The 109,431-nt window shown below is 44.8% G+C and carries 101 protein-coding genes, 2 pseudogenes and 1 riboswitch (1 of these 104 cut by a window edge); of the genes and pseudogenes, 61 read left to right on the top strand and 42 right to left on the bottom strand.

The annotated features are described in order from the left end of the window. Positions 1–149: 149 nt before the first annotated feature. From E2K74_RS07670 to ubiG, 6 genes are all read right to left on the bottom strand, one after another. Entirely contained in the window at positions 150–527 is a 378-nt protein-coding gene (locus E2K74_RS07670) for an RcnB family protein (protein WP_151206968.1), read from the bottom strand. A gap of 282 nt (positions 528–809) precedes the next feature. Continuing rightward, positions 810–965: a hypothetical protein gene (locus E2K74_RS14705; protein ID WP_162850568.1), complete on the bottom strand. Its 156-nt coding sequence runs from the start codon at positions 963–965 to the stop codon at positions 810–812. A gap of 182 nt (positions 966–1,147) precedes the next feature. Further along, positions 1,148–1,567 carry a hypothetical protein gene (locus tag E2K74_RS07665; protein ID WP_151206967.1) on the bottom strand — a complete coding sequence of 140 codons (420 nt, stop codon included), beginning with the start codon at positions 1,565–1,567 and terminating at the stop codon, positions 1,148–1,150. A gap of 325 nt (positions 1,568–1,892) precedes the next feature. After that, positions 1,893–2,639 (bottom strand): YciK family oxidoreductase, encoded by a 747-nt coding sequence (locus tag E2K74_RS07660; RefSeq protein WP_151206966.1) that lies wholly within the window; start codon positions 2,637–2,639, stop codon positions 1,893–1,895. Between the two features lie 50 nt (positions 2,640–2,689). Beyond that, positions 2,690–3,379 carry an HAD family hydrolase gene (locus E2K74_RS07655; protein ID WP_151206965.1) on the bottom strand — a complete coding sequence of 230 codons (690 nt, stop codon included), beginning with the start codon at positions 3,377–3,379 and terminating at the stop codon, positions 2,690–2,692. Then, positions 3,376–4,101: a bifunctional 2-polyprenyl-6-hydroxyphenol methylase/3-demethylubiquinol 3-O-methyltransferase UbiG gene (ubiG, locus tag E2K74_RS07650; protein ID WP_151206964.1), complete on the bottom strand. Its 726-nt coding sequence runs from the start codon at positions 4,099–4,101 to the stop codon at positions 3,376–3,378. The genes E2K74_RS07655 and ubiG overlap by 4 nt, the downstream gene beginning before the upstream one ends. Before the next feature lie 226 nt (positions 4,102–4,327). Between ubiG and E2K74_RS07645 the strand changes: the two genes are divergently transcribed. Beyond that, positions 4,328–4,942 (top strand): thiol:disulfide interchange protein DsbA/DsbL, encoded by a 615-nt coding sequence (locus tag E2K74_RS07645; RefSeq protein ID WP_151204646.1) that lies wholly within the window; start codon positions 4,328–4,330, stop codon positions 4,940–4,942. 71 nt (positions 4,943–5,013) lie between these two features. Here the strand turns inward: E2K74_RS07645 and E2K74_RS07640 are convergent, their stop codons facing one another. Then, entirely contained in the window at positions 5,014–5,667 is a 654-nt protein-coding gene (locus E2K74_RS07640; RefSeq protein ID WP_151206963.1) for a TetR family transcriptional regulator, read from the bottom strand. Between the two features lie 205 nt (positions 5,668–5,872). On the opposite strand from E2K74_RS07640, the gene rph reads away from it, so the two are divergent. The 3 genes from rph to E2K74_RS07630 all read left to right on the top strand — a co-directional run bounded on the left by rph (position 5,873) and on the right by E2K74_RS07630 (position 9,099). After that, positions 5,873–6,589 (top strand): ribonuclease PH, encoded by a 717-nt coding sequence (rph, locus tag E2K74_RS07635; RefSeq protein WP_151204644.1) that lies wholly within the window; start codon positions 5,873–5,875, stop codon positions 6,587–6,589. A gap of 138 nt (positions 6,590–6,727) precedes the next feature. After that, positions 6,728–6,859, top strand: coding sequence for a hypothetical protein (locus E2K74_RS14965; protein WP_258170013.1), 132 nt, complete (start codon positions 6,728–6,730; stop codon positions 6,857–6,859). 26 nt (positions 6,860–6,885) lie between these two features. Beyond that, complete coding sequence (locus E2K74_RS07630) at positions 6,886–9,099, top strand: phosphocholine-specific phospholipase C (RefSeq protein WP_151206962.1); 2,214 nt, start codon at positions 6,886–6,888, stop codon at positions 9,097–9,099. Positions 9,100–9,197: 98 nt separating this feature from the next. Here E2K74_RS07630 and nadC read toward each other — a convergent pair whose 3' ends face one another. Then, positions 9,198–10,043: a carboxylating nicotinate-nucleotide diphosphorylase gene (gene nadC / locus E2K74_RS07625; protein ID WP_151206961.1), complete on the bottom strand. Its 846-nt coding sequence runs from the start codon at positions 10,041–10,043 to the stop codon at positions 9,198–9,200. A gap of 181 nt (positions 10,044–10,224) precedes the next feature. On the opposite strand from nadC, the gene ampD reads away from it, so the two are divergent. Next, positions 10,225–10,821, top strand: a complete 597-nt coding sequence (gene ampD, locus E2K74_RS07620; RefSeq protein WP_151206960.1) for a 1,6-anhydro-N-acetylmuramyl-L-alanine amidase AmpD — start codon at positions 10,225–10,227, stop codon at positions 10,819–10,821. Positions 10,822–10,873: 52 nt separating this feature from the next. After that, complete coding sequence (gene murJ, locus E2K74_RS07615; protein WP_171480663.1) at positions 10,874–12,424, top strand: murein biosynthesis integral membrane protein MurJ; 1,551 nt, start codon at positions 10,874–10,876, stop codon at positions 12,422–12,424. Positions 12,425–12,503: 79 nt separating this feature from the next. On the opposite strand, the gene E2K74_RS07610 is transcribed toward murJ, so the two are convergent. Continuing rightward, on the bottom strand, positions 12,504–12,662 hold the full coding sequence (locus E2K74_RS07610; protein ID WP_004647174.1) for a DUF1328 domain-containing protein: 159 nt from the start codon (positions 12,660–12,662) through the stop codon (positions 12,504–12,506). A 188-nt stretch (positions 12,663–12,850) separates the two neighbouring features. Between E2K74_RS07610 and E2K74_RS07605 the strand changes: the two genes are divergently transcribed. Then, on the top strand, positions 12,851–13,303 hold the full coding sequence (locus E2K74_RS07605; protein WP_151206958.1) for a YcgN family cysteine cluster protein: 453 nt from the start codon (positions 12,851–12,853) through the stop codon (positions 13,301–13,303). Positions 13,304–13,321: 18 nt separating this feature from the next. Here the strand turns inward: E2K74_RS07605 and E2K74_RS07600 are convergent, their stop codons facing one another. Further along, on the bottom strand, positions 13,322–15,229 hold the full coding sequence (locus E2K74_RS07600) for an EAL domain-containing protein (protein ID WP_151206957.1): 1,908 nt from the start codon (positions 15,227–15,229) through the stop codon (positions 13,322–13,324). A 422-nt stretch (positions 15,230–15,651) separates the two neighbouring features. On the opposite strand from E2K74_RS07600, the gene E2K74_RS07595 reads away from it, so the two are divergent. Further along, positions 15,652–16,923, top strand: a complete 1,272-nt coding sequence (locus E2K74_RS07595) for a replication-associated recombination protein A (RefSeq protein ID WP_151206956.1) — start codon at positions 15,652–15,654, stop codon at positions 16,921–16,923. Positions 16,924–17,197: 274 nt separating this feature from the next. On the opposite strand, the gene purC is transcribed toward E2K74_RS07595, so the two are convergent. From purC to dapA, 3 genes are read right to left on the bottom strand one after another with little or no spacing between them, the layout of a single operon-like run. After that, the gene (purC, locus tag E2K74_RS07590; protein ID WP_151204636.1) at positions 17,198–17,917 is read right to left on the bottom strand and encodes a phosphoribosylaminoimidazolesuccinocarboxamide synthase; all 720 of its coding nucleotides are present in this window, start codon (positions 17,915–17,917) and stop codon (positions 17,198–17,200) included. Between the two features lie 37 nt (positions 17,918–17,954). Next, complete coding sequence (locus tag E2K74_RS07585; protein WP_151206955.1) at positions 17,955–18,560, bottom strand: lipoprotein-34 precursor (NlpB); 606 nt, start codon at positions 18,558–18,560, stop codon at positions 17,955–17,957. A gap of 12 nt (positions 18,561–18,572) precedes the next feature. Then, a complete protein-coding gene (gene dapA, locus E2K74_RS07580) occupies positions 18,573–19,472 on the bottom strand; it encodes a 4-hydroxy-tetrahydrodipicolinate synthase (protein WP_151204634.1) in 900 nt (299 codons plus the stop codon). A 743-nt stretch (positions 19,473–20,215) separates the two neighbouring features. Here dapA and mhpT point away from each other — a divergent pair. The 3 genes from mhpT (at position 20,216) to E2K74_RS07565 (ending at position 23,313) form a co-directional block, all read left to right on the top strand. Beyond that, positions 20,216–21,421 (top strand): 3-(3-hydroxy-phenyl)propionate transporter MhpT, encoded by a 1,206-nt coding sequence (gene mhpT, locus E2K74_RS07575; protein WP_151204633.1) that lies wholly within the window; start codon positions 20,216–20,218, stop codon positions 21,419–21,421. A 205-nt stretch (positions 21,422–21,626) separates the two neighbouring features. After that, on the top strand, positions 21,627–22,256 hold the full coding sequence (gene pncA / locus E2K74_RS07570) for a bifunctional nicotinamidase/pyrazinamidase (RefSeq protein WP_151204632.1): 630 nt from the start codon (positions 21,627–21,629) through the stop codon (positions 22,254–22,256). Between the two features lie 100 nt (positions 22,257–22,356). Continuing rightward, positions 22,357–23,313 (top strand): bile acid:sodium symporter family protein, encoded by a 957-nt coding sequence (locus E2K74_RS07565; protein WP_151206954.1) that lies wholly within the window; start codon positions 22,357–22,359, stop codon positions 23,311–23,313. A 111-nt stretch (positions 23,314–23,424) separates the two neighbouring features. Here E2K74_RS07565 and E2K74_RS07560 read toward each other — a convergent pair whose 3' ends face one another. Beyond that, the gene (locus E2K74_RS07560) at positions 23,425–24,678 is read right to left on the bottom strand and encodes a hypothetical protein (protein ID WP_151206953.1); all 1,254 of its coding nucleotides are present in this window, start codon (positions 24,676–24,678) and stop codon (positions 23,425–23,427) included. Between the two features lie 82 nt (positions 24,679–24,760). On the opposite strand from E2K74_RS07560, the gene serB reads away from it, so the two are divergent. The 4 genes from serB to E2K74_RS07540 all read left to right on the top strand — a co-directional run bounded on the left by serB (position 24,761) and on the right by E2K74_RS07540 (position 27,923). Continuing rightward, positions 24,761–25,981: a phosphoserine phosphatase SerB gene (gene serB / locus E2K74_RS07555; RefSeq protein ID WP_151206952.1), complete on the top strand. Its 1,221-nt coding sequence runs from the start codon at positions 24,761–24,763 to the stop codon at positions 25,979–25,981. Positions 25,982–26,390: 409 nt separating this feature from the next. Further along, the gene (gene aciT / locus E2K74_RS07550) at positions 26,391–26,726 is read left to right on the top strand and encodes a ciprofloxacin tolerance protein AciT (RefSeq protein ID WP_151205349.1); all 336 of its coding nucleotides are present in this window, start codon (positions 26,391–26,393) and stop codon (positions 26,724–26,726) included. 142 nt (positions 26,727–26,868) lie between these two features. Beyond that, on the top strand, positions 26,869–27,348 hold the full coding sequence (locus tag E2K74_RS07545; protein WP_151206951.1) for an SCP2 sterol-binding domain-containing protein: 480 nt from the start codon (positions 26,869–26,871) through the stop codon (positions 27,346–27,348). A 68-nt stretch (positions 27,349–27,416) separates the two neighbouring features. Further along, positions 27,417–27,923, top strand: coding sequence for a hypothetical protein (locus E2K74_RS07540; RefSeq protein WP_151206950.1), 507 nt, complete (start codon positions 27,417–27,419; stop codon positions 27,921–27,923). A 56-nt stretch (positions 27,924–27,979) separates the two neighbouring features. On the opposite strand, the gene dtd is transcribed toward E2K74_RS07540, so the two are convergent. Continuing rightward, entirely contained in the window at positions 27,980–28,420 is a 441-nt protein-coding gene (gene dtd / locus E2K74_RS07535) for a D-aminoacyl-tRNA deacylase (protein ID WP_151205346.1), read from the bottom strand. Between the two features lie 436 nt (positions 28,421–28,856). On the opposite strand from dtd, the gene pncB reads away from it, so the two are divergent. The 5 genes from pncB to E2K74_RS07510 all read left to right on the top strand — a co-directional run bounded on the left by pncB (position 28,857) and on the right by E2K74_RS07510 (position 34,263). Next, the gene (pncB, locus tag E2K74_RS07530; protein WP_151206949.1) at positions 28,857–30,062 is read left to right on the top strand and encodes a nicotinate phosphoribosyltransferase; all 1,206 of its coding nucleotides are present in this window, start codon (positions 28,857–28,859) and stop codon (positions 30,060–30,062) included. A gap of 164 nt (positions 30,063–30,226) precedes the next feature. Continuing rightward, positions 30,227–31,075 carry a sulfurtransferase gene (locus tag E2K74_RS07525; RefSeq protein ID WP_151206948.1) on the top strand — a complete coding sequence of 283 codons (849 nt, stop codon included), beginning with the start codon at positions 30,227–30,229 and terminating at the stop codon, positions 31,073–31,075. Next, positions 31,072–31,923, top strand: a complete 852-nt coding sequence (asd, locus tag E2K74_RS07520; protein WP_151206947.1) for an archaetidylserine decarboxylase — start codon at positions 31,072–31,074, stop codon at positions 31,921–31,923. Before E2K74_RS07525 ends, asd begins: the two co-directional genes overlap by 4 nt. 816 nt (positions 31,924–32,739) lie before the next feature. Further along, positions 32,740–33,561: a 4-hydroxy-tetrahydrodipicolinate reductase gene (dapB, locus tag E2K74_RS07515; protein ID WP_151206946.1), complete on the top strand. Its 822-nt coding sequence runs from the start codon at positions 32,740–32,742 to the stop codon at positions 33,559–33,561. Between the two features lie 57 nt (positions 33,562–33,618). Beyond that, complete coding sequence (locus E2K74_RS07510; RefSeq protein ID WP_151206945.1) at positions 33,619–34,263, top strand: START domain-containing protein; 645 nt, start codon at positions 33,619–33,621, stop codon at positions 34,261–34,263. 342 nt (positions 34,264–34,605) lie between these two features. On the opposite strand, the gene ahr is transcribed toward E2K74_RS07510, so the two are convergent. Both ahr and E2K74_RS07500 read right to left on the bottom strand, forming a co-directional pair. Beyond that, positions 34,606–35,625, bottom strand: a complete 1,020-nt coding sequence (gene ahr, locus E2K74_RS07505) for an NADPH-dependent aldehyde reductase Ahr (RefSeq protein ID WP_151206944.1) — start codon at positions 35,623–35,625, stop codon at positions 34,606–34,608. A 5-nt stretch (positions 35,626–35,630) separates the two neighbouring features. Then, positions 35,631–36,212, bottom strand: a complete 582-nt coding sequence (locus tag E2K74_RS07500) for a DNA-3-methyladenine glycosylase I (RefSeq protein WP_151206970.1) — start codon at positions 36,210–36,212, stop codon at positions 35,631–35,633. A gap of 402 nt (positions 36,213–36,614) precedes the next feature. Between E2K74_RS07500 and E2K74_RS07495 the strand changes: the two genes are divergently transcribed. Beyond that, complete coding sequence (locus E2K74_RS07495) at positions 36,615–36,965, top strand: DUF488 domain-containing protein (RefSeq protein ID WP_151204289.1); 351 nt, start codon at positions 36,615–36,617, stop codon at positions 36,963–36,965. 123 nt (positions 36,966–37,088) lie between these two features. On the opposite strand, the gene E2K74_RS07490 is transcribed toward E2K74_RS07495, so the two are convergent. From E2K74_RS07490 to E2K74_RS07440, 11 genes are all read right to left on the bottom strand, one after another. Continuing rightward, entirely contained in the window at positions 37,089–37,334 is a 246-nt protein-coding gene (locus E2K74_RS07490) for a hypothetical protein (RefSeq protein ID WP_151206943.1), read from the bottom strand. Between the two features lie 15 nt (positions 37,335–37,349). Further along, on the bottom strand, positions 37,350–37,853 hold the full coding sequence (locus tag E2K74_RS07485; RefSeq protein WP_171480665.1) for a M23 family metallopeptidase: 504 nt from the start codon (positions 37,851–37,853) through the stop codon (positions 37,350–37,352). Positions 37,854–37,944: 91 nt separating this feature from the next. Further along, positions 37,945–38,973 (bottom strand): A/G-specific adenine glycosylase, encoded by a 1,029-nt coding sequence (gene mutY / locus E2K74_RS07480; protein WP_151206941.1) that lies wholly within the window; start codon positions 38,971–38,973, stop codon positions 37,945–37,947. A gap of 168 nt (positions 38,974–39,141) precedes the next feature. After that, entirely contained in the window at positions 39,142–39,501 is a 360-nt protein-coding gene (locus E2K74_RS07475) for an HIT family protein (protein WP_151206940.1), read from the bottom strand. A gap of 105 nt (positions 39,502–39,606) precedes the next feature. After that, a complete protein-coding gene (locus E2K74_RS07470; RefSeq protein WP_151206939.1) occupies positions 39,607–40,341 on the bottom strand; it encodes a dienelactone hydrolase family protein in 735 nt (244 codons plus the stop codon). Between the two features lie 165 nt (positions 40,342–40,506). Next, complete coding sequence (locus tag E2K74_RS07465; RefSeq protein ID WP_151206938.1) at positions 40,507–41,196, bottom strand: FKBP-type peptidyl-prolyl cis-trans isomerase; 690 nt, start codon at positions 41,194–41,196, stop codon at positions 40,507–40,509. A gap of 48 nt (positions 41,197–41,244) precedes the next feature. After that, positions 41,245–41,949 carry an FKBP-type peptidyl-prolyl cis-trans isomerase gene (locus E2K74_RS07460; RefSeq protein WP_151206937.1) on the bottom strand — a complete coding sequence of 235 codons (705 nt, stop codon included), beginning with the start codon at positions 41,947–41,949 and terminating at the stop codon, positions 41,245–41,247. A 232-nt stretch (positions 41,950–42,181) separates the two neighbouring features. After that, positions 42,182–43,624, bottom strand: a complete 1,443-nt coding sequence (locus E2K74_RS07455; protein ID WP_151206936.1) for a capsule assembly Wzi family protein — start codon at positions 43,622–43,624, stop codon at positions 42,182–42,184. 146 nt (positions 43,625–43,770) lie between these two features. Then, positions 43,771–45,957 carry a polysaccharide biosynthesis tyrosine autokinase gene (locus tag E2K74_RS07450; RefSeq protein ID WP_151206935.1) on the bottom strand — a complete coding sequence of 729 codons (2,187 nt, stop codon included), beginning with the start codon at positions 45,955–45,957 and terminating at the stop codon, positions 43,771–43,773. Positions 45,958–45,974: 17 nt separating this feature from the next. After that, positions 45,975–46,403 (bottom strand): low molecular weight protein-tyrosine-phosphatase, encoded by a 429-nt coding sequence (locus E2K74_RS07445; protein ID WP_151206934.1) that lies wholly within the window; start codon positions 46,401–46,403, stop codon positions 45,975–45,977. Beyond that, positions 46,403–47,503: a polysaccharide biosynthesis/export family protein gene (locus E2K74_RS07440; protein WP_151206933.1), complete on the bottom strand. Its 1,101-nt coding sequence runs from the start codon at positions 47,501–47,503 to the stop codon at positions 46,403–46,405. Before E2K74_RS07440 ends, E2K74_RS07445 begins: the two co-directional genes overlap by 1 nt. Before the next feature lie 317 nt (positions 47,504–47,820). On the opposite strand from E2K74_RS07440, the pseudogene E2K74_RS14860 reads away from it, so the two are divergent. The 16 genes and pseudogenes from E2K74_RS14860 to galE form a co-directional block, all read left to right on the top strand. Next, positions 47,821–47,941 (top strand): annotated as a pseudogene (locus E2K74_RS14860) (hypothetical protein); the annotation flags it as partial. A gap of 209 nt (positions 47,942–48,150) precedes the next feature. Further along, positions 48,151–49,275: a non-hydrolyzing UDP-N-acetylglucosamine 2-epimerase gene (gene wecB, locus E2K74_RS07430; protein ID WP_151206931.1), complete on the top strand. Its 1,125-nt coding sequence runs from the start codon at positions 48,151–48,153 to the stop codon at positions 49,273–49,275. Between the two features lie 14 nt (positions 49,276–49,289). Then, positions 49,290–50,543, top strand: coding sequence for a UDP-N-acetyl-D-mannosamine dehydrogenase (gene wecC / locus E2K74_RS07425; protein WP_151206969.1), 1,254 nt, complete (start codon positions 49,290–49,292; stop codon positions 50,541–50,543). A 3-nt stretch (positions 50,544–50,546) separates the two neighbouring features. After that, positions 50,547–51,899: an O-antigen polymerase gene (locus E2K74_RS07420; RefSeq protein WP_151206930.1), complete on the top strand. Its 1,353-nt coding sequence runs from the start codon at positions 50,547–50,549 to the stop codon at positions 51,897–51,899. Continuing rightward, positions 51,896–53,056 carry a polysaccharide biosynthesis C-terminal domain-containing protein gene (locus tag E2K74_RS07415; RefSeq protein WP_151206929.1) on the top strand — a complete coding sequence of 387 codons (1,161 nt, stop codon included), beginning with the start codon at positions 51,896–51,898 and terminating at the stop codon, positions 53,054–53,056. Before E2K74_RS07420 ends, E2K74_RS07415 begins: the two co-directional genes overlap by 4 nt. Then, entirely contained in the window at positions 53,056–54,099 is a 1,044-nt protein-coding gene (locus E2K74_RS07410; protein WP_151206928.1) for a glycosyltransferase, read from the top strand. Before E2K74_RS07415 ends, E2K74_RS07410 begins: the two co-directional genes overlap by 1 nt. Continuing rightward, positions 54,099–55,901 (top strand): heparinase II/III family protein, encoded by a 1,803-nt coding sequence (locus tag E2K74_RS07405; RefSeq protein ID WP_151206927.1) that lies wholly within the window; start codon positions 54,099–54,101, stop codon positions 55,899–55,901. The genes E2K74_RS07410 and E2K74_RS07405 overlap by 1 nt, the downstream gene beginning before the upstream one ends. Then, entirely contained in the window at positions 55,898–57,109 is a 1,212-nt protein-coding gene (locus E2K74_RS07400; RefSeq protein ID WP_151206926.1) for a glycosyltransferase family 4 protein, read from the top strand. The genes E2K74_RS07405 and E2K74_RS07400 overlap by 4 nt, the downstream gene beginning before the upstream one ends. A gap of 4 nt (positions 57,110–57,113) precedes the next feature. Then, the gene (locus E2K74_RS07395) at positions 57,114–57,722 is read left to right on the top strand and encodes a sugar transferase (protein ID WP_151206925.1); all 609 of its coding nucleotides are present in this window, start codon (positions 57,114–57,116) and stop codon (positions 57,720–57,722) included. After that, positions 57,722–58,375: an acetyltransferase gene (locus E2K74_RS07390; protein ID WP_151206924.1), complete on the top strand. Its 654-nt coding sequence runs from the start codon at positions 57,722–57,724 to the stop codon at positions 58,373–58,375. Before E2K74_RS07395 ends, E2K74_RS07390 begins: the two co-directional genes overlap by 1 nt. A gap of 31 nt (positions 58,376–58,406) precedes the next feature. Then, positions 58,407–59,576, top strand: a complete 1,170-nt coding sequence (locus E2K74_RS07385; RefSeq protein WP_151206923.1) for a DegT/DnrJ/EryC1/StrS family aminotransferase — start codon at positions 58,407–58,409, stop codon at positions 59,574–59,576. A gap of 128 nt (positions 59,577–59,704) precedes the next feature. Next, positions 59,705–61,579, top strand: a complete 1,875-nt coding sequence (locus tag E2K74_RS07380; RefSeq protein WP_151206922.1) for a nucleoside-diphosphate sugar epimerase/dehydratase — start codon at positions 59,705–59,707, stop codon at positions 61,577–61,579. 24 nt (positions 61,580–61,603) lie between these two features. Continuing rightward, positions 61,604–62,479, top strand: a complete 876-nt coding sequence (galU, locus tag E2K74_RS07375) for a UTP--glucose-1-phosphate uridylyltransferase GalU (protein WP_151206921.1) — start codon at positions 61,604–61,606, stop codon at positions 62,477–62,479. Between the two features lie 12 nt (positions 62,480–62,491). Further along, positions 62,492–63,745, top strand: coding sequence for a nucleotide sugar dehydrogenase (locus tag E2K74_RS07370; protein ID WP_151206920.1), 1,254 nt, complete (start codon positions 62,492–62,494; stop codon positions 63,743–63,745). After that, on the top strand, positions 63,745–65,409 hold the full coding sequence (gene pgi, locus E2K74_RS07365) for a glucose-6-phosphate isomerase (RefSeq protein ID WP_151206919.1): 1,665 nt from the start codon (positions 63,745–63,747) through the stop codon (positions 65,407–65,409). The genes E2K74_RS07370 and pgi overlap by 1 nt, the downstream gene beginning before the upstream one ends. Then, the gene (gene galE, locus E2K74_RS07360; RefSeq protein ID WP_151206918.1) at positions 65,402–66,418 is read left to right on the top strand and encodes a UDP-glucose 4-epimerase GalE; all 1,017 of its coding nucleotides are present in this window, start codon (positions 65,402–65,404) and stop codon (positions 66,416–66,418) included. The genes pgi and galE overlap by 8 nt, the downstream gene beginning before the upstream one ends. A gap of 45 nt (positions 66,419–66,463) precedes the next feature. On the opposite strand, the gene E2K74_RS07355 is transcribed toward galE, so the two are convergent. From E2K74_RS07355 to E2K74_RS07335, 5 genes and pseudogenes are all read right to left on the bottom strand, one after another. Beyond that, positions 66,464–67,834, bottom strand: a complete 1,371-nt coding sequence (locus E2K74_RS07355; protein WP_151206917.1) for a phosphomannomutase CpsG — start codon at positions 67,832–67,834, stop codon at positions 66,464–66,466. 344 nt (positions 67,835–68,178) lie between these two features. Further along, positions 68,179–69,042: a metal-dependent hydrolase gene (locus E2K74_RS07350; RefSeq protein WP_151206916.1), complete on the bottom strand. Its 864-nt coding sequence runs from the start codon at positions 69,040–69,042 to the stop codon at positions 68,179–68,181. Between the two features lie 15 nt (positions 69,043–69,057). Beyond that, positions 69,058–70,296, bottom strand: coding sequence for an NADH:flavin oxidoreductase/NADH oxidase family protein (locus E2K74_RS07345; RefSeq protein ID WP_151206915.1), 1,239 nt, complete (start codon positions 70,294–70,296; stop codon positions 69,058–69,060). Positions 70,297–70,324: 28 nt separating this feature from the next. Further along, positions 70,325–70,576, bottom strand: a pseudogene (locus E2K74_RS07340) (acetoacetate decarboxylase); the annotation flags it as partial. A 44-nt stretch (positions 70,577–70,620) separates the two neighbouring features. Further along, positions 70,621–71,424: an SDR family NAD(P)-dependent oxidoreductase gene (locus E2K74_RS07335; protein WP_151206914.1), complete on the bottom strand. Its 804-nt coding sequence runs from the start codon at positions 71,422–71,424 to the stop codon at positions 70,621–70,623. 114 nt (positions 71,425–71,538) lie between these two features. On the opposite strand from E2K74_RS07335, the gene E2K74_RS07330 reads away from it, so the two are divergent. After that, positions 71,539–72,597: an AraC family transcriptional regulator gene (locus tag E2K74_RS07330; RefSeq protein WP_151206913.1), complete on the top strand. Its 1,059-nt coding sequence runs from the start codon at positions 71,539–71,541 to the stop codon at positions 72,595–72,597. A 397-nt stretch (positions 72,598–72,994) separates the two neighbouring features. Here E2K74_RS07330 and E2K74_RS07320 read toward each other — a convergent pair whose 3' ends face one another. The 4 genes from E2K74_RS07320 to E2K74_RS07305 form a co-directional block, all read right to left on the bottom strand. Continuing rightward, positions 72,995–73,849 carry a copper resistance protein B gene (locus E2K74_RS07320; RefSeq protein ID WP_151206912.1) on the bottom strand — a complete coding sequence of 285 codons (855 nt, stop codon included), beginning with the start codon at positions 73,847–73,849 and terminating at the stop codon, positions 72,995–72,997. Then, positions 73,836–75,605 (bottom strand): copper resistance system multicopper oxidase, encoded by a 1,770-nt coding sequence (locus E2K74_RS07315; protein ID WP_151206911.1) that lies wholly within the window; start codon positions 75,603–75,605, stop codon positions 73,836–73,838. The genes E2K74_RS07320 and E2K74_RS07315 overlap by 14 nt, the downstream gene beginning before the upstream one ends. Positions 75,606–75,646: 41 nt before the next feature. Beyond that, positions 75,647–76,054, bottom strand: a complete 408-nt coding sequence (locus tag E2K74_RS07310) for a hypothetical protein (protein WP_151206910.1) — start codon at positions 76,052–76,054, stop codon at positions 75,647–75,649. Positions 76,055–76,178: 124 nt separating this feature from the next. Then, positions 76,179–76,379: a DUF3565 domain-containing protein gene (locus E2K74_RS07305; protein WP_151206909.1), complete on the bottom strand. Its 201-nt coding sequence runs from the start codon at positions 76,377–76,379 to the stop codon at positions 76,179–76,181. Positions 76,380–76,508: 129 nt separating this feature from the next. Between E2K74_RS07305 and gshB the strand changes: the two genes are divergently transcribed. The 8 genes from gshB (at position 76,509) to lpxC (ending at position 86,307) form a co-directional block, all read left to right on the top strand. Next, positions 76,509–77,459 carry a glutathione synthase gene (gshB, locus tag E2K74_RS07300; RefSeq protein WP_151204932.1) on the top strand — a complete coding sequence of 317 codons (951 nt, stop codon included), beginning with the start codon at positions 76,509–76,511 and terminating at the stop codon, positions 77,457–77,459. 736 nt (positions 77,460–78,195) lie between these two features. Continuing rightward, positions 78,196–79,293, top strand: a complete 1,098-nt coding sequence (murG, locus tag E2K74_RS07290; protein WP_151206908.1) for an undecaprenyldiphospho-muramoylpentapeptide beta-N-acetylglucosaminyltransferase — start codon at positions 78,196–78,198, stop codon at positions 79,291–79,293. Between the two features lie 12 nt (positions 79,294–79,305). Further along, the gene (murC, locus tag E2K74_RS07285; protein ID WP_151206907.1) at positions 79,306–80,754 is read left to right on the top strand and encodes a UDP-N-acetylmuramate--L-alanine ligase; all 1,449 of its coding nucleotides are present in this window, start codon (positions 79,306–79,308) and stop codon (positions 80,752–80,754) included. Positions 80,755–80,812: 58 nt separating this feature from the next. After that, on the top strand, positions 80,813–81,742 hold the full coding sequence (locus E2K74_RS07280) for a D-alanine--D-alanine ligase (protein WP_151206906.1): 930 nt from the start codon (positions 80,813–80,815) through the stop codon (positions 81,740–81,742). 3 nt (positions 81,743–81,745) lie between these two features. After that, on the top strand, positions 81,746–82,582 hold the full coding sequence (locus E2K74_RS07275; protein ID WP_151206905.1) for a cell division protein FtsQ/DivIB: 837 nt from the start codon (positions 81,746–81,748) through the stop codon (positions 82,580–82,582). An 87-nt stretch (positions 82,583–82,669) separates the two neighbouring features. Next, a complete protein-coding gene (gene ftsA / locus E2K74_RS07270; RefSeq protein WP_151205300.1) occupies positions 82,670–83,932 on the top strand; it encodes a cell division protein FtsA in 1,263 nt (420 codons plus the stop codon). A 159-nt stretch (positions 83,933–84,091) separates the two neighbouring features. Further along, positions 84,092–85,279 (top strand): cell division protein FtsZ, encoded by a 1,188-nt coding sequence (gene ftsZ, locus E2K74_RS07265; RefSeq protein ID WP_151205301.1) that lies wholly within the window; start codon positions 84,092–84,094, stop codon positions 85,277–85,279. 125 nt (positions 85,280–85,404) lie between these two features. Continuing rightward, complete coding sequence (gene lpxC / locus E2K74_RS07260) at positions 85,405–86,307, top strand: UDP-3-O-acyl-N-acetylglucosamine deacetylase (protein WP_151206904.1); 903 nt, start codon at positions 85,405–85,407, stop codon at positions 86,305–86,307. A gap of 98 nt (positions 86,308–86,405) precedes the next feature. Here the strand turns inward: lpxC and E2K74_RS07255 are convergent, their stop codons facing one another. Then, on the bottom strand, positions 86,406–86,846 hold the full coding sequence (locus E2K74_RS07255; protein WP_151206903.1) for a DciA family protein: 441 nt from the start codon (positions 86,844–86,846) through the stop codon (positions 86,406–86,408). A 107-nt stretch (positions 86,847–86,953) separates the two neighbouring features. Here E2K74_RS07255 and E2K74_RS07250 point away from each other — a divergent pair, with 107 nt between their 5' ends. The 10 genes from E2K74_RS07250 to recJ all read left to right on the top strand — a co-directional run bounded on the left by E2K74_RS07250 (position 86,954) and on the right by recJ (position 100,546). Further along, positions 86,954–87,643, top strand: a complete 690-nt coding sequence (locus E2K74_RS07250) for a M23 family metallopeptidase (RefSeq protein ID WP_151206902.1) — start codon at positions 86,954–86,956, stop codon at positions 87,641–87,643. A 333-nt stretch (positions 87,644–87,976) separates the two neighbouring features. Then, the gene (gene aceE, locus E2K74_RS07245) at positions 87,977–90,679 is read left to right on the top strand and encodes a pyruvate dehydrogenase (acetyl-transferring), homodimeric type (protein ID WP_151205305.1); all 2,703 of its coding nucleotides are present in this window, start codon (positions 87,977–87,979) and stop codon (positions 90,677–90,679) included. 2 nt (positions 90,680–90,681) lie between these two features. Beyond that, the gene (locus E2K74_RS07240) at positions 90,682–92,709 is read left to right on the top strand and encodes a 2-oxo acid dehydrogenase subunit E2 (protein WP_151206901.1); all 2,028 of its coding nucleotides are present in this window, start codon (positions 90,682–90,684) and stop codon (positions 92,707–92,709) included. Positions 92,710–92,784: 75 nt separating this feature from the next. After that, positions 92,785–92,911: riboswitch (yybP-ykoY riboswitch) on the top strand. 87 nt (positions 92,912–92,998) lie between these two features. Further along, on the top strand, positions 92,999–93,574 hold the full coding sequence (locus E2K74_RS07235) for a TMEM165/GDT1 family protein (RefSeq protein WP_151206900.1): 576 nt from the start codon (positions 92,999–93,001) through the stop codon (positions 93,572–93,574). A 183-nt stretch (positions 93,575–93,757) separates the two neighbouring features. Beyond that, positions 93,758–94,555, top strand: coding sequence for an MBL fold metallo-hydrolase (locus tag E2K74_RS07230; RefSeq protein ID WP_151204811.1), 798 nt, complete (start codon positions 93,758–93,760; stop codon positions 94,553–94,555). A gap of 94 nt (positions 94,556–94,649) precedes the next feature. After that, positions 94,650–95,015 (top strand): YkgJ family cysteine cluster protein, encoded by a 366-nt coding sequence (locus E2K74_RS07225; RefSeq protein WP_151206899.1) that lies wholly within the window; start codon positions 94,650–94,652, stop codon positions 95,013–95,015. 229 nt (positions 95,016–95,244) lie between these two features. Further along, the gene (guaB, locus tag E2K74_RS07220; RefSeq protein WP_151206898.1) at positions 95,245–96,711 is read left to right on the top strand and encodes an IMP dehydrogenase; all 1,467 of its coding nucleotides are present in this window, start codon (positions 95,245–95,247) and stop codon (positions 96,709–96,711) included. Positions 96,712–96,839: 128 nt separating this feature from the next. Continuing rightward, positions 96,840–98,171 carry a phosphoglucosamine mutase gene (gene glmM / locus E2K74_RS07215; protein WP_151206897.1) on the top strand — a complete coding sequence of 444 codons (1,332 nt, stop codon included), beginning with the start codon at positions 96,840–96,842 and terminating at the stop codon, positions 98,169–98,171. Positions 98,172–98,183: 12 nt separating this feature from the next. After that, positions 98,184–98,840, top strand: coding sequence for a pyridoxamine 5'-phosphate oxidase (gene pdxH / locus E2K74_RS07210; protein WP_151206896.1), 657 nt, complete (start codon positions 98,184–98,186; stop codon positions 98,838–98,840). Positions 98,841–98,842: 2 nt separating this feature from the next. Further along, on the top strand, positions 98,843–100,546 hold the full coding sequence (gene recJ / locus E2K74_RS07205) for a single-stranded-DNA-specific exonuclease RecJ (RefSeq protein WP_151206895.1): 1,704 nt from the start codon (positions 98,843–98,845) through the stop codon (positions 100,544–100,546). Positions 100,547–100,596: 50 nt separating this feature from the next. Here the strand turns inward: recJ and E2K74_RS07200 are convergent, their stop codons facing one another. Together E2K74_RS07200 and E2K74_RS07195 are read right to left on the bottom strand one after the other, a co-directional pair. Next, on the bottom strand, positions 100,597–101,349 hold the full coding sequence (locus tag E2K74_RS07200; RefSeq protein ID WP_151206894.1) for a putative porin: 753 nt from the start codon (positions 101,347–101,349) through the stop codon (positions 100,597–100,599). 170 nt (positions 101,350–101,519) lie between these two features. Next, positions 101,520–102,299: a putative porin gene (locus E2K74_RS07195; protein ID WP_151206893.1), complete on the bottom strand. Its 780-nt coding sequence runs from the start codon at positions 102,297–102,299 to the stop codon at positions 101,520–101,522. Between the two features lie 491 nt (positions 102,300–102,790). Between E2K74_RS07195 and prfB the strand changes: the two genes are divergently transcribed. The 5 genes from prfB (at position 102,791) to E2K74_RS07170 (ending at position 107,908) form a co-directional block, all read left to right on the top strand. Continuing rightward, positions 102,791–103,886 (top strand): peptide chain release factor 2 gene (gene prfB, locus E2K74_RS07190; RefSeq protein ID WP_151204819.1). Its coding sequence is split into 2 segments (ribosomal slippage): positions 102,791–102,862 and positions 102,864–103,886, totalling 1,095 coding nucleotides; the frame shifts between segments, so codons are not numbered across the junction. A 144-nt stretch (positions 103,887–104,030) separates the two neighbouring features. Next, complete coding sequence (locus E2K74_RS07185; RefSeq protein ID WP_151206892.1) at positions 104,031–104,330, top strand: ArsR/SmtB family transcription factor; 300 nt, start codon at positions 104,031–104,033, stop codon at positions 104,328–104,330. A gap of 20 nt (positions 104,331–104,350) precedes the next feature. Next, a complete protein-coding gene (locus tag E2K74_RS07180; RefSeq protein ID WP_151206891.1) occupies positions 104,351–105,436 on the top strand; it encodes an alkene reductase in 1,086 nt (361 codons plus the stop codon). Positions 105,437–105,517: 81 nt separating this feature from the next. After that, positions 105,518–106,798 carry a 3-deoxy-D-manno-octulosonic acid transferase gene (locus E2K74_RS07175; protein WP_171480662.1) on the top strand — a complete coding sequence of 427 codons (1,281 nt, stop codon included), beginning with the start codon at positions 105,518–105,520 and terminating at the stop codon, positions 106,796–106,798. A gap of 396 nt (positions 106,799–107,194) precedes the next feature. Beyond that, positions 107,195–107,908, top strand: coding sequence for a 16S rRNA (uracil(1498)-N(3))-methyltransferase (locus E2K74_RS07170; protein WP_151206889.1), 714 nt, complete (start codon positions 107,195–107,197; stop codon positions 107,906–107,908). On the opposite strand, the gene E2K74_RS07165 is transcribed toward E2K74_RS07170, so the two are convergent. Together E2K74_RS07165 and E2K74_RS07160 are read right to left on the bottom strand one after the other, a co-directional pair. Beyond that, a complete protein-coding gene (locus tag E2K74_RS07165) occupies positions 107,882–108,862 on the bottom strand; it encodes a mechanosensitive ion channel family protein (protein ID WP_151204824.1) in 981 nt (326 codons plus the stop codon). The two genes, E2K74_RS07170 and E2K74_RS07165, sit on opposite strands and share 27 nt — an antisense overlap. 108 nt (positions 108,863–108,970) lie before the next feature. Further along, positions 108,971–109,431 carry the 3' portion of a DUF805 domain-containing protein gene (locus tag E2K74_RS07160; RefSeq protein ID WP_151206888.1) on the bottom strand. Its footprint extends 109 nt past the window's final position, so the window shows 461 of its 570 coding nt (coding positions 110–570); its start codon lies off the right edge, out of view — the gene reads right to left on this strand; the stop codon is at positions 108,971–108,973.

Here is a 109,431-nt window from a genome sequence, read left to right as displayed (position 1 = left end):
ACGGATGCATATATTGCAGAAATTACTCAGCGCTTGAATCATCGTCCAAGAAAAAGACTCGGCTTTAAAAGTCCGAGTCAGGTATTATGGCAACAACATGGTGTTGCACTTCAAATGCTAATCTAAGAAGATTAATAGGCTATCTTCGATCAGTCAGTAATGATCCGGATAATACTGTTGGTTTCAGAATTTACCAAAATATAATCGTCATTTACCTTGTACCATTGTTGCTTGCGGTCCGGTTTGGGCAGGCTGTGATTTTTGTATTCAACTTTATAACCATTACCCCGATAATGCTGCGGCATCACATAACCCGGTTGCCAGCGTAATTGCTGCAGGCGTTGTACGCCACGCTCTTCACGCATACGGCGTTTATCATACTGGTCATGCTTATCTTGACGCGCCTTTTTGCCATGACCGCGTGATTCTGTCCGTTGTTCATCATCAAAATGAGGGGCTGCATGGGCAATATTGGTCAGCATGAATGTACAGCAGGAGATCGCGAACGCTACCAAAACCTTTTTCATGTTGAACCCTCACTTAATTTGTTCATTTTCTATAGTGACTAATGTACGGAAAAATTGCAGAGAAACTGTGAAGACCTGGCAGATGTTTTATAACAAATACTGAGAAATTATGATCATGCCGTGATTTTGCTTCATGTTAGAATAGCTTATAGTTGTCTGATAGCCCAGATATTCACACCCTAACATCTCCTCTGGAACAAGGCAAATGCGCATAGATCTACTCCTTCTATCTGCTGATTCAACCCAGTAAAATCTAGCCTTGCATTTAATTCATTGAGCTGATCAGTTCCATTGTTGGCTTAAACCTCGCAGAAACTGCACTGCTTCCACAATCGACTCGGCCTGTCTTGTATCTTCTAGCGCCACAATCAAGGCGTCAGATAGTTGTAAGCTTTCAATATGACGAATCATCTCGATCTTCGATTTGTGATCTTTCATCTGCTTTGATCTCTTAACTAATTTTCAATAAAAACAGTGTATAAGGTCTATAGTTATTTGTAAAACCATTTAAATTTATAAAGTTAATTCAAAAATACGATTTATATAATGAAAATAGGAAAGCAAAAAAAAGAGTCCTTATCGGGATAAGTACTCTTGTGTTAACTCAGGGTTGATCCGGCTCAATAGGCATAGTTCAAATCGGTATAATCATTCAGAGATTTCTGAATATGGGCCTGAATAAAAGTCCGTACATCTTCCGCCGTCATGGCCTTGCCCTGATTGCTGATCACATGCTCAATGTCCGGTTGACCTTCAATTCTAATGCGGTACACAAAATGCTTGGCCACCTGATAACGCTCCTCCTGTTTTTCGAGGCCAGTGACGTAATGATAAGAATGTTCAAAATTCAGGTCGGTATGCGAGAACACAAACTGGTCGAACAGTTTCAGCTTTTGGCCGTTTTGGAGCGCCTGAATATCATCAACAATACTGGCTTCAAACTTCATGCCATATTTGGCAGAAATTGGCTGCTGGTCAATCAGGAGAGTGACCATGCCATCTTCCAAGGTGGACACGGTAATATTGCTTAAGTCAGTCATGGAATACTCACATCAGAATCTGTTTGGCCTAGTATAGGGGAATTTGCAGCAAATCGGCGTCAGGATACTGCTCAGAAGATCGGGTGTTCCGGATCGGCTTCCTGTTGCAGGGCGAGGTTTGGGTAGAAATATGATGCAAGTTTCGACTTAATTTGAAAAAACAGGTCAGAGGAGGATGCTGCCAGACCGGTCAATAAGATAATCGCCCGAATGTGAGGGAGCTTAAATTAAGCTTAGTAGTAGGTGGGAGGCTAAGTTCAAATACTCATCTTAGAATAAAAAAGCCAATGCAGGCATTGGCTTCTCAGAAAATGGCTATTCCCGCTCAGTCCTGGGCATCAATGCTTTGGCCGTTCATGTGCAAGCTGTCATCACCCATCAGATACAGATAGGCTGGCATGATAGAGTCCGGTGTAGGTAAGGTCTTCGGATCTTCATTCGGGTAGGCTTTGGCACGCATTGCAGTGCGGGTTGCTCCCGGGTTGATGCAGTTATAGCGGATATTGGGATGAACCTGTTCCTTGGCAAATAGCTGGCTGACCGCTTCAATGGCAATCTTGGAGACTGAATAAGCGCCCCAGCGTTCACGTGCCTCACGTCCTACCCCTGAACTGGCAAAGACCACAGAAGCATGTGCGGATTTGGCCAGCAGCGGCAGCAGCGCCTGAGTCATGACAAAAGGCGCACGCAGATTCACGGCCATCACGTCATCCCAAACTTCTTGCGGATAATGCGCCAGTTCTACCCGTTCACCTAGAATACCGGCATTATGCAGAATGCCGTCGAGACGTCCAAACTGGCGGTCCAAGGTATTGACCAGCACTTCATAATCCCGTTCGGAGGCACTGGATAACTGTAGGGGCAGGATGGCTGGCTGTGGTGCACCCAGGCTTTCAATCTCATCATAAATGACTTCAAGCTTGTTCAGGGTACGTCCGTGCAGTACCACCGTCGCGCCATGCAAGGCATAGCTGATTGCGGCTGCACGACCAATGCCATCGCCCGCACCTGTAATCAGGATAATACGATCTTTCAGCAGATCGGGGCGAGGTTGATATTCTGAATATTTCATGATCTACCTCCTTATTTGTTATTGTTCAGCGTTTTAGAGATGTTTAGCCCTCAGGACAGCACACTGGGCTGTTGCAATACCAGTTTCTGGATATGCTGATGTAATTCAGGCACATCCTTCACTATATAGTCCGCCTGCCAGGCTGTTAAGTCATCTTTGTATTGCAGTGGTAAATAGCCATAGGCCGCCAGAATAGTATACATTCGGGCATGACGGCCAGCATCAATATCACGAGGATGATCCCCGACATAGATACAGTCTTCAGGCACAATATTAATCTGCTGGGCTGCCAGATACATCGGCTCCGGATCCGGTTTGGTCCGGGTCACATCTTCCGGGCAGACCAGTACGGCACAGCGTTCGGTCAGATTGAGTGCCTTGAGCAGCGCTTCACTCAGCCAGCGCGGTTTGTTGGTCACAATGCCCCACGGAATCTCATGTTCTTCCAGCTCTTCCAGCAGAGCATACATGCCTGCAAACAGATCGGTATCGACCGCAATTTCTGCACCATAGCTGTCCAGAAAATGCTGGCGATGTTGCTGAAGCAGCGGATCTTCCACTTGCAGTTCCGGATAAACCAGCTTGACCATGGCCCGGGCGCCTTCTGATACCTGCGCCCGGATCAGCTCGGCATCGACCAATGGACGGCCTGCCTCATGGCACATCTGCTGGATAATGCGGATAAAGTCGGCAGCCGTATCAATCAGGGTGCCATCCAGGTCAAATAAAACTGCTTTCATGGGGTCGCCTCTGCTGCTTCTTTCACTGTATATACCATGTAGTTCACATCGACATTTGGTGCGAGCCAGTAGCGCCTGGTCAGCGGATTATAGTGCAGACCGGTCATGTCTTTGAGCTTTAAGCCCGCGTTACGAATGTCATGAGCCAGTTCAGACGGCTTGATAAATTTACTGTAATCATGGGTGCCCTTGGCCAGCATACGCAGGATATATTCTGCACCAATGATGGCAAACAGATAAGATTTCGGATTGCGGTTAATGGTCGAGAAGAATACATGACCCCCTGGTTTGACCAGTTTGTGGCAGGCCTGAATAATCGAAGCCGGGTCCGGCACATGCTCCAGCATTTCCATACAGGTCACGATGTCGTACTGACCTGCCTGCTCATCGGCCAGCTGTTCCACCGGAATCTGGCGATATTCAATATTGCTGACACCTTCCTGCTCGGCATGAATGCGCGCTACATTTAGCGGTGCTTCACCCATATCAATTCCCAGCACTTCAGCACCACGGCGTGCCATGCTTTCGGACAGGATTCCGCCACCACAGCCCACATCCAGCACTTTCTTGCCACTTAGTCCGCCCGCATGTTCATCAATCCAGTTCAAGCGTAGGGGATTGATCATATGCAGCGGGCGGAACTCGGAATGCTGATCCCACCATATAGCTGCAAATGCTTCAAACTTGGCAATTTCTTGTGGATCAACATTCAATTGCGACATCGGTGTTACCTCAATCAGTTGTGATTATGTAAAAATTTAATTTGCCATAGGGCCAGATAAACTGATTTAAATTCTTGTAAATCAGTACACTTGTTTAGTGTAGCGTTTCTGGCAAAAAAAGCGATAAAAGCCGTAAAAAAGTTCACAGAATAAAAACGAACACGGCATAATTGCTTTATAGTGAACCCATAAACTAAAGATAATGATTTAGAGGACGATAATCCCAATGAAAAAATTTATTTTAGGTACTGTAGCCGCATCTGTTTTGGCATTTTCCGGCAGTGCCATGGCCAATTTTGTGGCAGGTCAGGACTATCAAGTTCTGGCAAATCCAGTCAAAGTTGAAAAACCGGGGAAAATTGAAGTACGTGAATTCTTCTGGTATGGCTGCGGTCACTGTTATACGCTTGAGCCGCATCTGCAAGCCTGGTTGAAAAAACTACCTAAAGATGTGCGTTTTGTGCGTACTCCGGCGGCCATGAATCCGCTTTGGGAGCAGGGCGCACGTGCTTATTATACCTCTGAGGCTTTAGGGGTTCGCCAGAAAGCGCATTTGCAGCTGTTTCATGATATTCATGCCAAGCAACAGCCAATTCTGGAACAGGCACAGCTGGCAAAATTTTATACCCGTTATGGTATTCCTGAAGCAAAATTTAACAGCACTTATAAATCATTCCCGATCTCATCAAAAATCGCTCAGGCTAAAAATCTGGCTGCTGCTTACCAGTTGAGTGGTGTGCCTGCCGTAACCGTGAATGGTAAATATGTGGTGCAAGGCGATAGTGAAAAAGTGGTTCAAGTGGTGAACTACCTGGTAGACAAGGAACGTAAGGCCAAATAAGCCGGTCCTGATTGAATTGAAAAACCTGCATCCAGATGCAGGTTTTTTTTAGATCTTCCAAAATTTATATTTTATTGAAGGTCTGTTGTGCGCGTAGACGGACTGGATAAAACGCCACAGAACAATAACTGCAGCTGTGTCAGGCATTGGGCTTTAAAATGCGCGAATGCTGCCTGATCTGATGCTGGATGGATCTGGGTCTGAAGATGAATCCAGTCCATGGCCCAGTTGAGTGCCAAAGGCAGCAGAATCTGGGCCAGCGCCCTCAGTTCAACCGGAGACTGGAGCGGCTGTAGCGCTGGAATCTGTTGCAGGCCATGCAGCAAATCTTCTACCAGATAATGAATCTCGCGTTCGATTCCCTGACGTAAAAACATACAGCCCCCCCAACGTTCTGCACTCAAAAATATCCAGGCTTGGGGATACGCATCGACCTTCTGAAAAAACAGTTCGACTTTGTCAGCTAGCTGGTTCAGGGAAAAATCAGTCGGTCCGAGCTGGTGCAGCACCCCTTTAATATGCAGTGCAGCCTGATCCAGCAATTCCAGTCCGAGCTGGTCCATGTTTTTGAAATGTCGATAAAACGCGGCCGGAACCAGTCCCACAGCCTGCGTAATTTCACGCAAACTGATACTGCTAAAAGCACGGCCTTGACTGCTCAATACTAAGGTGGCGTCCAGCAGCGCCTGACGACTTTGCTGCTTGCGTTCTTCACGTAAAGACATAGAAAACTTCCTGGGCGGATCGTGCAGTGTAGCAAAAATAAAATTCAATCATAGGGTTATCCGCATCTGCCCAATCAGAGCCGATTCAGGCTGAAATACTGCTAATAATTTGATTTTGTAAATGATTACTTGGCTGTCCTGATCTTGGGAGAAGGCTTCTGTTATACTGGACCACCATTATTTTTAGCCAACAGCAGGACTTATTATGCGTATCGACCAGCGAGCATTAGATCAATTACGTGAAGTAAAAATTACCCGTAACTATACACGTTATGCGGAAGGCTCCGTATTGGTTGAATTTGGTCATACCAAGGTGCTGTGTACGGCCAGTATTGATAATTCAGTACCTCGTTTCCTGAAAGGCAAGGGACAAGGCTGGGTCACTGCTGAATATGGCATGTTGCCGCGTTCGACCCATACCCGTAGTGACCGTGAAGCAGCGCGTGGCAAGCAAAGCGGCCGTACTCAGGAAATCCAGCGTTTAATCGGACGCAGCTTACGCTCTATGGTTGACCTGAAAAAGCTGGGTGAAAATACCATTACTCTGGACTGTGATGTGATTCAGGCGGATGGCGGTACACGTACAGCTGCAATTACCGGTGCTGCAGTTGCTTTGGTGGATGCCATGAATGTTTTGCTGGAAAATAAAAAAATCAAGCAAGATCCGCTCAAAGGTTTGGTGGCTGCCATTTCAGTGGGCATCTATAAAGATGAAGTCCTGCTCGACCTGTGCTATGAAGAAGATTCTAACTGCCAGACCGATTTAAACGTGGTAATGACTCAGGCTGGTGAGTTTATTGAGATTCAGGGAACTGCCGAAGATAAACCGTTTACCCGTGCACAATCCAATGCCATGCTGGAAATGGCTGAAAAAGGCATCCAGGAACTGGTCAAGAAACAGCAGGAAGCACTGGGCTGGTAAGTTATTTATTTTATTCAATAAAAAGCACATCTTCGGGTGTGCTTTTTTTTATCTGTCATGGTTCTGTAAGCAAAATATCATCTTGGGGTCACAATTATTGTTTATCTCTGGGGGCGCATAAAATATAAGGAATTTTCCATGCGTTTACTTTCTCTCACTTTTTTGCTGAGTTTGGGCTTCCTGCTCAGTGCCTGTAATAATGATGAAGACAGTCAGAGCAACTCTCCTCCATCACCGCAACCAAGCTGCAAAGTGCATTGCGCGCCTTAATTAAAATAAATCAGAGGAAAGTGAAAATGAACCGTCGTGACTTTATAACTCATTCAGCAAAAACATTATTAGGGGCAACTGCCTTATCCAGTTTTCCTTTAAGCATTCAAAAAGCGTTGGCGGTAGATGCCAAAGTTGAAACCGGAACCATTCAAGATGTGAAACATGTGATCATTTTGACCCAGGAAAACCGTTCATTTGACAACTACTTTGGTACCTTAAAAGGCGTCCGGGGATTTGGCGACCGTTTTACGATTCCACTGGCGGATGGCCGTAAAGTCTGGGAACAGTATGACAAGAAAAAAAATAAAGTATTGCCTTATCATCTGGATAGCAGCCTGGGAAATGCACAGCGGGTTTCAGGCACACCACACTCTTGGGTAGATGGTCAAGCGGCATGGGATACAGGCCGGATGGGCAACTGGGTAGAACATAAACAGACCCAGTCAATGGGCTACTACAAAAAGGTCGAGGTGGAATACCAGTTTGCTTTGGCGGATGCTTTTACTCTGTGTGATGCTTATCACTGTGCCATGCATGCGGGAACCAATCCAAACCGTAAGTTTATCTGGACAGGAACCAATGGGCCTACCGGGGCAGGTGTCGCCAGTGTAGTCAATGAATTTGATGGGATAGGTTCATCTGCACAGGGCTATGACTGGACAACCTATCCTGAGCGCCTGCAAGAAGCCGGAGTGAGCTGGAAAGTCTATCAAAATATGCCGGACAACTTTACAGACAACCCGCTGGCCGGATTTAAACAATACCGCCGCGCCAATGAGCAGTCGGGCAAGCCCGTCAGCCACTCTGACCCTGTCTGTCCTGCCTATGATGAAGCCATTGATGCCAAAGAGCCGTTATATAAAGGCATTGCCAATACCATGCCCCATGATGGAGGGTTACTGGGACAATTGAAGCAGGATATTGTGGATGGAAAGCTACCCCAGGTAAGTTGGGTCGTGGCACCGGCCGCATATAGTGAACATCCGGGGCCTTCCAGCCCAGTACAAGGGGCATGGTATATTCAGGAATTACTGAATGCTTTGACTGAAAATCCTGAGATCTGGAGTCAAACCGTACTGTTGGTCAATTTTGACGAAAATGATGGTTTTTTTGACCATATGCCTTCGCCTTCTGCGCCTTCACGTGAAGTTAATGAGCACGGGGAAATTATTAAAGTCCATGGTAAAACTACCCTAGATGATGATCTGATTTCTTCTGAATATTTCAACCATCCACGCATTGAAGATTCAACCCGTCAGCCGCTGCTGCAATATGTAGATGGTGAAAATAAAAACTTTTGGCATGGCGTCTATGGACCTGGGGTTCGTGTGCCCTTGTATGTCATATCTCCATGGAGTCGAGGAGGATGGGTAAACTCCCAAGTCTTTGACCATACTTCGATTATTCGTTTTCTTGAAGAGCGTTTTGGGGTAGAAGAACCCAATATCAGTCCTTACCGCCGTGCGGTGTGTGGAGATTTGACCTCTGCATTTAACTTTAAAACCCCGAATATAGATATTTTGCCGAAACTGGCTGGGCAAAAGACCAAGGCGGAAGCAGATGCAATTCGGGCGATACAGCAAAAATTGCCGCAAGTTCCGGTGCCATCTACACAAAACTTTCCTCAGCAGGAGCTGGGTATCCGCTATTCTCGGGCATTGCCTTATATTTTACACAGCAGTGCCAAAGTCCTGACCAGTGAAAATAAAGTGAAACTGCTATTTTCTAACACCGGACAGCAAGCGGCAGTATTCCATGTCTATAACAAACTGGATTTAAACGCGATTCCACGACGTTATATGGTCGAAGCAGGCAAGCAACTGGATGATGACTGGGCGCTGGTCGATGGAGCATATGACTTGTGGGTCTTGGGGCCAAATGGTTTCCATCGGGCCTTCGTGGGGGATCTCAAGCAGCCTGCACAAAAAAATTCCCTGCCTGAAATTCGGATCTGTGTCGAGGAATGTGACCCGAAAATTTATCTTAAAGTACGACATGATGGTCAGCAGGCGGTAGATCTGCTGGTCAAAGCCAATGCTTATCTGGATGGACAAACCTGGAAAATCCCTACTACCGCGACTGAGAACGAATTGATTTTAGATATGTCGGCTGTATATGGCTGGTATGACTTTAGTGTCAGCATCGTGGGGGATGAGCAGTTCCAGCGTCGTTTTGCTGGCCGTCTGGAGATTGGCAAAGACAGCTATTCTGATCCATTTATGGGAAGTGCCATTTAAAACATCCAGTATCGTGCCATCTTATGGATGCGCTCATATCGACAATAGAAGTTTAAGAACAATAAAAGGGGCCTAGGCCCCTTTTGTTGCATTATGAATTAGGCATTAAAGCGCATGGATAAATCAATGGCTTTCACATCTTTGGTTAAAACGCCCATAGAAATATAATCCACGCCGGTACTGGCCACTTCACGTAAATTTTCAACAGTAATATTGCCTGAAGCTTCCAGTTTACAGCGACCTGCAACATGTTGCACCGCCTCAATCATCTGCTGCTGGCTAAAGTTATCCAGCATCACAATATCCGCTTTGGCTTCCAAGGCTTGATTGAGCTCATCCCAGGTTTCCACTTCGACTTCTACCAATTTACCTGGGGCAATCTTGTGGGATTTGGCAATGGCCTGAACAATGCCGCCTGCTGCCATAATGTGGTTTTCTTTAATCAGAAAGGCATCAAACAAACCCAGTCGATGGTTCTGCCCGCCACCAATGGCAACAGCATATTTTTGGGCAATCCGTAAGCCGGGCAAGGTTTTACGGGTGTCCAGCAATTTGGTATTTAAACCCTCAAGTTCCTTGACATATAAAGCGGTTTTGGTCGCCACAGCAGAAAGCGTTTGGATGAAGTTAAGGGCAGGACGTTCCACGGTCAGCAGGCTGCGTGCCGAACCGGCCAACTTTAAAAAGACTTCATTGGCCTCTACCCGTTCACCGTCATTTTTCAGCCAGGTCACTTCAACCTTTGGGTCATAGGCATGAATCAGGGCATTCACCCACGGCTGACCAGCCAGTACCATATCTTCACGGCTAATGATGGTGGCAGTGGCCTGTTCATCTTCAGGAGTGAGCAGGGCCGTAATGTCGCCGTCTCCGATATCTTCCGATAAAGCCTGTTGGATATTGATCTGAATCGACTGTTCTAGCAAAGCCTGAGATATGCTCATGAGTATTTCCGTATCTTTTTTAGCCGTGAAAAATTGCGCATTATCTTAACACTGTTACATAAAAATAAGCGATTTTTCCTCCCCGCCATGAGGATGAATTGAGATTTGCCTTTGAAAGTTTTAGCATTAGGCGGGCTGCAATCCGGGTATTGCAGGTTTTATTTTGCAACAGGACAGGATTATGCAACAGGCGGCTGAGTTTCACATCAAGGATGGGCAATTGCTGGGCGCACGTCAGCTGGCTTCTCCGAATTTTAACCAACGCCCCGAGCAGACCGAAATTCAGCTGGTGGTGATTCACAATATCAGCCTGCCGCCGTCGCAATTTGGCGGTACTTATATTGAACAGTTTTTCCAGAATCAACTGGATTGCTCTGTGCATCCGTATTTTCAAACCATTGAAGGGATGCAGGTTTCGGCCCATCTGCTGATTTTACGTTCCGGTGAAGTACTGCAATTTGTCAATTTTAAGGATCGGGCTTGGCATGCCGGGCGCTCGACTTATCTGGCCAAAAAAGAATGCAATGATTATTCAATCGGAATTGAGCTGGAAGGCAGCGATGACCTGCCGTTTGAAGCGGCACAGTATGCTGCCCTGGTGCAGGTTACGGCGTGTTTGCAAGCCCACTATCCTAAAATCCAGCAGCATATTGCCGGGCATTCAGATATAGCCCCAGGCCGTAAGACCGATCCGGGACCGTATTTTGACTGGGCTGGGTTCCGCAGTCAGCTCCAGTATTATAAAACAGCAATCAACGCTGCAGAGTCAGGGGATTAAGTCATAAACTTCTTTCCTGAGTTTGATTACAATAGCCAAAAATTAAGATTAGGTGAATAGGATGGCGCTTTGGCGTTCGACCATGATTGTCAGTGCAATGACCATGTTGTCACGGGTTCTGGGTTTGATCCGGGATGTGGTTTTACTGAATGTATTTGGTGCCGGTAAAGATTTTGATACCTTCGTGGTGGCCTTTCGTATTCCGAACTTTTTCAGGCGACTGTTTGCAGAGGGGGCTTTTTCCCAGGCCTTTATTCCGGTCCTGACCGAATACAAAACCGGTCGGGCCCATGCTGAAGTTCAGATTTTGATTAGCCGGGTCTTTGGCTGTCTGGCCACAGTAATGACCACCTTGACTATGCTGGCAATTATTGCTGCTCCTGCAGTGATGTATGTTTATGCACCGGGCTTCCATAGTGATCCGGAAAAGTTCGCGCTGGCCACCGACATGTTCCGGCTGACTATTCCCTATCTGCTATTCATGTCTTTGACGGCATTTGCCAGCAGTATTTTAAATACCTATGGTTCTTTTACCACGCCAGCTTTTGCACCGGTTTTATTAAATGTGGCCATGATTGCTGGCGCCTTGTGGCTTACCCCGTATATGGCCGAGCCAATTATGGCACTGGGCTGGGCCGTGATTATTGCCGGTATTTTACAGCTGGCCCTGCAGATTCCAGAACTGTGGCGTAAAAAGCTGCTGATTCCGCCTAAAGTTGATTTTAAACATGAAGGTGTAGAGCGCATCATGAAACTGATGCTGCCGGCTTTGTTTGGAGTCTCTGTCACCCAGATTAACCTGCTGCTGAACACCATCTGGGCTTCCTTTATGCAGGATGGTTCAGTCTCCTGGCTGTACAGCGCCGAGCGTATGACCGAGCTGCCGCTGGGGCTAATTGGTGTGGCGATAGGTACGGTGATTTTGCCTTCTTTATCGGCGCGGCATAGCGAGCAGAATCCGGAAAAATTCAAAGCAATGATGGACTGGGCTGCCAAAGTGATTGTTATGGCGGGTCTGCCAGCCAGTATTGCGCTGTTCATGCTGTCGACCCCGATTATTCAGGCCCTGTTTGAACGCGGTCAGTTCACTTTTGAAGATACCCAGATGACCGCACTGGCCCTGCAATGTATGAGTGGTGGGGTCATTGCTTTTATGCTGATCAAGGTCTTTGCACCTGGTTTTTATGCCCAGCAGGATACCCGTACCCCGGTCCGGATTGGCCTGATGGCTGTGGCAGCCAATGCGATTTTAAACGTGGTGTTTATTGGCCTGTTCAAGCTGATTAACTGGGAAGCCGAACATATGGCGCTGGCGCTGGCCTCGACTGGTTCGGCTATGGTAAATGCGGGCCTGCTCTATTTCTACCTGCACAAACGCAATATTTTCCGCTTTGGCGCTCACTGGAAAAAGATCTTCCTGCAATTTCTGTTCGCCAATGCAGTGATGATTGCGGCCTTGGGCTATGCATTGACTTGGTATGATGCGGATGTTTCCGCCTGGATGCGGGTGGTGGAAGTACTTATCCTCTGTCTGGTGGGGATGTTGGCCTATGCAGTAGCACTATTAGCAGTGGGCTTTAGACCCCGTCATCTTAAACCCTAAGTCCATTTAACCTATAAAAAACAAGAGCCAAATGGCTCTTGTTTTTTTGAAGTTACTTTTTCTTGGCACTGTTCAGTCGCTAGACCTTGCCGCGAGAAAGAAAACCAACAATGGCAAGAATAACAGCAATTACCAGTAAGATAATCGCGAAATCCTTAGATAAGCCGGCTACTCCACCAAAACCGAGTAAACTGGCAATTAAGGCGATCACAGCAAAAATAATAGCCCAGCGAAACATAATATTCTCCATGTGTTTTTATTCTCAAAATCAGTATAGAAATAATCAATTTTTGGCACTGTTAGTGTTTTGTTGATGAACTGTCTATGATTTAACAATAGTTTACGTGCTGATAATAAGAGACGCCTGCTGCATTTCGTCTGTTGAGACTTGGTATAATAAGCTGACTTTTACCATACTTATTGCTTATGTCTGATGTTCTGCGTCCGCATTTCTGGAAACATTATACCCTGACTGAACTGACCTCAGCCGAGTGGGAAGCGCTCTGTGACGGCTGCGGACTCTGCTGCCTGATCAAGCTGGAAGATGAGGAAACGGCAGAAGTCGCCTATACCAAGGTGGCTTGCAAGCTACTGGACTGTCAGACGGCACGTTGTTTGGATTATTCCAACCGTCTGGACTATGTGCCAGATTGTATTCAGCTCACGCCTGAAAAATTGCAAGAGATTCACTGGCTGCCGTCCAGCTGTGCCTATCGCCGTGTGAATGAAGGCAAGAGTTTGCCGTCCTGGCATTATCTGAACACGGGTTCACGGCAAACTATCCTGCAGGCCAGAAAATCTGCCGCGGGTCGCTGTCTGAGCGAGACTGATATACACGAAGATGAAATTGAAGAATATATAGTCCGCTGGGTACGCTAGACTGCAAGGTTCAGCTTTTTAACCAGTGGAACGTAGCAGCTGCTGGGCTGACTCGCCGGACATGGGACGATAAAAATAAAAACCCTGTCCGATCTGGCAATCACAACCCATCAGGGTATCTAGCTGTGCGGTATTTTCAATGCCTTCCACGAGAATATCCAGCGAGATACTCGAACCAATCTGGGTAATGGCTTTGACGATGGCCAAGGCAGACGGATCTGTGTTCATGCGTTCTACAAAGTTACGGTCAATCTTGATGCAATCGACCGGATATTCCTGCAAGCGGGTGAGCGACGAATGTCCGGTGCCAAAATCGTCCAGTGAAATATGAATCCCGGCCTGCTTGAGCAGGTTTAAGGCACGGACCACATAATGGGCACCACTTTCTGACAGGCTCTGTTCGGTAATTTCCAGTTCGACCTTATCGGTTGGAATATCAAATCTGGCCAGACGCGCCAGCAGTTTTTCGGCATAGTTGTCGCGCAGAAACTCAACTGGTGCTGCATTGATTGAAATCGGCAGGAGCTCCAGACCTTGAGCCTGCCAGCGGCTCATATCTGCAAAGACCTTAAGCTGCATGGTTTCACTAATCCGCGAAGCCAGCTCATAGTCTTGAAATGCACCAAAAATATCCGACGGCAGCTGGATCTGCTGGTGCCGGTCCTGCCAGCGTAACAAGGCTTCAAAGCCAATGACTGCACCATCTGACAGCCGAACTTTGGGCTGATAATAAGGCACAATCTGATCGGCATGAATAATCTTGCGGGCCAGCGTCAGCTGTCGGGTAATTTGATTTAGAGAGGTCGACATCTCCTGATTAAACATACGGATACCGCCACGACCACTATTTTTTAGATCATTCAGGGCAATGTCGGCAGACTTTAATAGATTGGAACTACTTAAGGCATCTCGCGGATAAATGGCGCAACCGATACTCATCGCACTGCGCATGCTATGTCCCAGATAACCCACCGGCTGCTTAAGCTGCTGATAGGCCAGCTGCGCCGTCGCAATCAGCTGTTCCTCACTTTTCAGATCTTCGACCAACACTGCAAATTCATCACCGCCGAGACGGGCAACCAGCGTATTGGCAGCAAAACAATTCTGGAAACGTTGACCCAGAACATGCAACAAATGATCTCCCGCCAGATGCCCCAGTGTGTCATTAATATGCCGGAAATAATCCAGGTCAATCAGCAATAAACCGAGTTTCTTGTTTTGGTGTTTGGCTTGGGACAAGACCTGTTTGAAAGTGCGATAGAAGGTATTACGATTATATAGGCCAGTTAATTCATCGCGTTTACTCACGCTATTCAATTGCAGTTCTGCCAACGTTTGCTGGTCGATCTTGTCCGGGGTACACCGGTCATTTTGCGGGAGCGGATCAATCCTCAGGATTTGATGGCCAGAATGATGGATCTGGCCGGTTTTTCCTGCTGGGCCATCCGGCATGTTGTGCTGGTGAGGTATGCTCTGAGCGAGCTGTTGCTGAAGTTCAATATAGTCCTGTAGATCGGTCAGGGAAATGGACCATTGCAGCAGATGTTCAGGCTGAGGACAGTATTTTATCTTCAGCCTACATATGCGGTAATTGCCTTCAGGCTGCTGGATACGGCATTGGATGTCAATATTCTGCTGCTGGCTGAGCGCTATATGCCACTGATCGAGAACAGCTTGCAAATCATCGCTATGGATAAAATGATGCCAGTCGAGGTGGTGGCTGTCATTCAGGTTGATACCCAGATACTCGATCATGGCTGTATTAAAATACTGCTGCTGGTCTTTGCTCATCACCCAAAGGGGATGAGGCAGATCATCAATGAATTGCTGTATGGCAACGGTATTGGATGGATGCAATAGCCCAACAGAAGTAACCCGGGATTCCGTAGCTTCTGCAGGTATTGATCTAGATTTGCCAGGCTTCATGCATTCACCGCCATAACCTCTAAAGTGTGCTGCGAGGTTGCTCCGATTATTTTAATTAGAATAAAACAATATGGAAGTTACAATGTAATTAATTCATAATTTACTAGCTTTAATTTGCTTGCTTTTCCATAGGTGCGTGGATGGGAAATTAAAAAATATATTACTTCTCTTGGGCTTTGAACAAGATGCTGCTTCATTTGCGCTTATAGCACTGATACTGGCTCAGATTGCCTTATGAAACTGGGCAGTCTGGCTATTTCCTGTATTTCATGCCTTATTTGCCCCAGTTTTAGCAGAGCGCGCGATCTTTGATGGAAGATCAACAGACCCTGACGAATCTTTTATAGTTTTAACGTTGAATGTTGGATTCAAAACTGCGAATGTTAGAATGAAATCAGTTCTTATGTTGAGCCTATTATCCGATGTCAGACCACCATATTCCGCTTCCCGAACGCCTACGGCCACGTGACCTTACTGAAATTATCGGACAGGAACATCTGCTGGGGGAAAATGCACCTTTACGCCAAATGATTGATCAGGGGCATTTGCCTTCCATTATTTTCTGGGGACCGCCAGGAGTCGGAAAAACCACGATTGCCCTGCTGCTGGCGCAGGCAGTTGATCGGCCATTTATTAGCTTGTCTGCACTGAATACCGGAGTCAAAGAACTACGGGAGCTGATTGCCGAAACAGGAGACCTGCTTACACCGGTGGTATTTATTGACGAGATTCACCGTTTCAATAAATCCCAGCAGGACGCACTGTTAAATGCGGTTGAAAAAGGCAAGATTACCCTGATTGGTGCGACCACCGAGAATCCCTCATTTGAGGTCAACAGTGCTTTGCTGTCACGCTGTCAGGTTTATACCTTAAATGCACTTAGTCCTGAAGCGATTCAGACCCTGCTGGGCCAGGCCATCGAAAAAGACAGTTTCCTGAAAGAACGTTATCTGCAGATTGAAGAATTTGATGCCCTGATCCAGTTTGCCGCAGGCGATGCACGCAAGGCACTGAATCTGCTTGATCTGGTGGCCAGCACTTTTGAAGCTGAGCAGGAAAATATCATCACCAATGCAGTGGTGGTCAAAGTCGCACAGCAGAATATTGCTCGTTATGACAAGTCCGGTGAGCAGCATTATGATCTGGTCTCGGCTTTTATTAAATCGATCCGTGGCAGTGATCCGGATGCTGCATTGTACTGGATGGCACGCATGCTCAAAGGCGGGGAAGACCCGGTCTTTATTGCACGCCGCATGTTGATTGCAGCTTCAGAAGATATCGGCAATTCTAACCCAAATGCCTTGTTGCTGGCCGGTGAATGTTTCCGCTCGGTACAGGCCGTTGGCATGCCGGAAGGCCGGATTATTTTGGGGCAATGTGCGGTATATTTGGCGACCAGCGCCAAAAGTAACAGTACCTATCTGGCAATCAACAAAGCCATGGAACTGGCAGAGAAAACCGCAAATCTTGCAGTACCTTTACATTTACGCAATGCACCGACCAAACTGATGAAAGCCCAGGGCTATGGGGTGGATTATCTCTATCCGCATCATTATCCGGAACATTTTGTCCTGCAGGACTATCTGCCGCCTGAGCTAAAAGGCACCAAATTGTATGAATCGGCACGTAATAAGCGTGAAGTGGAAGCGGAACGTTTGCAACAGCGCCGCTGGCAGCAGGAACAGCAGCAATAGTTAAAAAAAGCCCAGTTCGAGGTGAACTGGGCTGAAAACAGAAGGTTTTTTTCGGGGAGATAACCTCCTCGAGGGGAGGGGGAAATCTGGTCGGCTAAAAAGCGATTAAGTGCTCTGAAAATTCTGGTTTAGCTTGCTATAAAAAATTTAATAGAGACGTTACATAAAGTAAAAACAATGATTTTTATCAACAGGATTATTTTTTCCGATCATCTTATCAAAAAAAAAACCGGACTGATTGTCCGGTTTTTTAAAGCTTAGCTTCAGCTAGGGCTTAGATATCTTCAAGATTGATACCCAAACGTGCCGCAACTTCTTCATAAGCTTCTACAACACCGCCAAGACCTTGACGGAAACGGTCTTTATCCAGTTTTTTCTTGGTGTCTTTGTCCCACAGACGGCAACCGTCTGGAGAGAACTCATCACCCAACACAATACGGTCATGGAAAACACCAAATTCAAGCTTGAAATCCACCAGAATCATATTGCCAGCATCGAACAATGCTTTGAGCACATCATTCACCTGATAAGTCAATTCTTTCATTTTTTCCAATTGTTCAGCATTGGCCCAACCCAAAGCAATCGCTTGCGATTCATTGACCATTGGATCGCCCAGCGCATCATCTTTAAAGAACAATTCAAATGTTGGTGGAGTCAGCTCTTTACCTTCTTCTACACCCAGACGGCGGCATAAAGAGCCCGCGGCATAGTTACGGATGACGCATTCTACCGGAATCATGTCCAGTTTTTTGACCAGAACTTCATTCGGTGTTAACAGTTTTTCGAAATGGGTTTCAATACCGGCTTCGGCCAGTTTTTCCATGATGAAGGCGTTAAAACGGTTGTTCACCTTACCTTTACGATCTAGTTGTTCGATTTTTTCGCCATTGAATGCGGACGCATCGTCACGAAAAACTAAAATCAAGTGGTCTGAGCTGTCCGTGGTATAGACAGATTTCGCTTTACCAGTATAGAGCAAGGTTTGTTTTAACATGAGGGAACCTTCTACAAAAAAAAATGCCTAGAACTGTCTAGGCTGGCCAATTTTGGTAAATCTGATTGAGCAGTTCTGCGGCTTTTTCACGGTCTGCAAAACTGTTATCGGTATTGAACACAGCGAGGTTATGACTCGAACCGACAGGAGATAGTCTTAATACATAGGTCTGCTGGTCGACTTTGATCGTCACTTCATGACGATTTGGGTTCTGGCCAACGATGGAATAGTTAAGGCTGCTGAGGGTAGCAAGTGTGTATTGCCAGATTGTAGCAGAATTTCCATCGATTTTAAGTAGTGGATTTTGATTTCCATCCACCACTAACTGTGGTTTTCCGATAGGAGCCGTCTCAGTTGCATCAGTTTGGGTTGAATCCATACTCTGAGCAGGTGGACGTGGTAGGGCAAAACGGTTCGCACGCTGGTTTTCCAGTTTGGGCGCATGCTCGATCGCCAGCGGATCTACAATAGGAGCAGGGTACAATGGCGTTGCAGGACGTACCATGGCGCCTTCAGGATATTGTAAGGGTTCAAGAGTAGTCGTTTCTTTATAATCTAAAGTGCCATTATTAAAGGCCAGTGAACTACAACCTGCCAGACCCAATACTGAAAGTGCGAAGGTAAGTCCTAAACGTAAATGCATAATTGTGCTCTTTTATTGAATGACGCCCGCTACAACCAGTGCTTCATGAAGCGGAGCGCGATATTGTTCTGCAAGAGGGGTTAATGGCAGGCGAATACCTGTACCGATTAAGCCCATATCGTGAAGTGCCCATTTCACAGGAATCGGGTTCGATTCGCAAAATAAAATATTGTGTAAATTTGCAATCTGCGAATTCAGCTCTTCAGCACGTGCCATATCGCCTTGAAGTGCAGCCGCGCAGACTTCACTCATAGCTTTGGGTGCCACATTGGCAGTCACCGAAATATTACCTTTGGCCCCATGACCCATCAGCTGATAAGCCGTTGCATCATCACCTGAATAGACGGTCATGTTCTTGCCAGTTAAGCCCTCAAGCAGGGCTGCACCACGCGCAACATCACCGGTTGCGTCCTTGATGCCCACAATTTGCGGAATATCTGCCAGACGAATCACTGTTTCATTGGCCATGTCTACGCCTGTACGGCCCGGCACATTATAAAGAATCTGTGGAAGATCAACTGCCTCAGCAATCGCCTTATAGTGCTGGTATAAGCCTTCCTGGGTCGGTTTATTATAATAAGGTGTCACCAACAGGGCAGCATCAGCCCCCAGTTCTTTGGCTTCACGGGTTAATTGAATGGCTTCATGGGTCGAGTTTGCCCCCGTACCCGCAATCACAGGAATACGTTTTTTTGCCACACGGATGATTTCTTTGATCACCTGCGTATGTTCACTCATGCTGAGCGTAGAGGCTTCACCGGTAGTACCTACGGCGACAATTCCATTTGTACCCTCTGCAATATGCCACTCAACCAGCTTCTCGAGGCTCTTCCAATCTACGCTGCCATCTTCAAACATTGGGGTGACGATTGCGACAATGGAACCCTGAGTGGTCTGTGCTTGCTGAGTCATTTTGAAAAACTATCCTATTTGTCCATCCGAAGAGAATGAGAAAACATAAATTTGGATGGGTTTGTATTCTGATTGAGAACAAATTCAATCAATCTGGGCTGAATTGAATATTGCTTATGCAAATTATGACTGATCAAACGCATAAGAACAATATGCTTTAGTCAAAGCCACTGATTCTTTATACAAAGCCTATGTAAAACAATCAAGACCCGAGAAGAGGTGTTTGACTGCCCATTCAAGCTAGATAGAAGGTAAATAAAACTTGCTATAAAGTTTTTTCTGACCGATTTATTTTATAACCCTGCGACTAAAATACTGCTATAAAAATATTCAACCTTCTGATTTTTTAAGTTTTTTTAAATAGAAAATTGCACTTTGATATGAACTAATATTTATATTCGATGAATTGAGATGTGAAAAATATAGAAATAGAGCGGAGAATGAGCCTGTTAAATAAAAATAACGTCTGATTAAGCTGTTTAAAGTATTAAATTTAAATCATTTATTTTTCTAACTGGTTAAATCTTAGAGCTGATTTATAAGTCTTATAGATAAGAAACTGAATTTTATATAACTTTAATTAATCGTTTTTAAGACTTTATTGCAAGCAATACGAAAGTCATCAAAATTTCTCCTGTTCGGAAATCCAACCAAAGCGTTCAACTTTTTGATAGTTAATTCTAATTGGCCACTCATAGATGATGGGTTCTCTTTTTGAACGCTGATTAAACAAGGATATTCCAATGGAAAAATCAGACAATAAGCATGCCATCGTCACGGTCGCGATCTGTTTTCTGATTGCCGTGATTGAAGGCTTAGATATTCAGGCAGCAGGGATTGCTGCAGCGGGTATACGTGAGCATTTTGGTCTTGATAGTTCACAATTGGGGGTGTTTTTCAGTGCAGGGATTCTAGGCTTATTGCCGGGTGCACTGGTCGGCGGTCGGTTTGCAGATCGTATTGGCCGTAAGAAAGTCCTGATCTGGTCGACAGCAATATTTGCTCTCTTTACCTTATGTACCGTATGGGTCAACAGTTTTCATAGCTTGCTGGCCGTACGTTTTCTGGCAGGCGCTGGTCTGGGTGGAGCCATGCCGATTCTGATTACTCTGGCATCTGAAGCTGTATCGCCACAAAATCGTGGTCGTGCGGTGGGATTGATGTACTGTGGTATGCCAGTTGGTGCTGCCATTTTATCTTTAGTGGCTGCAACTGAATTTGGGGCGAACTGGAAAAACGTATTCTACCTGGGTGGTTTATTACCGATTATTGCAATTCCACTCATGATGGGGTTTCTGCCGGAGTCGAAGGAATATTTAAAAGCGCAGCACAAAACGGCTACAGAGCTTGCGACAGCATCACAAGGCTCCTTCAAGGACCTGTTTAACTCGGATAACCTGTTTCGTACTGTATGTATCTGGGTGAGTTACTTCTTTACCCTGATGGTGGTGTATATCATGCTGAGCTGGTTGCCATCACTGTTTATGGAACTGGGCTTTACTCGTAAGAATGGTTCAACAGCCCAGTTCTATTTCATGGTAACTGCGACCATTGGTACCATCATTCTGGGTATGTTGACGGATCGCTGGAAGAAAGCCTATGTGATTGTATTGATGTATGGTGGCATTTTGGCAGGTTTACTGGCATTGAATGGTGCCAGCTCACTGAACCAGATGTATATAGCAGCAGCCTTGGCCGGTGCCTTCGTTATTGGTTGTCAGGGTGTACTGTATGCTTTCGGGAGTATTGTGTATCCAACTGAAGTGCGTGGTACAGGGGTAGGGGTCGCTTCTGCTGTAGGCCGTGTTGGCGCAATGCTTGGGCCTGCGATTGCAGGTCAGCTTCTGGTAGCAGGTTTTGGTGCCGCAGGGGTCATCTCGGCAGCGATTCCATGTATTCTGATCTCGGCGGTATGTATGCTGATTCTGGTCAACCGGACTAAAGTTTGATCAGCCCCTATTGAAAAGCCTGCACATGCAGGCTTTTTTATGCTCATTTTGACTGGATAAAAGCAAGGGATTGATTACATATTTAAATCATTGCCAGCAGCAGTTTTTTCAGAATCGGCCGTTATTCTATTTTAGTAAAGAGAGTAAAAAAAATCTTTCGTTTTGGGCTATGCTTGGGGGCAAATTCAGTTTTTAAGGAATAAAAATAATGCACAATGCAGCTTTGATCGTGGTGGATGTACAGCGAGGATTTACACCGGGAGGCAATCTGGCGGTTGCACATGCAGATCAGATTATTCCAAATATCAATCGATTGGGACAGTATTTTGACAATATTGTCCTGACCCAAGACTGGCACCCGGCAGATCACGTTTCTTTTGCAAGCAATCATTTTGGCAAAGCGGTTTATCAGACCATTCAGCTGGACTATGGTCCTCAGGTACTCTGGCCAAGTCATTGTGTACAGGGTACTCCAGATGCGGAGCTGCATCCGGATTTACATCTGCCTCAGGCCCAACTGATTATCCGCAAAGGATTTCATCCCCAGATCGACAGCTATTCTGCCTTTTTAGAAGCGGATCAAAAAACCACTACAGGTCTGGCGGGTTATTTGCGCGAACGTCATATTGATACAGTTTTTATCGTCGGGATTGCGACAGATTTTTGTGTGGCGTGGACCGCGATGGATGCCCGCAAGCTGGGGTTTAATGCCTATGTGATTGCTGATGCCACCAAGGGTATTGATCTGAACGGTTCCTTGCAACATGCCTGGCAGGACATGCTGGCACAGGGCGTTAAACGGATTTATCTAAAAGATATACTGGATGCAGCCTGATTCTGGCTGTATAGAAGTAGCTCAGAAATCTGTATAGACTGCCTGTAATGTCGAGGTATCAAGCGATACCTTTTCTCTTTGTTATTGATGGGATTAGCCCATGTCAGCACTGCTCCAATTTAGCCAGTTTGTCCAAAAAACCTTTGCTTTGTGGGTTACCCTGTTTTCAGCGATTGCCTTGATGCTGCCTGATCTCTTTGTCTGGTTACGTGCCTATATTCCGTGGATGTTGGGACTGATCATGTTTGGTATGGGCATGACCATGACCTTGGGCGATTTTAAAAGCGTCTTGCAGAGTCCGAAGGCTGTCGCGATTGGCGTTGTGGCCCAGTTTCTGGTAATGCCCGGGCTGGCTTTTTTGCTCTGTCAGTTGTTCCGGCTTCCTGCTGAAATTGCAGTCGGTGTGATTCTGGTCGGCTGCTGTCCGGGAGGAACGGCCTCGAATGTCATTACCTATATGGCCCGAGGCAACACGGCGCTGTCGGTGGCCTGTACCTCAGTTTCAACCTTATTGGCACCGATTCTGACACCGATCATGTTTTATCTGCTGGCAAGTCAATGGATTGAGATCAATGCCTGGTCGATGCTGATCTCGATTTTGCAGGTGGTGTTATTTCCAATTTTCTTGGGCTTGATGGTTCGGACAGTGTTAAAGACCAGGGTTGAAGCCTATATTCAGGTTATGCCGCTGGTTTCAGTACTGGCGATTGTGGCGATTGTGGCTGCAATTATTGCCGGCAGTAAAACCCAGATTTTGGAATCCGGCTTGATGATTTTAGGAATTGTGGCCTTACATAACGGACTGGGTTATTTACTGGGTTATTGGGCCAGCCGCCTGTTTAAGCTGGCAGAAATAGACTGTCGTGCCGTTGCCGTTGAAGTGGGTATGCAAAATTCCGGGCTGGGCGTGGCTTTGGCTGCTACTCATTTTGCAGCGTCTCCGGTCACTGCTGTACCGAGTGCTATTTTCAGTTTATGGCACAATATTTCTGGACCGGCTCTGGCGACTTACTGGGCGTCAAGACAGGCTGAAACCACCACCCATAAGCTGGACTAGATGAACGTCATCCTTTCAAGAAGCCTGAGTTTCTGATAAGTATTTCTTCCTATTAAAAAAGCCATATATACAACGCTATACGGCTTTTCCTAGGAAGTGTTTTACTTGCTATTATGATGCTTTGGACTGCTTGGATTTTAGAATTTCAGTCCTGAACGTTTGGGCCAGCTCGGCTGTTTCAGCATCCATGCCATTGACTACAAAAGCATGACGGGTCAGTACATTGGTTGGATTAGGCATGCTGACCAGCTCAAAATGATCCGAGATATTTTTCAGTAAGCTATTTGGAACATGCAGAGCGCTTTCTTTGGCCATCAGTTGCTGGACCAGACGTTCGGCTGCCTGTACCGAATTCAACTGCATTTCTTCCACAGTTGATGAAATGGCACTACGGGTTTGCAGGACAAAACGCTTTTCTTCACGGTAACGTTTATACAAGACCTCCGAAAGCAGCTGAAATACAGCACTGATCATGGTCAGGCAGGCCAAGGCATCCGGTTTGTCTGCTGCAATACTGATGGTTGCGCCTTTTTCATTAAATTTCTGTACGGTAGAAATATCCTGACTGTTCAGCTTGTAATGTTGTACACAGAGCTCAGTGGCCTTTTTCAGGAAAATCTGGCACAGATTAAAATAAGGCACAGACACAGTTTTATTGACGCTATCCAGTAACTGTTTTGGATCATAGAACTGGATGTTCAAAGACAGACTGTCATGATCCAGCACCACCGCCGGTTGCTCTTTTTCTTTGGGTTTATGTTTAAGAGCCTGCTGAGCCTGGGCAATCGCCAAAGCGGCATTGTGCTTTTCCTGCTCCAGTGCCTGGGTCAGGCTCTGGATTTCAAACTTGAGGCGGGATTCATTGTTGATGCGCGCCAGATATTCGGTCCGGCTTGGACGCGCTACTGCACGATAGGCTACCCAGAGCAGGCCATGAATGACGAAAGAGAACAGGATCGCCAGCCATTGGGTACGGAGGATTTCCCCAATACTTGGCTCAATCAGGGTGATTTCAATGACCCCTACTTTTTTCTCGTTTTGCAGGGCATCACGAACAAAAACTTCACCCTCACGAGTTTTAGTCAGTCCGCCAGTGGCCAGAACCTGACCATTCGCATCCAAGATACGGATAGAGGTTACACTGGGGTTGGTGGCATAGCGATTAGCCAGAAGCGCCAAGGAAACACGGTTGGCGGGTTCAAGCTCTGCCAGGCTGTCAGTGACCAGCTGACTGGTCATCAGCTGCCCTTGACTGGCCCGGTTGTCATTCAGTTGGTGAGTGGTTGCCAATACCAGTAAAAAGGTATGTAAAGCAAAACTTACAATCAGTAGGCTAGCAAATAGCCCTTGTCTAGGCGCATTCAACTTAAACTTCCAAGGCAATTCTGTTCAATTTCGATTATGATTCTAACAATTGTTGTCGCTCAGATCAGACCCGAGTCAATTCATGCAAGAAATCATTCTTATATCATTTTTAGGACCCGACCAGCCTAATCAATTTACACGATTAATGCAGGTTTTGTCCGCCCATTCCTTACAAATTTTAGATGTAGGACAAGCGGTCATTCATAATCAACTGACCTTAGGAATTGTGGTCTCGTCTAATGACCAGACTGCAACAGCATTAGCCATGAAGGAAATCCTGATTCTAGCACATGATATCGGGTTAACAGTGCGCTTTAAACCGATCTCTACTGCTGAATATGGGCAATGGGTGAAAGAAGGTGGACGCACACGTTATATCGTAACGGCATTGGCTCCGGAATTAAATGCCTCTCATCTTCAGGCTGTGACCCATATTGTATCCAGTCAGGGCTTTAATATTGAAACGGTCACGCGTCTTTCCGGCCGTCCCGCGCTGGATGGCTCCAGTAAAGGTCCGAAACGTGCCTGTATCCAGTTCGGTTTAAGTGGGCAGATGCTGGATGCTGCGGCCATGCGTGCAGCCTGCCTGAGCCTGTCGAATGAACTGAATGTGGATGTTGCGGTACAGGAAGATAATGCTTATCGCCGTAACCGCCGTTTGGTCTGCTTTGATATGGACTCGACCCTGATTGAGCAGGAAGTCATTGATGAACTGGCGATTGAAGCCGGTGTTGGCACCCAGGTTGCAGAAATTACCGAACGTGCCATGCAGGGCGAGCTGGACTTCCAGCAAAGTTTCCGCGCCCGTGTTGCCCTGCTAGAAGGCATGGATGCAGCAGTATTGCCGAAAATTGCCGAACGCCTGACAGTCACGGAAGGAGCAGTACGCCTGATTTCAACCTTGAAAGCTTTGGGTTATCGCACGGCTATTCTGTCGGGTGGTTTTCAGTATTTTGCAGAATATCTGCAAGCCAAGCTGGGGATTGATGAAGTCCATGCCAACTGTCTGGATGTCCGGGATGGCAAGGTTACCGGTGAAGTCAAAGGCCATATTGTAGATGGTGCCCGTAAGGCACTGTTATTAAAGCAGATTGCAGATGAAATGGGGATTTCTTTAGAGCAGACCATTGCGGTGGGTGATGGGGCCAATGACTTGCCAATGTTGTCGATTGCAGGCCTTGGCGTGGCTTTCCGTGCTAAGCCCCTTGTTCGCCAGAATGCGACACAGGCCATTTCTAGTGTCGGTCTGGACGGTGTGCTGTATTTACTCGGCATGCATGATAAAGATCTGAACCGTGCTTAAATAATTTTATTAAGCAACGCGGCCTTAGGGCCGCGTTTTGCATTTCTGCGCGGGGACTTTTTTTCTGCTTTTTGCACCTGTCGCATAGAAAAACAGCAATCCGCTTAAACGGAAAAAATAATTTTTTAAGCCAAGCACAGCCCCGATGATTTTGTAATGACACGCCAACATTGGCACAGTCATTGATCCACAAAAACGATAGAAATAAAAAATGTAATGACAAAAGAATATCGCGACAAAGTATGTCGTAAAGTCGAAAAATGGGACTTTTCTTATGCTGAAAACTCATCATAATGCTGACATAGAAATTCAAATCAATATATTCCACTTGATGGACTTAACAGAATTCAATGCTTAGAAGTGTGAGCTGGTCAACGTATACATTATCTTGTTGGATGGAGGGGTTTTTATGGTAACAGCGAATCTGGCAACGATTGTAGGCTTGAGTTTAGTCGCTGCGGCTGTGCTTGCTGTGTTCTTCTCGCCTTATCGTCGCTGGTTAAGTTTTATGGCTGCGGGCATGCTGACCTGGGGTCTGATCGAAATGATTCGCAGCGGGACACAAGCCCTGTTTGAACTCCCGATGACCTATAGCTACCTGACGGCACTGACGATTGTCATGGCTATTGTCACCCTCTTGCTGTTGCGGGAGGACCGCCGTGCAGAACGTGCGCTGGCTAAACGCCGCTATATCGAACATACGCCGGTGTATGAAGATGACCAGCAGCAGCTATCCAGTCGTTAAGTCGCCAGAAAGACACAGAAAAATGCACCGCTGGGTGCATTTTTTTATGTTAGAAATATGATACAAAGTCATTCCTCAGCCTGGCTTCGATGTATGCTAGGATATTTGTCAATTTTCATACAATTAAAATAGGCATAACTCCATGAAACTGTCCTCCATTCCTGTGCTCAAATTTCCTCTGGTCGATCTCAGTACAGATCCCCTAGATTTGCTGGTTGCCGGTCTTGCGCTACGTATGAAGCAGCTGGCCCGTACCAGCCCGAAATTTATTGAACTGGTCCATGAGCGTCAATTCCGTATCCAGATTGGCACAGATGAAGGGTTTGCACGTCAGATCATTGTGAATAATGGTGAGATTGATACAGTTTCAGGTGATGCAGAAAAGGCGGATTTTGTCCTGCAATTTGCTGACAGCGAGCAGGGGGTTAAAACCTTGATGAAAGGTGATCCTACTGCCTTTATGACCGGCATGCAAAGCGGTACCATCAAGATGGAAGGTGATTTTAGTTTGTTGGTCTGGTTTAACCAGGTGGCGAAAATGATTCCACCAAAACTGCCAAAGCCTGTTAAAGAAAAAGTGAAAATGGCACGTCAGTTTATTAAAGAGAAAACTGGTAAGTAGTCTAAAGATTTATTGAATAATTATTTTTCTATTGTAAAGTACCTCCTTTATTTTTAGGGGGTATTTTTATGAAAAAATTAATTACAGCAAGTTTAATCGCTGCATCAGTAACGATGACAGGATGTGCCAGTATTATTTCAGGATCAACACAAACACTGACATTTAAGTCAGTTCCTGAGCAAGCATCTATTTCTATTACAAATAAAGCTGGCGAAAAAGTACATACTGGAGTTACGCCTGCAACAGTGACTCTTAAGCGTGGTAATGGATTTTTTCAATCTGCTGCTTATGATGTAACTTTTAAAAAAGAAGGCTTTCAAACCAAAACGGTCCAAGTAACTGGTACTGTTAATGGTTGGTATGTGGCAAATATCATTTTTGGCGGTCTAATTGGCTTGCTTATCGTTGATCCTGCTACTGGAGCAATGTATACATTAAACCCTAGTGATATCAATGCCGTATTGGATGAAAATCGAACTGCGTCACAAAGGGGTCAACAATCCCTCACTGTAATGTTAGTTCAAGATATTCCTGAAAACCTTATGAGCCGCGCAAAATATATTACAACGCTCTAAGTTCAAAAATAAAAAGCCCTCATTAGAGGGCTTTTTAAATGTGACGAATAATGTTGTTACTCAACTTCTAAATTAAAGGTCACTGGTCCGTCATTGACCAGATGCACTTTCATGTCTGCCGCAAAAATACCGGTTTGTACATTATCAAACTGGCTTTGGGCATATTCTACCAGCTGCTCATACAAAGCTTTTGCTTCAGTCGGCGGCATGGCCGGACCAAAATCCGGACGCAAACCTTTCTGGGTTTGAGCCATCAAGGTAAATTGAGATACCAGAAGTAAACCACCTTTGGCCTGACTGATATTCCAGCCCATTTTGCCTTGTTCATCATCAAAAAAACGGTATTTCAATATTTTATCAATCAGCTTTTTGCCTTTTTCCAGATTGTCATTTTTACCTATACCCAGAAAAACCAGAATACCTTGTTCAATTTCACCTGTGATTTCTCCCTCAACCACGACTTTGGCTTCCAGAACCCGTTGCAATAAAGCGCGCATTTCACCTATAAACCGATAACTATATGAAGTGAGGTAATTGTAGCAAGAATGGCCTCTATGAAAATCTCCATTCTGAGTTTTAAACTCTTTAATTGTATGCTCGCTTTTGACTTTACCTTGCCGTCTGGAAGCCTTGTTTAAAAAATGGAATCTGCGATTGTTAGTTAGCTGCGCCAAGTCGACTATAATGCTCAAACTGAACAACCGGGAGCAAAAGCTGCGGCTGAATCTACCAAAGGAATTGGTCAGCAACAGCAGTTGCAGAGCATCATTCAGCAACAGGAGGCAGTACAGAACGGCGCTGGATAACTGCTGCCGAGCCATTTTATTTTGTTAAACTTTTGTCGATAATTCAGCTAGCTGTACGTAAATCCTGCAATCTTGCCTAAATATTTATGCTTTAATGCAGAAAAGCACAGCGATATTTCTCTTCATTATGGCGCCAATCATCCAATCTTTGTTAGATACTGACTTGTACAAATTCACGATGCTACAAGTGGTATTGCACAAGTTTCCCCAAACTCATAGTGTCTATCATTTCCGTTGTCGTAATCTGGAAGAGACGGTATATCCACTGACGGATATTCTGGATGATCTGAATCATCAACTGGATTTGCTGTGTCAGCTTAAATTTAAAGAAGATGAGCTGCAATATCTCCGTGGCCTGCGTTTTATCAAAAGTGACTTTGTTGACTATCTGGAACTGTTCCAGCTGAAACGCCGTTTTATTCAGGCCAGCATTGACAGTCAGGGCCGTCTGGACATTATTGTAGAAGGTCCGATGGTACAGGCGATGATGTTTGAAATCTTCGTACTGGCCATTGTCAACGAACTGTATTTCAGCCGTATTCGTAGCGCTGAGGTGCTGGCCGAAGGTGAACGTCGCTTAACCGCCAAAATTGAACTGTTAAAACAGTGCGATGCTGCACAGGACCCAAATGATCCACCATTTTTGGTCTCGGATTTTGGTACGCGTCGTCGTTATAGTTTTGCCTGGCAAAAGCATGTGGTCGAAGAATTTAATAAGGCCGCGCCGCATGTATTCCGTGGCACCAGTAATGTGCTGCTGGCCAAAGAACTCGGCATTACCCCGATTGGCACCATGGCGCATGAATTCCTGCAAGCCTTTCAGGCGCTGGACGTACGTCTGCGTGACTTCCAGAAAGCAGCGCTTGAAACCTGGGTACAGGAATATCGTGGCGACCTGGGCATTGCTTTAACCGATGTGGTCGGCATGGATGCGTTCCTGCGTGATTTTGACCTGTACTTTGCCAAATTATTTGATGGCCTGCGTCATGACAGTGGCGATCCCTATGAATGGGGCGATAAAGCGTATGCGCATTATAAGCAGCTTAAAATTGACAGTAAAACCAAGATGCTGACCTTTAGTGATGGTCTGAATCTGGAAAAAGCCTGGAAATTGCACCAGTACTTTAAGAACCGTTTTCAGGTCAGTTTTGGAATCGGGACGAACTTGACCAATGATATGGGGCAGACCCCCTTGAATATTGTACTGAAGCTGGTGGAGTGTAATCGTCAGTCTGTGGCTAAAATTTCTGACAGTCCGGGCAAGACCATGACCGATAACGATACTTTCCTGGCTTATTTACGCCAGGTCTTTGATATTGCAGAACCTGCTTAAAATTTTCTACAACCGTCTGAACCCAGACGGTTTTTTATTGGGGTGCTTTGCCTCAACTGTAGCTTATTTAAAATGATGCTAAGGATCTTTAGAAAAACCACATTAGTGAAAAAGTGAGCTGTGTTAAGATCAGAAAGATTTGATCAATTCTATTGATGATAACCATGACAGCTTCCGCATTTAATTTTGGCCTGCTGATTGAGGCTGAAGATTTAGTTCCACATCTGGGTAATGAAAAACTTCGTATTGTCGATTTGAGTCGGGCCTCGGTATATGAACAATTACATATTCCGCATGCTTTGCACTTGCTGCCTAAACTTCTGCTGCGCCAGGAAGAAAATGCGATGGGCTTGTTGCCAGATCTGGAAGGTTTGAACGCATTGATCGGTTATCTGAATATCTCTCCCGAGCATCATGTGGTGGCTTATGATGATGAAGGCGGTGCTTGGGCAGGTCGTCTGCTGTGGAATTTGCATTGTCTGGGCTTTGAAAATACCAGTCTGCTCAATGGCGGAATTCATGCCTGGCTGGGGGCTGGCTTACCGACTTCTTCTAGGCAGGAACAATTTCTCACAGTTGAGCATTTGCTTCCGGTTCAGCTGGAAAATAAGGCCGAGTTTCAGATTGGCTATCAAGATTTAAGACAACTGGTTGAAAGTAAAAAGATTCAGATCTGGGATTGCCGTACAGAAGATGAATATACCGGCTTGCGTCTGGCTGCACGACGCGGCGGTCACATTCCGGGAGCACGTCATTTTGAATGGAGTACTGCCCTTAACCGTGAAAATCATTTAAAATTACATCCCTTACCACGTACCCGACAGCGTCTGGAACAACTCGGTTTTGATCTGGATCAGCCGGTTGTGGTGTATTGTCAGTCACATCATCGTTCAGGTTTGGCGTATATTCTGGGCCGTTTACTGGGCTGGAAAATCCAAGTCTATGATGGTGCGTGGAGTGAATGGGGCAACCGCCTCGATAGTCCAATCGCTACAGGGGAGGTGCTGTCTTGAGCATCACATCGCGTTTAAAGCAACAATTATTTATTAAGGCACAAGGTCTGGTGCCGCAGCATCGTCTGTCTCGCGTGGTGGGTAAAATTGCCGCCAGTGAAAACCCGATTGTGAAAAATGCAGCGATTGCGGCGTTCAAGGCACAATATGGCATTGATATGAGTATTGCAGAGCAAGCCAATGCGCTGAAATATAAATCCTTTAATGAATTTTTTACCCGTGGCTTAAAAGCAGGTATTCGCGCCGTAGATACTGATACTCACAGTATTGTATCGCCTGCGGATGGGGCCATTTCCCAATTGGGTAAAATCGAAAATGGCGATGTGTTTCAGGCCAAAGGCCAGAAATATACCGTGGAAACCCTGATCGCTGATCCGCAACTGGCAGGGCCATTTAAGAATGGTCAATTTGCTACTGTATATCTGTCACCGCGCGATTATCATCGTGTGCACATGCCATTTGCTGGAACTTTAACTGAAACCTTATATGTCCCTGGCGAGCTGTTTTCAGTCAATCAGGTGACTGCGGAAAATATTCCGGGACTGTTTGCCCGTAATGAACGCATGGTCTGCCTGTTCGATACCGAAGTGGGCCGGATGGCAGTAGTGCTTGTCGGTGCCATGATTGTGGCGGGTATTGAAACGGTGGCGACTGGTAAGGTGAAACCTTCCGGCCGCATTGAGCTGAACCAGCATAATCTGTTTCTGGAAAAAGGTGCTGAACTGGGACGTTTCTATCTTGGCTCAACAGCGATTATCCTGTTTGAAGAAAACAAGATGCAGTGGGATGCCGCCTTTAAAGCTAATTCATTGGTGAAAATGGGTGAAAAATTAGGTCATTTACTGTAATTTTTAACCCATAAGGCTAAAATGAACCCTCATTAAAAACAGATGTATTCAGCTATGAACCGCATCAATTATTTTAGAGGGTTCAGCTAGGGGGAAATTGATTTTATTTGTCTTGGCTTGAATCTTGAGGTAGAGACTCAAGTACCGCAACACCATGAACATTTTTTGATGTAATGTCGAAATAGATTTTTATATAATTTAAGTTAGTACAACCCAGCCTGACTACTTTTCTCCCGACTCGCTAAGTTTTTCAATCTACGATGTCTTTTCATTTGAAGATGAGGGCAAAACAATCAGCTCGGTGGAATTAATAAAACGAACCCCTGTATCTCCCTTGACTGGATGGAAAAAAACAACTCAAATCTCGTAAGTAGTGTGGCATGATTTTGATAACGGGGGAGAGCTCAACAGTTTGAAAAAATTGGCGTTTCAGAATGGAGCAATCATGGGCTAATAAAAAGACTTAGCTTGAAGAGTCCGGGTCAGGTATTAGGGCAACCACGGGGTATTTCACTGCAAATACCGAGCTAAAATATACCTCATAGTCTTAGGGTGAATAAAAAATCCCAGTCACGACCGATTGGGTGTTTTGATAGCTTTATCAGCTTGCATGCTTACTATTTGCTCACTATTCGACAGGTTTATGCAGTTTTTCTTTACCCTGCTCCCTAAACTATTTTTTATATTTGCCACCTCTTACCCTCTCTTGTAAGTCTCTTGCATTCTTTTCATTGATTTTTATACGATCAATCTTAGTGTTAGGGACGAGTTTTGCTATAGTAAGAATAATTTTAAATTTAACATCAGGACTAGGTTATGTCAGCGACACCACGCATTGGGATTTTAGGTGCAGGCGGCCGTATGGGACGCATTCTTATTCAGGCGGTTAATGAAGCCGGCTATCAACTGGCCGCTGCCGTAGAACGCCCTGAAAGCTCGCTGATCGGTGCGGATGCCGGTGAACTGGCGGGTGTGGGCCGCCTGGGCGTCAAAGTCGTAGGCAATCTTGAAGAGGTCGTCCAGGACTGTGACGTCGTGATTGACTTTACTGCGCCTGCGGCCACAGTCCAGCATTTAAAAATTTGCCGTGAACATGGTGTAGCCATCGTGATTGGCACGACCGGGATGGATGACGAGCAAAAAGCCTACCTAGATGCATCGGCACAAGAAACACCGGTGGTATATGCAGCCAACTATTCAGTCGGTGTAAACGTTTCTATTAAACTCCTTGAGCTGGCGTCCAAGGTTTTTGGGGATAGCGTAGATATCGAAGTTATTGAAGCGCATCACCGTCATAAAGTCGATGCACCGTCAGGTACGGCCTTGATGATGGGTGAAGCGATTGCAGAGGCTTTAGGCCGTGATCTGAAAAAAGATGCGGTTTATCATCGTGAAGGACATACGGGTCCGCGTGAACGTCAAAGTATTGGTTTCCAGACTATTCGTGGCGGTGATATTGTTGGTGAACATACCGCCATGTTTATTGGCGAAGGGGAACGTGTAGAAATTACCCACAAAGCCACCAACCGTATGAACTTTGCTTCAGGGGCGGTACGTGCAGCAGCATGGGTCGTGGGTCGTGAAGCACGCAAATATGATATGAAAGATGTGCTGGGTTTTAACGATATAAAGGTTTAAAAATCCGTCAAAATCATTTATAAAAAGATTTAAAACTAAAATAAGATGAATCCTATAATGCAAAAAATGATCTTGACGTGCTGTGCTATGGCATTCATTGCCATGGCACAGGCAAAATCTATAGACAATACCAAACTCTCCATTCACAAAAATAATATCAAGGTCTGGACCTATCAAGATGAACGTCACCCGGTCTTTTTGTATAAAGCTGAAACCTCCTATGATGTACCGATTGAGAAAGCAGTTTCCCTGATTCTGGATGTAGAGCAGGCAGTGAAATGGGTTCCCTATATGGGCAGTATCAAGCTCTTGTCACGCGACAATATCAAAGGTGATTTTACCTTGTATATGGTGCTGGATTTCCCCTTTCCTCTCAAAGACCGCGACCTGGTGGTACAGGGCAAAATGATCAAGAATGCCAATGGTCAGATCACCATCAGGAATAAGGCGATTTCAACTGGCTATGCCCTAAATCCAAACTATGTTCGTTTAACCGATTATCAGGGCGACTGGACCTTCCAGAAGCTAGGCAATAATAAAGTCAAGGTTTCAACTTATGGCTATGCCAATCCGGAAGGTTCCATTCCTCTGACTTTCGTGAATATGTTTGTCCAGCAGCAGCCTTATCAGATGCTACACAAGATGAAGACCGAGCTTGCCAAACCTGTATCCATCTCTGTTTTACCCGAAGCTTTGCGTTAAACAGCCCATAAAAAGTCCGCTTGAAGCAGGCTTTAGATGGAAGAGTTGAGTCTCATTCTGACATAAATTGATGGCTTAGAGAGCGGGTGTATGGAACACCCAGCCAGCCCCAGAGTGAGCATACCCAACGGGGATGCTGTATTGCCCTTGAATATCATGATCCTTATGTAGTGAAGAGGTGATGGATCACTTTAATCAAAGAGCGAAATTGAACTAAATTACTCCCCACTCAAGTCCGAGGCCTGCTGGAATATACCACTGCTGTCACAATCCGCTTTGGCGAGTGATATGATTCCAGTCTGTATGTCAGATGATTCTATCGTGGCCTATTGCGCTAAATAATTAGAAATCGGCCTTGAGTACAATCCGGTAACGTGCCTGACCAGAATGCAGGCGTTCGATTGCAGCATTAATTTCTGACATCGGGAAAAGTTCAATCTGGGGGGCAATATTTTTACGTGCAGCGAACTGGAGCAATTGACGCAAGGCCGCCGGAGAGCCTGTTGGTGAACCGGTAACGGATTTAGCCCCCCCAATCAGGGAACCGGCAGAAATCTGCATCGGCTCCAAAGGCAGACCCAGCACATGCAGAGTGCCATTGGGTGCCAGTGTCGCCAAGTAAGCCTTCCAGTCTAAGGGCACATTGACCGTACTGAGCAGCAAATCAAATTTGCCTCGCAGCGCTTTAACGGCGGCAGGATCGCGGTTATTGACTACATGATCGGCGCCCATGGCATGCAGCTCCTCTATTTTATCCAGGCTGGAAGTAAAGGCCGTAATCTCACAGCCCCAGGCTTTGAGCAGCTTGATTGCCATATGCCCCAAACCGCCGATACCAATCACGCCCACATGATGAATGGCCTGAATCTGATGTTTGAGTATCGGGTCAAAGACCGTAATACCGCCGCAGAGCAGCGGGCCGGCACTTTCTGGGTCCAGATCCTGCGGAAGCGGAATCACCCATTGCCAACCGGCACGCACTTTATCGGCAAAACCTCCCGCATGACCGACGATGGTCGCCACCTGTCCACCCGTACACAAGACCTGCTGACCTGAAAGACACGGATCACAATACTGGCAGCTTTCTGAGGTCCAGCCAATGCCAACGCGCTGGCCGATTTTTAACCCTTTGGCTTCAGCACCCAGCTGACGAATGGTGCCGATGATTTCATGTCCGGCCACCACCGGATAGACGGAAGAACCCCAGTCATTATTGATCACTGAAATATCAGAGTGGCAGAGACCACAATATTCTACCTGGACTTCGACCTGATGCGGCTGCAGTTCACCGGCATCAAACTGATAAGGTTCCAGTGCGGCACCCGCAGACATGGCAGCATAGGCTTGAATGGTATTCGACATATTTTTTAGCTCTTATTGGAAGGGGAAGATAGGATTTTAAAGTCACAGTGATTTTCATGATCATTGACCATGCCGACAGCCTGCATAAAGGCATAACAAATGGTCGGGCCGACAAATTTAAAACCTGCCTGTTTTAAGGCCTTGGACATCTGCCGGCTTTGGCTGGTCTGTGCAGGTGCTTGCCGATAATCTGGAACATCATGGCTGGTTTGTGCTGGCTCGGCAAAAGACCACAGCCAGTCCACCATATGGATGCCCTGTTGGCAGAGGCGTTGCCATGCGCGGGCATTGTCACGAATCGCGGTGAGCTTGCCGATATGCCGTATCAAACTCGCATCTGCAAGTTTGCTCTGGAGTTGTTCCTCGGTAAACAACGCGATAGTCTGAATGGAATATTGAAAGAAATGTTGACGATAAGCTTCACGTTTTTTGAGCACCGTGATCCAGGCCAAACCGGCCTGCTGGCCTTCCAGGCACAACATCTCAAACAGACGCTTTTCATCATACAGCGCTTGCCCCCATTCCTGATCATGGTAGGCCATGTAAAGCGGATCATTGGAACACCAGCGACAGCGTTGAAGGGTCATGCGACGCTCCTGATTTTTATAATAACGTTGCCAAATACCTGCCAAATTGCCTTTAATCCGGCTTGCTTTGGTCATAATTCAATAGGCTACACTTTAACTAAACTGCGTAAAACTCCTTTTCAGGATTAAATCATTTTGAGAACTTAAGCAATAAAATACGCCTTTTTATTGCTTTCATTCCTGTCTGCTGCCCTTCATTTCAGTATCTTGAATGAAATTGACAAAAAATCTTTTATCCCCATTTTAAGGAAATGGGATATTACTTCAATTATAAGCGTTTTTATTGATAGCCATTGTACTTGAACAGTGCCTTAAAGATGCTGTTTGCTTGGCTGAAGCACGCTATCACTAGAAGCCTCCGTTTTTTGATAAATCGCTGCACAACCTCGGGAGAATAATAAGATGGCAATTTTTATAAAAAGAATTTATAGCGAAGCTTCCGCTCAGGATGGTTTAAGAGTCTTGATTGACCGCTTGTGGCCACGAGGAGTAAAAAAGGAAGAGGCTAAAATTGATATCTGGGCCAAAGACCTCACCCCATCGAATGCTTTGAGAACATGGTTTCATGAAGATATGGAGCAGCATTGGGATGAGTTTCAACAGAAGTATCAGCAAGAACTAGAAAGTCAAACTGCGCAGTTGGATAAAATTAGAAGTTTAGCTCAAGAAAAAGATATTACTTTAATTACTGCTGCCCAAGATAAAGAGAAAAATCATGCTCTGGTATTAAAGAAGATCCTTGAACGGCGATGAAGCAGAATATGTGAGTCTGATCGGACATACGAACTAGAGTTCCGGGTTGCATGTACCCACCTCCAGCGCGCTCTAGTCCTTAGGGTTTTAAATTCGGGTCCCTATCCGTGATTTGAAGGATTGTTACAGTTTAAAGGCAGCCCACTGATCTTGCTGATTATCCCAGTAGGACAGTTTTGCCTGTGCCAGATCAGCAAACGGAATCCACATGTCTTTGCCGGCTTTGTCTGCATAGCCGGTAGTGATCAGAAGCGCTTCTTCAGTAATTTCCATGACCCAGCCCTGATAGCTTTGACCATTCAATACAATTTTTTGTTGATTGCCTGACTCAGCAAATTCGACCAGACGGTTGATCAACACTTCTGACATGTAAATTTCCTAAAATTAACGTAAATAGGGGTAGGGATTAACCACACCACGCCCTTTGCCATTCAGATAAAGGCCATAGTGCAGATGCGGTGCGGTATGGCGAGCATTGCCACTATTACCGACATAACCGATAACATCGCCTTTTTTGACATAATCACCGACTTTCAAGCCACGTTTATGACCATCAAGATGCGCATAATAATGCCAGGTCCCGCTGGGACCCAAAATCCAGACTACTTTACCACCCAAATTGTTATTTCGTAAATCTGCAATCAGCCCCGGTGTCGTGCTGCGAATTTTGGTTCCACGTGGAGCCAAAATATCAATCCCTTCATGCAGACGACCCTGACTACGAGAAGCCCCCCAAGTATCTTGGAGTTCTGATGCCCGGATTCGATCCACCGGAATTGGCAGGGAGGCGGGCAGAGGCATGCCGTTCAGCTTTTGTACCAGCGCAGGATTTAGCTGTGCAGCAGAAGGATGTTTCGGGGCACTGCTACAGGCCGCCAAAAACAACATGCTCAGCAATAGCCAGCAGAAGGCAAGGGAGTGGCGCAAGATCTTCATCCTTAAATAAGGCCAGTATGGTTTTTTCCTGCTTTAGACTATGTCATAGATTTACGGTAGAAATCAATTTTTTCATGGCGGTCGGAATACCCGCATTGATGGCCGCTTCGGGGCTCATCCAGCTACCTTGCAGCTCAAGCGACAGATGCTCCTGCTGGTCTGCTTCGACCATAAAGATGACTGCTTCAAGCTGCCAGGTGAAATGGGTAAAACTATGACTGATCCGGACTTTTTGAATGACACTTTTTAAGCCAAGTTGTTGGCAGCGCTGCTCAAGTTCATGTTCAGTTTCAATAATTGGCAGACACCAGAGCCCACCCCACAGCCCACTATTAGGACGCTGTTGCCAGAGCCATTCTGCATCTGCCTGAATCAACAGAACCTGAGCCGATCTGACAGGAACGGGTTTCTTGGCTTTTTTAAAGGGTAATTCATTTTCCAGGCCCTGCTGATGCGCCTTGCAATGCTGCTGCATCGGACAATATAGACACAAAGGCTTTTTAGGGGTACAGATGGTTGCACCGAGATCCATAATGGCCTGAGTATAGTCATGATTCCGCTCGACAGGACAGAGTTGCTCTGCCAGTTGCCAAAGGGCACGTTCATGAATAGGTTTAGACAGATCATCTTCAATGGCAAAAAAACGTGCCAGCACCCGTTTGACATTGCCATCCATGATCACGCCGTATTGGCGTAAGCCCAAAGACATCAGGGCACCGGCGGTTGAGCGGCCGATTCCGGGCAATGCCATCCATTCTTCGAGTGTAGTGGGGAAATGGCCCTGTACCGTGACCATGCCGGCTGCCTTATGTAAATTACGGGCGCGGGCATAATAGCCTAACCCGGCCCAGTAAGGCGCGACTTCATCCCAAGACGCTGTACCCAAGTCCTGCACAGTCGGGAAGCGCTGAATAAAACGCTCAAAATATTGCAGTACGGTTTTCACCTGAGTCTGCTGAAGCATAATTTCAGAGACCCAGACCTTATAAGGATCATCTGCGATCTGCCAAGGCAAGTCATGACGGCCATGCACATCAAACCATTCTAACAGGGCATTTGAAAATACAAACATGAAAGCAAACAAACAGGGGGAAAGGAAATGATGCCTAGTATAACTGAAGAGCGGGAGCTAAAAGTTGAAAAGTCGGCGAAACTGTGCTGCTTGAAACAAAGCAAAGCAATGAAAGGCAGAATCAAAGTGAACACTTCGCGAAGCGTTCACTTAGCAGAGATTAAGGCTTTATTTTTCAATACCCCAGCGTTCATCCAGCTTTAAGGCCTTATCTTCATAACGTGGAATAATATGAATATGCAGATGATCCACCTTTTCGTGAAAGACTTCACCATCATTAAAGCCAATATGAAAACCGGTAGGCTGGTAGCGAATTTTCAGCTCATTCCTTGCCTGTTCCAGTAAAGACATCATGGCTTTTCGTTCTTTATCGGTGACTTCAAAAAATGAAGAGACATGACGCAGTGGAATAATCACACAATGGCCTTTAGACAATGAATGCGGCTCCGGAATGACCACACTATATTCATTTTGGGCAATGACATCATATTCATCATAATCACAATAAGGGCAATGGGCTTCAGTCATGATGAGTATCTCCTCTGGTCGGATTTATTTTATGTTCTTCAAGCATAAGGCCGGTTCCCTAATCCTGTTTTAAGCCGGGTAGGGACAGCGTCAGCAAAATAGGTATTAGCCCAAACGACGCGCAAGTAGCTCATACATGGCAGCCAGGCTTTGCTTTTCTGCTTCTGCGTTATAGCCCAGATCAACAGCATTGGCTTTGGCACGTTCATCGGCCAATGGATTGCTAAAGCCATGTTTGGCATTTTCAAACACGATCACTTCATGCGCCACTTTGGCTTGCTGCATTTCATGTTTAAAGCTTGCCACATCATCCAGCGTGACCATGCTGTCCAGCTCACCATGCATGACTAAAATTTCGGCCTGAACCTGGCCTTCCTGCGCCGGTGCCTTAGGTGAAAGGTTGGCATGGAAAGTCGCAACTGCTTGGAGCGGTGCATTCGAGCGTGCCAGATCCAGCACCACTTTACCCCCATAGCAGAAGCCTATCGCAGCAAGTTTTTCTGGATTGACTTCAGCCTGTTCAGCCAGTACTTGTAAGCCAGCCGCAGCACGGTTAACAATGGTATCCGGATCTTCAAAGGTCTGCATCATCCATTCATAGGCCTGATCAGACTGGGTGGTCACTTTTTTCTCGCCGTACATATCAAGGGCCAAGGCCGCATAGCCATGTTCTGCAAGTTCGCGGGCACGCTGTTCGGTATATGCATTCCGTCCCCACCACTCGGGTGCCACAATAACGCCAGCGACAGGAAGATCGGCCTCAGGTGCAGCAAAATAACCAATAAGTGACTGCCCATCCTGAGCAGTATAGTGAATTTCGCGAGTCTTGATGGTGGCCATACTCAGCTCCTTTATTCTTGTGAAGTACATTGATTAAAGCATAAAAATAGCAAAACTAATGTGAAGATGACATGAAAACAGCAGATTAATTCAGGGCTACGCTTAACAAAGGGAAAGGCCCAATCATGCAAACTCGGCCTTTTCATTTTTTAAGTACAGACGTTTTTATTTAATCACTTCAATCAGTTCAATATCAAAAATCAGGGTGCTATTTGGTTCGATTACATCCCCCGAACCTACTTGTCCATAGGCCAGTTCCGCAGGAATAAAGAAGCGATATTTGGCACCTTCTTTCATGAGCTGCAGCCCTTCAGTCCAGCCGGTAATAACTTGTGTCGTCCGAAATACCACAGGCTGGGTGCGGGCAATCGAGCTGTCAAACACGGTACCATCCAGTAAACGGCCTTCATAATGCACCCGGACATTGCTGTTGGCAGTCGGTGACTTGCCTTTGCCTTCCTGTAGCACTACATATTGCAGCCCGGATTTGGTGGTTTTCACTCCAGGTTTTTTCGCATTTTCTTTTAAAAAAGCCTGACCTATCTTGGCATTTTCATCTGCCTGCTGTTTTAGCTGAATCAGCTCTTTGGCTTCGCTCTGGCGTTTGAACTGGCTGAGTACTCGTGCCATCTCTTCATCGCTGATACTGGCATTCTGGCCAGCCGCCGCCGCTTTTAATCCCTGGCTAAACGCATCTAGGTCAATCCCTTGCAAGGCGTCAATATTGCTACGTCCAATCAGATAGCCAAAGCTATAGCCGACCTGTTCGGCTTGGGTACTTTTTGTTGTAATTTCTTTGGCATACAGGCTACCCGAGCATAACAGCAGGGCAGCAAGGCTAAATTGTATTTTCATTCTAGTATCTCAAAAATAAGGGAGAGCCAATGCCCTCCCTGAACCGTATTATTTTACTTCGATCAGTTCAACATCAAAAATCAGGGTGCTATTCGGTGGAATGGTGCCCGGAACACCTTGTTCACCATAGCCCAGTTGTGAAGGGATATACAGGGTCGCTTTACCACCTTCTTTCATCAGTTGCAGGCCTTCGGTCCAGCCTGGAATCACCTGATTTAAAGGGAATTCAATAGGTTCACCACGTTCAACTGAGCTGTCAAATACCGTACCATCGACCAGTTTGCCGCTATAGTGAACTTTTACCACCGAGCTGGCTGCCGGAGATTTACCGCTACCTTCCTGAGTAACCCGATATTGCAGGCCAGAAGCAGTGGTTTTGACCCCTGGTTTTTTTGCATTTTCAGTCAGGAAAGTATCACTAGAAGCTTGGGCTTCTTTGGCACTGTTCATCTGTTTTTCCTGCATTTCTTTCTGGAACTGCTCATAAGCCGCCTGTAATTCTTCTTCTGTATAAGCCGGCGCAGTACGGGCATGTCCTTCACGTACACCGGTCACAAAGCTATTAATATCAAGTTCAGGTGGCGTTTGATGGGCCACTTCATAACCGAGTGCATAGCTGATTTTGGCAACCGCAGAGGCATCTTTAGATGCTTTTGTAGTTTGGGTTGCAGGGTGTTGAGATGCATAGTAAACAGGTACTAGCGCGGCACCGCCCAGAAGAACAGCGACAGCAATCGGTAAGGCCTTACTCATGTATTATTCCAATCTAATGTTATCATTGAAGTTCATTCCATCTTAGCAGAAAATTTTAAGAAATCTTGTAGAGTGCGTGGATTTTTAGCAAGCAAATGCACCCGCTGTGTTTAAAATAAAAGATAAAAAAAAACCAGCAATTGCTGGTTTTTTAATTGTTTGGATTTTAATCATGGTTAGAGAATGTCTAGACACAATGATTGCCCAACCAAAATTATATTTTGCCAAGAACCTAGTAGGAAAATAAGCCTTTTTCTAAAGGAAATTCAATCCCAATTGAGGCACCCCCATCATTGCCATGGAGGTCTGAATCACTGATCCAGCCATTTAATTTCAGGGGAATATCGGGGCGTAAATAATGGGTCCAGCTCACATCAACAGCTTTTAATTCATCCTGCACTGGAAAAGCTAAATTGGTAGTTCCGTTAGATTCATTCAACTTGGCAAACAGCACCCGAGCATTAACCCGATTGAGGCGATCGAAACGAATATCACCGCCTACTGAAATCATTTGACCATCACCACCCATCGCATGTGCCAAGGGATAACCATGCTGATAAAAACCACCGGTATACACAGTGTGATTATAGGAAATACCTTGGGCCTTGCCATTGGTACGGGTATCCGCCCATTCGGTATATAGCTGGAAGGGCATATTCTTATAGCTAGAAGAATAATCGACCCCAGCCAAATACATTTTTTTTGCTGGCAAGCCACCGGCTTCATCTTCACCAATATATTGTGCATACATCCCGATTGGAACATGCACCAGCGGTTGTAGATTTAAGCGCGCATCAAAACCGGCAATTTGATTGGATGGATCAGGTTCACCTGTGCCGCCATTGTCTTTATTACCGACAAAAGCATCCCAAAGTGAGCTCAGGCTTTCAGGTCGTCCTTCACCTCCCCACTGAATAGCACGCGATGCACCCAGCTCTAAATAGGGTAAAGGTTGTGCGGTGACACGTAAGCCAATTAATTTAGCATCAGGTACAGCATCGTAGTCATTTAGTTGTCCGGCAAAGGCTTGATATTGCCAAGGCCCAATCCAGGACAGCCATTGGTTGGCAAAAGCATTCTGTTCGGCACGCTGCATGGTCACACCATATACCGGACGACTGGCATCACCCCGAATTAAGCTGCCATCATGACCGGGTCCCCAGTAGGTCGGAATTTGTCCAGCAATCAGCCATTGATTCCATAATTTACCTGCAATATAAGACCCTTCAACATTCACATCTTGATCATGATCAATCTGCGGATCTTTTTCTGCATTCACGCGAAGTCTGGCATCCCAATTTTGACTGCCTGCATTTAATTCTAAACCCGCTTGGTATTGAGCTTTTTGCTGGTCGCCAAAGGCTTGAGGAAGATGTTTTTGATCTGTCTCTGCAAACAGGGATGCTTTGAGTAACTGGTTACTGGCATTCAAATGAGCCATGACAGAATCAATGACTTTTTGCTGATTATTATTGCTGATTTTTGCCTGAGAAAGCGCGCGTTGAATTTCATCACCACTCATTGGCCAGGTTGACGTGCTGATTTGAATCACACCTTGCTGATTTAACCAATTTAAATCGGTGCGCAGGTCTTGGTCATTTAAAACGATGCCTTGGGCAAAGGTCATTGAGGAGCTTAATGCCAAGCTGGCAAGCAGTGTTTTTGATTTAAACATTCTTGTATATTCTCAGGAGTTTTAAACTGTAACCACGATAGGGTTTTTAGTTGATTTTTTCAACAATGATCATTTGGAATAAATGTAATAGAGGGTGATTTCACACCTTGCTTGAAGCAGGATGTGAAATCTAAGTTTAGACTGAATTAGTCCTGGTCTTTATTTGCGGTATAAGCATAGGCATAGTTATAACCATAACTATAACCACCATTGGCTTTTTGTACATCATTCAGAATGACACCATTGACTTTGACATTGGCCTGTTCAAAGCGATTGACCGTGATTTCCAGTTCTTTGATTTGTGTTTTGGCATGACGGGCAACCAATAAATTTACACCCGCATATTGCGCAATAATAATCCCGTCAGTCACTGCAAGCACAGGTGGCGTGTCAATCAGGATATGATCAAAACTGGCCGAAGCCTGATCCAGAAAAGCTTTAAAATGTGCTGTACTTAAGAGTTCAGACGGATTGACCGGACTTTTACCACGTGTCACAAAGAACAGGTTTTCCACGCTTGCACTTTGAACGACATCGTCGTAGTTGTTTTGGTGATTCAAAAATTCAGCTAAACCTGGCTGTACCTCGGCATTAAAGTACTTATGTAAATAGCCACGACGCATATCACCATCTATCACTAATACCCGTTTCCCCCCTTGTGCCAGAATCGTGGCCAGGTTCACTGCAATAAAAGACTTACCGATTTCAGGCGCAGGGCCACTCAGGGCAATAATATTATTCTGGGCGCTGCTGAGGGCAAAGTGAATCGCGGTACGCATACTACGCAGGCTTTCAATGGCAATATCACCGCTATCTTTTACCGCAAGAATTGGAATATGTTTTTTCTTCTTCAGAAGTTTGATACGACTCTCTTGAATCAGTGAACGAGGAACAGTGGCATAAACCGGCAGATCCAGTTCGTTTTCAATTTGTGCTGCATCTTTGATTCCTGAACGCATCATATTGCGCAGCAGAGCAAGCAGGGTTCCGAGAAAACCGCCCAGGAAAATTGATAAAATCAGGATCTGAAGCTTTTTCGGTTTAATGGGTTCAATGGGCGCCACTGCAGTATCGACAATCCGCACATTCCCAATTTCACCGGCTTTGGCGATATTCAGCTGTTGATAGGAATTGAGCAGCGAGGTATATAACTGCTGTTTGACTTCTACTTCACGGTAGAGCTGTAAATAACGACGCTGCAAGTCCGGGAGCTGCTTTAAGGTGCTGCTGAGTTGTTCAATCTTTTTATTGATTGCGCCTAACTGGGCATTCATTTGCTGCATGACCGGATGTTCTGCCGTATAACGTGCAGACGCTTCAGCGACTTTCTGTTCAAGTTCCGCTTTTTGAGTTTCTAACGCAATGCTTTGGGTTAAATATAATTCAGATTCTTTGGTTACATCGACGGTATTATATTGCTGACGGAACTGGTTGAATTCACGTTCTGCAACATCCAGTTCTTGACGTAACTCGGGAAGCTGCTCATCCAGAAATTTTAAGGTTTGAGCTGATTCAGCAGAACGGCGTTCGATATTCTGCTGGCTATAAGCCGATAAAATAGTATTCAGGACTTGGGTAATATGCTGTTTGTCTTGACCCTGATAGCTCAGTCCCAGTACACCAGTCATTTTACCTTTTTCGGCCACCGAATAATTATTCAACAGCGTTCGTACCGCAGCAGGCAAGCTCTGCTTTTGGATATAATAACTCGCTGCTGGATGATCCTGACTATAAATCGCAACTTTCCATAGGCCATATGCCGACTGGGACTGGCTAAGCTGGTTCAGTGGAGCTGAAAAAACAGTCTCGTCTGTATTTGGATCAGTCAGGCTATACTGGTTGTTTCTGAACGTTAACAGCAGGCTTTTGTCCCTAAAGTAGGCAGGGACCTGAAACTGGCGTACATCAAAGCTTTGCTGATTATCCTTGAAAAGAACAGATTTTTTGGAATATTCCACATCATATTCATGTTTTTTTAATAAGCGATTCCAGGTGTTATCTTCTGCACTTGCAATCACCACGTCTAAATTGAGGTCGTTGATTACTGAACCTAAAACCAGACGGGATTTTAGAATTTCAATTTCTGCCTGAGCAGGGGACTTCTGCTCAATCATAGTAGATAAATCACCCAGTAGGGCAGCAGAAGCGCCTTTACTATCTTCCACCTGTACCAGCGCATCTACCGCATAGGTGTTGGGGGTAATTCTTAAATAGAAGAGTGCTGCAATCAAGCTCAGCAGTACACAGAGGGCGATCAGTTTCCATTGAGCAATTAAAGAGAAAAATAACTCTTTTAAATCAATAGTGTCTTCGGTATTGGTATTTTGGCTCATAATTGTCATTCAAAAAATTAAATATGTTTTTTCCAGTCAGCAACGCATTGCTGGATTTGCTGACAGGTGCTGTCAAAAAATGCCTGATCATGTTGATAAGGATCGGCGATATCTTTTGACTGCCAATGTCCCAAACGGAAAGTTTTGCCTTTGGCAAAAGGCCAGGTTTTTTCAATATGCTGTTGCTGGTTTTTGCTCATGACCAAAATCAGATCCGCCTGTTTGACCATCTCGCTATTCAGCTTTCGGGCAACATGACTCTGCATATCAATGTCAAAACCCTGCATGCAGTGTTGAGCCTTTGCATCAGCCGGATAGCCGACCATGCCTGAGATTCCTGCTGAATGAATAGTCAATTCAGGAAATTCTTGTTTAAAAAAAAACTCCGCCATAGGACTACGGCAAATATTACCAATACACACGACGAGAATATTACGAAACTGCATTATTGCCCCAGACGATCAAGATTATACAACGCATTTGAGAATGGAATAATCTGGTTCACGACACGTTGCCAGCGTGCCAAACCTGATGCATCGACATAGACAATATCATTGCTGCGCATTTTAAACTGGTTGGCCAGACCAAAGTCACCAATACTGCTCAAATCTAGATGATAGATTTCGGTCATGGCATGGTCTGAGGCACTACGCACCACATAAATTTTGCTGCGACTTGCAGAAAGTGGATTTAAGCCCAGGCTTTCCCCAATCACATCACTCAGGCTCATGCCCTGATCCCGCATTGGGAGAGACTGATTTTTACCAGATTCACCCATGACATAGACTTTCTGGTTTTCACGGCTGTTCACATACAGGGTGTCATTGGGCTGAATCAGCAGATTGTGCAGAGACAGACCTGCTTTTTCCAGTTCCACTGTATTCAAGTTATAGGTACGCCCCTGACGTACCAGGCTGATTGAGGCGTTATCGCCTTGCTGGGCGTTTACCCCACCTGCCATACCTAAAGCTGTATAGACACTGACCGGCTGATCACTGAGATAGAATTGACCGCCCTGCATCACATTGCCTTGTACTGAAAAGCGCTGACCTTGATAAGACAAGACCCGTACAATGACATCGGGGGTTTTTAAATAGCGTGCAAGCTGGCTGCGCAGTTCTGAATTCACCTGAGCAAGTGACTTGCCAGCGGCCTTGTAGCGACCAATAATCGGAAACTGGATATAACCCTGTGAGTCAATCTGATAACCATTCGACTCGACTGCTTTTTCATTGCTGATGGTATTGGTAGGAGGGGTAATTTCAGGATAGGCCCATAAATAAATAGAAAGAATATCGCCAGAGCTTAAACGGTAGTTTTTATGCGGTGTACTAAATAAGGCGGTCAAATGGGCTGGACTGGCTTGTGCGGGCTGAAGCGCAAATAAATTATCCTGGGTTAGTCGAATGACATTCACTCGAGTGCCGGCCTCGGTCTGATAGATACCTTCACTCGGCAGGTCAGAAGTTTGTAAGCCAGAGGTGACCGCACAGCCAGTGGTGGCAATGCCACATGCCAATAAAATAGCCAGTTGAAAGTGTTGCACACGAAATTCCATTATTAAATTTTTTAAAAAGTTTTAAATAAATTGCGGCTATTTTACCGAACTTGTCAAATAGGTATATAGCATTTTGTAATCAATTTTCCTGTTTGATCAAACCCTTCGGGTGAGCATAATAATGAGAAAAGTGAGTATGGCGCTAAGTGAAATTGAATTATGTGAATTTTCACAAAAAGCCTACATCATAATTGGCTTTTCAACAGGGTGGACATAAAACGTCATAGAAATTCCTTGATTTTCTGCTAGTATTCCTGCCGAAAGATTTAATCTTCATAAGTACAGTACATAAATAAGGCGTTAAAATGCTATCTATTGTAGATTTAAAAATTGCGGTGATTGGTCTAGGTTATGTGGGCTTGCCACTGGCGGTTGAATTTGGGAAAAAAGTACCTGTAGTCGGTTTTGCTATATATCAAAAGCGTAATCAGAAGTTATTAGCTGATCAAGACTCTATTTTTAAAATGTCAATAAAAAAAATAAAACAAGTATTTCCACATTTTAGTAGTTGGGCATGATCGATTTAAACAAAAGCTGTAGATATACATATTTTTGGTAAATTCTTGCATATTTTATAAGATTTAAAATATGAATTAGGTAAACAAAATCGTTTGATTTGATTATAGGAAATCATTGTGAAAAAGAAAGTATTGCTGGTCTTTGGTACGCGACCAGAAGCAATTAAAATGGCGCCCTTAGCATTACAATTAAAACAACAAGAGGGTAGCTTTGAAAGCAAGGTGTGTGTCACAGGTCAGCATAGACAAATGTTGGATCAGGTACTGGAGCTTTTTAACTTGACACCAGATTTTGACTTAAACCTGATGAAACCAGGACAAACCTTGTCAGATATTACTTCAGGTGTACTCAAAGGTTTGGAACAAGTTTTTGCTGAGTGGACACCAGATGTGGTGTTAGTGCATGGCGATACTGCCACCACATTCGCAGCCTCTTTAGCCGCGTATTATCATAAAATTGAGGTAGGGCATGTAGAAGCGGGCTTGCGTACGGGCGATATTTATTCCCCTTGGCCAGAAGAAGCCAACCGTAAACTGACAGGTGCTTTAACGACTTATCATTTTGCACCGACGCAATCTTCTTATAATAATTTGGTTAAAGAGAATATAGACCCGAAAAATATTACTATTACAGGTAATACGGTTATTGATGCTTTGCTGACAGTACAAAAAAAAGTTGAGACCGATCAGACAGTCATTGCTCAGTTTGAACAGAAATTTGAATTTTTAGACCCGACTAAAAAATTAATTTTAGTAACAGGCCACCGCCGTGAAAACTTTGGACAGGGTTTTTTAAATATTTGTACAGCATTAGCAAATATTGCAAAACAGTATCCAGATGTGCAAATTATATACCCAGTACATTTAAACCCAAATGTACAAAAGCCTGTGAATGAATTGCTATCAGGTATTTCCAATATTTATTTAATTGCACCGCAAGACTATTTGCCGTTTGTATATTTAATGAATCGCAGTTATTTAATTTTAACTGACTCTGGCGGTATTCAGGAAGAAGCGCCTTCTTTAGGTAAGCCAGTATTGGTGATGCGAGATACCACGGAGCGACCAGAAGCAGTAGAAGCAGGTACGGTAAAATTAGTTGGAACTGATGCGGCACTTATTCAGCAGTCGGTCACCGAACTGTTAGACAATCCAGATTTATATCAAACCATGGCAGCAGCACATAACCCTTATGGTGATGGCACAGCCTGTCAACAGATTATTCGTGCTTTAAATAAATAAATTGAGTGGAAAAAATGCAACAGTTTAAACATATTTGTGTTATTGGGTTAGGTTATATCGGTTTACCAACAGCAGCAACATTTGCTGCACATGGGGTAAAAGTGACTGGTGTAGATGTTAATGAACATGCTGTAGATATGATTAATCAAGGTAAGGTTCATATTGTAGAGCCAGACCTAGATGCTTTGGTTCGAGATGTAGTCGCACAACACAAGCTTTCTGCACAGTTAAGTCCTGTTGCTGCAGATGCTTATATAGTAGCTGTACCAACCCCTTTTAAAGATAACCATGAACCTGATTTAAAATATATTGAATCTGCAGCGAAAGCACTTGCACCATATTTGGTGAAAGGGAATTTAGTCATTTTAGAATCTACTTCACCTGTAGGCGCAACCGAGAAAATGGCTGCATGGCTAAGTGAAGCACGTCCCGATTTAAGTTTTCCACAACAGGGTAGTGAACAGGCAGATATTCTAATTGCTCACTGCCCAGAACGTGTATTACCAGGCAAAGTGCTGCAAGAGCTGATTAGCAATGACCGTATCGTGGGTGGAATGACACCTCGTTGTTCGCAAGCGGCGATTGATTTGTACAAAACCTTTGTAAAAGGTAACTGCATTGAAACCAATGCACGTACGGCAGAAATGTGTAAACTGACTGAAAACTCATTCCGTGATGTAAATATTGCCTTTGCCAATGAGCTTTCTATTATTTGTGAAGAATTAGACATTAATGTATGGGAATTGATTCAGCTGGCAAACCGTCACCCACGTGTCAATATTTTACAGCCAGGTCCAGGTGTGGGTGGACACTGTATTGCGGTTGATCCATGGTTTATTGTGTCTAAAACACCAGAACAGGCACGTTTAATTCGTACTGCGCGTGAAGTAAATGACAGTAAGCCTGAGTGGGTGATAGATCAGGTAAAAATTAAGATTGCGGAATTTTTACAAGCAAACCCTGAAAAAACCATTAAAGATGTCACAGTGGCTTGTTATGGTTTGGCATTTAAACCAGATATTGATGACTTGCGTGAAAGTCCAGCTTTAGAGATTACTAAAAAACTGGCAGAGCAAGGTTTAAATATTTTAGCCATTGAGCCAAATATTTCTGAACTTCCTGAAAAAATACCTACTAATGTACAACTAATTGATTTAAAAAATAATCAACAAGCTGATATTCATTTAGTTTTAGTAGATCATAGAGAGTTTAAGCAACTTGATTTAAGTTCTTTAAATAATATTATTGATACTAAAGGTATTATTTAAACCATGCTAAAAAAACATCTAATTTATATAATCTTAAATAGTTGTTTTGTATTGCTAAGTATAGCTTTGCCTTGGTTTGGGCAAGGCTATACTTTTTTGGTTTATGTATTGTCTTTAATTTTTCTATTAATACAAGTATTTAACGTATTTGATTTTAAAACAAATTATTCGTGGTTCGTTTTTGGTTATTTAATACTTTTTTATATTTCACCAATATTTGAATTTTTTTATATAGGTGAGGTGCTAGAAGGTAGTGAAAAATCAATTGGTTTATATCATTTACTAAATATTAGTTCTATTCATATTTTTTCTATATTTTATTTTATTTCTTACAGAGTAGGAAATAAAAAAATAATATTAATATCCAAAGATAGATTCGATAAGGTCTATTTTTTAACAGCCTTGGTAACTTTTTTTGCTAGTATTTGGATTTTTCTTTCAGTTGGCGGTTTTTCAGCAATAAATAGTACTCGTGTAGATTTAAAGTATATACAAGGTGGAAAAATATATTCTCTATGGTTATTGTATTTTTCATCTTCATTCTTTTTTTTAATGGGTATTAAATTTTTAAAAAGTACTAAAAAGTTTTACTTTTTAATAGGTATGATTTTGGCTTTGTCGGTTTTAGAGTTCATCTATTTTGTTGCTTTGCGTAATAGAACTATGATATTGATGCATTTAATAGCAATTGTAGTTGGTGGTTTTGTTAGTTCTAGAATTTATTTTAATGATATAAGTAACAATATTAATAATGACTTTAAGAAAATAAATTTTATGCCATTACTTTGGATTATGGGGGGGTTGGCTAGTTTAGGTATATTTATTAGATTTGCACGTGGAGTTTATTTAGAGGGAAATGGTAATTTAGAAATTTCATGGAAGGAAATGTTAATCACCTCTGTCAAGTCAGGCGATTTCGGTTATGCGAATATGGTAATTAGAATTATTGATCATGTTTATTACACAGATTTAATGCTAAATGGACAGTCTTACTATCGTTTATTATTAGCTTTTATTCCTGATAGTATTTACAGTAAAAATATTATCACAACTGATTCCTTGATCGGTCAGATGTTGACTGGTTTAGATGTTATGACAATACCACCTGGGATTTTTGGAGACTCATATTTGAATTTTGGCATGTTAGGGTTTGTAATGTTTATTTTTTATGGTCTTATTTTTGGCTTTCTTGATAAAAATAAAAACTATTTACTTGCTTATATGTTTTTTTCCCTATCATTTACTTTGATTTATCATTTTGTACGTGGTTCTTTTGTCAATGTAGTTATTTCTTTAATTATAATATATATAGGTTGTTTTTTTGTGGTGAAGTTTTTAAGGCCTAAATATATATGAAATATATAAAAAGCCCATTTATTCTAATAGGATTATCTGAGTTTTTTGCTAAAGCTATATCTTGGCTATCCTTAGCAATTATTCCTTTTTTTGCTAAACCCGAAGTTTATGGTGAAATAGTATTATATTACTCAATAATACTATTTTTTATTCCGCTCTACTTATTTGGTCAAGATAGATTAATATTGAAAAACCAACCAGATACAGAGGTTAAGAATTCTCTATATTTTAGCTCTTTGATTTTATTGATAACAATTGTTTTTTTATATTATTCCGATTTTATTTTTGTAGGGGTTGCCGGTTTTTTTTTAGCGCTTAATAAAATACTATTAACCTATTTGAGAGCAAATAATAATTTTGGAAATTATTCTTTTAATAGGGTGTTGTATTCCATACTGAGATTCATTTTAGTAGTATTTGTTGTTATTTATTTTTATAGCTTAACTAATTATCTTTTAGCTGAAATGCTAGCAGCACTTATAATGAGTTTAGGGCTTTTTTATATTGTATTTAAGAATAAAGAAAAAAATTATATTAATTTATATGTAAGATTTAAACATGGTTTACCTTTAATGTTGCATGGAGTTTCACTATTTGGTGTTGCTTTAATTGATAGATTTTTTTTAGAATTTTATACAAACTTCTCTATAGTCGGGAATTATAGCTTTATATATATATTTGCCTCAGGGTTGGTGTTTTTATATTCTATAGTTACTATTCTAAAAGAGAAAGAAATATATAAGTCTGAAAATGATATAGTTTTAGTTTCTAGGTCTAAGAGAAGCTTAATTCTAATGGTTTTAATTGGTGTTTTTGGATCAATCGGTAGTATTTTACTATATGTATTAATTAATACATTTAATCTAGTCAATGGTTACGATTACTTAATATGGGAATTATTTGTTTTAATAGTAGCACATTTATTTTTACCTTTTTACCTGATTTCAAACTTTATTATAATACAAAAAAATAGATCTAATCTCTTGTTGATATGCTCAGTTTTTTCTTTATTGATTAATGTTTTGCTAAATTATTTTCTGATACCTAAATTTGGTCTACAAGGTGCAGTTTGGGCAACTTTTATAGCAAATTTAATTTTAGCAATTATTAGCTCAGGAATTGTTTTTAATCTCTTAAAGGATAGTAGAAGGTTTTGATGAGTTACAAATATATATTAACTACTAGCAATTTCTTTCGAGAAGGACCATGTGGGCGTGTAAGTCATGCTAAAGGTTTTATTGAAGGTTTAGTAAGTAACGATCAGTCAGTGACTTTAGTCAGTGACCAAGGCGCAGGAAAATTTATTAACTTTGATAATAATTTGTCAAAATATAAAATTTCCAATAAACCTTACGAATTTTTATATGAAATATTGAAATCTATAATTAATAGAGAAAAAATAATTATTCGTTGGAGACCAATTCTCCCGTATCTTCTACTTCCATTTATCTTATTATATAAAAATATATATTTTGAAGTTAATTCTTTAACAGGTTTTAACTCTAAAAATAAGCTTGTTCATAATATAGTTAAATTCTCTATTTTTCTAATATCAAAATTTTCCAAGATCATAGTTGTTTCCGAGTCATCAAAAAAGCAAATTATTTCAATTAATCCTAGGTCAAGTTGTATTTATGTAATGCCTAATGGCTTTTCAAGTGAATTTCTTCAAAAATTCAAATTGAATAATAGCGGGGAGGCAAAAAATTTAGTTTATTTTGGTAGAAGGCAGGATTATTATGATTGGGATAATTTATATGAGATTCTAGAAAATAATCCTGGTATTAATATGCATATTTTTGGATTCGAAGAAAAAAAAGAGTTTTCTAATTTAACTTTTCATGGGCCATTTGAACATAAAAGTTTAATAGAAGGTATGAATCAAATCTCTAATCCTATTCTTATAATTCATCCTGATGATTCTGATATAGCAAAATCTGGTAGTCCAATGAAATTATTCGAATATGCATATTTGAATATTCCTGTGATCATTGGTGACTCTTTAAAAGATATTGCTCAAGATTTTGATGAGTTTATCTTATATAAATCAAGTAGTAGAGAAAATTTAGAATTAGTAATTAAAGATGTAATTTACAATTACGATCACTATTTAGACAAATCTAGAAATTTAAGATCCAAGGTGGAAATTAAGTATTCTTGGAAAGAAGTTGTTAAAAGTTGGCTGGAAACTAACCACTAATGATAAATAAGTTATCTACTTTATATCGTCTAGGTATATGTAATATATTTCGGGTTTTTAGATACCGTTTAGGTGTTAAAACAGGATTAAATCCTGTAAGAAAACTTACTGCAAAAATGCCTGAGGGGCAATTTTTTAGTATTACACCTGATTGTGCGAAGGTAAACAACTTTCCTAAAACCTTACAGGCTTTTGGTTATTTTGAATATCCTTTAACTAATGGTATTCCTAACTGGTTTTATAGTCCATTAACCCAGCATAAGTTTCAAAACAGTCATTTGGCTTGGTATAAAATTCCAGATTTTGATGCAAATGTAGGTGATATTAAAGGTGTTTGGGAGGCTTCTCGTTTTGATTGGGTCCTTAACTTTATTCTGCAAGCTCAACAACGTAACGATGAAGCACTGCATGTTTTAGATGCATGGCTAAATGATTGGTGCCAGAAAAACTCTGCCTATTTAGGACCAAACTGGAAGTGTGGGCAAGAAGCTTCTATTCGGGTCATGCATTTAATTGCTGGCCTAATTGGTTTAAATCAATTAACACAGCCTAGTAAAAATATACAAGAACTTATTGCATTACATTTAAAACGGATTGCGCCCACCATTGATTATGCAATTGCACAAGACAATAATCATGGTACTTCAGAAGCTACAGCACTTTTTATAGGTGGGGCAATACTTAATTCGGTGATATCTAAGCCTGAGTATAAGGCCTGGCAAGATCTCGGCCGCAAATGGCTAGAGAACCGTGCTGCTAAACTGATTATGCAAGATGGTGGTTTTAGCCAATATTCTGTAACTTATCATCGTGTGATGCTGGACTCATATTGTTTGGCAGAAATAATTAGGCAAAAACTGAGTTTGCCTAAATTTTCTCAGCGTCTCTATACCCAAATGGAAAAAGCCACAGATTGGTTGTATATTTTGACACAGCAAGATGGGGATACGCCAAACTTAGGTGCGAATGATGGCGCTAAGCTTTTGCCTATCTGTGAGACTGATTATCGTGACTTTAGACCAACTGTACAGTTGGCAAGTACTTTATTTTGTCAACATAGTTATTATGCTGAATCAGGAAATTATGATGAAACATTAAAATTCTTTGGTATAAATAAAGTACATAAATCTGACTCCAATCTGCCAAATAAAAATGTTTTATTTGATTCTAGTGGTTTTCTCACTGCTGAGAACAGTAGCTTTTTTATTGCTTTTAAATTGCCTGTTTTTAAGTTTAGACCGAGCCAGTGTGATGCCTTACATTTAGATGTTTGGTGGAAAGGACAAAATATTTTACGGGATGGCGGTACGTATAGTTACAATTCTACACTAGAAGATTTAGAGTACTTTAGCGGTGTTGCCAGTCATAACACGGTACAATTTGATGGGCACCAGCAAATGCCTCGTTTGAGTCGTTTTCTGTTTGCTGCATGGTTAAAACCGAGTCAACTAAATTATCAACCAGATCAGTTTCACTGTGCTTATCAGGATTATTGGGGATGTAAACACAAGCGGGAAGTTGCACTCAAAGATCAGAGTATTCAAGTGACAGATACAATTTCTGGTTTTAAAACACAGGCTGTTTTAAGGTGGCGTTTACAACCAGACCAGTGGCAATTGCAAGACAATGTCCTGAGCAACGGTCATATCAGTATTGTGGTTCATTCAGAATCAAAGTTAACACTGCAATTGGTGCAGGGTGAAGAATCAAGATACTATTATCAAAAACAGTCTTTACCTGTACTGGAAATTAAAACCACTCAAGCAACAAGTATTACTACGGTTATTCAAGACTTAACATGAAAATTCTATACTTCCACCAGCATTTTTCTACGCCCAAAGGCTCTGCGGGTATTCGCTCTTATGCCATGGCTCAAGCACTTATTCGCAATGGTCATCAGGTCACGATGGTGTGTGGCTCATTTGGTGCAGGGCAGACAGGGTTAACTCAGGCATTTGAAAATGGAATGCGTCGGGGGGTAGTCGATGGAATTGAAATTATCGAATTTGAATTGCCATATTCAAATAGCCTTTCGTTTTTAAAACGAATTTTAATATTTTTAAGCTTTGCTTTTAAATCAATTAAAGTAGCATTTACAGAACAATATGATGTGCTATTTGCAACTACTACACCACTTACAGCAGGTATTCCAGGTATTTTTGCAAAATGGCTACGTCGTAAACCTTTTGTATTTGAAGTACGTGATTTATGGCCAGAACTACCTAAAGCCATGGGAGTGATTAAAAACCCGATTGTATTATGGATGATGTCTATATTGGAGTGGGTGTCTTACCATTCAGCAGATCGTTTAGTCGGATTATCGCCAGGCATTGTAGAAGGTATTGTCAAACGTGGTATTGATCCACAAAAAGTGGCTTCTATTCCAAATGGTTGTGATCTGGATATATTTGCTCAAGAGCAACAGCCTTGGCGTCCAGCAAATGTAAAAGCAACGGATTTGATGGCAATCTTCACTGGTACCCATGGCTTAGCCAATGGTCTGGATGCTGTAATTGATGTGGCTGTTGAATTGCAAAAAAGAGGCAGAGATGACATAAAGTTATTTCTGGTTGGGGATGGCATGCAGAAGAAAGCCTTAATGGCTCGTGCCCAACAATTGAAATTAACAAATATTGTTTTTCATGATCCAGTGAATAAAACTAAATTAGCCGGTTTAATGAAAAGTGCGGACTTAGGGCTACAAATTTTAGCCAATGTACCTGCATTTTATTATGGTACATCCCCAAATAAGTTCTTTGATTATATTGCAGCAGGCTTACCTGTTTTAAATAACTATCCTGGCTGGTTAGCGGAGCTAATTATAGAAAAACAATGTGGCTTTGCTGTGCCACCTGAAAATTCGCAGGCTTTTGCAGATGCATTAGAATATGCAGCAGATCACCGGGATGAGCTTGTGGTCATGGGAGGAAATGCACAAAATTTAGCTCGTTCTCAGTTTAACCGTCAGGAACTCTCACAAAAATTTTCTGATTGGGTTGTACAAGGATAAGATCATGCTAAAACGCCTTCTCGATATTATCATCGCCTCTATTGCCCTCATCCTGCTTTCACCACTTTATGCCTTTGTAGCTTATAAAGTGAAAAAAAATCTGGGCTCTCCGGTCTTGTTTCGCCAGGTACGTCCCGGCTTACATGGCAAACCTTTTGAGATGATCAAATTCCGAACCATGAAAGATGCTGTGGACGAGCAGGGTAATCCATTGCCCGACAATGAACGCTTAACCCCATTTGGTCAAATGTTGCGTTCTACCAGTCTGGATGAAATGCCAGAACTGTGGAACGTGATTAAAGGCGATATGAGTATTGTCGGCCCACGCCCCCTGTTGATGGAATATCTGCCGCTTTACAGTCCTGAACAAGCCAAACGCCATGATGTAAGACCGGGTATGACCGGTCACGCGCAGGTCAATGGCCGCAATGCCATTAGCTGGGAAGAAAAATTTAAACTCGATACCTGGTATGTCGAAAATCAGTCGATTTGGCTCGACTTTAAAATCATGTTTAAAACGGTACATAAAGTTTTAGCGAAAGATGATATCAGTGCCGAGGGTGAAGCAACCATGACACGCTTTACCGGCTCACAACGCAAGGACGAAATATAATGAAAGCTTTATTTATTGCTGTGTATGGTGCAAGTGGTTTTGGTAAAGAAGTTATGCCATTGGTTCGCCAGCAATTTCCTACCTTAGCCAAAGAAAACTTCGTTTTCATCGATGATGGCCAAGCTGGCAATAATTTAAATGGCTATGCTGTTCTCAGTTATCAGGATTTTCTCGCCAGACCACATACTCATAAGGCTGTAACCATTGCTATCGCAAATAGTCAAGTTCGTGAAAAACTGGTTCAGCGTTTAAATGAGGACCAGATACAGCATCTAGATGTTCATGCAGGCAATACAGTTATTCTAGATGAGGTCCATATTGGTGAAGGGAGCTTACTTTGTCCTTTCACTTGTCTGACATCCAATATCAAAATTGGAAAATTCTTTCATGCCAATATTTATAGCTATATCGCTCATGACTGCATCATTGGTGATTATGTCACCTTTGCTCCCGGGGTGAAATGCAATGGCAATATCCATATCGAAGACCATGCCTATATTGGTACAGGTGCCGTGATCAAACAGGGTACACCTGACAAACCTTTGGTGATTGGCAAGGGTGCTGTAGTCGGTATGGGCGCTGTCGTCACCAAAAGCGTACCACCGGGCGTCACGGTGATCGGTAATCCGGCACGAATTCTAGAGAAAAAATAAGCTTTTCAATTTTAAAAATTCAGGACACATCATGTTAAATACTGTATTTGAACCATGGCCAAGTTTTACTCAGGAAGAAGCGGATGCAGTTTCCCAGGTTTTATTGTCGAATAAGGTCAACTACTGGACCGGACAGGAATGCCGTGAGTTTGAAAAAGAATTTGCCCGGTTTGCAGACACCCGGTATGCAGTGGCATTGGCCAATGGAACCGTGGCGCTCGATGTGGCTTTAAAAGCACTGGGTATCGGGGCAGGGGATGATGTCATTGTCACCTCACGTACCTTTCTGGCTTCAGCCAGCTCCATTGTGACCGTGGGAGCAAATCCAATTTTTGCCGATGTTGAACTGGATTCACAGAATATCTCGCGCCGTACCATTGAAGCAGTCATTACGCCGAATACCAAGGCTATCATTTGTGTCCATCTGGCCGGCTGGATGTGTGACATGGACCTGATCATGCAACTGGCTGCCGATAGAGGCCTGTATGTGATTGAAGACTGTGCACAGGCGCACGGCGCGAAATATAAAGGCAAATCTGCCGGTTCAATCGGACATATCGGTGCCTGGTCTTTCTGTCAGGACAAGATCATGACCACAGGGGGTGAAGGCGGTATGGTCACCACCAATGATGAAGAGCTGTGGAAAAAAATGTGGTCCTATAAAGACCATGGCAAGAACTTTGACAGTATTTATAATAAACAACATCCGCCGGGTTTCCGCTGGCTGCATGACTCCTTTGGTACCAACTGGCGCATGATGGAAATGCAGGCAGTAATCGGTCGTATCCAGTTGAAAAAGATGCCGGAATGGACGCGCAAACGTACTGAAAATGCTAAAAGAATCTTGGCTTGTTTTGAAGATAGTCCTTATTTTACAGTACATACACCGGATGCTGACTATACGCATGCTTGGTATAAATGCTATGTGCAAGTCAATACAGAGGCTTTACCAGCAGACTGGTCACGTGACCGGATTATGGCAGAAATTAATGCTCTAGATGTACCATGTTTTAGTGGGTCTTGCTCAGAAGTGTATTTGGAGCGTGCATTTGATGGTACAGCATGGCGTCCTCAGGAGCGTCTCAAGAATGCCCAACAACTGGGTGAAACCAGCTTAATGTTTTTAGTTCATCCGACCTTAACAGAAAATAATATTCAGGCATCTGAGCACAGCATTCGTCAGGTGATTAGTCGTATATAACTTTTTAACAGCTTAAATATATAAAATGTGCAATCAACAGTGCATTTTATATATTTGTTTAGCTTTTAGCCTGCTTTTTAGCTAAGAGTTGCTTAAAACTTATAAATAAATTTGAGAAGACATCTCACGTGAAATCAATCATCCTACCTTTAGTCGAATCTCCTCGTACTGCCAAAAAGATCTTCCTGGTAGCACTTGATTTTTGTATTTTCCCTGTGCTGATCTGGCTATGTTATGCCATTCGCCAGTTCGATCTGGGCGCAGAAGTGGTTCCCAATATTCCTTTTGGTGCGCTTTGGGTAAGTGCAATTGCTGTCGTGGCCCTCTTGGTGAGCGGAAGCTACCAGTTTATTGTTCGTACGTTTAATGAGTTTTTTATTGTTAAACTCGGGCTAGCGACCATCCTGACCGTAACAGGCTTGTATTTACTGGCTTATAGCACCCATGCTTTTATTCCAACATCCATCCCCCTGATGTTTGGCTTTATGATGTTTGCCTGGGTCTGGTTGAGTCGCGGGGTAATTCGCTTGATTGTCCGCTCCTATTTACAGTCCGGTATACCCAAAAAAAGAATTGCGATTTATGGCGCAGGGGATGCCGGGCAGCAAGTGGCAGCCACCTTGTACCGTTCCGATGAGCATTTACCGGTATTTTTTATAGATGATAATCCATCTTTAAGTGGACAGAATATTGGCGGAATACCCGTCTATACGCCCCAGATTGCGCTCAAATGTCTGGCTAAACTGGGTATTGATGAAATTCTGGTTGCCCTGCCTTCAGTTGGGCGTAGCCGTAAAAGTGAAATTATCAAGTTTCTGGAACCGGCTCATTTAAAAATTACAGAAATTCCCGGGCTAACCAAGCTGGTCAATGGTGAAATTCGCGTTTCTGATATTCAGGAAATCGATATTATTGATTTGTTAGGCCGTGATCCGGTACCTCCTGTGGCCGAGTTACTGGAAAAAAATATTAAGCATAAAGTCGTGATGGTCACCGGTGCTGGCGGATCGATCGGTTCAGAACTCTGCCGCCAGATTATCAAAAATCAGCCTGCCAAAATTGTGATTTATGAACTGACTGAATTCGCCCTCTATAGTATTGAAAAAGAGTTACGCCTCACCGCCAGCTGTGAAATTATTCCAATTTTGGGTTCAGTCTTAGAAGAAGCCAAACTGGAGCGCGTCATCGAGCAGTATCAGGTACAAACGGTTTATCATGCGGCTGCCTATAAACATGTGCCACTGGTTGAGTGTAATCCGCTGGCGGGCTTAAAAAATAACGCCGTCGGAACCGCCTTTAGTGTGAATGCTGCGGTGAAGAAAGGCGTTGAAACCTTTGTGTTAATTTCAACCGATAAGGCCGTGCGTCCCACCAACGTGATGGGGGCGACCAAGCGGATGGCCGAGCTATATTGTCAGGCCATGGCGGAAGCACAGGATCAGACCCAGATCAGTATTGTCCGTTTTGGTAATGTGCTGGGGTCTTCGGGCTCAGTGGTGCCATTATTTAAACAGCAGATTTCCAAAGGTGGCCCGATTACGGTCACTCATCCCGATGTTACCCGTTTCTTTATGACCATTCCTGAAGCCTCTCAGCTGGTGATTCAGGCCGGTGCGCTGGGGCAGGGCGGAGATGTCTTCCTGCTGGATATGGGCGAACCGGTACGGATTCAGGATCTGGCCCGTCAGATGATTGCCCTCAGTGGCCTGAAAGTGCGAGAAGCTGGCAGTCAGGCGGGCGATATTGAAATCCAGTACTCGGGTTTACGTCCTGGTGAAAAACTTTACGAAGAATTACTCATTGATGCTGATAATACCGAAGTGACACAACACAGCCGGATTTTACGTTCTTATGAAAAAATGTATCCTCTGGATGAATTGTTGCAGGTTTTTGAGCGTTTTAATGCGTTAACTGCAGTGCAATCGGATATTGATTGGGCATTAAGCCAGCTGGAGCACTATGTTGATGGTTATCAACGTGGTAAAGAAGTGAAAGTGAATTAGAACATTGAGGTCAGGTTATTCCATATGATTAAGAAGGCGATTTTACCTGTTGCAGGTTTGGGTACCCGTTTTTTACCGGCCAGTAAATCGATTCCAAAAGAAATGGTCACGGTGGTTGACCGTCCTGCAATTGAATATGTGGTGAAAGAAGCGATTGCTGCCGGGATTGAACAGATTATTTTAGTCACTCATAGTTCTAAAGCATCGATTGAAAATTATTTTGACCGTAATTTTGAACTCGAAACCACCTTGGCGCAAAAACAGAAAACCGATTTGCTGAAGGAAATTACTGAAATTTTGCCGGCGGGCGTGAGTGTGATGAGTGTACGTCAGCCACAGCCCTTAGGTCTGGGCCATGCGGTTCTGTGTGCCAAAGCCGTGATTGGCGAGGATGATTTTGCCGTATTACTGCCTGATGTACTGGTCAAAGATCAGCAGCAACAAAATGATCTGTCCCGTATGATCCAGCATTATGAGCAGTCACAGGCTGCCCAGATTATGGTCGAGGCAGTGCCTGAGCATCTGGTCGATCAGTACGGAATTGTGGATGTCGCGCATTCGCCAGCAGAAGGTGAAAGCATCGTGATGCAGGGGATTGTAGAAAAACCGGCCATCGGAACGGCTCCTTCTAATCTGTCAGTGGTTGGCCGTTATATTCTGCCGGCAAAAATCATGCAGCTGCTGGAGCAGACTCCCAAAGGTGCAGGCAATGAAATCCAGCTGACCGATGCGATTGCCCTGTTACAGCAAACCGATCCGGTTGAAGCTTATCGTATGCAAGGCCAGACTTTTGACTGCGGCAGCAAGCTGGGTTATCTCAAGGCGGTTTTACACTATGGGGTTGATCATCCTCAACTTGGAGCGGAGTTTAAGACACTGATTCAGGAACTGGCACAATAACAAAGGAAGATTATGAAGGTCGCAATATTAGGAAGAACCCTGTTTTCAGGGGTATTTGCTGCTCTTTTGTCTGAGTGCGGTCATCAGGTGGTGTGGTGTAATAGCTTTACAACCGATGAACCGCCGCCGAATTTTCAGGATGAGTCCTTAAATTTTCTGCTCCAAAAGCAGGAGCAATCCCGGTTTTTAAATTATTGTGACTTTCAGCACCTGGATTTTAATCAGGATGTGTTTTTTCTGAGTTTTAATCCGACTGAAGAAACACTGGCCCTCCAGGTGGTCGATACCTTAAGCCATGCCTGTTTTGCGCATCCGAAACTGATGATTAATGCATCTACCTTGGGCTTACAAGGCACACAGCGTTTTCAGCACTCTCTTCCCAATGATGATTGGGTTTATCTACCTGATATTATTCAGGAAGGTAATGCTGTGCAGAGTTTTGTACAGGCCAGCCAACTGATTGTAGGCTGTGACCGTCAAGAAGTGCAGCTCAAAATTAAAGAACTGCTCAGACCTCTATTTCCGCGTGCCCAGCAATACCTGTTTATGCCGATTCTTGATGCAGAATTTACCAAGCTCAGTATTTCCGGCATGCTGGCGACCCGCATCAGTTATATGAATGATCTGGCCCGGGTTGCCGAAAAACTCGGCATTGATATTGAGCAGGTCCGTCAGGGCATGACCGCAGATAGCCGGATTGGGTCTGCCTACCTGTTCCCGGGTGTGGGCTTTGGGGGGGAAAACTTTTCTCATGATATCCGCACGCTCACCCATGCCGTAGCAGACTCGGGAGTGAAGAGCCAGTTGCTGGGGCAGGTCTGGGAAATTAATGAGCAGCAGAAGGAATTTTTATTTCGCAAGCTGTGGAATTATTTCCGGGGAGATTTACAAGGGAAAGTGATTGCCATCTGGGGGGCTGCGTTTAAGGAAAACACCCCGAGTATCCAGCAGTCTCCGGTGCATGCCATGCTGGAAGCCTTATGGGCACAGGGGGTGACGGTGCAACTGCATGATCCTCAAGCCCTGGCCAATATCCAGTCTCGATATGGCACACGAGATGACCTGATTTTATGTGAGGATCAATATCAGGCCGCTGAAGGGGCACATGCCCTGTGTTTGCTGACTGCCTGGAAACAATACAGCAGTCCAGACTATCTGCACTTAAGTAAACTGATGCAACATCCTCTGATTCTGGATGGACGTAATCTCTATGACCCTGCTTATAGCAAGGCGCGTGGTTTTAATTATATCGGGGTGGGACGCTAATGTTAGATCAGCTGAAAAATCCTCAAACAGAAGACCTGTATAAAAAACTTTATGCAGTTAAAAATGAAATTGAATCGCTACATTTAAGACAGCTGTTTGAAGCAGACCCGACACGCTTTAAGCAATATTCCCTGCAGTTTGAACAGGTCATTTTTGATTATAGTAAACACCGGATCAATCAGCAGGTAATGCAGCACCTGATTCAATGGGCAGAAGCCAACCATCTGCGCTCTTGGATTGGAGACTTATTTTCAACCCAGAGCATCAATTATACTGAACAGCGTGCTGCCATGCATTGGGCTTTACGCCTGCCCAAAGACGATTCGCGACATGCCGAGCAGGCCGCAGAAGTGCATGAGCAACTGGATCGCATGTATATGCTGGTCGAGCAGATTCATGCAGGACAGCGCCGTGGTGCCACAGGTGAAGTCATTCAGGATGTGGTGAATATTGGCGTCGGTGGATCAGACCTGGGACCATTGATGGTAACGCATGCCCTGTCTGACTTTAAATATCCGTCTGCCCGGCCGCTAAATGTACATTTTGTTTCGACCATGGATGGCAGTCAGTTATCGGACCTGCTGCATCAGCTGCGTCCAGAAACCACCCTGTTTATTATCTCTTCCAAGTCTTTTGGAACGATTGATACCTTATCTAATGCCCAGACGGTGCGTTTATGGCTGGAAAAGGCGCTGGGACAGCATCCTTATATTTTAAAGCATCATTTTATCGGGGTATCTACCAAGCCTGAAAAAATGACCGCATGGGGGATTGCAGCAGAGAACCAGCTACTGTTATGGGATTGGGTGGGTGGCCGTTATTCTCTCTGGTCCTGTATCGGCTTGCCTATTGCTTTAAGCATCGGGGTCGAGGGTTTTAAACAGCTGCTTGCTGGTGCTTATGCAGTGGACCAGCATTTTCAGTATCAGCCCTTGGAACAGAATATTCCGGTGCTGATGGGACTATTGGGGGCCTGGAATACCAATTTTCTGAATATTCAAACCCATGCGATTCTGCCTTATGACGGACGCTTAAAATATTTTGCCTCTTATTTACAGCAGCTGGAAATGGAATCGAATGGGAAATCGATTCAACGCAACGGCGACAAGGTGCAACTGGATACCTGCCCGATTATTTGGGGCGAAGTCGGACCGAATGCCCAGCACGCATTCTATCAGTTACTGCATCAGGGAACCCAAGCGGTCAGCTGTGACTTTATTGCACCCATTCAGCGTTATAACAGCCAGCAGTTTACCTATGCAGATAATGCAGAGTCTTTAATTGAACAGCATCATCTGGCGCTGTCTAACTGTCTGGCCCAGTCGCGCTTATTGGCCTTTGGCAATGATGCTCTGGATCAGACCGAGCTACAAAACCTGCCAAGCTACAAGCAGTATGAAGGCAACCAGCCTAGCAGCACCCTCTTATTACAGGAACTTAATCCTTATAGTCTGGGGATGCTGATTGCCTTGTACGAACATAAAGTCTTTGTACAGTCGGTGCTCTGGAATATTAATCCATTTGACCAGTGGGGCGTCGAAAAAGGCAAGGAGATTGCCAATCAGCTCCTGCCGATCCTGAATGGGGAGCAGACGGATTTGAAGGGTCTGGATGGTTCGACTCAAGGTTTAATTCAGATTTTATTAGGAAAGCAGCATGGCTAATATTTTAGTGACGGGTGGGGCGGGTTATATCGGCTCACATACCTGCGTAGAGTTATTGACTGCCGGTCATGAAGTGATTGTGCTGGATAATTTATCCAACAGTTCTGCTGAATCTTTAAGACGTGTCCAGCGGTTAACGCACAAAAATCTGACATTTGTTGAAGGCGATATTCGGGACAGCCAGTTACTCGATCGGCTGTTTCAGGACAATCCCGTGGAGGCTGTAATTCATTTTGCCGGTTTAAAGGCGGTAGGCGAGAGCCAGCAAATTCCACTGGCCTATTTCGATAACAATATTGCCGGATCCATCAGCCTGGTGCAGGCCATGCAGCGCGCCGGCGTATTTAAGCTGGTGTTTAGTTCATCAGCCACTGTCTACGGAGAGCGTAACCCTTCTCCTTATCAGGAGGAGATGCCAATAGGTATGCCGAATAATAATTATGGCTATACCAAGCTCGTAGTTGAGCAGATGCTAGAGAAAGCTGCAATTGCAGATACGCGCTGGTCGATTGCCTTGCTGCGTTATTTTAACCCGGTGGGTGCCCATAAAAGCGGGCAGATCGGCGAAGATCCTCAAGGAATCCCCAATAATCTGATGCCGTATGTGACGCAGGTGGCGGTGGGTCGTCGGGAAAAACTGTCTATTTTTGGTCAAGATTATCCTACCCCTGATGGAACCTGTGAACGTGATTTTATTCATGTGGTGGATTTGGCCAAAGCCCATGTACTGGCCATCCAGAACCGTTTGGAACAGCAAGGCTGCCGTGCCTGGAATATTGGTACGGGTCAGCCTATTTCAGTATTGGCAATCAAAAACACTTTTGAAGCAGTGAACCAGGTTCAAGTTTCATTTGAGTTTGCACCACGGCGTATGGGTGATTTGGCAAGTTTCTATGCTGATAGCCAGCGCGCTTATCAAGAGCTGGGATGGAAGGCTGAATTATCTTTACAAGATATGCTCGCAGATAGCTGGAACTGGCAAAAGCAGAATCCAGAAGGCTACCGGTAAAAACTTGGCTGGAATAAAAATGGGAGCCATAAAGCTCCCATTTTTTTAACCCTGAATCAGCTGGGTCAGTTCATCAATATAACTTTGCATCGGGCGTGGATTTTGATCACGGCGGCTTTCAATATTTAAACGCAATAAAGGTTCAGTATTGGATGCCCGGACATTAAAACGCCAGGTACCAAAATTTAGACTGACTCCGTCGGTTTGATCAATTTCAGGTTTTTGTTCAGCATAATGTTCAAAGATTTTTTGGATCGTGGCCTGAGTATCTTCGACTTTAAAGTTAATTTCTCCGCTACACGGGAATTTGGCGATCATCTCTTCCACCAGCGAAGAAAGAGATTTTCCGGTTTCCGAGACAACGCTGATGGCGAGCAACCAGGGAATCATGCCACTATCACAGTAGGCAAAATCACGGAAATAGTGATGGGCACTCATCTCACCGCCATAGACTGCGTTGTGTTCGCGCATCACATCCTTAATGAAAGCATGGCCTGATTTAGACTGGATTGCAGTCCCTTGATACTGGTCGACCACATCAAAGGTATTCCAGACCAGACGCGGGTCATGCACAATTTTTTCACCCGCCTGTTTGAGTAAAAAGGCCTGTGCCAGTAAACCGACAATATAATAGCCTTCAATAAACTGGCCTTTTTCATCAAAGAGGAAGCAACGGTCAAAATCCCCATCCCAGGCAATCCCCATATCTGCCGCATGGGCTATGACTGCATCACGAGTACTGGCACGGTTTTCCACCAGAATTGGATTGGGAATACCATTGGGAAAGTTGCCATCAGCTTCATGATGGATCTTGATAAATTCAACAGGAATATTGAGCGCTTTAAACTTGACTTCAAGGGCATCAATCACATGGCCTGCAGCCCCATTGCCGGCATTGACCACCAGCTTCATCGGACGGAGACTGGCCGGATCAATATAAGTCATCAGGTGATCGATAAATTCAGGCAGAATATTGTATGTCTGAACCGTGCCCTTGGTCGCAGTTTCAATAAACTGGTTGCTCTCGGCCAGCGCTTGAATGTCTTTTAGGCCGGTATCTGCACTGATTGGACGAGCATTTTCACGTACCAGTTTCATGCCGTTATAGTCCATCGGATTATGACTGGCGGTGATTTCAATCCCACCCTGTACATCCAGATGGAACGCGCCAAAGTAGACTTCTTCCGTGCCGGTCATCCCCAGATCCAGCACATTGACCCCTGCATCATTTAAGCCACGGATGGTCGCCTGTTTTAAGTCTTCGCTGCTTAAGCGGATATCGCAACCTACCACCACTGTGTCAGGTTGATAAATCTGTCCATAGGCACGACCGATTTTATAGGCGATTTCGGTATTCAGTTCAGTCCCTAATTTGCCGCGAATATCATAGGCTTTGAAACAGGTCAGTTTAGTCATTTCTATATTCTCCATGGAAAGAAAAAGGCCAGTTTCTTGTACGAGAATAATAAATTTTCATACTGGGCCATCTTGGTCGCATTGATATTTATAGTTCCATAATAAGAGAAGAAAAAATAAAGTTTCATACTCAGACAAGAAATCAATAGTTAAATTCTTCGAAGAGCGTTCATTCTATCTCTATTTTTTCTGGAAGTTCACCATGCTGAGCTAATTTTAAAGAATAAGAAGTGATATTGCCTTGATTGATCACCGAATCAATACTCATCCAAGTCATACAATAGCTTGAGTTGATCCGTATAAACCTTAAGAAAAAGAGCCTTCTTAAGGCTCTCACTGGCTGACTAGCTTCCCATTTTTTTCAAAAAGTTCAAAGCCTGCTGTGTATTCCCTTCGTTCAAGGGGGAGTGCTTGGGATTAAAATAGCGCATACCTGCTTTCAATAACATCTGGGCTTTCGGTACACGGTCTTGACGTGCAGCCCGTAAATAATCGCGGATTTTAAATGGTTGAGGAAATTCAGTATCTTTCTCCATAATTTGATAAATACCCAGGATGGCGAGTATCGAAAAAAGTGGAAATATAAAAACGGCTGAAGCTGTTCGCAATGTAATGCTATTGCTCATAGATCTAAACATGGCATCAGCAACTTCGCGGTGTTCGACTTCCTCTGCACCATGCCACTGTAATAACCTAAACAGTTCAATTTCTATCGCAGATTTTTCAAGGGTTTCCGCATTTAATACCCAGTGACCCAACACACCCGTTATATGTTCAGCGGCTGCAACCATCCCTAAACGGGTTTTTAACCAGTGTTTTTTTAATTTTTCATTTTTAAGTTTGATCCCCAAGGGATTAGAACCGATCATGTCATCAAAAATCCAGTCGAGCAGTTTCAGATAATCCTGTAAATGCTGTTCAACGATGTGCAACTGGCGATTGACCAAGGTATGACCGTAGCTATGGCTGGCTTCTTGTTTGATAAAGGCAATGGCTGCTTGTTTGAGTTTTTCATCTTGAATATAAGGCAAAGCCTCACGAAAAGTCTGACAGAACCAACGCTCAGGTGCAGGTGTGATGGGATGAATCACATTCAATATATTGGATGCAATCGGGTCATCCTTGATCCAGTGTAAAGAGCTTTTGGAAAAATCAAAAGCTGGACGTCTGGGGGTAATGCTATGCGTTTCGCTAATCAGACTTTTCATGGTGAAGTCCTTTTATTATTTTTGCGTAAGGATATTCAGTCCCATTTGAGGACCAAAGCGTAGGAATGTTGGAATCAAACCCTTACTGCCTTTGGGGTTTAAACCCTGGCTGATCCGCTTAAATTGCATCGCATGCCAAGCCAGCTGTAAATAAGCATCGACAGGTTTATAACCAATAGAGGGTACACTGGTTTGAGCTTGTACCGATTCACCTGCCAACACCTGTTTTGCCAAATCCGGTTGCATTGCAAAAGGGCGTGCCATACCGATCAAATCAACGATATTTTCGGCAATCAGTTGCTGCATGGTACTGTTTTGACGGATTCCACCCGTAAGCATCAAGGCAAGCTGACTTTGCTGCCTTAATGCTTTTGCATAATCAATAAAATAAGCATCTCTTTGTGCCTGACGGTCCGCTGCATAACCCAATTGTGCCGGTGATTCATAATTCCCGCCTGAAATTTCGAGAAGATCAATGCCTTCTGCTTCCAGAGCTAATGCAATTTCTAAAGATTCCTGTTGGCTTAATCCACCTTTTTGAAAATCTGCGGAATTCAGTTTGACGCTTAAAATCCTGTCAGCGCCAATTTCCTTACGAACGGCTCGTACAGTTTCAATCAGGATACGACGACGATTTTCAGCAGTCCCGCCCCATTGATCGGTCCGTTTATTTGCCAAGGGGGATAAAAATTGCGAAATCAGATAGCCATGCGCTGCATGGACTTGCACACCGTCAAAGCCTGCTTGTATCGCCAATTTTGCAGTTTTAGCAAAGCGTTGAATCTGTTCTAAAATTTCAGCTTCGCTCATGGCTTTTGGAATACGGATAATATTCATTGCAGGCAGGTTTAAACCTACAGCTGATGGGGCAACAGGACGTTTCAGCAAAGGTAACACCGCAACACGCCCGGGATGGTTAATCTGCATGATGATTTTGCCACCATTGGCATGTACTGCTTTTACCCATAAGCGATATGACTGCAAATGTTGATCATTTTCAAGAATGACATTACGTGGCTCAACCAGACCTCGATGGTCAATCATGACATTCCCGGTGACCAACAGACCTGTACCGCCTCTTGCCCATACCGCATAGAGTTGCTGTAAATCGGTAGTCGGTACCCCAAAACGATCAGCCAATTGCTCACTCATGCCTGCTTTTGCAATACGGTTTGGAATGCTGATCCCACATGCCAGTTTTAACGGTTGGGCCAGAACATTAACTTCTACATTTTCTTTTGCATGCTGATTCATAAAATTCACCTGTTTATAGTCGTTTTTTTCAAAGAATACGTGGGTTAAATTGTCGTAGTAAAAACAGCGGTGTTCTTAAGCGTGGCAGCTGGATTGGTGGAATGAAACCACCCGCTAAGTCCACCCGGTGCAAGCGTGCCTCCACCACATTTCCCAATCCCATATCATGCAATGGGTCATTCTCATTGCCATTGAATTGGAGCTGCATTTTGACTTGGCGGACTTCAATAGGATGTTCGATGGGAGTAAAACGGATTTCTTTGGGAATGCCTAAGCCTAAACGGGCCAATGCCAAAGGCGTTTTTATATCCTGAATAAACTGCTTCATGATTTTAATCTCGAAAAAACGTGTTTGAGAATTGGCAATAAGATCACGCGGGGGGTATAACGCCCGCCAACAGTTTGGACTTGAGCCAGTAAGCCCGGAATCACAATACGTTTATTACAGCGCATGCCCTCAATGGCCTGTTTTGCCACGTGTTCAGCACTGACCCACACCAGTTGACCACCGACCCCCTCAATTTTGCTGATGCCTGCTATTTCGGTAAATTCTGTACGGGTCGGTCCCGGGGCAAGTAAAGTACAACTGACACCGGTGCCTTTTAGTTCACTATGTAATGATTCAGCAAATGAGTTTGCAAAGGCTTTGGTTGCTGCATAAGTTGCGTTGGCCGGTGTGGGTTGATGTCCAGAGGTTGATCCTACAATTAAGATTGCACCTGATTTACGTGCAATCATTTGAGGGAGTACAGCGATGGTTAAATCATGGACGGTGACGGCATTGACTTCTACTTCTTCTGCTTCACGTTCAGGATCAAGTTCTTGTAATGCACCAAAGGTCGCAAAGCCTGCGTTATTACATAAAACTGAAACCTGAATGGTAGTTAAAAACGCCTTCAATTTACTTCTTGCCTGACGATCAGCCAGGTCACATGGGTATAAATCGACTTCGACGGCGTGTTTTTGTTTCAGGCTGTGGGCCAGTTGTTCAAGCTTGTCAACGCGACGAGCCACCAGAAGCAATGAATAACCCATTTTTGCAAATTGTTTGGCCAGCTCCTCACCAATCCCTGATGAAGCACCGGTAATCACCACTCTAAAATCTGAATTTGCTTTTGGCAGTGCCATAAGAATATCTCTTCAAAATAATAGATAGAGTATTCATCGAACAGAACTTGAGCGTGAGATGGACTTGAGCCATACTACTGATCAATTTGGGACAAAAAAATTAAAAGCAAAAAGATGAAAGATCCTTTTCTTCTAAATAGTGCCAGTATTCCAGTTTCCTATGCTGTTATTTTGCTTGAAATCATGGCGAAGAAAGGGATAGACAGTACCGACCTGCTCAGAAAAAGTAGAATTCCACACCAAGCTTTACTACAGGATAGAATTACCCCGAGACAATGGTCACGATTGGTTTGGGAAAGCCTGCAACTCACTGATCATGATGGGCTGGGTTATGAATATGGGGTAGCACTTCGGTTGACAGCTCATGGTCCTATGGGATTTGCCCTGATGAGTTGTGCGAATTTAAAACAGGCCATTGAGCTGGTTTTACAGTTTTTTACGATGCGTTTGCGACATTATCAAATTACTTTTCATGAGAACCCAAATCAGTCTTCTTTAGAAATTACAGAATTACATCCTGTCATGGCGAGTCAGGCGGAGCAGATTTTTATATTAAGACGTTTTTTTTATGAATGCATAATGATTGGGGCTGTACAGGCTGCTAAGTTTCTAACACATGAGGATTATTCAAAAGTAGGTATAGACTTTGACTGGTCTGAACCCAACTATCATGCTAAATACCGGCAGATGCTGCCCACTATTCAATTTAATCAGCCGAATAATATGATTCATTTTGAAACGGAAATGTTATATGTGCCAATTTACATGGCAGATCCAATTGCCTATCAGCAAGCATTGCAACAATGTAAAATCGAGCAGCAATATTTCGTCCTGAAAATCAGTGACATAACTTTACAAGTAAAGTCTAAACTCATTTTAACGCCAAGAAAAGGTTATCCAAGTTTAGAGGAAATTGCAGAAAGTATGGCGGTTTCAAGTCGTACACTTAAACGAAACTTACACAATGTAGGGACAACCTATTCCAGTCTTTTGGATGAAATTAGATTACATGATGCAAAAGACTTACTGACGAAAAGTGATATGAGTATTCAGCAAATTGCCGAATATTTAGGTTATGAACAACCCACCAATTTTACACGTGCTTTTAAAAAATGGGTGGGGATTTCACCTTCGGAGTTTAGAGAAACTAAGCATTCTTTGATATCTATATGACTGGTACATTTGAAAGCTAGGCAAAAGCGAGCCGGGCCATTTAATCAGACATTGCTTCATTCTATCTTTTCTATTGCACGTAGGGCATTGAGAGTATTTGAATATGTGCCTTGGACTACAAGTTTAGGTGTTATTGAATTATGTGTATCCACTAAAAAATCGCTGGTCATGATTTGATCGTGCTTCTCAAATCTAGGGTGAGGGATTCCAATCGACTCAGCAGTATGATCATGAGCCTAAGTAGGATCGAAAGTTTTGACAGTCTCATAAGCGCGCAGCGAATAGCGCTAGGTTCACAGCAATCTAATTTAAAACCTTATTAAAACAAGTGAAAGCTGTGAACTTCGCGGAAATCGTTGTGCTACTTCACTCAGGTTAAATCCTTCACCTGATGGCTTTAGAAGATCATTCTCAGGCCTGCGCCATACCACCAGCCTTGTTCCGAGTCTGTACTCTCCTGACAGGCTGTTTTGTCATCTCCCTTAGCGTACTGATAGGCAATATCTACATAGGGCATGACTTTTTTATTGATTTCATACCGGGTCTCCAGCCCAAGAACTGCGTGACTTAGGCCAGTCTTTTTGGCATTACGTGCCTGATCCTGCAGCACCACATCCAGTTCGGCATAAGGTTGTATAATCAGCTTCTGGCTGAGTAGCAGATCACGCGTTGTTTCTAGGCTGAGACCGACAAAATCATCTTCGCCAATATACAGATATGCATCGGTTTCAAAAAAATAGGGCGCCAAGCCATGCAAGCCAAAGACAGCATCCAGACGTTCTACCTGCTGGCCTGTAGAAGGAGCAGCCAGATTTTCCTGACGATAGCGTACGCCGGCCTGAGCATCCCAGAAGTCTGAAATATTGCGACTATATAAAGTCTTGACATCATATTCAGCCTGTGCAGATTCGGCCTTGTCTGCATGGAGCTTGAGTACCAACTTGTTTTCATCAGTCCCGATCCGTAGTTCGTTGTCTGATTTTAATGCGCCATCCCCATCTGAGTTCAGTTGCCATTTCTGGTCCAGTACAAGCCGGCTATAAATCTGCCCACCATGTTCTTGACGGTGATCATGTGTGCTATCCGAAGCGTTGACCGCCGGCTGCCTTTCGGGTTGCTGCGGTGAGATGACTAGAGGAGTATGAGCTGTCTGCCCGTGATGATGAGGTTCATTGGCTGCCATGGTGGTGAAACTGGCCAAGCTAAGGGCAGTGCTTAACATAGATCTTAACAAGAGGTTAGTGGTGTGCATGGTTCTCTCCTTGCTCGGCTGCCAGTTTAACTGTGGACTTCGGGGAAGCAGGGGGCGCTGATGCTGTGGTGTCATCGACCTGCGCCACAATCAGCTTGTTCATCATCCCGGCGCTCATGTGATAGAGCAGATGGCAATGAATTGCCCATTCTCCCAGTTCGTCAGCAGTTAATAAGGTGGTCACCGTTTTTCCTGGCGGTACGACTACCGTATGTTTGTTGGGCATCATCGAGGAAGACTGGCCATTTTCCAGCTGCATAAACATGCCATGTAAATGCATGGGATGCGCCATCATGCTGTCATTGATAAATTTCAGGCGGATCCGTTCACCAAACTTGACCTGCAGTGGTTCAGCCTCATTGAACTTCTTACCATTGATGGTCCAGATATAGCGCTCCATCGTTCCACCCAGACGAATGACCAGTTCACGCTCTGCGGGGCGGGTATCCGCTTGGGGAGTCAGGGCTTTTAAGTCACTATATTGCAAGGCTTTATGTCCAACAGGGGTAGAGGCATTGGCCCAGCCATACACCGGTTGTGATTCTGGGGCAGAAGCCGGAGCATCATGATGTTGGCTGTGTTGGCTGTGTTGGCTGTGTTGGCTGTGTTGATCAGCGTTAGCTGCAGTATGTTGCATAGACGAGTGTTCACTGCCTTGCATGTTGCTGTGTTCCTGGCCATGCCCCATATCTTCCATTGTGAGTAAAGCGCGTGGGCGTGAAGCTGGCAGATGCATCGCTGTATTGGCTGGAAATGCAGCATTATGCAGGCTACCAATCGCAAAACCAGAACGGTCAATAGATTCAGCCTCAATCTGGTAATGGGCAGCTGTAGGCTCGACCACCACATCATAAGTCTCTGCCGTGCCGATACGGAATTCATCGACTTCTACTGGCTGTACCGGTTGGCCGTCTGCACTGATCACAGTCATTTTCAGATGCGGAATACGCACATCAAAGAAAGACATGGCGGAGGCATTGATAAAACGTAGCCGGACTTTTTCATTCGGTTGGAATTGTCCGGTCCAGTTTTGTTGCGGGGTTTTTCCATTGACCAAAAATGTATAACCTGTGACATCTGAAAGATCGGTTTTTAGCATGCGCATCTGGTTCCACATTTTGCGGTCCGACCAGGTTGCTTTAAGGCCATCACGTTTGACCTGTTTCCAGACATCGCTCAGGATTTCACGCTGGTTTTGATAATACTCGGCCGATTTTTTCAGGTTATTCTGAATTTGCTGGCTGCCCTGTTCATGAAAGTCTGACAGCATGACTACATATTCGCGTTCGTTTTTTTCATGTGCAGGAAGCGCTGTTTGGGCTTGGGAATAAATCACCAGAGCACCATATAAGCCGTCCTGTTCCTGACCTTTGGAATGGGCGTGATACCAGTAAGTACCATGCTGGCGAACCTTAAAGCGATAGGTAAATTCCTGCTTGGGCTTAATGCCCTGAAAACCGTTAAATCCAGGCACACCATCCATCAGGCCAGGCAAAAGCAGCCCATGCCAGTGAATCGAGCTATCCTGATGTTTCAGGTTGTTTTTGACATGAATCACTGCGTCATCGCCTTCTTCAAACTCAAGCAGTGGCGCAGGAAACTGGCCATTGACACTAATCCGCTGCACGGTTTTACCCGTGAGATTGACCGGACTTTCATCAATCACCAGATGATATTCTTTCACGGCTGCAAATATGGCAGACGGCGACATCAGCGAGATGCCCAGACACAGGTATTGGGAAAATTTAATCAACATAACTTTATCCTTCATTTAATAAAAAATTTAAAAAATCAGGATCAAGCTTTGGGTGGACGTAAAATTTCCTGCCAGTAACCGGCGAGATGCTGGGCGCTATAAATGGGGAGGGCGGTTTTTTCTGCGAACTGGATATTAAAGCTATGCAGTTCAGGCGGATGCATATTTAAGCCCGTGATCAGGCTTTGACAGGCACTATAGCCACAATCCAGACAATCCTGGTGCGTGGCGATTCCAGAGTCACAGTGGCTTGAGGCAAAGGTATGCGGTTCATGAGCTGAATCCAGAAACTCATGATTGGCTGCCATTGGCATCGTATGGGTGGTGGTTTCAGCAGGCGAGATCAGGTGCATGGTTTTGGTCGATGCTACCGACACGCCGCTCCAGCCGATGGCAAATACCATCAGCAGCATCAACCAGAGCTGTTTTACAAACCGTGTGCCGAACATTGACCTTATCTTGCTGCATACTGAAGCCATAAAAGCATAAGCATAGTTCTGCAAATTAGCAAATCTGGAATTGCATGATTTTTGTGAGCATGGGCTAGAGAGGGGGGAGCTTTAGGCTTTTCTCTTAAGCCATTGAATCGGTTTCCTCACACTTTTTACAGTCTAAGAGCAGCCCCAGCTTTTCCTGACGGCCCTGCTCGGTCATTACCCAGGGACGGTTTTGCCAGGGAGGATTGTGGCGTATATGCTGCCCATGCCCACATGCTAGTTCTGCCACCCAGTGATGATCTTCATCCAGGTGAAAGCCGATAATTGCCTGCTGCATTGTTACTTTCCTTTTATCCCAAGAACTCTTTGTATTTATACAAAACAAGTCATGCAAAATCACCATAAACAAAAGAATTCACACAGGCTATACTGCTCGCCAAGTCATTTTTAAAAAGAGCATAGACACATGCGCGTACTTGTTGTGATGGACCCCATCGAAAATGTAAACCTGAAAAAAGATTCCACTATGGCGATGCTATGGGCCGCGGCACGTCGTGGGCATGAATTAGGGTATGCATTACAGCAAGATTTATATATCGATCAGGGAAAAGCCTTTGGCCTGATCGCGCCATTACAGGTGTTTGAAGACTATGGGCACTATTATGAGCTGGGCGAAAAACAAAAAGAATCGCTGGCCAGCTATGACGTGGTGTTAATGCGTAAAGACCCGCCATTCGATATGAACTTTGTTTATACCACCTATATTCTGGAGCAGGCAGAACGTGAAGGGGCGTGGATTATCAATAAGCCCCAAAGCTTACGTGACTGTAATGAAAAGCTGTTTGCGACCCAGTTCCCGGAACTGCAGGTTCCTACCTTGGTGACGTCACAGCAAAGTCTGATCCGTGATTTCCTGAAGCAGCATGTGGATGTGATTGTAAAACCGCTAGACGGGATGGGAGGCACCGGGATTTTCCGTCTTTATCAGGATGGGATTAATATTGGCTCAACCATTGAAATGCTGACCAATAATGGCACCCAGCCGATTATGGCACAGCGCTATATTCCGGAAATTGTCGATGGTGATAAGCGTATTCTAATGATTGATGGTGAACCGGTACCGTATTGTCTGGCCCGTATTCCACAAAATGGGGAAGTGCGCGGTAATCTGGCTGCAGGCGGCCGTGGAGAAGCCCGCCCACTTACGGACCATGATAAGGCCATTGCAGCGAAAGTTGGTCCATTCTTACGTGAAAAAGGACTGGTTTTTGTTGGACTGGATGTAATTGGCAATTATGTCACAGAAATTAATGTCACCAGTCCCACCTGTATTCGTGAGATTGATGACCAGTTTGGCACGTCGATTGCGGACGATCTGTTTGCCGTACTTGAAGCCGGTCAGGCCAGTCAAATTTAAATGCGAATCTAGGAACTTAAAAAGAGCCTGAAATCAGGCTCTTTTTTTATTGGGCAGAGCGCTTAACTCACCCCACTAACCGCAGCGTTGTTAATATGCCTAGAAGGGGTAAGACTAGCTGTAATTATGGGCCCTGTTAAAATTCAGTGTATCCGGTGGGCGGATGCGTTTTAAAATAGCGGGTGCGTATACAGCAAGGCTAAGAAATCCGATCCCTTCAATAAAGCGGAAAAATTATAAAGCTGCGGTTGGTTGAATCCGGCGAGAAACCGGCCTGAGTAAAGCTCCAGCCTAAATCCTGTTGAGGGATGGGAATGACTGCAGAAAGTTTGCCTAAGCAATCGAGGAGTGAGTTGAGAAAAACTGATGACGTATGAAGAACATGAAGTGTGAACGAAATTTATATCTTTTTAAGCCTTAGCGCAGCAAGTCACTAGGACGACAAAGAGGATCAACTGTCCAGAGAAAACCTTGCAGAACCAAGTCATCGTCTCTTTATACCTATAACTCTCTTCGTCAGAAAATAGTTTAAAATGATCATGATACTTCACTGAAGTCTAGGAAAAAGTGCAGACCTGATAATAAAACTAGTTTAAACTTTCAATTCGCATGAAAAAAACAATTAAAGGCGTGTTGAAATAAAGTAAATATCCTTTCAAGGCCTGACGATTGTGATTACAATTGATTGCTTAAAATCAGATTTCCTGTTCCATTTTTAGTATTGAAGAATTAGACCGTGACTGACGCTCAACAAAAACAGCCTAAACATGTCATGATGATGGCCGCAGGTACGGGTGGACATGTGTTTCCAGCGTTAGCCGTTGCAAAAGATTTACAACAACAAGGCATTCAAGTGTCTTGGTTGGCGACCCCGGCAGGCATGGAAAACCGTCTATTAAAAAATCATCACATTCCTATTTATCAAATTGATATTCAAGGGGTACGTGGTAACGGTTTTGTTCGTAAAGCCCTGGCACCTTTTAAAATTTTAAAAGCTACTTTAAGTGCCATGCAGCATATGAAGCGTCTGAAAGTCGATGCAGTCGCTGGCTTTGGCGGCTATGTGGCCGGACCGGGGGGACTGGCGGCACGTCTTCTGGGGATTCCGGTGCTCATTCATGAACAGAATGCGGTCGCTGGCTTTACCAATACTCAATTATCGCGTGTGGCGAAAACTGTATGTCAGGCCTTTCCCGAGACTTTCCCGGCACAATCCAAAGTGGTAACCACAGGCAATCCGGTACGCAAGGAAATTACCGAAATTTTAAATCCGTCCTGGCGTTATCAGGAGCGGGAAAAAGCCGGTCAGCCGCTACGGATTCTGATTGTTGGCGGCTCTTTGGGGGCACAGGCCTTAAATGAGCGGGTACCCGAGGCCCTGAAACAGTTGCAGATGCCTCTAAACATCTATCATCAGTGTGGCCAGAATCAGGCCGAGGCGACCCGGGCACGTTATGCCGATGCACCGGCTCATCTGCAGGTTGACGTCCAGCCTTTTATTGAAGATATGGCCCAGGCCTATAGTGATGCCGACCTGATTATCTGCCGTGCGGGGGCCTTGACGGTAACGGAAATTGCAACTGCCGGTGTGGCGGCGATTTTTGTGCCATTACCAAGTGCCGTTGATGACCATCAAACTGCAAATGCAAAATTCCTGGCCAATCTGAACGCAGCTAAAATCTGTCCGCAGGCCAGTATGACGCCAGAAAGTTTAACAACCTTATTAGAGTCGATGCTGAACCGTCAGTTATTGATGGAGATGGCGGTCAAAGCACGTTGTCAGGCTCAACCCGATGCGACCCAACAAGTGGTCCGTTTCATTCAAGAATTGTAATCCGAGTAAATTATGTCTCCAACCACGCCAGCTGAACAAGCAAAGAAATTAATTAAAGTGCCGGAAATGCGCCGTATCAAACACATACATTTTGTGGGGATTGGCGGTGCAGGCATGTGCGGGATCGCGGAAGTACTCAAAAACCAGGGTTATAAAGTCTCCGGTTCAGATATTAAAGCGTCTAAAACCACCGCTCAGCTGGAAGAAAATGGCATCAAGGTCTATATCGGCCATACAGCGGACAATATCAAGGGTGCCAATGTCATCGTGGTGTCTACAGCGATTGACCAGGAAAACCCGGAAATTAAGGCGGCGATTGAGAATCGTATTCCGGTAGTGCGCCGTGCAGAAATGCTCGGGGAACTGATGCGTTACCGTCATGGGATTGCAGTCGCAGGTACCCATGGCAAAACCACCACCACCAGTCTGATTACCTGCATGCTGGCTGAAGAAAACATGGACCCGACCTATGTGATTGGCGGTCTGCTGAACCGTACGGGGGTCAATGCTGCTTTGGGTGCGAGCCGTTATATCGTGGCAGAAGCAGATGAATCAGATGCCTCTTTCCTGCATCTTGAGCCAATGGCAGCCGTTGTGACCAATATTGATGCCGACCATATGGATACGTATGGGGGCAGTTTCGATGTGCTCAAAGATACCTTTATTCAGTTCCTGCATAAGCTGCCATTTTATGGTCTGGCCGTGGTGTGTGGCGATGATGCCAATATCCGGGAAATCATGCCGCGTATTGCGCGTCCGGTGCTGACTTATGGTTTTAATGAAGATAACGACATTCGTGCAGTCAATGTCAATCAGGACGGGATGCGTACGCATTTTACCGTATTGCGTAAAGACCGTGAACCTTTAGACGTTACCGTCAATCAGCCCGGTCTGCATAATGTCTTGAATGCCTTGGCCGCGATTGGTATTGCAACGGACGAGGGGGTCTCTGATGCTGCAATTTGCCGTGCTTTGGAAGGGTTTAGTGGAGTCGGTCGGCGCTTCCAGGTGCAGGGTGCATTTGAGATCGACGGTGGTGATGTCCAGCTGGTCGATGACTATGGTCACCATCCCAAAGAAGTGGAAGCCACCATTAAAGCTGCACGTCAAAGCCACCCGGACCGCCGTCTGGTCATGATGTTCCAGCCGCACCGTTTTAGCCGTACCCGTGACTGCTTTGATGACTTTGTCGATGTATTGTCACAGGTCGATCAGCTGTTATTACTGGATGTCTATCCTGCCGGAGAAAAGCCGATTGTGGGGGCTGACAGTCGTGCCCTGGCGCGCAGTATCCGTTTACGCGGTGAAGTTGAACCAATTTTAATCGATACGGTTGAGGGGAATCTGAGTCAGGTGATGAACAAGGTCTTGCAAGCAAATGACTTGTTATTAACCCAAGGCGCAGGTAATGTGGGAGCCATCTCGCTCGAACTTGCCCAGAATCATTTATATGTAAAATAATCCGTCTGATGTGGCGAGATTGAATAGATCAGATTGAAAAAAGTTTAAGGATATAAACGTGTCAAATGCTTCAAAATTTGGAAAAGTAGCCGTATTGCTGGGTGGTAAATCTGCAGAGCGTGAGGTTTCTCTAGATAGTGGTACAGCTGTATTTGAGGCACTTGTGCGTTCAGGTGTTAATGCTGAGCGCTTTGATCCGCAGGAACGTAGCATCACAGAGCTGGTCAATTATGATCGTGCTTTTATTGTGCTGCATGGCCGCGGTGGTGAAGATGGTCAGATTCAGGGTGCGCTGGAATGGTTAAATGTGCCTTATACCGGCACAGGGGTGCAGGGTTCTGCCATCGGTATGGACAAGGTCAAGACCAAGCAGGTCTGGCAGGGTTCGGAGCTGCCGACAGCACCTTATCGTATTGTGACCAAAGACTCGAATCCTGAAGAAATTGTGGCAGCTTTGGGTCTGCCGCTGATTATCAAGCCGGTGCATGAAGGCTCCAGTATCGGCATGAGTAAGGTCGAAAAAATTGAAGACTTTAGCGAAGCTATTGTGAAAGCGACTGAGCACGATGCAGTGGTCATGGCAGAAAAGTGGATTACAGGACGTGAATTTACCATTGTTTTGCTCAATGGACAGTCTCTGCCAGTCATTCGCCTGCAGCCTCCTAAGGATGTGGCTTTTTACGACTATGAAACCAAATATAACCGCAATGATGTGGAGTATGGCATTCCGTGCGGCTTGACAGAAGCAGAAGAGCAGAACTTGCAGGTGCTGGCACTTCGTGCTTTTCAGGCAGTGGGTGCAAGCGGCTGGGGACGTATTGATGCGATGCAGGATGAACAAGGCAATTTCTGGTTGCTAGAGGTGAATACTGTCCCGGGCATGACCAGCCATTCTCTGGTGCCTAAAGCAGCAGCAGCAGTCGGCTACAGTTTTGATGAGCTCTGTGTCGCGATTCTGGAACAGACTTTAACCGGTGCGGCATACTAGACTATGGCTCAACTTCCTGCATCCATGCGCCGTAAACGTGCTGCGATTACGTCAATTCACGATAAGCCACCAACGCCCAAAGAAAAGCTGACCAACTTCGGAGGCTGGGTATTCTTGTTGGTGGCATTGGTGGTCTTGGCTTGCGGGATTTTTGGGCTGTATAATGTAATGACCCATGCCGAAACTGCTGAACTGAAGGTGGCCGGCACCCGTTCAGCGGCTGAGGAACGCCAGGTCATGCAGCATATTGCACCCTTGATGACCGAAAACTACTTTAGTTCAGATCTGGAGAAAATCCGTGATCAGGCCTTGGAACTATCTTGGGTCGATCGGGTGGTGGTCTCACGTGCCTGGCCGGATGCCATTCGGGTACGGGTCATGCCGCATCATGCGATTGCGCGCTGGGGTACCGGACGTCTGCTGAGTGACAGTGGTATCATTTTCTCGGAAGTCACGCCAAAAAATTATTCTGAGTTACCGTTGCTGCATGGGCCGTCTACACATGCCAATACCATGATGCGCCGTTATAATGAAATTAATCAGTTATTCTTACCCCAGGGTATTCGTCTAAAAGAACTCTACTTAACTGAACGAATGACCTGGTTTATGCAATTTGATTCCGGCTTGCGCGTCATTGTTGACAAAGACCAGACCATGAGTAAGCTGCAACGTTTGAGCCAGTTGGCTCAGAGTGACTTAAAGCCGGTGTGGTCCAGAATTTCTGCCATCGACCTGCGCTATCGTAATGGATTGGCTATTCAGTGGAAAAATTCGTCACCCCCTAAAATTGTAAATGGTGACTTTATTGTAACCATTAATGACACGGGCGTTGAGAATTAGGTCACACTAAAGCCATAATGATCGGCTTTAAAAATTAGAGGCCTTAAAGCCATAAATCTAACAAACACGTAATGGTAGTAGTTAATAATGAATGAAGCTGTTCCCTCGGTTGTGGCGATTGACATTGGGACACACAAAGTTTCAGTTTTGATTGGTAAGGTACATGCGCCAGACAATATCCAAGTTATTGGTATGGCGACCGCTCGTAACCGAGGCATGAATAAAGGGAAAATTGTTAGTCTCGATAAAGTCATTACCGCCATTAAAAACGCCGTACAAGAAGCAGAAGATATGGCCGAATGTCGTGTCCACTCTGCCTGGGTCTCAATTCCGAGTGCGGAATTAAAAAGTTTTTATGCATCAGGCCGTACGAATATCGATAATAGCGAACACTCGATTACCACCAGCGAAGTAGTGCGGGCGCTAGAACTGGCCAAAGCCAGTCATGTCACCTCAGACTATTATCTGGTCAGTGCGGTGCCGCTCGGCTTTGAGCTAGATGATTCCCCGGAATGGGTACTGAATCCGATCCGTATGTCTGCACACAAAATGGTCGGACATTACCATTTAATGATGTTGCCAATCAGTACTATGCAGAATATTGATCGCGCGTTAAAAGGGGCCAATATTGGTGTAGAAAAAATGGTGATTTCATCTTTGGCGACAGCTGAAGCCAGTCTGCTTAAGGATGAAAGAGAATATGGCGTATGCTTGGTAGATATTGGCGCAGGAACCACCAATATCGCCGTCTATCTGGATGGGCGTCTGGCTTTAACGCATACCTTCCAGCGTGGCGGAGAACATGTTACCCGTGACATTGCTGCCGTATTGCAAACTACCACGGAAGAAGCCGAACGCCTTAAATTGTTATATGGCTGCGTGGATCTGAAAGTGGTGAAGCCGGAACATATGATCCAGTTCCAGGGGATTGATGGCCCGCAGACCATTAGTCGGATTGAACTGGCAGAAATTATTATTGCACGTTATGAAGAAATTATAGGCATGGTTCGCGAGGAACTGGTGAATAGCGGTGCATTACAAGGCCTGTATCATGGTGTGGTACTAACCGGAGATGCCAGTCATATTGAAGGCATGGTGAGTTTCGTCCGCCGCAGTATGGGCGTCTCAGCGCATCTGGGTAATCCGCCAGTCCAGGTTTATGCCGATGAGCAGCATCAGGCTGCACTACGCCGTTCGCAATATGCCTCGGCAGCAGGTTTGCTGATGTTTAGCCAGAGCGATACGCAAGATACCATCGTTGAACCGGACGAAGCAGAACAATTATCACTGGCACGACGTGTCAAAAGAGCTTGGTTTGGTTTTAACGATACTTTGAAGTCTATTTTTTAAGTCGACTTTTTTTGTGAATATTGTTGAGAAGTTGTAGCTAATCGGGCAGATACTTGACAAGTTTAAGCTTGAGCAGCATTCTTAAAAACAATTTTATTAAGATTAAGGCAGTGTACGGGCTTAGTGACTGCCAATTATGAATTAGGAATTTTATAGGTCATGGCCTCATTTGAATTTTTTGAAGACGATCATAGTGATAGCAATGGTCAAGCCCGTTTCACTGTATTTGGTGTAGGTGGCGCGGGTGGTAATGCTGTTCAGCACATGTTGCAGTCAGATATCCAGGGCGTAAAGTTTGTTTGTGCAAATACAGATAAGCAGGCGCTTGACCGCATGGAAGCCGAATTCAAGATTCAGCTGGGTGAGCAAAGTACCCGAGGTCTTGGTGCTGGTGCAAATCCGCAAGTCGGCCAGACAGCAGCAGAAGAAAGCCGTGAACTGATCCGTCAGCAGCTTGAAGGTACCGATATGGTATTTGTCACAGCCGGGATGGGCGGTGGTACAGGTACGGGTGCAGCACCGGTGGTGGCTGAGATTGCCAAAGAAATGGGTATCCTGACGGTAGGTGTGGTGACCACGCCCTTTAACTTTGAAGGTAAACGCCGTCTGCAATCTGCCGAAAAGGGTATTGAAGCGCTAGAGCAGCATGTAGACTCCCTGATCATTATTCCCAACCAGCGTCTATTGAAAGTCTTCCGTGATATTTCAATGAAAGATGCATATAAAAAAGCCGATGATGTCCTGCTCAATGCAGTACGCAGTATTTTTGATTTAGTGGTACGTCCAGGTCACATTAACCTTGACTTTGCCGACTTGAAAACCGCTATGAGCACCCGTGGTTATGCCATGATGGGTGTCGGGCTGGGCCGTGGCGAAAACCGTGCACGTCAGGCAGCAGAGCAGGCAATCCGCAGCCCATTGCTTGACAACGTGACGATCATGAATGCTAAAGGCATCCTGATTAACGTGACTGGTGGGGATGATGTAACCTTCGGTGAAATCGAGGAAATCACAGATGTAGTGAACCAGATCGTTGATCTGGACGAAGGTCAGGTATTTTATGGTACGGTATTTGATCCGGATGCGCGTGATGAAATTAGTGTGACTGTGATAGCAACGGGTTTAACACGTAACTCTGCTGACTCGGTAGAACCGGTAAAACGTAGCACGGCACAGGCTACACGCCCAAATGCTGCGCCACAGGCTGTAGTTGAAGATGATGATGTTCCTGCGATTCAGCGCCAGCATCAAGAAGGAGCGGCAGTGGTGAATACTTCTTCAGTTTCCAGTCCACGTCCTACCCCAATGAGTATTCAGGATTATCTTAAAAATCAACAGCGTAAGTAACATGTAACATTATGTGTTTACGATGTTTGCACATAAAAGGTGGCTTTTAGGCCACCTTTTGTTTTTTATCAATGGCCAAATATGCTAACGTATAGCGGTTTTGTTGATGAACAGATGAAAGAAGCATGTTGAAACAGCGTACCCTACAACGTATCGTGAAAGCGAGCGGAATCGGTCTTCATAGTGGGCAGAAAGTCATGATTAACTTTGTGCCACACTATGCCGATGGGGGAATTGTGTTTCGTCGTATTGACCTGAATCCGCCGGTCGACATTCCTGCTGATGCTTTATTAATCCAGGAAGCCTTTATGTGTTCTAACCTGGTGCAGGAAAATGCCAAGGTGGGCACGATTGAACATGTGATGAGTGCCATTGCGGGGCTGGGAATTGATAACTTGATTATTGAAGTTTCAGCTTTCGAAGTGCCAATTATGGACGGAAGTGCAGGACCTTTTATTTATCTGCTCATGCAGGGCGGTCTGCAAGAACTGGATGCGCCAAAGAAGTTCATCAAGATTATCAAGCCAGTAGAAGCTTTGCTGGATGATAAACGGGCAGTTTTTAGTCCACACGAAGGTTTTCAGCTGAATTTCACCATTGATTTTGATCATCCTGCCTTTAAAAAAGAGCATCAGTCTGCCAGTATCGATTTCTCCACAGAAACCTTTGTCTATGAAGTTAGTGAAGCGCGTACTTTCGGCTTTATGAAAGATCTGGACTATTTGAAAGCCAATAATCTGGCACTTGGTGCCAGCCTGGAAAATGCCATTGGTGTAGATGATACCGGGGTGGTTAATGAAGAAGGCTTGCGTTTCTCGGATGAGTTCGTGCGTCACAAGATTCTGGATGCAGTGGGAGACTTATACTTGCTGGGGCATCAGATTATTGCCAAATTCGATGCTTATAAATCTGGCCATGCCTTAAATAATCAGCTTTTACGCAATGTAAAAAGCGATCCAGGTTGCTATGAAATTGTAACATTTGATGACGCAACTCAATGTCCAATCCCCTATGTCCAGGTCACATAAGTCGTTGTCTTTATGTTAGTGTGTAAAAAAATAATAATGCTATTGTGATGGCGGTCACATGAATTTCAGCGACAAAATTATTACATTTAATTGCGATGTTACTTTTTATTGCTTGCCAAACGTAACAAAGCTTGGCTAAGCTTAGGGTCGCTTATAAAGTCGGCAGCATTACGAAGTAATTCTTGTGTTTCCGGATTTAAAGTTTTTTTAGATTTCTCTAGTACCGGCTCCGCTTGCACAGGACTTCGCAGGCAGACCTGAATTTTAGTTAAATCTTTTAATTCATTTATTTGAGAGAGTTGTGAAACATACTGTTTTTGAAGATAAGCCAGTTGACTGATCATGGCTTGGTTCTCTCCAGTAATTGTTAACACACCATTTTGATAGCAAGCAACTTGCCATTGTTCCGGTTGAGGCAATAAGGGTTGTATGAGTTTCGTAAGTTTCTGCCATGCAGTTACTTGGGTTGAGAGAAACGTAAAGTTTCCTGTTTTGATCTGTTTTCTTGTTTTTTGAAAGACGTTGACGGGTTCTGACATATACATAATTCCTACATGTTTATGGCTTAATCTTATGCGCTTCTTAAAGTGGATATCAAGGAAGAGAGCTTCAAGAAACTCGATTAAGCAGTTTAGAGAGGTTTTTTATGCATACGCGACGTATTTTGTTGGCATTTTCTTTAGCGGCATCGGCTGCTTCGGTAGCATTCGCAGACTTGGTGGACTTAAGTCAGGAAAATAGCTCAACAGATCGTATCGAGCAATTGACGCGTACTCTTGCACAGGGCACTTATACTCATCCAGATGACATTGATGTTCCTGCTCAGACCAAATTAAATATTCAGCTGCGTGAAAAGCCTGTCGAGCTGAATAATCAAACCATTGCACAAAAATATGGTCGCTCTTCGGCTCCATCCAGAGCAGCTTCTGTCAGCAATCCGTATTCCTGGTTAATTGCCCATCCCCTTCCAAATGCACGTGTAAGCTCAAACTATGGCGGTCGTACCATGGGAGGGCGTGCTGAAAATCACTCAGGTTTAGATTTGGCAGCGCCAAGCGGTACACCCATTTATGCCACAGGTCCGGGTATTGTGACCAAATCAGGCTGGGGTACAGGCTATGGTCAATATGTGGAAATTAATCATGGCAATGGTTACCTCACTCGTTATGCACACGCATCGCGTCTGATTGCACGCGTGGGAGATCGCGTAACAGCAGGTGAACATATTGCAAACGTTGGCTGTACAGGTCGCTGTACGGGTCCGCATTTACACTATGAAGTGGTTAAAGACGGTCAGCGTAAAAATCCATCTACTTATTTGGCAATGTTACCTTAAGTCTTTGACTCGATTGTTTTAGCTTAATCTGACTTACAGTTCGTTCTGCCTCCAAAAAGCGGTTAGCTCTCAAAGTTCTTCAATATATAAATCGAATTGAGGAAACTTTAGGCTCATCGCTTTTATGTTTTATATTATCATCTGAGATGATACGTGCAGTATATTAAATGCACGTTATTGGCCATTTTTTGTTGTATTGTGTAATAAAACGTCAATAGGTATTTAGCTGCTAAATAGTAGCTCTAGGGCGCATTCAGCTAGGGCCATACCTGCCCAAGTCTAAATTATGATACATATAAGTAATTAGGTTAGGCTTTTAGGAACGGTAGAATTATGGCGTTTTATGGCGATACAGACGCGCAAGAAACCCAAGAATGGCAAGAGGCTTTTGATTCGGTTTTACAACATGTAGGCACCGAGCGCGCAGCATTTTTATTAGAAAAACTTTATCAGCGTGCAATTGCAAAGCATGTTCCTATCCAGCGCTTGAATACTCCTTATTTAAATACGATTTCGGTGGAAGAACAACCTGCCATGCCGGGCGATGCGGACATGGAGCGTCGTATTCGGGCCCTGATTCGCTGGAATGCGCTGGCGATGGTTTTACGTGCCAACAAGAGTGGTGATGACCTGGGTGGCCACTTGGCCAGTTTTGCTTCCTCAGCAACTTTGTATGATGTGGGCTTTAACCATTTTTTCCGTGCCAGCAGTGACCACTTTGGCGGCGACATGATTTATTACCAAGGCCACTGTGCGCCTGGTATTTATGCGCGTTCTTTCCTGGAAGGCCGGTTGACTGAAGAGCATCTGAATAACTTCCGCCGCGAAGTGGGCGGTATTGGTTTACCGAGTTATCCTCATCCGTATTTGATGCCAGATTACTGGCAGTTCCCGACCGTCTCGATGGGGCTGGGGCCAATCATGTCCATTTATCAGGCACATATTCAGAAATACCTGATGAACCGGGGGCTGATTAAAGAAGAAGACCGTAAAGTGTGGGCTTATCTAGGCGATGGTGAAATGGATGAGCCGGAAAGCTTAGGCGCAATTTCTCTGGCTGGTCGTGAAAAACTGGACAACCTGATCTGGGTGGTGAACTGTAACCTGCAACGCCTAGATGGTCCGGTGCGAGGGAATGGCAAGATTATTCAGGAGCTTGAGTCGCTATTCCGCGGTGCAGGCTGGCGTGTAATTAAAGTCGTGTGGGGCCGTCACTGGGATCCATTACTAGCGAAAGATAAATCTGGTGCACTGAAAGCCGTGATGGAAGAAGCGGTGGATGGCGATTTCCAGCGCTACCAGGTAAAAGGTGGTGCTTATGCACGCGAAAAGTTCTTTGGTAAATATCCAGAAGCTAAAGAGCTGGTGAAAGATTTAAGCGATGAAGATATTGATAATCTGAACCGTGGCGGTCACGATCCGTACAAAGTTTTTGCCGCTTACGCTGAAGCATGTACTGCCAAAGGTCAGCCGACCGTGATCCTGGCGAAAACCGTAAAAGGTTATGGCTTGTCAGAGGAAATCGAAGCGGTTAATAAAACGCATCAAATCAAAAAGATGCAAATCAATTCTTTGAAATATGTGCGTGACCGTTTCAATCTTCCTTTCACTGATGAACAGCTGGAAGAAGTGCCGTTCTATCGCCCAAGTGAAAACTCTCCTGAAATCAAATATATGAAGGCTCGTCGTGAAGCGCTGGGTGGTTATCTGCCTGCACGTCGCAAGGATAGTGAACAACTGGCGATCCCTGAGCTTTCCGTATTTGATTCGGTGCTGGCGGGTTCAAATGGCAAAGAACAATCCACTACGATGGTTATGGTGCGTTTAATCTCTGCACTTCTGAAAGAAAAAGCAATTAAAGACCGCGTGGTACCAATCGTACCGGATGAAGCACGTACTTTTGGTTTGGAAGGCATGTTCCGTCAGTTGGGTATTTATGCGGCACATGGTCAGAAATATACTCCGGAAGACCAAGAACAGCTAATGCATTACCGTGAAGCCAAAGACGGTCACATGTTGCAAGAAGGGATTAACGAAGCCGGTGCCATGAGTGCCTGGGCAGCTTTGGGCACCAGTTATTCAACCAATAACCTGCCAATGATTCCGATGTACATGTACTACTCGATGTTTGGTTTCCAGCGTATCGGTGATATTGCCTGGGCGGCAGGCGATGCACAGGCACAAGGGTTCTTGCTGGGTGCTACCGCAGGCCGTACCACACTGAACGGTGAAGGCTTACAGCATCAGGATGGTCATTCACACATTCTGGCCAGTACCATTCCAAACTGTGTTGCTTATGACCCATGTTTCGGTTATGAACTGGCTGTGATCGTGCATGACGGTTTGAAGCGTATGTATGTGAATCAGGAGCGTGTGTTCTATTATCTGACCGTGATGAATGAGAACTACGAGCATCCTGAAATGCCGCAAGGTGTGGAAGAAGGAATCAAGCGCGGTATGTACCTGCTTGAGGAAGACGAGAAAGCCACTGTACAGCTGCTGGGTTCTGGGGTCATTCTGCGTGAAGTGATCAAGGCAGCGAAGATTCTGCGTGAGGAATACCAGATTCATTCCAATGTTTACAGCGTGACCAGCTTTAATGAGCTTGCCCGTGATGGCATGGCCTGTGAAGAATACAATCGCCTGCATCCACTGGCAGAAGAGACCAAAGAGCCATGGATCTCCAAACAGTTGCGTGGTACAGACGGTATTGTCGTTTCAGCAACCGACCACATGCGCGCATATAGCGAACAGATCCGGGCTTATCTTCCAGATAACCGTCCATTTGTTGCTTTGGGTACCGACGGTTATGGTCGTTCCGATACGCGTGCCAATCTGCGTAGTTATTTCGGTGTCGATGCGGCTCATATTGTGGTCGCAACCTTGAAAAAACTGGCGGATGAAGGCGAAGTTGATGCACGTTTAGTGAAAGATGCGATTTCCAGCTTTGAACTTGATACCGACCGTCCGGTCGCTTGGGCACCACAGATCACGCCTGAGTTACATCCTGTGGCTGACTATAAAGAGGAGAACTAAGCATGCAAATTACGACTCCTGATATTGGGGTGGACAAGGCAACGGTTGCCGAGATTCTGGTCAAAGTAGGGGATAGCATTGCAATTGATGAAAGTATTGTTTTGCTGGAATCTGATAAAGCCTCGGTGGAGGTACCCAGTACTTCAGCGGGAATAGTTAAAAATATTCTGGTGAATCAGGGTGATGAAGTTACTGAGGGTACTCTCCTGATTGAACTAACCGCAGAAGATGAGGCTTCAAATGTGGTTGAGTCGCAAAAAGCCGATGCTACTCAAAAAACTTCAGAAAATACCCCAACCTCTTTGCCGGATCAAGAGATCATGCAGGAGCTGGCATCGCATCAGCCAAAAACGTCTGCTACGCCTGAGGCTCAAGCAGGCTCGGAAGTGGTCGATGTTCAGGTTCCAGATATTGGTGTAGAAAAAGCCACTGTCGGTGAGATCTTGGTGTCTGTCGGCGACCAAATTGAGCTCGATCAAAGCATCGTGGTGGTGGAATCAGACAAGGCAACAGTTGAAGTACCCAGTACGGTTGCAGGCACAGTAGAGTCCATCGACATCAAAGAAGGCGACACGATTAAAGAAGGGGTGGTGATTCTGAAAGTGAAAACTGCGACTTCGGCAGCGCAGGCACAGACAGAAGCACCTCAAGCCGAAGTCACTCAACCGGAAACTCAGGAGAAAGCCGTCGAAGCGCCGCAAACTTCAGCAGCACCTGCTGGTGATGTAGAAGTGATGGTGCCTGATCTGGGTGTGGAACAGGCAGCTGTGGCTGAAATTCTGGTTCAGGTCGGTGATACAGTTGAAAAAGACCAGAGCATCATCGTGGTTGACTCGGACAAAGCCACAGTCGAGGTGCCAAGCACTGCCGCAGGCACGATCAAGGCCATTCATGTTGAGCTGGGGCAAAATGTCTCTGAAGGCATTGCACTGCTGACGATTGAAGCTGAAGCACCAGCAGAAGCTGCTCCTGTTGCAGCCAAGGCAGAAGTAGCAAAAGCAGCAGAAGAATCAAAAGTGCCTGCTACAAATGCAGCACTGACACCTGCGGCATCTTCTAATCAAGCAGTCGCGACGTCTGATAATGCAGACAAGCTGACCAAAGAACAGAATGCTGCCAATGCTCAAGTTTATGCAGGTCCTGCTGTACGCAAGTTGGCACGTGAATTGGGCGTGGTGTTGGCCGATGTCAAGGCATCCGGTCCGCATGCACGTCTGATGAAAGAAGACCTGGTGGCTTATGTGAAAATGCGTTTGACTACGCCACAAACCGCTTCAGTTGCGCCAGCTGCTGCCGTGGCGTCTGGCTTACCAAAGCTGCCAAGCTTTGATGCTTTCGGCGGGGTAGAAGAGAAGGCGCTGACGCGTTTACAGCAAGTATCTATTCCACAGTTGTCACTCAACAATTATATTCCGCAAGTGACGCAATTCGACTTGGCTGACATTACTGAACTTGAAGCATGGCGTAATGAACTGAAAGGCAACTTTAAGAAAGAAGGTTTAAGCCTGACTATTATGGCATTCATCATCAAGGCAGTAGCACACCTGCTACAAGAAGAGCGCGAGTTTGTAGCTCACCTGTCAGATGATAGCAAATCGATATTGCTGCGTAACGAAATTCATATGGGGATTGCGGTCGCCACCCCTGAGGGCTTGACTGTACCTGTGCTGCGTCATCCGGAGCAGAAATCCATTAAGCAGATTGCAGTCGAGCTTGGTGAGCTGAGTCAGAAAGCCCGTGACAAGAAGCTGTCTCCAAAAGACTTGCAGGGGGCAAACTTTACCATTACCAGTCTAGGCTCAATTGGAGGTACGGCATTCACACCATTAGTCAACTGGCCGCAGGTGGCTATACTGGGGATTTCTCCAGCTACCATGCAGCCGGTCTGGAACGGAGAAGGTTTTGATCCACGCCTGATGTTACCGTTGTCATTATCCTATGATCACCGTGTGATTAATGGTGCAGATGCCGCCCGTTTTACCCATAAGCTGACCAAGTTGTTAAAAGATATTCGTACTCTATTACTCTAGAGCATAGCTTAAAACACTAACCCTGCTTCGGCAGGGTTTTTAATTTGTAAAACAGCCAGTTCTTGCTTATAATCACAGCACTTCATTGGGGAGTAGCCGCCTTTGACGCAAGTTCAAAGGGTGATGGTCAACATATTTGTCCTAAAACGGGCATGGTCATCATAGCAAAACACCAAATCAGCTTTTCTAAGCTTCTTTTGTTGGCAAGACCTTTGATTTACCCTTTGCACATTTTGGCTGGCAGGAGCGGTAAGTCATCGGTAAAACATGCCAGCCAGAGAAAAATCACATGTACGAATTCCTGCTTTCGACTGTTATTGTTGCCTTGGCCGAAATGGGCGATAAGACCCAGCTGCTTGCACTACTTCTTGCTGCACGTTTTCGAAAACCCGCTCCCATCCTGCTTGCCATTTTATTGGCGACTCTCATTAATCACGGTCTGTCTGCTGTGTTGGGGCAATGGGTCACCACAGTCATCGGGCCTGAAATCCTGTTATGGATTGTTTCGATCGGCTTTATTGCGATGGCTGTCTGGATGCTTATTCCCGATGAGTTGGGAGATGAAAACGACAGTATCAATAAATGGCAAAAATTTGGCGTTTTTGGGGCAACTTTTGTTTTATTTTTTCTGGCAGAAATTGGAGATAAAACCCAGATTGCGACTGTTGCATTGGCAGCACGTTTCGATAGTGTTTTCTGGGTCATGCTGGGCACTACTTTAGGCATGATGCTGGCCAATGCACCGGCTGTCTTTATTGGAGATAAGCTGGCACATAAATTACCAATTGAATTGATTCATAAAATTGGCGCGGCGATTTTTCTGGTTATCGGGGTGGGCACACTGGTCCAGCATTATTTTTTCTAGGCCCAACAAAAATTGTATGAATCCTGAGCTGAAAACTCAGGATTTTTTATTGCCAAATTTATCTCAAAATATTGATAAATAAAGTGATCTGTCGAGTTTTTTTGATTGTAAGTTTAACTTATTCCTTATATGTTATACGAGTTAAGAAAAAGTAATTTTAAATTTTAAAATTGGGGATTATGAATGGCCTTCGAGCGCACCACATCGCAAGTCTTGTTTGATAATGGGATACATAAATGTATTAGTTTTACCAGTCTTGTTAAAGGCGAAGGTGTCCAGGCCAATCAATTTTTGATTTTGGACAATGAGCGCGCTGCCGTGCTGGATCCAGGCGGTGATTTAACTTATGTTCCGCTGACCATGGAGCTGAACAAATACACCCGTTTGACCAATCTGGATTATGTGATGGCCTCGCACCAGGACCCGGATATTATTACCTCCATGCCGCGCTGGCTGGTATATACCGATGCCAAAGTGGTGGCCTCTAAGCTTTGGGCGCGCTTTTTACCGCATCTGAACTCGGCCTTTATGAGTGAGCGAATGAAAGGCAACTGGCTGGATCGTCTGGTAGAACTGCCAGATCATGGTCAGGTGATTACGCTTGGCCAGTCGAAGATCGTGGCTATTCCTGCACATTTCTTGCATTCGGTTGGAAACTTCCAGTTCTATGACCCGATCGCAAAAATTTTATTCTCGGGAGATATGGGGGCCTCGATGGTGGAGGATGCATCTCGGCCGCTGGAAAATTTCGCCGCGCATATTCCAAAGATGAAAGCTTTCCATCAGCGCTATATGTGTAATAACAAGATCATCCGTTTGTGGGTGAATATGGTGCGCAAGATGGATGTGGAAATGATCGTACCGCAGCATGGCACACCATTTGTTGGAAAAGAGCAGATCAAACAGTTCTTGGACTGGATTGAAACTCTGGAATGTGGCACGGACCTGATGGACGAGACTGTATTTACCTGTCCTGAGTAGGGCAAGAAAATACAAAATTTTTCTTGAGTAGAAAAACAACATTTTTTATATTTTCTCTTCACAAAAAAAAATTGATGACGAGAATTTATACGAAATGTTATCTCAAGTTCCAACACAGGATGCATGTCTGAGCTGCGGCGCATGTTGCGCTTATTTTCGGGTTTCTTTTTATTGGGCAGAGGGGATTCCGATGCCGGAGCACTACACAGAACCGGTGACTGCAGTATATTCCTGTATGGCTGGAACCAATCAGAATAATCCGCGCTGCATTGCCCTTGAAGGCACGGTGGGTGAGCAGGTCAGCTGTGGCATGTATGAGCTGCGCAGTTCTTCCTGCAAGGAAGTGCAAGTTGCTGATGCCCAGTGCAATAAGGCCCGTCTGGCACACAATATGATTCCCTTTATCCAGATTGGGGCAGATGAAGCGGAAAATGACGACAGTTTCGAGCGCGTTGGCTAATACAGCGGCCAACTGAAAAAGCAGGATTCAGGTCCTGCTGATTTTAAAATTCAAGCCAGTATGAAGGTGGTGAATAATAATTAACCCGTTGATTAAACAATAAAATTGAATATTTTTGTCAGATAATTAAAAATAAGTACAGATTGAGACGAATAAATTTCGCAATTACAATGAAATTTAGGGCAAGATTTGTTTATAATAGCGCACGGAAATTACCAGTGAGACTGTTATGTTGACCATCGTTCAAGACGCGTTAACCTTCGATGATGTCCTATTACTCCCTGCCTACTCTACTGTCCTCCCAAAAGATGTCTCTCTAAAGACACGCCTGACTCGCGGCATTAACCTGAATATTCCTCTTGTGTCTGCAGCTATGGATACGGTGACTGAGTCACGTATGGCCATTGCTATGGCGCAGAATGGTGGTATCGGTATTCTGCACAAGAATATGGATATTGCTGTACAAGCAGCTGAAGTGCGCCGTGTGAAGAAATTTGAAGCAGGCATGGTGAAAGACCCGATTACAGTTACCCCTGAAACGACAGTACGTGAGCTGATTACCCTGACTCAGGCGAATAACATCAGTGGTGTGCCTGTTGTTAAAAATGGCAAAGTGGTCGGGATCGTTACAGGTCGTGATACACGCTTTGAGACGAATCTTGAACAGCCTGTCAGCAATATTATGACGGGTCAGGATCGTCTGGTTACGGTTCGAGAAGGTGAGTCCAAAGAAAATATTCAGGCTTTACTACAACAGCATCGTATTGAAAAAGTCCTGGTGGTAAACGAACAGCAGGAATTAAAAGGCCTGATTACCGTTACAGATTTCCGTAAAGCCGAGCTTTATCCGAATAGCTGTAAAGATGATCTGGGTCATTTACGTGTCGGTGCCGCAGTGGGTACGGGGATCGAAACACCAAGCCGTGTGGAAGCCCTGATTGAAGCTGGCGTTGATGTGATTGTAGTAGATACGGCACATGGTCACTCTGCAGGTGTAATTGAGCGTGTACGCTGGGTGAAAGCTAACTATCCACAAGTTCAGGTCATTGGCGGTAACATCGCAACAGGTGATGCGGCACTGGCCCTTCTGGATGCGGGTGCGGATGCGGTGAAGGTCGGTATTGGCCCAGGTTCAATCTGTACCACACGTATCGTTGCGGGGATTGGTATGCCACAAATCTCTGCGATTGATTCTGTGGCGAGTGCCTTGAAAGATCAGATTCCATTGATTGCAGATGGCGGCATCCGTTTCTCTGGTGATATGGCCAAAGCAATTGGCGCGGGTGCAAGCACGATCATGGTCGGTTCATTGATGGCGGGTACTGAAGAAGCTCCTGGCGAAGTTGAATTCTTCCAAGGCCGTTATTACAAGGCGTACCGTGGTATGGGCTCACTGGGTGCAATGGCGGGTGCAACAGGTTCTGCTGACCGTTATTTCCAGGACGCTAAAGCCGGGGCTGAGAAACTGGTACCAGAAGGTATTGAAGGCCGTGTACCTTATAAAGGTCCAATGGGCAATATCGTACATCAGATGATGGGCGGTCTGCGTTCTTCAATGGGTTATACCGGTTCAGAAACGATTGAAGACCTGCGTCAAAATGCGAAGTTTGTGAAAATTACGTCTGCCGGCATGTCTGAGTCGCATGTGCATGATGTGACAATTACCAAAGAAGCACCAAACTACCGTGTAGGTTAATTTTCCTGCAGGGTGGTTGCTAAAAAAGCCGTCATATTCATGACGGCTTTTTTGTTTTGGTGTACAGTGTTGCAGAATGAAAAAAGGATGATGTAAATCACCCGCTAAGATAAGAAGTGAGACAAAACATGAGTTATTTTGGTACCGATGGTATTCGCGGAAAATTTGGTGAATTGCCTATTACTCCTGAATTCACCCTGAAACTGGGCTTTGCGGCAGGGAAAGTATTAAAGCGCTACAGCCAAAAAAACAAACCATTGGTGGTCCTAGGTAAAGATACACGTTTGTCTGGTTATATTCTGGAGTCAGCACTACAAGCAGGTCTAAATGCTGCTGGGGTCTACGTACATTTGCTCGGACCTTTGCCAACCCCTGCCATTGCCCATCTGACTCGTGCCCTACACGCAAGTTTGGGGATTGTGATTTCCGCATCGCATAATCCCTATTTTGATAACGGTATTAAATTCTTCTCGGGCGAGGGGAAAAAACTGCCCGATTGCCTACAGGATGAAATTAATCAGGAGCTTGAAAAAGAGCTGGCAATTGAAGATAACGCCAACTTGGGTAAAAGTGTACGGGTCAAAGATGCCAATGGCCGTTATATCGAATTCTGTAAATCGACTTTTCCTTACCATCTGCATCTGAATGAACTAAAGATAGTGGTAGATTGCGCCAATGGCGCGGCCTACAACGTTGGACCAGTAGTGTTCCGTGAGCTTGGTGCAAGCGTGATTGCGATCCACAACACGCCTACTGGTCTGAATATTAATGCAGATTGTGGTTCTACCCATCCTGAAAGCCTGCAAAAAGCAGTCGTGGAGCATCAGGCTGATCTGGGCATTGCCTTTGATGGTGACGCTGACCGAGTCATACTGGTGGATCAGCAAGGCAACTTGATTGATGGTGACCATATTCTGTATATCCTGGCGACTCAGGCATCGAAAAAACCGGCCGGGATCGTGGGTACACTCATGAGCAATATGGCGCTGGAACTGGCTCTGGAAAAAGCCAATATTCCATTCTTGCGTGCCAAGGTCGGGGACCGGTATGTCCTGCAAGGTCTGGAAGAAAATGGCTGGTCTATTGGAGGCGAACCTTCAGGTCATATTCTGACTCTGGACAAGAGCACCACAGGCGATGCCATTATTGCTGCCTTGCAAGTTCTGACCGTCATGGTTGAGCAGAAAAAAGCCTTGCATGAACTGGTGGCTGATTTTCAACTGTTGCCAAATGTCCTGGTCAATGTGCGTTTACAGGCGATGTTCGACCCCTATGCGGTCCCTGAACTGGCCGCTGAATTTGCCAAAGCTGAAGAACAGCTGAAAGGCCGTGGACGCTTGCTGATTCGTAAATCCGGTACAGAGCCTGTGATCCGGGTGATGGTCGAAGGCGAGAATCTGGAAGAAGTAAATACTTTGGCTCATTCGCTGGCAGATGCTGTACGTCAGCATGCAGCTTAACAAGGTGATGATATGACTGATGTGATCAAAGATCTCAGTGAACTGCGTCTGAATTATCAAAAAGGTGAATTGCACGAAGACCTCGTCAATCCAAATCCGCATCTGCAGTTTTTGCAATGGTTCAACCACGCTCTGGAAGCGCATTTGCATGAACCCTATGCGATGTCGCTTGCTACGGCAAATGCACAGGGTCGTCCTCATGTGCGTACGGTGTTGCTACGTGGTGCAACTGAGGCTGGTTATGACTTCTATACCAATTATGACAGTCAAAAAGGCCTAGATCTGGCAGAAAATCCGTATGCCGAATTATTATTTTACTGGCAAGAGCAGGAGCGTCAGATTCGAATTTCTGGCCGTGTGTTGAAAATTGCCGAAGAGGAATCTACGGATTATTATCATAAACGTCCGCGTGATAGTCAGATCGCTGCGCATGTCAGTACGCCGCAAAGTGGCGCGATTGCCAACCGGGAAACATTACAGCAACGTTTTTGGGATCTGCACGATCAGCTGGCAAATCAGGAACAGCTGGATAAACCGGTATTTTGGGGCGGATATCGTGTGCAACCCGATTATTATGAGTTCTGGCAGGGCCGGCCCAACCGTTTGCATGACCGCCTCAGTTATACTCAAACCGAGGAAGGCTGGACTTTACAGCGTTTAATGCCTTGATCATGTCAAAACTTGAAATCAAACAACGTCCATTTCTGGCACGTCCTGAAAATTTTCAGGGCGTACCGTCTTTTCTGGCTAATATTCTGGCGCGTCGGGGTGTAGCGTCTGAACAGGAGCTCGAACTAAAACTAAAGCACCTGCTGGCTCCGACCATGCAAGGCTTGCCTGAAGCGATCCAAATAATAGACCGGGCCATTGATACCGGGCAGAAGATTGTAATTGTTGGTGATTATGATGCCGATGGCGCAACCAGTACTGCTCTTATGGTGCTGGCACTACGTGATATGGGCGCTGATGTGCATTATCTGGTGCCGGATCGTTTCAAGTATGGCTATGGTCTGACTCCGGCGATCGCAGATTTGGCCTTTGCCAAATTCAAACCGGATTTACTGATTACCGTAGATAACGGCATTTCTAGCCATGCGGGAGTGAAGCAGGCCCAAGCGCATGGCATGCAGGTCATCATTACCGACCACCATTTAACGACCAAGCCGACACCGCCTGCAGAAGCGGTGGTTAATCCCAACCAGTTGGGCTGTAATTTTCTGAGTAAGGCGCTGGCAGGGGTGGGGGTGGCATTTTATGTGCTGGCTAATCTTTCTACCCAGCGCAAGAAGTCAGGTAAATCTTCTACTGTTATTACCCATTATCTGGATCTGGTTGCGCTGGGCACCTATGCCGATGTAGCAAACTTAGACTATAACAACCGGATTTTAATCGATGCCGGCCTGAAGCGTATTCAACAGCAGTTGTGTCGCCCGGGAATCAGTGCCTTGCTCGAAATTTCTGGCCGCGATGCAGCAACTTTAAAAGCACAGGATCTGGGCTTTGTGCTGGGACCGCGGATTAATGCCGCAGGTCGTATGGAAACCATGGACATCGGAATAGAATGTCTTATCGCATCTGATTTCGCGAGGGCCTATCCTTTGGCGGAGCAGTTGAATCAGCTCAATCTGGAACGGCGTCAGGTAGAAGGCAAAATTAAGCAGGAAGCGCTGGTTGAGCTGGAAAAAATCCAGCTAGATGCAACCGAACTGCCAGCAGCCTTAATCATGTTTGAAGAACACTGGCATCAGGGTGTGATTGGAATTGTGGCAGGCCGTTTAAAAGAGCAGTTCCACAGGCCAAGTATCGTGTTCGCTGCCGATGATGACGGCATTCATATCAAGGGTTCAGCACGCTCGATTGAAGGCATTCATATCCGCGACATGATTGAACGGGTGGCTGAACAGTATCCGCATCTGGTCAGCCATTTCGGTGGTCATGCCGCTGCGGCAGGTCTGACGATTCAAAAGCAGCATTTTGCTGAATTTAAACAGGTCTTTGAACAGTTGATTGCCAGTCAGGATGAAAGCCTGTTTACGGCGATACTCTGGACAGATGGTGAGTTGGCGTCGGCTGACTTCCACCTGCAAACGGTTGAACTGCTGGAGACGATTTCTCCTTGGGGACAAAAATTTCCGCCACCGGTATTTGAAGGGGTCTTTAAGATCCTGGACTATCGCTGGCTCAAGGATATACATTTAAAACTGCGTGTGGCGTTGAACAATGGTCAGGTAGTCGATGCGATTGCCTTTAGTGCTGCTGATAAATACTGTTTTGATCCGATGCAAGATCAAGTGCGTTTGGTGTACGAACTGGATAAAAATATCTTTAATGGCAATGTCAGTCTGCAAATGCGGATTCTGCACTTAGAGCAATAAAATAAAAAACCGCTCCAATGAGCGGTTTTTTTTGCTTTTAATCGCAGTGATTAGAAGCGGTAGGCACCACGTACGCCAAAGATATTGCCTTCATCAGCAAAATCAATTGAACCTTCTAGACTAACTTGTTGAGTAAAGAATTTCTTCGCACGAATAGTAAATACATCACTATTTTCTAGGTCAGAATCAGAGAATCCTAGACCAACACTGAAAGTTTTATCGAGGTATAAGTCCGCGCCTAGGTTATACGCATCTAGATCACCGAAGCTTGCGCCACCTTCAAAGTTCATATCGTATTGACCCACTTGTGTTACGTATTTTGCACGTAAAGTTGGATCGACATCATCGCCTGCATCATTGTCATAACCTGCCAAGCCAACCGCAACCAATAGACCAGGAACAGGTAAATAACCTAGTTCTGCTGAGTACAGAGTTGTATCATCATCACCAATTGGCGTATCAGTAGATGATTGACCAATATTACCACTTACATAAAAATCTGAATTTGGAACAAAATATTCAACACCTACATTAAATGTAGTGACATCAAATAAATCGTAATCAATATAAGAAACTGCTGCATTGATATTGCTTGCACGATTTAAAAATGCTGCTTCATTAAGAGGCGAATTTTTAACTTGAACTGGATTGAAGTAGTAAGTCCCATCAATTGCAAAACCAGTAGAAGTATCTCCATTATCTGGATCAACAAGAGCAATAGTACCCCCCACTTCAGCTTGATAAGCGTGAGCGGTTCCTAGGCTAGCAATAAGTGCTGTAGCAAGAGTAAGTTTCTTAAGCATTTAGATTTCTCTCTTTGTTATAAAAATATGACTGTTTGATGAACAGTTGTAACGAATTGTACAGATAATAGATGCTCAGTCAATGTACCAAAAAGATCTAAATACGGTCTAGAAACGAAAAAAACCCATCCGAGGATGGGTTTTTTATAAAAACTGGATTAGGGTTTAGCTTAGAAGCGGTATTTTGCTGCTACACCAAATTTGTTGTAGTCATTATTTCCTGCTTCACCAAAGCCCACTCGACCTTCCAGGCTGACTTGCTGGCTAATGAACTTACGCGCATTGATACCAAATTCGTTTTGATCCATTAGATCATTATTCTGATAATCAACACCCACGCTCATGGTTTTATCAATAAAGTAATCTGCTGCCAGATTGTATTCATCCAGATCACCAAAAGCTGCACCCGCTTCTAGATTAATATCTTTACCATTGCTGAGCGTAGTGACATATTTTGCACGTAATGTTGGATCTACGCCGTCATCATCATCATTGTCCCAGCCTTTTACACCGGCAGCAATTAACAGGCCTGGTGCTGGTAGATAACCGACTTCTGCAGCATAAGTGGTTAAATCATTATCCAAATCATCGTTGTCTTGAAGATCATGTCCATTGATGTTACCGCTCAGGTAGAAGTCTGAATTCGGTACAAAATATTCTGCTCCTACGCCATAACGATGCGCTTCAGAATCACCCACTTCATCATATTGATATTGAGCGCTGACGTTACTGGCACGATCAAGGAAAGCCGCTTCGGCTAAGGGTGCATTACGTGTTTGGACCGGATTAAAGTAATAGGTACCATCAACACCGAAAGAGCCGCTTGAGCCACCATGATCAGGATCAATAAGTCCTGCTGATGCACCAATTTCTGCCTGATAAGCATGAGCCGCTGTACCAGTGATTGCGAATACTGAAAGTAGTGCTGAAGTGATTGCTAGTTTTTTCATGCGGATACTCCCCTCTGAATTAGGGCTTAATTTAATAATCTTTTGTTACAACTTTCAGTCTAGAGCAATTCTAACAATCGTCAATCTTATGAAAGTTACCATAATGTGATTAATGTAATCTTGTGTAAGAATATCTTAATAAGTATTTGAATATTAAAAACAAAAATTAATTGTTTTGTTTTATTAAAATTGTGTGGATATTGTGGAAGGTGTTAAAAATGCTGATTTTTTATCCAGTTTGGAGTAAGAGCTTTGATATTGAAATTGAATCGGTTGAGGGGCAGATAAGCAGCTTTTTGACTCTATATTTTGCAAGACAGTGAGTTTTATTTTTGTGAAAAATAAACCAAATTTAACAGCAAGATCAATTCAGAATAAAACCTGTCCATCTTCAAGAGCTTGGGCGAAGAGCTAGCTCAATTGCCTAAAAAGAGTGTGATATAATAATAAGCTAAAAATTTTATGCCTAATTTTGACTGAGAGTAATTCGCGTGGAAATTAATCCGTATCTAAACCAATTAAAAAACTTGAACGAACGTGGTCAAACACTACGGGGGTATCTTTGACTACGATCTGAAAAAAGAGCGTTTAGAAGAGGTCCTGCGTGAATTAGAAGACCCGGCGATCTGGAATGACCAGAATCGCGCTCAGGCCATGGCCAAAGAAAAAGGCGAACTTGAGAATGTCTTAAATGTACTGGATGATCTGGCCATCCAGCTTGAAGATGCTCAAGCCATGCTGGATCTTGCTGTTGAGGCAGATGAAGAAGCAATGCTTGAGGATGTACAGGCAGAGCTGGATGCTGCTGAAGAGGGGCTGGCCAAGCTTGAGTTCCGTCGGATGTTCAATAACCCGATGGATCCAAACCCGTGCTATGTCGAGATTCAGGCCGGTTCAGGCGGTACAGAAGCTCAGGACTGGGCGTCGATTTTGCTGCGTATGTACCTGCGCTGGATTGAACGTCATGGCTTTAAAGCAGAATTGATGGAAGAGTCTGACGGAGATGTGGCGGGAATTAAATCTGCCACCATTCGTGTGGAAGGCGAGTATGCCTATGGCTGGTTACGTACCGAGTCGGGTGTGCATCGTCTGGTACGTAAATCCCCATTTGACTCTGGTAATCGTCGTCATACTTCATTCTCTGCGGTATTTGTCTCTCCGGAAGTTGATGACAATATCGAAATTGATATTAATCCCTCAGATGTACGTACCGATACCTATCGTGCATCGGGTGCAGGTGGTCAGCATATTAACAAGACCGACTCTGCGGTACGTTTGACTCATATGCCAACCGGAATTGTAGTGGCGTGTCAGAACCAGCGTTCCCAACACGCCAACCGTGATCATGCCTGGAAACAGCTCCGTGCCAAACTTTATGAGCTGGAAATGAGCAAGCGTAATGAAGCTGCGCAGGCACTGGAAGATTCCAAGTCAGATATTGGCTGGGGCAGCCAGATCCGCTCTTATGTACTCGATGATTCGCGCATCAAGGATTTACGTACCGGTGTAGAAACCTCGAATACGGGGGCTGTACTGGATGGTGATCTGGACAAGTTTATCGAAGCGAGTCTGAAACAGGGTCTCTAAGATACGATTGAAAAGCGAGTGTAATCAGACTTTTACAGGCTATACTCTTATATCTATATTCTTCGATATATAAATCGAAAAAATGCGATATAATGGGGGAGATGCTGAATAAAGTTTGGTTGCGCCCCAGATAGTGATGTGCTTATGGATTTTGATCTAATTTTTAAAGCCCTGGCCAATCCGACCCGTCGGCAGATTCTGGAGTGGTTAAAATCACCCGAGCAATATCTGCCTGCGGAAGAGTGTGATTATTTTCAACGCGGGGTCTGTGCAGGCCAGATTGAGCGTTTAGGCCAGGTGTCACAGTCCACCATGTCCAATCATTTGTCCGTGCTGCAACAGGCAGGCCTGATTTCTGTAACCAAGCATGGGCAATGGTCGTATTTTTCGCGTAATGAAACTTTAATTCAGCAGTTTGTCGAATATATACAACAACACCTCTAATCAAGCAGGTGGGAGTGACGATGGCTGAATTAAATTCTCCGGTAACGCTGGGTGCGTTAACACTTAAGAACCGTGTCATCATGGCGCCCCTGACCCGGAGCCGTGCAAGTGATGATCGTGTTCCAACGCCCATGATGGCAGAGTACTATGCACAGCGCGCCAGCGCAGGTCTGATTATTTCTGAAGCCACGGTGATTTCTGAAGAAGCCAATGGCTATTTAAATACACCTAGACTCTTTAATGATGCTCAGGTGGAAGGCTGGAAACGGGTTACTCAGGCAGTTCATGACAAAGGTGGTTTAATCATTGCCCAGCTTTGGCATGTCGGGCGTGTGTCACATCCGGACTTATTAAATGGGGCAACACCGGTATCTGCCAGTGCTATCCAGCAGGCAGGTCATGTCAGTTTGCTGCGCCCAAAACGTCTGTACGTTACGCCACGTCCCTTAGAAATTTCAGAAATTCATGCAATTACCGAACAATATCGGCAGGCAGCGATTCGTGCCAAAGCAGCCGGCTTTGATGGGGTAGAATTACATGCCGCGAATGGTTATTTGATTGACCAGTTTCTGCAAAGCAAGACCAACCAGCGTGAAGATGAATACGGCGGCTCAGTTGAAAACCGGGCACGCTTCCTGCTGGAAGTGATGGATGCGCTGATTGAGGTGTGGGGCGCAGATCGGGTAGGGGTACATCTGGCACCACGCGGTGATGAACATGATATGGGTGATGATGATCCACGTGAAACATTTGGCTATGTCATGGAGCAGCTGGGCCAGCGTCAGATTGCTTTCTTCTTTACCCGTGAATATCTGGCTGAAGACAGTATTTCGCAGGAGATGAAACAGCGCTCCAATGGGGTACCTTATATTGCCAATATGCGCCTAAACCGGGAAGATGCGGTGGAGCTGCTGGCTTCAGGCAAGGCAGATGCGGTTTCTTTTGGGAAAGCTTATATTGCCAATCCTGATCTATATGAGCGTCTGGTTCAGAATGCACCACTCAATGAGCTGAACTTTGAAAATATGATCGGTAGCCAGAGTGCTGAAGGTTATATTGACTATCCTGCTTTGACAGAAACAGCAATCTTCAGCACCACGGCATAATCTGGAAAATGAGTCACATTGATTAACATGTCGATGTGGCTCTGTTATATTTTGCCGATTAAATCTCTATTGGGAGGCAGTGTGGCTACTCCTTTTTGGTATAACGCAGCCTTATCTCTGGTTAAACCGCTTTATCGATCCCGTATTCGCAAACGTGCGACCAGTCCTGAGCAATTACAACAAGAACTGCTGGAACGTTTCGGTCCTTTTCAACCACCGAAAAATTTACAGACGATCTGGTTTCATGTGGTCTCTGTAGGGGAAACCAATGCAGCCCAGCCCCTAATCGAGCATTATTTGAAACTTGGCCACCCGATTCTGGTTACCAATACCACCAAGACCGGACAGGCGCGAGCCAAATCCTTATTTTTAAAAGCACCTTATCTGGAATTATTCCAAGCGGTGTATTTACCGGCAGACCAGAAACGCCTGATTCGCGAGTTTTATCAGCTCTATCAGCCTAAACTGCTGTTATTGATGGAAACGGAACTCTGGCCCAATTTGCTTGATCAGGCACCGAACTTTAAAGTGCCGTGTTTATTGCTGAATGCCCGATTATCTGAAAAGTCGGCTCAAGGCTATGCCAAAGTCCGGGGGTTGACCCGGGGGATGTTAAGGCAGTTGAGCGGTCTGTTGGCTCAGGACATCGCCACCCAGCAGCGTTATATCGACTTAGGTATGGCTGCCGAAAAAACCCGGGTTTTGGGGAATATCAAATTTGATATTTCTGCTCCCGCCGTCTTTCTTGATCAGGCGCAGCAGATGAATCGGGATTGGGCTTTGCAAGGGCGGAAGATCATGACACTGGCCAGCACCCATGCTCCGGAAGAGCAGCAGCTGCTGGCAGCCTTAAAGCCTGCCTTGGAGGCCAATCCTCAACTGTTATGTATTGTGGTACCACGGCATCCGGAACGTTTTGATGAAGTATTTGAGGCGGCGCAATCGCTGGGTTTAACCACTCAGCGCCGTAGTCTGGGGCAACAGGTCGAGCTCGATACGCAGGTCTATCTGGCGGATTCGATGGGCGAAATGTGGCTTTGGTATGCCTTGAGTCAGGCCTGTTATGTGGGAGGTTCTCTGAATGAGCCCGGCGGTGGGCATAATATTCTGGAACCGGTTGCACTGAATGTCGCCACTATTTTAGGTCGGAATTATTTTAATTTTCAGACAATTGTGGATGAGTTTATACAGGCGGATGCAGTAAAAGTGGTGCAGGATGCCGAACAGGCAGCTCATGTGTTGATTGAATTGCTTGAAGATTCGAAAAAAGCTAAGGCTTTGAATATCCAGGCACAGAAAATACTGCAGCAGAATCAGGGTTCGCTTGAAAGACATATTCAGGTGATTGATCAGTATCTTTAATTTAGCTTAATAAATAACAGATACTGGATTTAGCAAGATGGCAGGGATACAGGGAAGTATCATCAGCCTAATAAAAGTGTTTTGCCTACTTTTGCTGTCCAATCTATGGGGAAAGCCTACACGCCAATAAGTCGCTATAGCGCTTTATTTCAGGCAGTCCCAGAATAGGCCAGATTCGATTTAGCTGGATATTTACTTTTTAAAGTGACTAGCTTACTTTGGTCGAGCTAAAAGTAACAAAAATCCTTTATTGCATTGATATTGCCTCCCTGCAGTACCGTGAAACAGGCGACCCCCATCATCTACTTGTGATATCTAATACTGATTTGCAGGATTTTTATCCCTTCCGTGATTTTACTTTTTAAAGCTCAGCTTTTATTTTGAATTAGATTTTTTATGAATATCGTCCTGCTTGATCCACGTCAAACCGAAACTGAACTATGGTCAATTCGCTCAAAACGGCAGTTGGAGCATTTGCGGCAACATCTTGATGTGCAGAGAGGCGATACGCTCAAAGTCGGAATACGGGAAGGGAAACGCTATTTAACCGAAATTGTCGAAATTTCTGAAACAGTGGTCCTGTTAAAGCCGCTTCAGGAAGAGGCGATTCCTGCAAAATTGCCAGTGACACTGATTGTGGCCTTGCCACGCCCCAAGGTTTTGCGCCGTCTGGTGATGGATGCAGTGACAATGGGGGTGGAAAAAATTATTTTATTACACAGTTACCGCGTTGATAAAAGCTATTGGCAAAGCCCTTTTTTACAGCAGCTGGATCATTATATTGAACTCGGGCTGGAGCAGGCCGGTGATACGGTTGCACCGCAAATTGAGCGGTATAAGCGCTTTAAGCCTTTTGTGGAAGATGTCTTGCCAGGCTTGATTGCTACAGAGCGCCCGGCTTTGGTGGCGCATCCTTATGCAGATCAGCCGATGCCATTTGCCATTCAGCATCCCTGCACGGTTATCATTGGGCCGGAAGGGGGGTTTATCCCGTATGAGGTGGATTTGCTGATTAAAAATGGCTGCCAGGCGGTGAGCCTGGGCAACCGGATTCTGCGTACTGAAACGGCTATTCCCTATGTCTTAGGTCGGCTGTTTGGCACGAGCTGAGGCGTCGTCATTGCCTTCACCGCGATAGATTTTGACTTCCTGTACCGGATAAGGAATTGAAATATCCTGCTCGGCAAAGGCCTGAATGACCCGTTCCTGTACGGTACTGATTGAAGTTCCGGTTCCAGTTTCGGTCGTATCGACCCACCAGAGCGCTTTCAGGGTGATCGAGAAATCGGCCAGAGCAATGACATTGACGCTAAATCGAGGCTGGCTCAGGATGGTCGGATCTTTATCCAGAATCGCGTTAATAATATCTTTGGCCTTTTGAACATCATCTTCATAACCAATTCCGACCGAAAATTCACAGCGGCGCCGGGTATAGGCGGTATTGACGGTCACAGCACTGGTATACACCGTTGCATTGGGAATCACGATACGGCGGCCATCGGGCGAACGTAAAAAGGTCGCGCGAATCTGAATATCTTCTACCGTCCCTTCCATCCCATTGACGATAATATCATCGCCAATCTTGAATGGCTCACCAAGTAGAATCAGTACACCCGAGAGCAGGTTCTGGAAAATATCCTTGAAGGCAAAACCGATGGCGACCGAGCCGACGCCGAGTGCACTCAGCAGCTGCCCGGGGGTAAAGCCGGGAACCGCAATTACCAGCCCGATCAGTATCCCAAAGAAAATAATAAAGGTACTGCCGACCCGGTTCAGGACCAGAACCAGATTTTGTCGGGTATAAGAGCGGTTTTCCAAGGTTTTGCGGACGAAAAATTTGAAAACTTTCGACAACAGCCAGAAAATGACAATCACCACCAGCGCGATACAAAAATAAGGCACACGCTCCCAGAAACTCTCCATAATCTTGTCGATGGTCGCATAAGCATCATTATATTTGGCCGTATGCTCAATCACGGTCTGGGCCGTTTTTTCAGTTGCCTGATGTAACAGTTCTGTGGTGCCTTCCGTCACCTGATTTAAGGTATGTTGTTGCTCAGCCACAAAGATTCCATGTATTCATTTTGGGGTATTCTGCCTGATGTTCAGCTGAAAATTAATTATTGTCATGTTAAAAAATCAGAAATATATACAAATATCACTGAATCTGCTTTAAAAATATTCTGTGGTTTTTTGCATGACGTCTGCAGGAATCTGGCTGGCCTCTCCACTTCCGAGGTAGAAAAACAGGGCAATAACAGCAAACAGGCCAAGCAGCATAAAAATAATCATCAGCCAGGCTAAAATCTTTTCCCAGACCAGACTCAAGCGCTGCGGGCCATATCGGTTACTGCCTGTAGTGCCCGGACCCAGTAGCAGATAAAGCCCAAACAATATATTCACCCCAGGTAGCAAACATAATAAAGTCCACCAGCCACTGCCATTCAGGTCATGCAGACGGCGTATGGTGATGACCACAGCAAAATAAATATATAGCCCCAGCAACAGCAGCGCAAACAGATTGGAGAGGCGGTACAGGGAAAATGTGTTGAACGGATCTGTCGAGACAGACATAAAGTTCACAATATCCATACCTAAACCTAGCGCAAGACTGCTCAAGATAAAAATAAAAT

The organism is Acinetobacter sp. RF15B, assembly GCF_007558235.1.
Lineage (GTDB): Bacteria > Pseudomonadota > Gammaproteobacteria > Pseudomonadales > Moraxellaceae > Acinetobacter > Acinetobacter lwoffii_C.
This window is presented reverse-complemented; position numbering and strand designations above follow the sequence as displayed.

What these genes read in the sequence shown, in the direction of transcription:
- E2K74_RS07670 (WP_151206968.1), bottom strand. Translation starts at nt 527, where the DNA reads ATGAAAAAGGTTTTGGTAGCGTTCGCGATCTCCTGCTGTACATTCATG.
- E2K74_RS14705 (WP_162850568.1), bottom strand. Translation starts at nt 965, where the DNA reads ATGAAAGATCACAAATCGAAGATCGAGATGATTCGTCATATTGAAAGC.
- E2K74_RS07665 (WP_151206967.1), bottom strand. Translation starts at nt 1,567, where the DNA reads ATGACTGACTTAAGCAATATTACCGTGTCCACCTTGGAAGATGGCATG.
- E2K74_RS07660 (WP_151206966.1), bottom strand. Translation starts at nt 2,639, where the DNA reads ATGAAATATTCAGAATATCAACCTCGCCCCGATCTGCTGAAAGATCGT.
- E2K74_RS07655 (WP_151206965.1), bottom strand. Translation starts at nt 3,379, where the DNA reads ATGAAAGCAGTTTTATTTGACCTGGATGGCACCCTGATTGATACGGCT.
- ubiG (WP_151206964.1), bottom strand. Translation starts at nt 4,101, where the DNA reads ATGTCGCAATTGAATGTTGATCCACAAGAAATTGCCAAGTTTGAAGCA.
- E2K74_RS07645 (WP_151204646.1), top strand. Translation starts at nt 4,328, where the DNA reads ATGAAAAAATTTATTTTAGGTACTGTAGCCGCATCTGTTTTGGCATTT.
- E2K74_RS07640 (WP_151206963.1), bottom strand. Translation starts at nt 5,667, where the DNA reads ATGTCTTTACGTGAAGAACGCAAGCAGCAAAGTCGTCAGGCGCTGCTG.
- rph (WP_151204644.1), top strand. Translation starts at nt 5,873, where the DNA reads ATGCGTATCGACCAGCGAGCATTAGATCAATTACGTGAAGTAAAAATT.
- E2K74_RS14965 (WP_258170013.1), top strand. Translation starts at nt 6,728, where the DNA reads ATGCGTTTACTTTCTCTCACTTTTTTGCTGAGTTTGGGCTTCCTGCTC.
- E2K74_RS07630 (WP_151206962.1), top strand. Translation starts at nt 6,886, where the DNA reads ATGAACCGTCGTGACTTTATAACTCATTCAGCAAAAACATTATTAGGG.
- nadC (WP_151206961.1), bottom strand. Translation starts at nt 10,043, where the DNA reads ATGAGCATATCTCAGGCTTTGCTAGAACAGTCGATTCAGATCAATATC.
- ampD (WP_151206960.1), top strand. Translation starts at nt 10,225, where the DNA reads ATGCAACAGGCGGCTGAGTTTCACATCAAGGATGGGCAATTGCTGGGC.
- E2K74_RS07610 (WP_004647174.1), bottom strand. Translation starts at nt 12,662, where the DNA reads ATGTTTCGCTGGGCTATTATTTTTGCTGTGATCGCCTTAATTGCCAGT.
- E2K74_RS07605 (WP_151206958.1), top strand. Translation starts at nt 12,851, where the DNA reads ATGTCTGATGTTCTGCGTCCGCATTTCTGGAAACATTATACCCTGACT.
- E2K74_RS07600 (WP_151206957.1), bottom strand. Translation starts at nt 15,229, where the DNA reads ATGAAGCCTGGCAAATCTAGATCAATACCTGCAGAAGCTACGGAATCC.
- E2K74_RS07595 (WP_151206956.1), top strand. Translation starts at nt 15,652, where the DNA reads ATGTCAGACCACCATATTCCGCTTCCCGAACGCCTACGGCCACGTGAC.
- purC (WP_151204636.1), bottom strand. Translation starts at nt 17,917, where the DNA reads ATGTTAAAACAAACCTTGCTCTATACTGGTAAAGCGAAATCTGTCTAT.
- E2K74_RS07585 (WP_151206955.1), bottom strand. Translation starts at nt 18,560, where the DNA reads ATGCATTTACGTTTAGGACTTACCTTCGCACTTTCAGTATTGGGTCTG.
- dapA (WP_151204634.1), bottom strand. Translation starts at nt 19,472, where the DNA reads ATGACTCAGCAAGCACAGACCACTCAGGGTTCCATTGTCGCAATCGTC.
- mhpT (WP_151204633.1), top strand. Translation starts at nt 20,216, where the DNA reads ATGGAAAAATCAGACAATAAGCATGCCATCGTCACGGTCGCGATCTGT.
- E2K74_RS07565 (WP_151206954.1), top strand. Translation starts at nt 22,357, where the DNA reads ATGTCAGCACTGCTCCAATTTAGCCAGTTTGTCCAAAAAACCTTTGCT.
- serB (WP_151206952.1), top strand. Translation starts at nt 24,761, where the DNA reads ATGCAAGAAATCATTCTTATATCATTTTTAGGACCCGACCAGCCTAAT.
- aciT (WP_151205349.1), top strand. Translation starts at nt 26,391, where the DNA reads ATGGTAACAGCGAATCTGGCAACGATTGTAGGCTTGAGTTTAGTCGCT.
- E2K74_RS07545 (WP_151206951.1), top strand. Translation starts at nt 26,869, where the DNA reads ATGAAACTGTCCTCCATTCCTGTGCTCAAATTTCCTCTGGTCGATCTC.
- E2K74_RS07540 (WP_151206950.1), top strand. Translation starts at nt 27,417, where the DNA reads ATGAAAAAATTAATTACAGCAAGTTTAATCGCTGCATCAGTAACGATG.
- dtd (WP_151205346.1), bottom strand. Translation starts at nt 28,420, where the DNA reads ATGCGCGCTTTATTGCAACGGGTTCTGGAAGCCAAAGTCGTGGTTGAG.
- pncB (WP_151206949.1), top strand. Translation starts at nt 28,857, where the DNA reads ATGGCGCCAATCATCCAATCTTTGTTAGATACTGACTTGTACAAATTC.
- E2K74_RS07525 (WP_151206948.1), top strand. Translation starts at nt 30,227, where the DNA reads ATGACAGCTTCCGCATTTAATTTTGGCCTGCTGATTGAGGCTGAAGAT.
- dapB (WP_151206946.1), top strand. Translation starts at nt 32,740, where the DNA reads ATGTCAGCGACACCACGCATTGGGATTTTAGGTGCAGGCGGCCGTATG.
- E2K74_RS07510 (WP_151206945.1), top strand. Translation starts at nt 33,619, where the DNA reads ATGCAAAAAATGATCTTGACGTGCTGTGCTATGGCATTCATTGCCATG.
- ahr (WP_151206944.1), bottom strand. Translation starts at nt 35,625, where the DNA reads ATGTCGAATACCATTCAAGCCTATGCTGCCATGTCTGCGGGTGCCGCA.
- E2K74_RS07500 (WP_151206970.1), bottom strand. Translation starts at nt 36,212, where the DNA reads ATGACCCTTCAACGCTGTCGCTGGTGTTCCAATGATCCGCTTTACATG.
- E2K74_RS07495 (WP_151204289.1), top strand. Translation starts at nt 36,615, where the DNA reads ATGGCAATTTTTATAAAAAGAATTTATAGCGAAGCTTCCGCTCAGGAT.
- E2K74_RS07490 (WP_151206943.1), bottom strand. Translation starts at nt 37,334, where the DNA reads ATGTCAGAAGTGTTGATCAACCGTCTGGTCGAATTTGCTGAGTCAGGC.
- E2K74_RS07485 (WP_171480665.1), bottom strand. Translation starts at nt 37,853, where the DNA reads ATGTTGTTTTTGGCGGCCTGTAGCAGTGCCCCGAAACATCCTTCTGCT.
- mutY (WP_151206941.1), bottom strand. Translation starts at nt 38,973, where the DNA reads ATGTTTGTATTTTCAAATGCCCTGTTAGAATGGTTTGATGTGCATGGC.
- E2K74_RS07475 (WP_151206940.1), bottom strand. Translation starts at nt 39,501, where the DNA reads ATGACTGAAGCCCATTGCCCTTATTGTGATTATGATGAATATGATGTC.
- E2K74_RS07470 (WP_151206939.1), bottom strand. Translation starts at nt 40,341, where the DNA reads ATGGCCACCATCAAGACTCGCGAAATTCACTATACTGCTCAGGATGGG.
- E2K74_RS07465 (WP_151206938.1), bottom strand. Translation starts at nt 41,196, where the DNA reads ATGAAAATACAATTTAGCCTTGCTGCCCTGCTGTTATGCTCGGGTAGC.
- E2K74_RS07460 (WP_151206937.1), bottom strand. Translation starts at nt 41,949, where the DNA reads ATGAGTAAGGCCTTACCGATTGCTGTCGCTGTTCTTCTGGGCGGTGCC.
- E2K74_RS07455 (WP_151206936.1), bottom strand. Translation starts at nt 43,624, where the DNA reads ATGTTTAAATCAAAAACACTGCTTGCCAGCTTGGCATTAAGCTCCTCA.
- E2K74_RS07450 (WP_151206935.1), bottom strand. Translation starts at nt 45,957, where the DNA reads ATGAGCCAAAATACCAATACCGAAGACACTATTGATTTAAAAGAGTTA.
- E2K74_RS07445 (WP_151206934.1), bottom strand. Translation starts at nt 46,403, where the DNA reads ATGCAGTTTCGTAATATTCTCGTCGTGTGTATTGGTAATATTTGCCGT.
- wecC (WP_151206969.1), top strand. Translation starts at nt 49,290, where the DNA reads ATGCAACAGTTTAAACATATTTGTGTTATTGGGTTAGGTTATATCGGT.
- E2K74_RS07420 (WP_151206930.1), top strand. Translation starts at nt 50,547, where the DNA reads ATGCTAAAAAAACATCTAATTTATATAATCTTAAATAGTTGTTTTGTA.
- E2K74_RS07415 (WP_151206929.1), top strand. Translation starts at nt 51,896, where the DNA reads ATGAAATATATAAAAAGCCCATTTATTCTAATAGGATTATCTGAGTTT.
- E2K74_RS07410 (WP_151206928.1), top strand. Translation starts at nt 53,056, where the DNA reads ATGAGTTACAAATATATATTAACTACTAGCAATTTCTTTCGAGAAGGA.
- E2K74_RS07405 (WP_151206927.1), top strand. Translation starts at nt 54,099, where the DNA reads ATGATAAATAAGTTATCTACTTTATATCGTCTAGGTATATGTAATATA.
- E2K74_RS07400 (WP_151206926.1), top strand. Translation starts at nt 55,898, where the DNA reads ATGAAAATTCTATACTTCCACCAGCATTTTTCTACGCCCAAAGGCTCT.
- E2K74_RS07395 (WP_151206925.1), top strand. Translation starts at nt 57,114, where the DNA reads ATGCTAAAACGCCTTCTCGATATTATCATCGCCTCTATTGCCCTCATC.
- E2K74_RS07390 (WP_151206924.1), top strand. Translation starts at nt 57,722, where the DNA reads ATGAAAGCTTTATTTATTGCTGTGTATGGTGCAAGTGGTTTTGGTAAA.
- E2K74_RS07385 (WP_151206923.1), top strand. Translation starts at nt 58,407, where the DNA reads ATGTTAAATACTGTATTTGAACCATGGCCAAGTTTTACTCAGGAAGAA.
- galU (WP_151206921.1), top strand. Translation starts at nt 61,604, where the DNA reads ATGATTAAGAAGGCGATTTTACCTGTTGCAGGTTTGGGTACCCGTTTT.
- E2K74_RS07370 (WP_151206920.1), top strand. Translation starts at nt 62,492, where the DNA reads ATGAAGGTCGCAATATTAGGAAGAACCCTGTTTTCAGGGGTATTTGCT.
- pgi (WP_151206919.1), top strand. Translation starts at nt 63,745, where the DNA reads ATGTTAGATCAGCTGAAAAATCCTCAAACAGAAGACCTGTATAAAAAA.
- galE (WP_151206918.1), top strand. Translation starts at nt 65,402, where the DNA reads ATGGCTAATATTTTAGTGACGGGTGGGGCGGGTTATATCGGCTCACAT.
- E2K74_RS07355 (WP_151206917.1), bottom strand. Translation starts at nt 67,834, where the DNA reads ATGACTAAACTGACCTGTTTCAAAGCCTATGATATTCGCGGCAAATTA.
- E2K74_RS07350 (WP_151206916.1), bottom strand. Translation starts at nt 69,042, where the DNA reads ATGAAAAGTCTGATTAGCGAAACGCATAGCATTACCCCCAGACGTCCA.
- E2K74_RS07345 (WP_151206915.1), bottom strand. Translation starts at nt 70,296, where the DNA reads ATGAATCAGCATGCAAAAGAAAATGTAGAAGTTAATGTTCTGGCCCAA.
- E2K74_RS07335 (WP_151206914.1), bottom strand. Translation starts at nt 71,424, where the DNA reads ATGGCACTGCCAAAAGCAAATTCAGATTTTAGAGTGGTGATTACCGGT.
- E2K74_RS07330 (WP_151206913.1), top strand. Translation starts at nt 71,539, where the DNA reads ATGAAAGATCCTTTTCTTCTAAATAGTGCCAGTATTCCAGTTTCCTAT.
- E2K74_RS07320 (WP_151206912.1), bottom strand. Translation starts at nt 73,849, where the DNA reads ATGCACACCACTAACCTCTTGTTAAGATCTATGTTAAGCACTGCCCTT.
- E2K74_RS07315 (WP_151206911.1), bottom strand. Translation starts at nt 75,605, where the DNA reads ATGTTGATTAAATTTTCCCAATACCTGTGTCTGGGCATCTCGCTGATG.
- E2K74_RS07310 (WP_151206910.1), bottom strand. Translation starts at nt 76,054, where the DNA reads ATGTTCGGCACACGGTTTGTAAAACAGCTCTGGTTGATGCTGCTGATG.
- E2K74_RS07305 (WP_151206909.1), bottom strand. Translation starts at nt 76,379, where the DNA reads ATGCAGCAGGCAATTATCGGCTTTCACCTGGATGAAGATCATCACTGG.
- gshB (WP_151204932.1), top strand. Translation starts at nt 76,509, where the DNA reads ATGCGCGTACTTGTTGTGATGGACCCCATCGAAAATGTAAACCTGAAA.
- murC (WP_151206907.1), top strand. Translation starts at nt 79,306, where the DNA reads ATGTCTCCAACCACGCCAGCTGAACAAGCAAAGAAATTAATTAAAGTG.
- E2K74_RS07275 (WP_151206905.1), top strand. Translation starts at nt 81,746, where the DNA reads ATGGCTCAACTTCCTGCATCCATGCGCCGTAAACGTGCTGCGATTACG.
- ftsA (WP_151205300.1), top strand. Translation starts at nt 82,670, where the DNA reads ATGAATGAAGCTGTTCCCTCGGTTGTGGCGATTGACATTGGGACACAC.
- ftsZ (WP_151205301.1), top strand. Translation starts at nt 84,092, where the DNA reads ATGGCCTCATTTGAATTTTTTGAAGACGATCATAGTGATAGCAATGGT.
- lpxC (WP_151206904.1), top strand. Translation starts at nt 85,405, where the DNA reads ATGTTGAAACAGCGTACCCTACAACGTATCGTGAAAGCGAGCGGAATC.
- E2K74_RS07255 (WP_151206903.1), bottom strand. Translation starts at nt 86,846, where the DNA reads ATGTCAGAACCCGTCAACGTCTTTCAAAAAACAAGAAAACAGATCAAA.
- E2K74_RS07250 (WP_151206902.1), top strand. Translation starts at nt 86,954, where the DNA reads ATGCATACGCGACGTATTTTGTTGGCATTTTCTTTAGCGGCATCGGCT.
- aceE (WP_151205305.1), top strand. Translation starts at nt 87,977, where the DNA reads ATGGCGTTTTATGGCGATACAGACGCGCAAGAAACCCAAGAATGGCAA.
- E2K74_RS07240 (WP_151206901.1), top strand. Translation starts at nt 90,682, where the DNA reads ATGCAAATTACGACTCCTGATATTGGGGTGGACAAGGCAACGGTTGCC.
- E2K74_RS07235 (WP_151206900.1), top strand. Translation starts at nt 92,999, where the DNA reads ATGTACGAATTCCTGCTTTCGACTGTTATTGTTGCCTTGGCCGAAATG.
- E2K74_RS07230 (WP_151204811.1), top strand. Translation starts at nt 93,758, where the DNA reads ATGGCCTTCGAGCGCACCACATCGCAAGTCTTGTTTGATAATGGGATA.
- E2K74_RS07225 (WP_151206899.1), top strand. Translation starts at nt 94,650, where the DNA reads ATGTTATCTCAAGTTCCAACACAGGATGCATGTCTGAGCTGCGGCGCA.
- guaB (WP_151206898.1), top strand. Translation starts at nt 95,245, where the DNA reads ATGTTGACCATCGTTCAAGACGCGTTAACCTTCGATGATGTCCTATTA.
- glmM (WP_151206897.1), top strand. Translation starts at nt 96,840, where the DNA reads ATGAGTTATTTTGGTACCGATGGTATTCGCGGAAAATTTGGTGAATTG.
- pdxH (WP_151206896.1), top strand. Translation starts at nt 98,184, where the DNA reads ATGACTGATGTGATCAAAGATCTCAGTGAACTGCGTCTGAATTATCAA.
- recJ (WP_151206895.1), top strand. Translation starts at nt 98,843, where the DNA reads ATGTCAAAACTTGAAATCAAACAACGTCCATTTCTGGCACGTCCTGAA.
- E2K74_RS07200 (WP_151206894.1), bottom strand. Translation starts at nt 101,349, where the DNA reads ATGCTTAAGAAACTTACTCTTGCTACAGCACTTATTGCTAGCCTAGGA.
- E2K74_RS07195 (WP_151206893.1), bottom strand. Translation starts at nt 102,299, where the DNA reads ATGAAAAAACTAGCAATCACTTCAGCACTACTTTCAGTATTCGCAATC.
- E2K74_RS07185 (WP_151206892.1), top strand. Translation starts at nt 104,031, where the DNA reads ATGGATTTTGATCTAATTTTTAAAGCCCTGGCCAATCCGACCCGTCGG.
- E2K74_RS07180 (WP_151206891.1), top strand. Translation starts at nt 104,351, where the DNA reads ATGGCTGAATTAAATTCTCCGGTAACGCTGGGTGCGTTAACACTTAAG.
- E2K74_RS07170 (WP_151206889.1), top strand. Translation starts at nt 107,195, where the DNA reads ATGAATATCGTCCTGCTTGATCCACGTCAAACCGAAACTGAACTATGG.